General features: G+C 42.1%; 80 protein-coding genes and 6 tRNA genes. 39 read left to right on the plus strand and 47 right to left on the minus strand.

Annotated features, from left to right (window positions below; genetic code table 11):
• Positions 1 to 376: 376 nt before the first annotated feature.
• From PSI22_RS07465 to PSI22_RS07480, 4 genes are all read right to left on the minus strand, one after another.
• A complete protein-coding gene (locus PSI22_RS07465; RefSeq protein ID WP_273579219.1) occupies positions 377 to 613 on the minus strand; it encodes a hypothetical protein in 237 nt (78 codons plus the stop codon).
• A gap of 416 nt (positions 614 to 1,029) precedes the next feature.
• Positions 1,030 to 3,117: a flagellar biosynthesis protein FlhA gene (gene flhA / locus PSI22_RS07470; protein WP_273579220.1), complete on the minus strand. Its 2,088-nt coding sequence runs from the start codon at positions 3,115 to 3,117 to the stop codon at positions 1,030 to 1,032.
• Positions 3,110 to 4,261, minus strand: coding sequence for a flagellar biosynthesis protein FlhB (gene flhB / locus PSI22_RS07475; RefSeq protein ID WP_273579221.1), 1,152 nt, complete (start codon positions 4,259 to 4,261; stop codon positions 3,110 to 3,112). Before flhB ends, flhA begins: the two co-directional genes overlap by 8 nt.
• Positions 4,262 to 4,476: 215 nt before the next feature.
• Positions 4,477 to 5,853 (minus strand): alanine/glycine:cation symporter family protein, encoded by a 1,377-nt coding sequence (locus PSI22_RS07480; protein ID WP_273579222.1) that lies wholly within the window; start codon positions 5,851 to 5,853, stop codon positions 4,477 to 4,479.
• 314 nt (positions 5,854 to 6,167) lie between these two features.
• On the opposite strand from PSI22_RS07480, the gene PSI22_RS07485 reads away from it, so the two are divergent.
• Positions 6,168 to 6,722: a recombinase family protein gene (locus PSI22_RS07485; protein ID WP_273579223.1), complete on the plus strand. Its 555-nt coding sequence runs from the start codon at positions 6,168 to 6,170 to the stop codon at positions 6,720 to 6,722.
• Between the two features lie 107 nt (positions 6,723 to 6,829).
• On the opposite strand, the gene PSI22_RS07490 is transcribed toward PSI22_RS07485, so the two are convergent.
• The 3 genes from PSI22_RS07490 to PSI22_RS07500 all read right to left on the minus strand — a co-directional run bounded on the left by PSI22_RS07490 (position 6,830) and on the right by PSI22_RS07500 (position 21,921).
• On the minus strand, positions 6,830 to 9,718 hold the full coding sequence (locus tag PSI22_RS07490) for an RHS repeat-associated core domain-containing protein (RefSeq protein WP_273579224.1): 2,889 nt from the start codon (positions 9,716 to 9,718) through the stop codon (positions 6,830 to 6,832).
• Between the two features lie 102 nt (positions 9,719 to 9,820).
• Positions 9,821 to 14,341: a SpvB/TcaC N-terminal domain-containing protein gene (locus PSI22_RS07495; protein ID WP_273579225.1), complete on the minus strand. Its 4,521-nt coding sequence runs from the start codon at positions 14,339 to 14,341 to the stop codon at positions 9,821 to 9,823.
• Positions 14,342 to 14,397: 56 nt separating this feature from the next.
• Complete coding sequence (locus tag PSI22_RS07500) at positions 14,398 to 21,921, minus strand: Tc toxin subunit A-related protein (RefSeq protein WP_273579226.1); 7,524 nt, start codon at positions 21,919 to 21,921, stop codon at positions 14,398 to 14,400.
• A 1,273-nt stretch (positions 21,922 to 23,194) separates the two neighbouring features.
• Between PSI22_RS07500 and PSI22_RS07510 the strand changes: the two genes are divergently transcribed.
• Positions 23,195 to 24,229 carry a fatty acid desaturase family protein gene (locus tag PSI22_RS07510; RefSeq protein ID WP_273579227.1) on the plus strand — a complete coding sequence of 345 codons (1,035 nt, stop codon included), beginning with the start codon at positions 23,195 to 23,197 and terminating at the stop codon, positions 24,227 to 24,229.
• A 342-nt stretch (positions 24,230 to 24,571) separates the two neighbouring features.
• Here PSI22_RS07510 and cheZ read toward each other — a convergent pair whose 3' ends face one another.
• From cheZ to cspE (PSI22_RS07590), 16 genes are all read right to left on the minus strand, one after another.
• Positions 24,572 to 25,228, minus strand: coding sequence for a protein phosphatase CheZ (gene cheZ / locus PSI22_RS07515; RefSeq protein ID WP_273579228.1), 657 nt, complete (start codon positions 25,226 to 25,228; stop codon positions 24,572 to 24,574).
• 9 nt (positions 25,229 to 25,237) lie between these two features.
• Positions 25,238 to 25,627 carry a chemotaxis response regulator CheY gene (gene cheY, locus PSI22_RS07520; protein WP_273579229.1) on the minus strand — a complete coding sequence of 130 codons (390 nt, stop codon included), beginning with the start codon at positions 25,625 to 25,627 and terminating at the stop codon, positions 25,238 to 25,240.
• Positions 25,628 to 25,695: 68 nt separating this feature from the next.
• Positions 25,696 to 26,748: a protein-glutamate methylesterase/protein-glutamine glutaminase gene (locus tag PSI22_RS07525; RefSeq protein WP_273579230.1), complete on the minus strand. Its 1,053-nt coding sequence runs from the start codon at positions 26,746 to 26,748 to the stop codon at positions 25,696 to 25,698.
• On the minus strand, positions 26,741 to 27,631 hold the full coding sequence (gene cheR / locus PSI22_RS07530; RefSeq protein ID WP_273579231.1) for a protein-glutamate O-methyltransferase CheR: 891 nt from the start codon (positions 27,629 to 27,631) through the stop codon (positions 26,741 to 26,743). Before cheR ends, PSI22_RS07525 begins: the two co-directional genes overlap by 8 nt.
• Positions 27,632 to 27,637: 6 nt before the next feature.
• On the minus strand, positions 27,638 to 29,269 hold the full coding sequence (locus tag PSI22_RS07535) for a methyl-accepting chemotaxis protein (protein WP_273579232.1): 1,632 nt from the start codon (positions 29,267 to 29,269) through the stop codon (positions 27,638 to 27,640).
• A gap of 55 nt (positions 29,270 to 29,324) precedes the next feature.
• Positions 29,325 to 31,028 (minus strand): methyl-accepting chemotaxis protein, encoded by a 1,704-nt coding sequence (locus tag PSI22_RS07540; RefSeq protein ID WP_273579233.1) that lies wholly within the window; start codon positions 31,026 to 31,028, stop codon positions 29,325 to 29,327.
• A 176-nt stretch (positions 31,029 to 31,204) separates the two neighbouring features.
• On the minus strand, positions 31,205 to 31,702 hold the full coding sequence (gene cheW / locus PSI22_RS07545; RefSeq protein ID WP_012988402.1) for a chemotaxis protein CheW: 498 nt from the start codon (positions 31,700 to 31,702) through the stop codon (positions 31,205 to 31,207).
• A gap of 11 nt (positions 31,703 to 31,713) precedes the next feature.
• Complete coding sequence (gene cheA / locus PSI22_RS07550) at positions 31,714 to 33,879, minus strand: chemotaxis protein CheA (RefSeq protein ID WP_273579234.1); 2,166 nt, start codon at positions 33,877 to 33,879, stop codon at positions 31,714 to 31,716.
• A 6-nt stretch (positions 33,880 to 33,885) separates the two neighbouring features.
• Entirely contained in the window at positions 33,886 to 34,887 is a 1,002-nt protein-coding gene (gene motB, locus PSI22_RS07555; RefSeq protein WP_273579235.1) for a flagellar motor protein MotB, read from the minus strand.
• A gap of 2 nt (positions 34,888 to 34,889) precedes the next feature.
• On the minus strand, positions 34,890 to 35,771 hold the full coding sequence (gene motA, locus PSI22_RS07560) for a flagellar motor stator protein MotA (protein WP_273579236.1): 882 nt from the start codon (positions 35,769 to 35,771) through the stop codon (positions 34,890 to 34,892).
• A gap of 137 nt (positions 35,772 to 35,908) precedes the next feature.
• Positions 35,909 to 36,490 carry a flagellar transcriptional regulator FlhC gene (gene flhC / locus PSI22_RS07565; RefSeq protein ID WP_038190163.1) on the minus strand — a complete coding sequence of 194 codons (582 nt, stop codon included), beginning with the start codon at positions 36,488 to 36,490 and terminating at the stop codon, positions 35,909 to 35,911.
• A gap of 2 nt (positions 36,491 to 36,492) precedes the next feature.
• Positions 36,493 to 36,843 (minus strand): flagellar transcriptional regulator FlhD, encoded by a 351-nt coding sequence (gene flhD, locus PSI22_RS07570; RefSeq protein WP_273579237.1) that lies wholly within the window; start codon positions 36,841 to 36,843, stop codon positions 36,493 to 36,495.
• A 2,132-nt stretch (positions 36,844 to 38,975) separates the two neighbouring features.
• Positions 38,976 to 39,164, minus strand: a complete 189-nt coding sequence (locus tag PSI22_RS07575) for a hypothetical protein (RefSeq protein ID WP_273579238.1) — start codon at positions 39,162 to 39,164, stop codon at positions 38,976 to 38,978.
• A gap of 56 nt (positions 39,165 to 39,220) precedes the next feature.
• Complete coding sequence (locus tag PSI22_RS07580) at positions 39,221 to 39,712, minus strand: hypothetical protein (protein WP_273579239.1); 492 nt, start codon at positions 39,710 to 39,712, stop codon at positions 39,221 to 39,223.
• A gap of 529 nt (positions 39,713 to 40,241) precedes the next feature.
• A complete protein-coding gene (locus tag PSI22_RS07585; RefSeq protein ID WP_273579240.1) occupies positions 40,242 to 40,940 on the minus strand; it encodes an MgtC family protein in 699 nt (232 codons plus the stop codon).
• 830 nt (positions 40,941 to 41,770) lie between these two features.
• On the minus strand, positions 41,771 to 41,983 hold the full coding sequence (cspE, locus tag PSI22_RS07590; RefSeq protein WP_010847246.1) for a transcription antiterminator/RNA stability regulator CspE: 213 nt from the start codon (positions 41,981 to 41,983) through the stop codon (positions 41,771 to 41,773).
• A gap of 476 nt (positions 41,984 to 42,459) precedes the next feature.
• On the opposite strand from cspE (PSI22_RS07590), the gene PSI22_RS07595 reads away from it, so the two are divergent.
• The 8 genes from PSI22_RS07595 to PSI22_RS07630 all read left to right on the plus strand — a co-directional run bounded on the left by PSI22_RS07595 (position 42,460) and on the right by PSI22_RS07630 (position 46,960).
• On the plus strand, positions 42,460 to 42,969 hold the full coding sequence (locus tag PSI22_RS07595; protein WP_273579241.1) for a YlaC family protein: 510 nt from the start codon (positions 42,460 to 42,462) through the stop codon (positions 42,967 to 42,969).
• A 131-nt stretch (positions 42,970 to 43,100) separates the two neighbouring features.
• A tRNA-Asn gene (locus PSI22_RS07600) sits at positions 43,101 to 43,176 on the plus strand.
• A gap of 419 nt (positions 43,177 to 43,595) precedes the next feature.
• Positions 43,596 to 43,671: transfer RNA gene (locus PSI22_RS07605), tRNA-Asn, on the plus strand.
• 225 nt (positions 43,672 to 43,896) lie between these two features.
• Positions 43,897 to 43,972, plus strand: a tRNA-Asn gene (locus PSI22_RS07610).
• A 321-nt stretch (positions 43,973 to 44,293) separates the two neighbouring features.
• Positions 44,294 to 44,369, plus strand: a tRNA-Asn gene (locus PSI22_RS07615).
• Positions 44,370 to 44,600: 231 nt separating this feature from the next.
• Complete coding sequence (gene pyrC / locus PSI22_RS07620) at positions 44,601 to 45,653, plus strand: dihydroorotase (protein ID WP_273579242.1); 1,053 nt, start codon at positions 44,601 to 44,603, stop codon at positions 45,651 to 45,653.
• Between the two features lie 234 nt (positions 45,654 to 45,887).
• Positions 45,888 to 46,142 carry a biofilm formation regulator BssS gene (gene bssS, locus PSI22_RS07625; RefSeq protein WP_273579243.1) on the plus strand — a complete coding sequence of 85 codons (255 nt, stop codon included), beginning with the start codon at positions 45,888 to 45,890 and terminating at the stop codon, positions 46,140 to 46,142.
• A gap of 224 nt (positions 46,143 to 46,366) precedes the next feature.
• Positions 46,367 to 46,960: a LuxR C-terminal-related transcriptional regulator gene (locus PSI22_RS07630; RefSeq protein WP_273579244.1), complete on the plus strand. Its 594-nt coding sequence runs from the start codon at positions 46,367 to 46,369 to the stop codon at positions 46,958 to 46,960.
• Between the two features lie 92 nt (positions 46,961 to 47,052).
• Here the strand turns inward: PSI22_RS07630 and trhO are convergent, their stop codons facing one another.
• The gene (gene trhO / locus PSI22_RS07635; RefSeq protein ID WP_038256311.1) at positions 47,053 to 48,111 is read right to left on the minus strand and encodes an oxygen-dependent tRNA uridine(34) hydroxylase TrhO; all 1,059 of its coding nucleotides are present in this window, start codon (positions 48,109 to 48,111) and stop codon (positions 47,053 to 47,055) included.
• Positions 48,112 to 48,519: 408 nt separating this feature from the next.
• Between trhO and PSI22_RS07640 the strand changes: the two genes are divergently transcribed.
• Together PSI22_RS07640 and PSI22_RS07645 are read left to right on the plus strand one after the other, a co-directional pair.
• Positions 48,520 to 49,461 carry a Kdo(2)-lipid IV(A) acyltransferase gene (locus PSI22_RS07640; protein WP_038244580.1) on the plus strand — a complete coding sequence of 314 codons (942 nt, stop codon included), beginning with the start codon at positions 48,520 to 48,522 and terminating at the stop codon, positions 49,459 to 49,461.
• A 569-nt stretch (positions 49,462 to 50,030) separates the two neighbouring features.
• Positions 50,031 to 51,566 (plus strand): peptide MFS transporter, encoded by a 1,536-nt coding sequence (locus PSI22_RS07645; RefSeq protein ID WP_273579245.1) that lies wholly within the window; start codon positions 50,031 to 50,033, stop codon positions 51,564 to 51,566.
• A 222-nt stretch (positions 51,567 to 51,788) separates the two neighbouring features.
• Here PSI22_RS07645 and PSI22_RS07650 read toward each other — a convergent pair whose 3' ends face one another.
• Positions 51,789 to 52,217: a hypothetical protein gene (locus PSI22_RS07650; protein ID WP_273579246.1), complete on the minus strand. Its 429-nt coding sequence runs from the start codon at positions 52,215 to 52,217 to the stop codon at positions 51,789 to 51,791.
• A gap of 350 nt (positions 52,218 to 52,567) precedes the next feature.
• On the opposite strand from PSI22_RS07650, the gene PSI22_RS07655 reads away from it, so the two are divergent.
• The 4 genes from PSI22_RS07655 to PSI22_RS07670 all read left to right on the plus strand — a co-directional run bounded on the left by PSI22_RS07655 (position 52,568) and on the right by PSI22_RS07670 (position 55,592).
• Positions 52,568 to 53,791, plus strand: coding sequence for a tyrosine-type recombinase/integrase (locus tag PSI22_RS07655; RefSeq protein WP_273579247.1), 1,224 nt, complete (start codon positions 52,568 to 52,570; stop codon positions 53,789 to 53,791).
• Entirely contained in the window at positions 53,785 to 54,591 is an 807-nt protein-coding gene (locus tag PSI22_RS07660) for a DUF6387 family protein (RefSeq protein WP_273579248.1), read from the plus strand. The genes PSI22_RS07655 and PSI22_RS07660 overlap by 7 nt, the downstream gene beginning before the upstream one ends.
• 107 nt (positions 54,592 to 54,698) lie before the next feature.
• Positions 54,699 to 54,980, plus strand: a complete 282-nt coding sequence (locus PSI22_RS07665; RefSeq protein ID WP_273579249.1) for a helix-turn-helix transcriptional regulator — start codon at positions 54,699 to 54,701, stop codon at positions 54,978 to 54,980.
• Positions 54,981 to 54,998: 18 nt separating this feature from the next.
• Positions 54,999 to 55,592: a BRO-N domain-containing protein gene (locus PSI22_RS07670; protein ID WP_273579250.1), complete on the plus strand. Its 594-nt coding sequence runs from the start codon at positions 54,999 to 55,001 to the stop codon at positions 55,590 to 55,592.
• Between the two features lie 406 nt (positions 55,593 to 55,998).
• Here PSI22_RS07670 and PSI22_RS07675 read toward each other — a convergent pair whose 3' ends face one another.
• Positions 55,999 to 56,187, minus strand: a complete 189-nt coding sequence (locus PSI22_RS07675) for a hypothetical protein (protein WP_273579251.1) — start codon at positions 56,185 to 56,187, stop codon at positions 55,999 to 56,001.
• Positions 56,188 to 56,257: 70 nt separating this feature from the next.
• Here PSI22_RS07675 and PSI22_RS07680 point away from each other — a divergent pair, with 70 nt between their 5' ends.
• From PSI22_RS07680 to PSI22_RS07700, 5 genes are all read left to right on the plus strand, one after another.
• Positions 56,258 to 56,491: a hypothetical protein gene (locus tag PSI22_RS07680; RefSeq protein WP_273579252.1), complete on the plus strand. Its 234-nt coding sequence runs from the start codon at positions 56,258 to 56,260 to the stop codon at positions 56,489 to 56,491.
• Positions 56,484 to 56,654, plus strand: a complete 171-nt coding sequence (locus tag PSI22_RS07685) for a DUF4222 domain-containing protein (RefSeq protein ID WP_254853202.1) — start codon at positions 56,484 to 56,486, stop codon at positions 56,652 to 56,654. The genes PSI22_RS07680 and PSI22_RS07685 overlap by 8 nt, the downstream gene beginning before the upstream one ends.
• A gap of 2 nt (positions 56,655 to 56,656) precedes the next feature.
• Positions 56,657 to 56,962 (plus strand): hypothetical protein, encoded by a 306-nt coding sequence (locus tag PSI22_RS07690; RefSeq protein WP_273579253.1) that lies wholly within the window; start codon positions 56,657 to 56,659, stop codon positions 56,960 to 56,962.
• Entirely contained in the window at positions 56,956 to 58,683 is a 1,728-nt protein-coding gene (locus tag PSI22_RS07695) for a DNA primase family protein (protein WP_273579254.1), read from the plus strand. The genes PSI22_RS07690 and PSI22_RS07695 overlap by 7 nt, the downstream gene beginning before the upstream one ends.
• Positions 58,684 to 59,107: 424 nt before the next feature.
• Complete coding sequence (locus PSI22_RS07700; RefSeq protein ID WP_273579255.1) at positions 59,108 to 59,371, plus strand: hypothetical protein; 264 nt, start codon at positions 59,108 to 59,110, stop codon at positions 59,369 to 59,371.
• 31 nt (positions 59,372 to 59,402) lie between these two features.
• Here the strand turns inward: PSI22_RS07700 and PSI22_RS07705 are convergent, their stop codons facing one another.
• A complete protein-coding gene (locus tag PSI22_RS07705; protein WP_273579256.1) occupies positions 59,403 to 59,876 on the minus strand; it encodes a hypothetical protein in 474 nt (157 codons plus the stop codon).
• 293 nt (positions 59,877 to 60,169) lie between these two features.
• Here PSI22_RS07705 and PSI22_RS07710 point away from each other — a divergent pair, with 293 nt between their 5' ends.
• The 11 genes from PSI22_RS07710 to PSI22_RS07760 all read left to right on the plus strand — a co-directional run bounded on the left by PSI22_RS07710 (position 60,170) and on the right by PSI22_RS07760 (position 69,320).
• Positions 60,170 to 61,324 carry a phage major capsid protein gene (locus PSI22_RS07710; RefSeq protein ID WP_273579257.1) on the plus strand — a complete coding sequence of 385 codons (1,155 nt, stop codon included), beginning with the start codon at positions 60,170 to 60,172 and terminating at the stop codon, positions 61,322 to 61,324.
• Between the two features lie 44 nt (positions 61,325 to 61,368).
• The gene (locus tag PSI22_RS07715; protein WP_273579258.1) at positions 61,369 to 61,917 is read left to right on the plus strand and encodes an HK97 family phage prohead protease; all 549 of its coding nucleotides are present in this window, start codon (positions 61,369 to 61,371) and stop codon (positions 61,915 to 61,917) included.
• Between the two features lie 2 nt (positions 61,918 to 61,919).
• Positions 61,920 to 63,137 (plus strand): phage portal protein, encoded by a 1,218-nt coding sequence (locus PSI22_RS07720; RefSeq protein WP_273579259.1) that lies wholly within the window; start codon positions 61,920 to 61,922, stop codon positions 63,135 to 63,137.
• A complete protein-coding gene (locus PSI22_RS07725) occupies positions 63,130 to 63,432 on the plus strand; it encodes a head-tail connector protein (RefSeq protein ID WP_046336079.1) in 303 nt (100 codons plus the stop codon). The genes PSI22_RS07720 and PSI22_RS07725 overlap by 8 nt, the downstream gene beginning before the upstream one ends.
• Positions 63,432 to 63,869 carry an HNH endonuclease gene (locus PSI22_RS07730; protein WP_273579260.1) on the plus strand — a complete coding sequence of 146 codons (438 nt, stop codon included), beginning with the start codon at positions 63,432 to 63,434 and terminating at the stop codon, positions 63,867 to 63,869. The genes PSI22_RS07725 and PSI22_RS07730 overlap by 1 nt, the downstream gene beginning before the upstream one ends.
• 274 nt (positions 63,870 to 64,143) lie before the next feature.
• Positions 64,144 to 64,503 carry a phage terminase small subunit P27 family gene (locus PSI22_RS07735; protein WP_038195049.1) on the plus strand — a complete coding sequence of 120 codons (360 nt, stop codon included), beginning with the start codon at positions 64,144 to 64,146 and terminating at the stop codon, positions 64,501 to 64,503.
• Positions 64,504 to 64,514: 11 nt separating this feature from the next.
• Complete coding sequence (locus tag PSI22_RS07740; protein ID WP_273579286.1) at positions 64,515 to 66,176, plus strand: terminase large subunit; 1,662 nt, start codon at positions 64,515 to 64,517, stop codon at positions 66,174 to 66,176.
• Between the two features lie 641 nt (positions 66,177 to 66,817).
• On the plus strand, positions 66,818 to 67,420 hold the full coding sequence (locus PSI22_RS07745) for a tail assembly protein (RefSeq protein ID WP_080718503.1): 603 nt from the start codon (positions 66,818 to 66,820) through the stop codon (positions 67,418 to 67,420).
• Positions 67,421 to 67,687 (plus strand): hypothetical protein, encoded by a 267-nt coding sequence (locus tag PSI22_RS07750; protein ID WP_273579261.1) that lies wholly within the window; start codon positions 67,421 to 67,423, stop codon positions 67,685 to 67,687.
• A gap of 284 nt (positions 67,688 to 67,971) precedes the next feature.
• Positions 67,972 to 68,760 (plus strand): PhzF family phenazine biosynthesis protein, encoded by a 789-nt coding sequence (locus PSI22_RS07755; RefSeq protein ID WP_273579262.1) that lies wholly within the window; start codon positions 67,972 to 67,974, stop codon positions 68,758 to 68,760.
• Between the two features lie 53 nt (positions 68,761 to 68,813).
• Positions 68,814 to 69,320 (plus strand): DUF1543 domain-containing protein, encoded by a 507-nt coding sequence (locus PSI22_RS07760; RefSeq protein WP_273579264.1) that lies wholly within the window; start codon positions 68,814 to 68,816, stop codon positions 69,318 to 69,320.
• 56 nt (positions 69,321 to 69,376) lie between these two features.
• Here PSI22_RS07760 and lldD read toward each other — a convergent pair whose 3' ends face one another.
• The 8 genes from lldD to PSI22_RS07800 form a co-directional block, all read right to left on the minus strand.
• Positions 69,377 to 70,519 (minus strand): FMN-dependent L-lactate dehydrogenase LldD, encoded by a 1,143-nt coding sequence (lldD, locus tag PSI22_RS07765; RefSeq protein WP_273579265.1) that lies wholly within the window; start codon positions 70,517 to 70,519, stop codon positions 69,377 to 69,379.
• Between the two features lie 38 nt (positions 70,520 to 70,557).
• Entirely contained in the window at positions 70,558 to 72,138 is a 1,581-nt protein-coding gene (locus tag PSI22_RS07770; protein WP_273579266.1) for an L-lactate permease, read from the minus strand.
• Between the two features lie 317 nt (positions 72,139 to 72,455).
• Complete coding sequence (locus PSI22_RS07775; protein WP_273579267.1) at positions 72,456 to 73,376, minus strand: LysR family transcriptional regulator; 921 nt, start codon at positions 73,374 to 73,376, stop codon at positions 72,456 to 72,458.
• Positions 73,377 to 73,583: 207 nt separating this feature from the next.
• Positions 73,584 to 74,366, minus strand: coding sequence for a polysaccharide lyase (locus PSI22_RS07780; protein WP_273579268.1), 783 nt, complete (start codon positions 74,364 to 74,366; stop codon positions 73,584 to 73,586).
• 394 nt (positions 74,367 to 74,760) lie between these two features.
• Positions 74,761 to 75,363, minus strand: coding sequence for an RBBP9/YdeN family alpha/beta hydrolase (locus tag PSI22_RS07785; RefSeq protein WP_273579269.1), 603 nt, complete (start codon positions 75,361 to 75,363; stop codon positions 74,761 to 74,763).
• A 110-nt stretch (positions 75,364 to 75,473) separates the two neighbouring features.
• Positions 75,474 to 76,016, minus strand: a complete 543-nt coding sequence (gene ybiA / locus PSI22_RS07790) for a riboflavin biosynthesis intermediates N-glycosidase (RefSeq protein ID WP_306310534.1) — start codon at positions 76,014 to 76,016, stop codon at positions 75,474 to 75,476.
• 212 nt (positions 76,017 to 76,228) lie between these two features.
• Positions 76,229 to 76,681, minus strand: a complete 453-nt coding sequence (locus tag PSI22_RS07795; protein WP_273579270.1) for a DUF2335 domain-containing protein — start codon at positions 76,679 to 76,681, stop codon at positions 76,229 to 76,231.
• Positions 76,682 to 76,793: 112 nt separating this feature from the next.
• Complete coding sequence (locus tag PSI22_RS07800; protein WP_038181229.1) at positions 76,794 to 76,988, minus strand: Cro/CI family transcriptional regulator; 195 nt, start codon at positions 76,986 to 76,988, stop codon at positions 76,794 to 76,796.
• Between the two features lie 100 nt (positions 76,989 to 77,088).
• Here PSI22_RS07800 and PSI22_RS07805 point away from each other — a divergent pair, with 100 nt between their 5' ends.
• Positions 77,089 to 77,805, plus strand: coding sequence for a LexA family protein (locus PSI22_RS07805; protein WP_273579271.1), 717 nt, complete (start codon positions 77,089 to 77,091; stop codon positions 77,803 to 77,805).
• Positions 77,806 to 78,266: 461 nt separating this feature from the next.
• On the opposite strand, the gene cspE (PSI22_RS07810) is transcribed toward PSI22_RS07805, so the two are convergent.
• Positions 78,267 to 78,482, minus strand: a complete 216-nt coding sequence (cspE, locus tag PSI22_RS07810; protein ID WP_012987298.1) for a transcription antiterminator/RNA stability regulator CspE — start codon at positions 78,480 to 78,482, stop codon at positions 78,267 to 78,269.
• Positions 78,483 to 79,613: 1,131 nt separating this feature from the next.
• Here cspE (PSI22_RS07810) and PSI22_RS07815 point away from each other — a divergent pair.
• Together PSI22_RS07815 and PSI22_RS07820 are read left to right on the plus strand one after the other, a co-directional pair.
• A complete protein-coding gene (locus tag PSI22_RS07815) occupies positions 79,614 to 80,207 on the plus strand; it encodes a lytic polysaccharide monooxygenase (RefSeq protein ID WP_273579272.1) in 594 nt (197 codons plus the stop codon).
• 142 nt (positions 80,208 to 80,349) lie between these two features.
• Positions 80,350 to 80,745: a VOC family protein gene (locus PSI22_RS07820; RefSeq protein ID WP_273579274.1), complete on the plus strand. Its 396-nt coding sequence runs from the start codon at positions 80,350 to 80,352 to the stop codon at positions 80,743 to 80,745.
• Between the two features lie 233 nt (positions 80,746 to 80,978).
• On the opposite strand, the gene PSI22_RS07825 is transcribed toward PSI22_RS07820, so the two are convergent.
• The 7 genes from PSI22_RS07825 to ubiG all read right to left on the minus strand — a co-directional run bounded on the left by PSI22_RS07825 (position 80,979) and on the right by ubiG (position 90,715).
• The gene (locus tag PSI22_RS07825) at positions 80,979 to 81,413 is read right to left on the minus strand and encodes a lysozyme (RefSeq protein WP_273579275.1); all 435 of its coding nucleotides are present in this window, start codon (positions 81,411 to 81,413) and stop codon (positions 80,979 to 80,981) included.
• 912 nt (positions 81,414 to 82,325) lie between these two features.
• Positions 82,326 to 82,886 carry an Ail/Lom family outer membrane beta-barrel protein gene (locus PSI22_RS07830; RefSeq protein ID WP_273579276.1) on the minus strand — a complete coding sequence of 187 codons (561 nt, stop codon included), beginning with the start codon at positions 82,884 to 82,886 and terminating at the stop codon, positions 82,326 to 82,328.
• Between the two features lie 1,597 nt (positions 82,887 to 84,483).
• The gene (locus PSI22_RS07835; protein WP_273579277.1) at positions 84,484 to 84,936 is read right to left on the minus strand and encodes a hypothetical protein; all 453 of its coding nucleotides are present in this window, start codon (positions 84,934 to 84,936) and stop codon (positions 84,484 to 84,486) included.
• A gap of 975 nt (positions 84,937 to 85,911) precedes the next feature.
• The gene (gene yfaE, locus PSI22_RS07840) at positions 85,912 to 86,178 is read right to left on the minus strand and encodes a class I ribonucleotide reductase maintenance protein YfaE (protein ID WP_038181171.1); all 267 of its coding nucleotides are present in this window, start codon (positions 86,176 to 86,178) and stop codon (positions 85,912 to 85,914) included.
• A gap of 1 nt (position 86,179) precedes the next feature.
• The gene (nrdB, locus tag PSI22_RS07845) at positions 86,180 to 87,310 is read right to left on the minus strand and encodes a class Ia ribonucleoside-diphosphate reductase subunit beta (protein WP_273579278.1); all 1,131 of its coding nucleotides are present in this window, start codon (positions 87,308 to 87,310) and stop codon (positions 86,180 to 86,182) included.
• A gap of 12 nt (positions 87,311 to 87,322) precedes the next feature.
• Complete coding sequence (gene nrdA / locus PSI22_RS07850; RefSeq protein WP_273579279.1) at positions 87,323 to 89,614, minus strand: class 1a ribonucleoside-diphosphate reductase subunit alpha; 2,292 nt, start codon at positions 89,612 to 89,614, stop codon at positions 87,323 to 87,325.
• A gap of 366 nt (positions 89,615 to 89,980) precedes the next feature.
• Positions 89,981 to 90,715 (minus strand): bifunctional 2-polyprenyl-6-hydroxyphenol methylase/3-demethylubiquinol 3-O-methyltransferase UbiG, encoded by a 735-nt coding sequence (gene ubiG / locus PSI22_RS07855; protein ID WP_273579288.1) that lies wholly within the window; start codon positions 90,713 to 90,715, stop codon positions 89,981 to 89,983.
• A gap of 193 nt (positions 90,716 to 90,908) precedes the next feature.
• Here ubiG and gyrA point away from each other — a divergent pair, with 193 nt between their 5' ends.
• Together gyrA and rcsC are read left to right on the plus strand one after the other, a co-directional pair.
• Positions 90,909 to 93,551, plus strand: coding sequence for a DNA topoisomerase (ATP-hydrolyzing) subunit A (gene gyrA, locus PSI22_RS07860; protein WP_273579280.1), 2,643 nt, complete (start codon positions 90,909 to 90,911; stop codon positions 93,549 to 93,551).
• A 182-nt stretch (positions 93,552 to 93,733) separates the two neighbouring features.
• On the plus strand, positions 93,734 to 96,577 hold the full coding sequence (rcsC, locus tag PSI22_RS07865; RefSeq protein ID WP_273579281.1) for a two-component system sensor histidine kinase RcsC: 2,844 nt from the start codon (positions 93,734 to 93,736) through the stop codon (positions 96,575 to 96,577).
• Between the two features lie 83 nt (positions 96,578 to 96,660).
• Here rcsC and rcsB read toward each other — a convergent pair whose 3' ends face one another.
• Together rcsB and rcsD are read right to left on the minus strand one after the other, a co-directional pair.
• Positions 96,661 to 97,311 carry a response regulator transcription factor RcsB gene (gene rcsB / locus PSI22_RS07870; protein ID WP_273579282.1) on the minus strand — a complete coding sequence of 217 codons (651 nt, stop codon included), beginning with the start codon at positions 97,309 to 97,311 and terminating at the stop codon, positions 96,661 to 96,663.
• Position 97,312: 1 nt separating this feature from the next.
• Positions 97,313 to 100,018 carry a phosphotransferase RcsD gene (gene rcsD / locus PSI22_RS07875; RefSeq protein WP_273579283.1) on the minus strand — a complete coding sequence of 902 codons (2,706 nt, stop codon included), beginning with the start codon at positions 100,016 to 100,018 and terminating at the stop codon, positions 97,313 to 97,315.
• A 213-nt stretch (positions 100,019 to 100,231) separates the two neighbouring features.
• On the opposite strand from rcsD, the gene PSI22_RS07880 reads away from it, so the two are divergent.
• Together PSI22_RS07880 and PSI22_RS07885 are read left to right on the plus strand one after the other, a co-directional pair.
• Positions 100,232 to 100,319 (plus strand) — tRNA-Ser (locus PSI22_RS07880).
• 6 nt (positions 100,320 to 100,325) lie between these two features.
• Positions 100,326 to 100,401: transfer RNA gene (locus PSI22_RS07885), tRNA-Thr, on the plus strand.
• A gap of 14 nt (positions 100,402 to 100,415) precedes the next feature.
• On the opposite strand, the gene PSI22_RS07890 is transcribed toward PSI22_RS07885, so the two are convergent.
• The gene (locus tag PSI22_RS07890) at positions 100,416 to 101,567 is read right to left on the minus strand and encodes a tyrosine-type recombinase/integrase (RefSeq protein ID WP_273579284.1); all 1,152 of its coding nucleotides are present in this window, start codon (positions 101,565 to 101,567) and stop codon (positions 100,416 to 100,418) included.
• Positions 101,568 to 101,801: 234 nt separating this feature from the next.
• Entirely contained in the window at positions 101,802 to 102,029 is a 228-nt protein-coding gene (locus PSI22_RS07895) for a DUF4060 family protein (protein WP_273579285.1), read from the minus strand.
• Positions 102,030 to 102,264 lie beyond the last annotated feature (235 nt).

Below are 102,264 nucleotides of genomic sequence, written 5' to 3' on the forward strand. Positions count from 1 at the left end.
CTACCTTCAATGTCAGAGTAATTTTTGTCTTGCAAACGGGATGCGTTCATATAGAGCATAAAATCTATGGTCACCTATATGAACGCATCCCGTTTGCAAGACAAAAATTACTCTGACATTGAAGGTAGATTGCAGCTCTATATTCGTACATGAACTCCCGTTTATGTGCAAGATAAGTTCGTTGGGTGGCGGTCATAACTGCTTCGTACATTCGGCTTCTGTGTTTGCAGGTTATTGAGCCATGATGGATATGTGCACACCTGCTCCTTATCGGCCTTAAGACCTTTATTCATTCTTGGTCGTCGGATATATCAGGTTTTGCAGGTGTCGGTTTGACCGATCTCCCATCTCATTTTTTCCGCCAACAACAAGAGGTTTAACGTATTGGGTTGGCAACAAATGAAGTGTGCCCCAGCTTTGTCAGTTCCCGTGCCCAATAATGTGTACTATGGCAGGTTTCAATCCCAATGAGTGCATGCTCTAGAGCCGTAAAAAACTTCAACACACTATTTCGACGTAACTTCCGTTTAATAGTGGTTATGCCACAGTGGTTGGTCCCATGAACTTGAAAAATATTTTTAGCAATATCAAGACCGATGATGAGATTAGGCATAATCTCCTCCCAAAGCCGGCTAGATTTTATTGATAAATTCCCATCTTACTCCGTAAGAAACGGGAGTTCATAATATACCAGATATATTATCATTGCTAATTATTAGCAATCTATAAAATCCTCTAAGAATATATAAATAATTAAAATATTTGATATATTTATTTATATTAAATAAAAAATTCATTTAATGTAATTATTATTTTAAAAATTAAATATTTATATTTATATTTATATTTATATTTATATTTTAAGGGATTTAAATTCAATTTAATATATATTATTTCATGCTCAAAAATAGTGTATTTATTTAGAAATAGTTTCGAAGGAAGAAAATACAAATAGGATTTAATAGAATGTTGAAGAATGACTGACAAACCTCACACAAACAGTGAGGTTTGTCATCATGCTATTAACGTTTATCTTGCTCCACCAATCGTTGCCGTCATTCTGATCTGGCGGTTATCGGTGATTTCAAGGTTAGACAGCACAACCAATCGAGGCAATACGCGGCGCAGGAAACGAGATAACAGCGGACGCAATGCATGATTGACCAGTAGCACGGGCGGTGCACCCAACATTTCCTGACGCTCCAGCGCTTCTGCTGCCTGCCGTTCGAGGCTTTCTGCCAAGCCGGGCTCCAGCCCTCCACCGCTTTGCAATGCCTGAAGCAACAGACGTTCAAGACCTGCATCCAGCCCAATAACTTTGATTTCATCCGCCCCGGGGAACCATTGCTGGGCAATGGCTCTGCCAAGCGCAATTCGAATCGTGGCAGTTAATTCATAAGGATCGGCTTGTGTTGGCGCATGTTCAGCCAGTGTTTCGATAACGGTACGCATATCCCTGATCGGCACCTGCTCTGCCAACAAGTTTTGCAATACTTTGTGCAAGGTGGTCAAGCTCACCACGTCAGGTATGAAATCTTCCGTCAGTTTCGGCATTTCCTGGCTGACACGCTCAAACAGTTGCTGTGCTTCCTGTCTGCCAAACAGCTCGCTGGAGTGTTGAGATAGCAGGTGGTTTAGGTGAGTCGCAACAACGGTACTGGCCGCAACAACGGTATAACCCTGTACCTGCGCCTGTTCTCGCAGGGAATCATCAATCCAGACCGCAGACAGACCAAAAGCAGGATCTTGCGTCAAATCCCCCTGTAACTCGCCAACTGCGCCACCTGGGTTAATTGCCAGCCAGCGTCCTGGGTGCGCTTCACCACGGCCAATTTCGACCCCTTTCATCAAAATACGGTAGCTGGCAGGTGCCAACTCCAGGTTATCGCAGATATGCACCACCGGCGGCAAATAGCCCACTTCTTGCGCAAATTTTTTGCGGATACCGCTGATACGCCCAAGCAGTTCACCATTCTGGCGGAAATCTACCATCGGGATCAAACGATAACCCACTTCCATGCCCAGTGGATCTTCCAGTTGTACGTCAGACCATGAGGCTTCTGCGGTTTGTTGCTGTTCCTCTACGGCTTTCATCTCTTCGTGCTGTGCCGCAAGCGGATTTTTATCCTTGCGCAGCAGGAAGTAGCCTAAACCCGCCAATGCCGCCGTGAATAATAGAAAAACTAAATTCGGCATTCCCGGCACCAGACCAAGCAAGCCCAGTACTCCCGCACTCAACATCAGCACCCGTGGGTTGTTGAAAAGCTGAGTCACCATTTGCTGGCCGACATCTTCATCGGTCGCCACTCGGGTCACAATCACACCCGCCGCCGTGGAGATAATCAGGGCTGGCAACTGAGCAACCAACCCGTCACCGATAGTCAGCAGGGTATAAGCTTCCGCCGCATCTCCCAGATTCATATTATGCTGGGCAACACCGACAATCAGTCCACCGATAATGTTAATCACCAGAATCATCAATCCGGCAATGGCATCTCCACGCACGAATTTACTCGCACCATCCATTGAGCCGTAAAAGTCTGCTTCCTGTGTCACTTCGGCACGGCGTTTTTTGGCTTCATCTTCACCAATCAAGCCGGCGTTCAAATCAGCGTCAATCGCCATCTGTTTACCGGGCATACCATCCAGCACAAAACGCGCACCGACTTCTGCGATACGCCCCGCACCTTTGGTAATGACCATAAAGTTAATCAGGATCAGGATAACAAAAACCACGATACCAATCGCGAAATTACCGCCAACCAGAAAGTGCCCGAAAGCTTCCACTACCTGACCCGCTGCCGCTGAACCCGTATGGCCTTCCATCAGAATGATACGTGTAGATGCAACGTTCAGTGACAGGCGCAGTAATGTTGAGAACAGCAGAATAGTCGGGAATGCGGCAAAATCCAGTGTCCGACGGGTAAACATCGCCACCAGCAAGACCATGATTGAAAGTGCAATGTTAAAAGTGAATAGCAGATCAAGCAGGAATGGTGGTAACGGCAGCACCATCATTGACAAGATCATGAGGATCAGTACAGGCCCCGCAAGCATTTGCCACTGGGAGCCTTTCATATTCCCCGGTAAACGAAGTAATGAGGCCAGATTAGCCATGACGATTATTTTCTCCAGCAAAATCCAGTGCAGATGGCACCGGCAGATTTTCAGGTGTTTTCGGTTTCAGGCCACCTTCTCGTTTCCAACGTTTCAATTGGTAAACCCAGGCAAGCACTTCAGCGACGGCAGCATAAAGCGTCGCAGGAATAAAGCCCCCCACTTCGGCATGGCGAAATAACGCCCTTGCCAGTGGTGGCGCTTCTAGTAACGGAATTCGGTTTTCTACACCAATTTCTTTGATGCGTAAGGCAATAAGCCCCGCCCCTTTTGCCAATACTTTGGGGGCGCCCATTTTTTTGCTGTCATACTGCAAAGCAACAGCGTAATGGGTCGGGTTGGTCACAATAACATCAGCCTTCGGCACATCGCTCATCATACGCTTCCGCGCCGCCGCCCGCTGTTGTTGACGAATGCGTGCCTTTACATGTGGGTCCCCTTCTTGCTCCTTGAATTCATCCTTGATCTCCTGACGGGTCATTCTCAGTTTTTTCAAGTGGCTGCGGATTTGATAAAGCACATCAAACGCCACCATCGGTATCAACATAAATAAGACAATGTAGCCAGCAAAGATCAGCATCATCATGGCATCACTCAACGCCATCAGCGGGGGCTGGGCAGTCAAGTTCAACATGGCCGGCCAATTCAGCCAGATAAACAGGGCAGCTCCACCACCGACCAGTGAGGCTTTCAAGATGGCCTTGAACAGTTCCGCCAGTGCGTTCATGGAGAAGATCTTCTTCAATCCAGAAATCGGGCTCAGTTTAGCTAGATCAAATTTGATAGATTTTGAACTGAATATCAGCCCCCCCATCAATGTCGGTGCACTGAGGGCAACCAGAACCAGACCAACGAATACTGGCAGCAATGCCCACACCGCCTGTTTCAATAAGCGACCGACCTGCTGAATCATCTGCTTATCGTTGCTGACCATGTTATGGTCGAAGTTAAACCCTTCAAATACCATCAGTGAAAGTTCATGAGTAATCGAATTTCCGCTCATCCAGAGCAGGCTTACCCCTCCCGCCAGCATCAGGATAGAAGTCAGTTCCTTTGAACGCGCAATCTGCCCGTCTTTGCGGGCTTTTTCCCGTTTATGGGGCGTAGGTTCTTCGGTTTTTTCGAGATCGCTATCTTCAGCCACGACTTTCCTTGGTGAGCGTTCGTTATTGCATGCAGAAAAATTGCTTTTGGGAAAGAGCAAATAAAATTGTGTTAAGCATGACAAAAACCAAGAAATTCAATGGCGGGAATACTGCAAAGTTTGCAGAGGTATTTGGGGAATCACACGATGCCAGAGCTTGAAAGGCTCCGGCATCGTGTGATGGGTGTTACTTATAACTGATAATATAGGTGATATTAGTCTGTTTTGGCTGCCGTTTTAACTTCGATGCGATCGGCGTTAACATCACGAATATGGTCTTTGGTCAAGCGATACACGATAGGGCTTAACAGCGCAAGAGCTATCAGGTTGGGGATCGCCATCATGGCATTGAGTGTATCCGCCAGCAACCAGACAAAGTTAAGCGACTGAGTAGCACCAATCGGCAGTGCGATGATCCAGGCAATACGGAAAGGCACAATGGCTTTTGGCCCCAGTAAGTATTGAATACATTTTTCACCGTAGAAGCTCCATCCCAAGATGGTAGTAAAAGCGAAAATAGCCAGGGCAACAGCAACAATGTAATTACCTCCCGGAATCACCGCAGAGAATGAGGAGGCGGTCAGCGTTGCCCCTGTTTCCCCTGTCAACCAACCGCCAGTGATAACGATGGTCAGCCCAGTGACAGAACAGACGATGATGGTGTCAATAAATGTCCCCAGCATAGCAATCAAACCCTGACGGATGGGGTTTTGGGTTTTTGCCGCAGCATGAGCTATCGGAGCACTGCCCAAACCAGCTTCATTGGAAAATACACCACGGGCAACACCAAAGCGGATCGCCGCCCAGACTGCTGCACCTGCAAACCCACCTTGTGCTGCAACGGGAGTGAACGCAGATTTAATGATCAAGACAAAGGCTTCTGGGATGGCGGTGATATTGAGTGCCAGTACGATGATGCCGGCACCAAAATAGCCGACAGTCATGACGGGAACCAACTTTCCGGCCACATCAGAAATGCGTTTGATGCCACCAATCAATACCGCACCGACCAAGATCACCAGAATGCCAGCGGTCACGGTTTTTTCAATACCAAAGTTGCTTTGCAGTACATCAGCCACGGAGTTGGCCTGTACGGTATTACCAATGCCAAAACCAGCGATACTGCCAAAGAAGGCGAACAGTGTTCCCAGCCAGATCCATTTTTTCCCCAAGCCATTTTTGATATAATACATGGGGCCGCCAACGTAGTTGCCGTTTTTATCTGTTTCACGAAAACGTACCGCCAACACGGCTTCAGAATATTTGGTTGCCATACCCAATAATGCCGTCATCCACATCCAGAACAATGCTCCCGGCCCGCCCATTACGACAGCCGTCGCCACACCGGCAATATTTCCTGTTCCTATTGTTGCAGACAGCGCAGTCATTAAGGCATTGAAAGGAGAGATCTGACCTTCACCACGTTGTTCATTTTTCTGAAAAAGTAACTTAAACCCCGTTCCCAATTTTCGGATCGGTAAGAAGGACAGGCGGATTTGCATAAAAATGCCAATGCCCAGAATACCAACCAGCATAGGTATTCCCCATACTATCCCGTTTATCGCATTTAACCATTGTGTAATCAGTTCCATATACACTCCCGTAATCTGACATAACAAATTAGCAACAAAATTGTTTCAATTAAATAAAGAGCATTTTGGGAAAATAAGCGAGGACAATTGGTTATCATTGGTAAGAAAAAATTGATCCTGTGAGTTGAGTCACTCACTCTGGTAACGATGTATTGATCTTCCAGACAGCAATTATCCACCCATCACTAACTCAAATGCCAAATCTGATTTAACCAATTTTTATCTCGCAATCAAGAAAATTAATGGTTTTTTATATAAAAAAATAGGTATTATTTGCATAATAAATAGTTTTTTTGGGTATTGAAGGATTATCAGTGGCAAGAGTCGGTTATGTCAGAGTGTCAACAAATGACCAAAATAGTGATTTGCAGAAAAATGCGCTGGTCAGTATTGACTGCGAGCGCATTTTTGAAGACAAGATCAGTGGGAAAACCGCTAATCGTCCGGGGCTGAAACGCGCTTTAAAGTATCTGCAATCCGGCGATACTCTGGTGGTCTGGAAATTGGATCGTCTGGGGCGCAGTGTCAAGAATCTGGTAACGTTGATTTCAGAACTGCATGACCGCGGAATTCATTTTCAGAGCCTGACCGATAGCATTGATACCAGTACCGCGATGGGACGTTTTTTCTTTCATGTGATGAGCGCACTAGCGGAAATGGAACGAGAGTTGATTGTTGAAAGAACCAATGCAGGATTGGCCGCAGCGCGGGAACAGGGACGCATTGGTGGGCGGCCGGTGCTGTTTACCGAGGAAGATCGGCAACAAGCCGCCAGATTGCTAGATAAGGGACATAGCAGAAAACAACTTTCCCTTATTTATCATGTTTCTCTATCAACAATTTATAAGTATTTGCCTGTGGGATTATGAAGACTTATCGAGAATTAACCAAAACGAAACTGACAGTTAGCTGATTAATTACAGCTAACTGTCAGGAATAAAAACCTGAGTTCACTTTTGCCCTACTATCACTCACATTAAAAATGTGTCGTCATTATTTCAGTTCCTTTGATTGAGCTATTTTTTACATGACTAGGGGCATTCAATCGAATCTTGTTTTTAGCACTAACACCCATGATACCGGTGTTTGATGTCAATGCTTGCCTTTGATAATGAATTGCCCATTTTTTCTGGGATTGATTGTAGGACATAAACGCAAATCCCTGTGTGTTCCTTATTTTTTGTCCTGTTTCATCTGTATGAAATCCATAATCAGGAAATTCCATGGCCATGGCCAGACCCTCTCCGTGTTTTGAAGCTTCTAAATTATTATATTGAACATCTTCCTTGCCTCCTTCGACGTGATAAGCCCGTAATGTATTTTCGTTAAGCTTATCTACTACCAAAGTGCAACCACTAAACGCAGGCGTAAACAAATACTTTTGTATTCCAGTCGGATGTATCGGAATATCAGTATATCCTCCTTGCGGAAGCCAATATGCTGAAATAGCGGTTTTGCTATCAGGCATTTCTCCGCCATAAGTATCAACGATCTTTAATGCATTAAATTCTTTTCCCTTGCCTTTAATATTCACGCCTGTAAAGATTAAATCGCCTCCACCTTGTGTGTTTAATACAATATCTGTTGTCTTTTGAGAAAGCCCTGCTCTTTGAGGGTTAAACAAATCTGTCAATATAGGTACAGATGCAAAAGCATTCTCCGATAACATTTGACTGGGAGCAATTGTGGTCGCAGTTGCTTCGATCATCTCTGTCTTGGCCGTATCAGGATAAACCCGGTCATAATCTCTGATATTTGGATCATCTCGTTCAACACCAACTCGCAACTTAGGCTCATAAATCCCTTCACTAACCTCTCTGCCTATCGGCGCAAGGCCACCAACATCCGTATAAGTAATCGGGTTATTCCTCACCATTCGATACAAATTCAACCCGTCCACGGTTCCGGCAGGATCTGCGCTCAACCAGCGCCCTAGCCACGGCTGATAATAACGGTGCCCGTAGTAATAAAGCCCCGTCGCATCACGCTCTTTGCCGGAGTAGCGAATGGTTTTGTAATTGGCTTCGGTCTGGTTTCTTGCCGCCCATATCGCTGTACCTCCATAGGGGTAGTATTCTTCCTGCGTGATAATCTGCCCTGTTCCATCCAATTCAAGCTGACTGGAACCCATCAAACTATCGTAGCTGTAACGCAATGAGTCATTGTTCAGATTATCCGGTGGTGGTATTTCCCAATGGAGTACGCGTACCTGAGCACGTCCCGCTTCACCCATGATAATTACCTGTAAGTCTTCGACTAATGTCGCATCATGCTGAGTTGTACGCAGTTCCAACCCCGGCAGATAAACAACACGCTGCACATGACTGCTTCCCCCCGCCTGCTGTGTACTGATTTTCACGACCCGCGCAACCCCAACACCATAGCGATACCGCTCTTTATCTGCGGGTTTTTCGTCACGCTGTATCTTTGTTATTTGCTGTAGTTCACCCCGATAGTTCCAGCATAAAGTCTGGCCTGACTGGAGTTGAAGTTGATGCCCTCCACGATCAAACAGGGTATCCACTTTGGCGGGATCTGTGGTCAAGGTATCCCATACTGCACGATTACTACAATTCGATACGGTGATCTTTGTGGTGTATTTATTATCTGTAGCAGGAGCGCAATGCCGGATCTGGCAGAGATTTCCACCGCGATCATAGTGATATGTGCGGGTGTAGCGAGTATAAACATCGTCATTGGCAGGAAGAGGAATAATCGGCACAGGAAGCCGGCTACCCTGCTGACCGATACTGGCGATTTTTCGACCACTAGCACTGATGAGTTGATAAAGCGAGTCATAAGCATAGTGGTTCTCTGGTTCTACTATCTGATTACGCCAGAAACGGGTTGCCTCTGCATTATTGCGAATATTCAGGAGATTACCGACCGGATCATAGTTATAGGCAAGATCCTGCAATCTTTTTTTATCTGACTGACGGTAAGTCGTCATGCCTGTCAAGCGTCGGGTTTGTGCTTCATAGCGGTATTCAGTGACAACGCCGTTACCCTGTTCTTCACGCAATTTCTGCCCCGCAGCAGAGTAAGTCAGGGATTTAACTATCACCTGCTCATTCTGACCTTTTATCGTCAACCAGCTTGCCTGTAACTGCCCTGCTACATCATAGGCCAGCCGTTGCCGGTTGCTTTTGGCATCATTCTGGGTCAATAAATTACCCACAGCATCAGCGGTGATTTCAGTTGTGAATATGTCGTTGCTCAGTCGCGTCTTCCACTGGGATTCGTCACTTCCGCTCCAATCTGCTGTGACATCATCCTGTAATAACTGACGGGATTGTGAGAGATCCACGCTGGTCAGAGACACAGAATTAAGATGGTTCAATCCGGCGGTATCATAATGACGGAGATATTTTCCCGCCAGATTGTGATCTTTTTCTGATGAGCTATTTCCCGACCAAATAAACCGTTCAATAATTTGGGGTGTTGAAGCCTCACTCTTCCGTTCACTGACAGCGAGCAAGCGCCCCGGCAGTGCATTATCTTCATATTGCCAGTGTTTGACGACACCCATCGCACTGATATTCAGTAACGGACGACCTTCGATGTCACTCAAAATGACAGTTTGTCCGGCATCCACACTCTCTGTCCGTAGGACATCACCCTTCAAGGCAGGACAGTAGGTGAAATTAGGTTTTATGGTGCTCTGGGATTGCAAATCAAAAAGACGTGGATCAATGCTCTCGATTAAAAAATTATGGGGACTGTATTGATGACGGGTGATGCGAGTGTCAGCCTGCTCTCCTGCTGTTGTACGGTGATAAGCAATATCCCGCACTGGCAGCCCTCGATTGTCCATGACGGTGACAGTCGGTGTACCAGCATATAAAGTTGGATTAAAAACATTCATCGTATTTTTTCCTAATCAGCCTGAATCGGATGTAAAAAAGATGACGTTAAAATGCGATCTGAACCTTCCCTGCCTGCATAACAGGGAAGGTTGAGCGAGTTACTAAGATGCTAAACGAGCTGCTGTGTCATTTTCATCTTCATTGACCATAAACCACGGCATAAACCTGTTTTCACGCCAAAAGCCTTTCGCTGTTTTTACCTGATATTCACGCCCCAGAGGATCGTAAAAATGCGTATCGGCGTACAGGTCATCCCGTGCGCTATCATCACTGACATAGCGCCAATCATTGAGATAATAGGGTAGATAAGTTCTGATCGTCTGCCCTTTGCCGTCGTATTCTGTGCGACCTGATACTGCCCAACGCGTTGTGGTATAGGCAACAGCGGGCTTACCTGCACTATCGACAACCAAAGAGCCATCTTCTGCACGCTGCCACGCATCTCCTGCTTCATGGCGTTGGGCGCTTTGCAATACACGGCCAAAACCATCACTCAATGCGATTGACTGCCGAAGTTGCTGCTGAGAATCGCTGTCATAACGATCTGTCGTGATCGTCATGGCATGGGGAGGTTGTCGTGGAGTCTGAGCCAAGATTTGCTGTAATGTCACGGCTTCCATTGAAGACGGTGTCTGGCGGTTGAGCCAACGACGGCAGGCCAGTTCACAGGTTAAACCGTCTTCCGTTACCACCCCCGCCCGGTGTAATGCGTCCCACAAGGTTTCGCTCTCTTTTAGCTGGCCAGTCAGAGACTGTTGGGGCAGAAGCCGCATCCAGCTATCCGGCACATAAATGTTGCACTGTGAAACAGGGATCGTCGGTTTCAAGGCAAGGGCTTTTTCGACGGTATCCGGCACTGTGAACGGTTTATTCTCCGGCGTAGAGTAACCGCTTATTTTGCCATTTTCTGTGCCCCAGAAACGGCTGGAAGTCACCTGCCCCAATGCATTGAATGTCACAATGTGCTGATTGTCATTGATATCTGTCAATTGCGCCGGGAGCAGGAAGCGGTAATCGTATTTCGCTTGTGTGGTCATTCCCGCACCATCTTCGGTTTTTACCACCACACAATAGTGCGTATCCCAACTAAGGGTATATTTTCCGGTCAGCAAGCTTTTGCGCTGGGTGAGTGGCCGGTAGAATTGAGCAGCATCGCCATACTCGGTGTATCCCTGCCGAGCCACCCATACCTTTTCACTACTGCCTGCCACATCAGAAATCTGCGGCACGAGCAGGTATCCACCCGCCTGCAATTGTTGCGTCAGTTCATCAGGGGCAATCACGCCATCAAAGGCGTGCAGCGCATTGTCATCAAAAGCAGCGGTTTCTGTATAAGCCACCCGTACTTGACGTGTCGGTTTTTCTGCATCTCCTCCCACGTAAGCAATTCGCTGCTGTCCTAAATAGATAAACGTCTTGTCTTTACCTATCAGGCCGTCAACTTTCAGCAAGTCTTCCAATGTCAGCCCTGCCTTGGGGATGTCACTTTGCGCGTCAGTTTGCGCATAATGATAAACTTCGCTGTATCGGCTATCCGTCAAACCCAGCACCCAATCATCCTGCTGGGTCAGGTGGTAATAGCTCTGCTGCTGTTTTGTCAGATATAACTGTTTTTGCTGGTCGTCATAGCTATCGGCGAACAGAGTATCCGGTAACGAATCCGGATAGGGGTTCTGTGCCGGTTTATTGCGCCGTGGATAGGCGATATCCACTTTTGTCAGCGGGAAGCCATATTCATCCGCCTTGAGCACGACCTGTTGTTTGCAACTCGGATCGACGACGATACGCTCATAGTGATAACTGCGGTTTTCAATGATCGACGTCCAAGACGACGGCGCGGCTTCGTCATTGCTGGGAATTAATCTGACTTGACAGCGGGCTTCTGTGACGGTGTACGGAATTTTAGCTTTTTCTGTTTTGTCGTCACCATAGACTTCACTGCGCAGTAACTGGCCTTTCATGGCGCGGTTAAGCCAATACGCTTCTGTTTCGGTCGGTTCTTTAATCGGGGTATCCTGCCCCGCTTGCCCTGCATCCGCTTTTTCATAGCGAGTGAAGCGCGGTGTAAAGCCGGCAAATGCCTGATCGTCACCACGCCAGTATTCTGCCGGAAGTTGAGAATCCACTTCGGGTAAACCCGTGGCAAACCAGCTTATGCTACGGGAAGGATAGATATTTTCATCCGGCGCTTTCTCTGTGGTTCCCTTGGCAAATTCGTCGGTATCAATTTGCGTTACACGGCCAAATCCGCAAAATTCTCTTTCTCTGCCATCCCATGCACCGTGGGCATAATTCATGACCTTAGTCAGCCGATTACCGGTAATTTCATCAAGAACCTCATTACGCCACAACAAGTGTATGGGGAAAGGCAGATAACTCGCTGCAAATTTCCCCGGTTCTTCGATCTGATTTTTTTCATCCAGCCAGAATTGGGCGGAACTACGATAAAACAAAGTGGTTTCTGCGCCACGATTGTTGTTGATGACATTGAGTAGCCAAGGTTTATTGTAAGTAAAATCATAACGCCAATGGCGCGGTGTCATATGAGGTACGGTCAGTACAATGCTGGCAGCGCCCAATCCTTGAATATCCGACACCTGTAACTGACAGGTATTGTCAAACATCACCCCTTCCGGCAAAGCAAGCTGAATAGGGGCACTAAAACGGTTGCCGCTTTCATTCAGGTAAATATCCAGATACTTACTGTGTGCATAGATGATGTCGGCGGTGCCAGAACCATCTATATCTGCCAGAAAAACTTGGTTAGCATTGAATGTTCCATCCGGCTGGCTAAACCCCGGTAGCAAAATAGCCGCACCAAAACGGCCATGGCCTAGATTCGGCCAGCATTTGACGCTCTGAGCGGCAATTTCCACCAAATGCTGCTGTCCCGATCCCAACATGTCAGAAAATGCGACCAGACTGCTGGCATCACCACCGAATATCGGCAAATTCACACCATCAGGTGGCATAACATTGATACCCGTTTTCCAGTTTCCCCGGTCATTGGCATATAAACGCACACTTCTGGGGCCAATCAGCGCTAAATCAGATAACCCCGCCCCCACCAGATCCGCCAGTTGTGCCTGTGGATGAAAATATTCTGTTGGCAGTGCAGAAATGGGAATAAAGTGTGTCCATTCGCCATTCGGCTGCATACTGTGCCGCCCCTGAATGCCTGCGCCAGTGATAACCCAATCCAGATGTCCATCACCGTCGATATCCATCAACGTTGCTCTGTCCTGCTGGCTGGGGATCTTAGGTAAGGGGTTTATTGGGCTATAGGTGACAGCGTTAATATCTTCAACGTTTTTCTGACGGATCGGTGCCTGATACCACCATGCTCCGGGTCGGTCCTGATACAGGATGCCGGAAATACCTTCACCATAGAGATCGACGAGTTGGTAAGGCTGCTGGGCATTCAATCCAGCCAATTGAGGCATCTCTTGCCATTTTTGCGCAACTTTTACCTCAAAGCGCTGATAGTCAAACTCCAGTGGCGGTAAAGCGACTAAGGTTGCGTCAGTTTCATACGCCATTTGCCGAATGGCGGTCAGGGTTGTCACGCTGTCGTTCAGGTCATAACTGAGAAGCAAACGGGCAACCAAGGCAGGAGTTTCTTCTCCGTCAATCTGTTCTCCTGTAAGGGATTTCAGGCGATGGAACATCAGAATTTGTTGGCACAGGCGGCGGGTTCGCACCTCAAAACCATATTCAAAGCGGGAGAAACGGTCTGGGCGTATTTTCCAGTTGCTTGAAGGTGCCTTGAAAGGAGGAACCGGGTTTATTTCCTGCGCTCGTTCACCATAATCAAATACCAAATGGAATAGCCATTCGTTATCAGCAGGTGGCGTATTATTCAACACAAGCAGGCTGGATTCAGGCGTAATATTGCCGTAGTTCACCTGAATTAAATAACGTTGAGCACTGGCATTAAGATGGGAATTTTTCTCGCTGTCATCACAACCGATATCGTCTTCTGCCCGATACCGGTAATAAATGTGTTCTCCCGTTGGTGTTACGGTTTCTTCCAATAGCCATTGGGCAATCTGCGACGTCTCTGCTGGGTTAGCGATCTGAGCCTGCCCAGTTTTCCCAAAAATATGAATTTGTCCATCGGGGGAATACATTAACCAAAAAGGCGTAGTTTCCACATCCGTTGGGGGCTGCCAGTATTCAAGTTTGCTGAAGTGCTGAATATTTCTGGGCTGATGACGCGTAACGGTGTAAGTAACAGGCAGTTGCCCGCCTAATAGTTTATCGGTTTTACGCACATCGGGTTGCCCGCTCTGATTGACGGCAACCGCCATCACTTCTCCCATCGGGCATAAAAAAGTATCTTCGCCGTGATATTGAGGTACGCCATGTTGAGTACGGCGGCTGATAGTCATGGTATTGGATTGCCAGCCAATACCAAATGGCCCGTTGCCTGCTCCGCTACTATAATTCAGGGATAAACCCGGTGCGCTTCCTCGACCAGCAGATATGGGCAAAGGCACGGAAAGCGAAGCCATCCCATCCGGCCCTGCATTGCTGATAACTTCGCCCATGCCACTGATCGCACCGCCCCCTTTGGGCAGAGACAACTGTGTTACTGTTATGTCCTGTGAATCTTGTTTCATATCATCATGCTCCTTCAGGCTCCCCCGCAGGGAGCCTGTTTGCAGTAAGTAAGCAATTATTTGCGAATGGTGTAACGAATGTGCAGAATGATATCGCTCAAACTGAGCAGCATCGTTTTCTGTTTAGCGTTCGCATTGGGAAAACTCAGCACCAGTGCACTTTTATCTCCATCTTTCGGAATATTGATCCCTTCAAATGGCAAGTATTTTGTGTCGTTGAAATCCAACTGGAATTGCCCGCTATCATTCATACCATTGGATACCGCGATAGCACTGCAACCTTTGGGAATGCCCTTCATGTCACCGCTATAGCTCAAGATGGCCTGTACATCCTGATACGGCCCAAGCAAGGCCGGCAGGGAAACACTGACTTGTTTGATGCGACGAGCCGCGCCAAGTTGTTCCGGGTAATCTCCCCAAATGTTGAGACCCGCCAGATTGACGGATGCTTCCAGTTGATTCGTCTCAATTTTTAGTATGTTCTGATCTTTCCCGAATGTTTTCTCCGGGCTTTTCAATAAAGCGGCAACTGCGTCAGGAAGTATGAATTTATCGGCATCAGGCAGAGAACGGTAAACCTCAGCCAACGAAACGGTACGCGTGATTTCCAATGCCCGTTCATCTTTTTTCATGAAGGCATCTTCCATCTGGACAAGGTTCAGTATCAGAGACTCGCCGGCGAGCAGGCCCGCATAGGTTCCCTGCCATGCCCCCGATTTGATAAAGCTGGCTGCTTCATCATTGGTTTCCCACTGGTAGGCTTTCTGTGCCATCAGACAACGGGAGGTAGCAAGATCATAGAACTGGAAGTAAATGGCTGCCAGACGACCACGCATCCAGTTGTACAACGCTCTGTTACTGAATTTACGTTGCAGGAATTCCAATTGTGCCTGTGTCTGAGCCTGCTGGGTTTCCAGATAGGTTTTCTGCATTTCTGCCGCTTCACGCCGGATTTCCAGTGATTTCAATTGAGCGTCAATCTGCTTAACTTCATGATCTGCATTGTTACGCTGAATTTCCCACTCCTGACGGCGGCGGCGGTAAATTTCAGACTGTGTGGTCAGTTCGGCTGTCGTATTGAGTGTGCTGGCGGTAAAGCCCATCACAGAAGCAAGTGCGCCGGGGATAGCTCCCCATCGGCTGCCACCACCAGCAAGACCGAAGATATTTGGGAACATATCGGCACCGGCCTCTGCCAATTTAGCGGCTTCCAGCGCAGTACTTATCGCGCTGGCAGTCGTACGCAAATCCATAGCAGTTATTTCGCCCGCGTTGATATTTTCATCGTACAGATTGCTATAGCTGTCAAAACGTGATTGTGCCCCTTGTCGGGATTGTTTCAGTACTTCTTTTTCCGCATCCAATTCTTCCAGCGTTTTATTCTGCATCTGAATGCTGATCAGCGTCAGTTCACGCGCTTGATTTTGCAGCAATTCGTTGAGCGCTTCTGCATCCTGACGTTCAATGATCCCCTGCAAGGTAGAACCAAACTGAATCAGTTGACTGACTATGCTCTTGGCGTTATCCAACATGATGGGGAAACGATGAAGTGGCATTTCCGGGTTTGGCAGATCCGTGCCTCCCTGGGAAGCATTCACCACCGCACTCAACAAGGCTTTAGGATCGGCAGGTTTGGCGTAAATGGGCAGTGACAGCGGCAGGCCATCAATGGTGAGATTATGACGCAGGTTATACAAGCGCTGCTTCAATGTTTGCCAGTAGCCGTTCAGTTTGTCATTTTGTTGAGGCAAGAATAATTTGGTCAGTGAGTTAGCGCTATATTCGGCGGGCTGTACCAGACGAATTAACATCAGCGCATGCTGATAATCCTGTTCCACCGTCTTATCCGCTGCGGTTTCCAACGTGGGCTCAGACCAGTTGCCATCCAGCGCCACAAACTGCTCATCCCCCAATAAATTCAGTGCCTGTATATACCAGAGCTTGGCTTCATTCAGAGTATCCCGCTCAAGCTGGCGGTAAGCCTTATCACCACGGGCAATCAGCAGATCGAGCATCCGCATAAAGGTAGAGACTTTATAGTGCATCGGATCATCTTGGGCGACGGCATCGGGGTCTGTGGAATCCAGCGGGTCAGGGTTCCACGAAGTATCTTCTTCCAGTGGCCGGCAATTCCAATGATACGGCGCAATCTCACCTTTGACGATATAGCCCTCAGGGCTGTAAACATATTTCAGCCAATGATTGGCTTCATCAAAATTTTGTTCCTGCAACAAGCGCTGCGCTACTAGCATTGGGCTGTAATAGAACAATTCCCAGAAGTAGAGGGAGTTGGCACCGTTAAAATCCATCGGCTGATCATAATATTTGGACAGTAGTTCAACCTTCATAGGTGACGTACCCGAAACAGGGGTATATTCCGTGAAGATAATATTGGCCTTCTTCTCCTCAGATGGAGTAAACGCTGTTTTTAAGGTTCCGGCCAGCAAACCTTCCTTAGCGCTTTTTAGAAAAACTTGAAGCCCGTCACTTATTGAAGATGGAAAATCAATCGTGTTATAGAAAGGTTCTTTCGTGCTAGTTAATGGAATAAACAGTTTGATGGTTTGTTCTGCATCTGTTAACGACCCGTCCCAGAAGTCGTAATGCGTTGTTGAGTCTGCACCATCTTTTTTCTGATAAAGTGTAACCGCGGCGTTTCTGGTACTACCGTGCTTATCTGGATCATATTTGGGTAAGGTGACACTAATATACCCCCCATCCCCCATTTTAGGTTCAGGCAGTTGTTGGGTATCCATTGTCAGCAGGGTATCAATGCCCGTTTCTGCCCGTTCCACCATATTTTTGGCAAATAAGGTATTAATGCGGGTACGGTAAGGCCCCCATTGCAGATATTGGGCTTTAGACGCAGCCGTATTGAGCGTCAGCAACCCTGACTGTTCATTCAGAATTTTCTGGATAACGGTAAAATTAAAAGTTTCACTTCCCAGAACCCGGCCATCATCCGTTTTCCCGGTCAGCTCTATCTCCACCTCGACTTGGTTGTCCTTAAATTCTGTCAGTGGGATAGTGAATTCCATATCATGGAAGTTATAGATCATTTCTTCCAGACTGTTATTGGGCTTATTTGTGACAGATGTTTCTGCGTTAAATACTACAGGTTTACTGCTGCCTGCACTGGCCTTAATCGTGATATTTGCAGGCGTTACAGCAGTATCGATATCTATTGGTGATGCAACCTTCGTAGAAATACCCGCGTTATCCGTCAGTGTCATGTTATTTTTCAGCGCAGCAGGGTCATTTTTGCTGTCTTCAACATAACCATAAGGTTTTTGAGCATTTTCATTAATGAGCGGATCGTGCCCTGACCCAATATCTGCCTTGACATAAGATGATGAACTTTCTCTATAAACTAATAAACGCCCTTTTGACAATTTACTGACATTGCCACTGTATTGATAAACGGGATAAAAGAGATTGTTATTGCCTGCACTCTGATTCTCTCTGTCAATTCTCAGATCTTCGTAAACAATAAATTTATCACCTAACTGACCAAACCTTTGCATCAGGGCACATTGGTGACGCTGCCTGCCTTCCACCCCGTTATAAATTACCCGCAGGTTGGCATCGATTTTCAATTTGATCTCAGAGGAAGTGGCTGTTTCGATAGCAATTGAGGCAATTTTACTGTCATAAACCATACTCAGGGAGTAATCGCCCCACTCGTAACCACTACTGACTGCAACGGAAGACGGGTAATCATAATTCGCCGCATAACGGTTATTTAACCGTCGTTGGGTCAATGTATCGAACTCTCGGTAAACGCTGTTTTGATAATTTTCGATCTCACTATCAATCATGACTTTTGTGGTCATGTCAGAGTAAATATACATCCCCTTTGTTTTGGTCTTTGTGAGATCTTTGTTTCCCGCCGTATTAGCCTGTTTGACATACAGTAATAAGAGTAAGGTACTTTCTCCCGTATATTCAGAGCAATACATAGCCAGATTGGCCAGGTCTTCATCCTTATATGCGCTGAAGATATCGCTGACATCTAACGTGATAGGCGTATTCCATGTGCCATCATGTCTGATATGAGCGATTTTGATTTCATATTTAATGATATCTTTCGATGTTATTGCGCCGTCTTTGCTTTCTGAAACAGTAATCACCCGTTTTTCCAGCCAGACAATATACAGGCGGGATTTATAGATAACCGGCTTAATTAAGCCCTGATAGGGATTAACCGGGCTGTCAATTTTTGCCCATTCACTCCACGCGTTGGCGGCAATCTTGCCTTGACGGGATTTGCTGTGATCCAGTTTGCGCCAATAATATTGGTTGGCATCCGTTTCCCCTTTACCGACAAGGTAACTGTTCCCTTGTGAAATGTTCACATTATCATGATAGCCACTGACGACAGTCAGGTTGGCAATTTGTTCAAAGCGGGTCAGATAGGTTTTAAACGCATCTTCAACGGTATCAACACTGAGTTGACTCTGGCTGACGGATTGCAGCAATTCATCCATCATGTGGGTCTGACCGATACGCATGGTCGGATCGATATAGTTTTCAGGATAGTAAACCAGCGTGGAAACACCCGCCCATGTGCTGTAGCGTTTGTTATAACGATCCCAATCCTGATAAAACTGGCCTGTCATGACATCGGTGGCAGGGGTACTCTCACGGCCATTCAATGCACGGTTGATATATTGCTGGATACTGGCAATGGCCTCAGCCAGCCGTGTCGTTTCGACCTGTGCGGAGATTTGATTATCTATCAGCAGGTAACCATACAGATCATTTCTATCTATCACCTCAGCCGCACTATCCACAACTTCACGGATGTAATATTGGCTTAATGCGGCACTGGCTTCTTCCTCTAAGACTTGTTTCAGAATATCTGACTGATTATTATTCAGCCCAGCCGCCAGTATATCCGCCGATTGGCTCCATGTTTCGTAAGAAACTTCTGTAGTATTCTGATCTTTCAGATAGTCCAATTGGAGAAGAGCATTAATCTTATTCGGGCTGGTTTTCATCACATTGGCCACTGCCAGCCATTGCAGAACACTGTCTATTTCTGACCAGTCTGCATACTTATCTTTTTCTGCAACTTGGTGATTAATATTGGCCTGTTCACTGGCGGTTGAAAGCAGCCTCTCATCCATCCTCATGGCGCTCGCCAGAATAGTACTATCCAAGTTGTTACTTTGCAGAGCTGTCAGTACTGTGTCTGTATTGCTGGCCAGTGAATTACACCATCCCGCAAAACGGCTAAGCTGTCTCACCGTCTCAGTATCTTTGCCCAGATGATCGATGCTGCCGGAGTGACCGATGATAACTTTAGTTGTCACCGCCAGATTCAGAGCATTTTCCGTTAGTTGCGTGGCTAAATAAATCAATGCCAACTGCCCCAGCACCTGACAAAATACCATGCTGTCCGGCTTAATCGGATCTTTTACAGGTTCAATGGATTTCCAGAAGGCGGTGACATCCATGCCATTGGGTTTGATCTTGTTGATCCATATCAGGATTGACTCAGCCACAAATGCCGAAGAAAGTTTCAGTGCTGCTGCAATGAAGGGTGCCAAGGTCTTGATAAGTTGATCGTCTGGTACGGTTTTGTTCTGCATTCCCGCCCGTAGCGTCTCGATCAGATTGTTAATATCGGGTGATAAAACTGTACTGTAGGTTGTGGTCGTCATCATATACAGGGTATAAACGCTGATTTTCTGTGTCTGTAACCACTGAGTGATACTGTAAAGATATTCAATGACTTCGATTAACGCTTCCGTACTGATATTGTTAAAAGTCATTTCAGCATATGGAGAGAGTTTTAACAGGATAGCCAATTCATTGATAGAAAGTTGGTGAATGTAAGAAAGCATTCGCACGCGGTACAGCGCAGATAAATCCGTAGCAAGGTTATTGTCGATACCTGACGTATTTTTTTGATCCAGAATCTTAGATAGCGTGAATAATTCACTGTCATTAACTTTCAACGCGTGCTTGAGCATTTCACGCCGTTGATTATATTGTTCATAATCTGCCTGATCTGGATCAACTTGAATTTTATCCCCACCCAATTGGTAATAGCTTCCATTCAATGGCGGGTTATTAAAAATAAGATCAAAATGAGAAGGCTGATCATTATAGCTGTGCTGAGATATTGCAGCATTACATAACACCAGTGCATCATTGAAACTCAAATGATACCTATTAATATAGTAGGTTGTATAAAATATCTTTTTCAGAACTGTTTCGGTTATTTGTTGTTGGGCATTATCTGAATCCACAGCAGTTTCAATTTGTTCCAGCGTGATACCGGTTTTTTTGTAAAGGCGAATAACTTTATTCAATTTCAGGAAAAAGAGTTGAGGTAATGCCGTTTCAATTGAGAATGTCGCATCCGTATTAAAACTACCTCCACTGCCAGAGGCTGCTCTTTCGAATTTCAGAGTAAATTTCTTTCTATCAACATTACCGGGGAAATCAACGATACCTGAATAAGTTTTATTGAGCTCCGGCAGCCAATCAGGTTTGTCGAGGATAATATGTTCATTCAGCGAAATTTTGGTGGAAACTGCACCTGTAGCCTGAGCTTTAAAATTATACCAATATTTTAATTTGCCATCTTTTGTGGGAATGGCTTCGATAAAATTAACCTGCCAGTCATAAGTATCGCCTTTAGTGCGAGTAATCAAGTAAGTAACGAAAGAATTTTTATCATCAAGGTAAGTCACTATGGTCTGATCGCTGATGAATCCGGGTTCATCATCGTTTTGGCCTGATCCATAGATACCCATTACAGCACGGAGAGTATCTGCATCAATATCATAATATTTCATCAAATAGTTAGGATTAGACAGTGCAGAAATCGGCAAGTCACCGAAATTTTTCTTATACATGTCTTGCGCATTCTCAGCCGTAATTTCTTCCGTCAGGATTTTATACAGTTCTGGTGAAATTTGACTTGATATCCCCAATAGGCTGACCGGGGACAATAAACCAATCACTTTTGGCGACTGACTAACCTGACTGAGCTGAGGATCAAGCTGGGAGACAATGTTAGATAGGGTTTCAAAGGGTTGATGATAAGGCGTATTTCCACTCAAACGCCAATCAGACAACATTTTCAGTACGTCTTCATTTTTGTTGAGTTTTTTCTTATTTTTTATGCCATCAAAGAGAATGTCATTTGATAGTTCAAGTGTGGAGAGTGTTTGATCTTGGTTTTCCTGCGTCAACATTATGCTTTGCAAATCAGGGCGGCGCTTATCAAGATGGTAGATGGACGATTCTGAATGCAGGTGTCTGGATTCCCGGTACAGCTCTGTCAGGTAGGCTGCCGGCGAGAACATAGAGGCGACAGAGCCGGGTAATACATACTTACCCGACCGACCGCCAAATAGCGTATCGTAACTTTGCCGCTGCGAGAGTTGCTGAATGCCGAGACGAACAGCCCCCCTTAACTGCGGATTGGCGCGGGATAATAAACGTGCTTCAAAAATCCTGTTTTCTTTTTCGGCTTTCTTGGCGGCTAGATACAGGTGATGGCTTTCTCCCCAATTCAGCGTATCTTTGACTTCTTTCCTAAATGCTGAAAATGAGATTGGCATAATATGAGCCAATGTCATCGGTTCCTGGGGACTTTCCCTATTAAGTCTAATTAATATATTTTCTATATTGTACATAAGGATACCTCTATACTCTCTGTAAAATAATTGAAAAATGTATTTATGCCACGATGAACTCCAATAGAATACCATTAACATGGTTTATTTATGGATAATTTTATATAATACGTCTAAAAATCCCGTCATGGATTATAATCCCAAAAAAATGTATAGAATGATTATAAATTAATAAATAGACAATAATTATTAGTTAAATCAATTATATATAATTTACACTGTACATTTCAATAATCTTTAATACGCTCTTCAAAAACAGTAACAATACTATTTAAAAATACCTTTAATTACAAATAAATACCTCAAAATCACACTGTTTTTATGTTATATTTTTTATTACCTAAGAGATGTTTAATGAAATACTCTATTAACATTTACAATATATTTTATTGAATCAACATGAATTTACATTAATAAACAAAATTATTCATCCATTTTATTAATTGCAATAGATGAATTACAATATATTAATGGAATCAGTAACTTCTATTTTTAAAAAATATTTAACCGCATTTATACATTCTGTTAGACTTTCGATTTACGCGGTATGACCATTATTCATTTTTTTATGTCTGCTATTTTGATGAACTTCACACATTAGGTAACTATTCCCAATATCGCTACATTTTATTTATTCCATGCTTTCCTCCAGAAACTGGAAATGCTTCAACAAACTCCTAAATAAAACAGAACCTTTACTGCCACCACCGACATGGCTGACTTTCCCTGCTCCACTGTGAAGGATATCGGCAAGTAACCATCGATGAACAATAAAGGTATGGTAGCTAAGAGCAAAACCCCCAAAAATTACCCGACAGATACTTTTCTAAAAGCTCCTGATCAGGATGATTATTAATTAAAACGACTTTAACAAAAAAAGATGTCTATTTTTCAAACAAAGAATATGTCTTTTTATAATATTCTGCTTTATAAAAGGAAGTGAAAATAATGTAATACGTTTGTTATTATTTAAATGGCATCCCGCAGGGCTAAGTTTTTCTTAGTACGCAGGAACAGATGACACAAAACAAACGCGCTCTGCCGTTAAGGCAATTCTGAATTTTTCAGCGCCACAGGGGGCAACAATACACCCTGCCAAAGGGAAATCTCCACAGTGGCAGAGTCCTGGGCGCTGAAAAGTGAGGTTGCTAGTTTTGAATCCTCTTGGTCTGACATTACTTTCATTTAAGGAAGCAATATGAACTTGAACGATACCTCTGTTTCCGACTTGCGGGCGGGTGATTTGGAAGGCAGCGCCGACGTCCAACTGGCTCCGAGCAAAGGCAAAGATCTGCGCCGCCGCCTGCCACGTGAATATTTTGTCAAACGTCCTGCCCTATTCATCAGCAAAATTGTCTTCGCCTTTGCGCTAATCGCCCTAGGATGGTATGGCGTCGGGTATGCGCTGAACACTCCGGTCACCATCGGTTCCATTCTGGCGGCCATCGGCGGCATGCTGCTCAGTGGCTTGATCTACCCCCATTTGGTTGAACTACAGCACGAATGCCTGCACGACCACGCCTTCAAGTCGGCCAAACTCAATCGTCTGTTCGGCGTGCTGGTCGGGCTATTCATGTTCAACTCCCATTCGCACTACCGTTACGACCATCTGCGCCACCACGCCTATCTCGGCACTGAGCAAAATGTGGAGCACTTCGACTACCGCTTCAACGATCTGGCTTCGCCAAAAGGCTTTGCTATCGCATTCTTTGATCTCAACCGCTATCGCCGTGTGTTCAATATCCTCGGTGCTGCCTTCACCGGTAAATCGATCTCCGGGGTGCACAAGGAACAAGCTCAGCGCGATATCAAACAGGAATATGTGTTCTATATGCTGATGTTCATCTTGAGTGTGGTGGCATCGGTGTACTTCCAAACCTGGCTATTTGCTTTGGCTTGGTGGCTACCGACGCTGGTGATCGCCGAAGGCGCACACTTTATGATCGAAATGCCGGAACACTACGGGCTGGACACACAGAGCTCACCAGACGTACTGAAAAATACCCGTACTATCAGCACTAACTGGCTCATCGCATGGTACGTGAACGGTAATCACACCCACACCGCACATCATTTCCACCAGGGTGTGCCGATGTGCCATGTGAAAAAACTCAATGAACTGATCAAACCGCAACTGCAAGTGGTAGAAACCTCCTATTTCGCCTTCTATCGCAATGTGATCAGTGGGCGCATCCGCTCCTACGTGGATGTGAGCTGTAAAGTCACGGATTAAGTTAGCATTGTTAGGCAGAAATGTTAGGCGGAAATCGGCATTATCATCACGACACAAAGGCCATTTTACCCAGCGCTGAAAACTGTCGGCTGGCAGGGCTACTGGAAAACGCCGCCTCCGTGCTGCGCATGAACAAGTAGTCCTGCATTAAAGCCGCTGATAAGGAAAAAACATGATAAGAATATTAAGATGAGAAGATAAAAGCAGGTAGTTTCTTCCCCATTTGATTAATACACCGAGGGATAATTGGTTGAAGACAGAAGTTTGGGCCAGCCCGCAGACCCGCCCAAACCTGATCAAACAATAAATGTGCTATTCGTTATAAAGTCCCGTCATTCGTTATCAAAAACCTAAACTATCCAATAAATCATCAACCTGCGCTTGGTTGGCAATAACACCAGCTCCATTCTGATTAACCTGAGGGCCGTTAAGAAGGCTGTCGTTCTCTTTTTTCGCTTTGGCCATCTGGTCAGAAGGCATATTTTCCATTAACACCATGACCAATTGTTTTTCCAGCTCCTGAATGACTTCCATCATCCGTTTGATGACCTGCCCTGTCAGATCCTGAAAGTCTTGCGCCATCATGATCTCAAGCAATTGAGTATTGGTAAATGAGACATGTTCAGGTACGAGATTGAGATAATCTCTCGTATCTGTCACCAGTGAGCGAGCCTCTGTCAGTTCCAGATTGTTCGGGTTTGCAAACCACTCATCCCAGCGCTGGGTCAAGGATTTTGCAGAAGATTCCAATTCATTCTGGCGGGGCTGCGCCTCTTCAACGCAGTTCAGTACCCTTTCAGCCGCCTGTGCCGTCATCTGGACAACGTAATTCAATCGCTCCCTCGCATCAGGGATCGCTTCGGCCGCCTGAGCAATGGTTTGATCTAACCCCAGTTCACGCAGACTATCGCGCAGCATTCTCGTTAACTGCCCAATACGACTGATTATTTCACTGGTAGTAACCGCCTCATCTCTCGGCATGACTGGATTTTCACTCATTTTGTCTCCTTAGAGCCCCAATTTTTCAAATATTTTATTGAGTTTCTCTTCCAAAATCGCCGCAGTAAACGGTTTCACAACGTAACCGCTGGCTCCGGCCTGTGCTGCTGCAATAATGTTTTCTTTCTTCGCCTCTGCCGTTACCATCAGGACGGGTAAGGCCGCCAGCTTTTCTTCACTGCGAATTATTTTCAGCAATTCGAGACCATCAATATTGGGCATATTCCAGTCAGAAATCACAAAATCAAATTCAGCTGTGCGAAGCTTAGTCAGCGCTTCGGCTCCATCCTGAGCTTCATCAACGTTGTTGAAGCCCAGTTCCTTCAATAAATTGCGTACAATGCGACGCATAGTTGCAAAATCATCGACAACCAGAAATCTCAGATCCTTACTTGCCATAAAAACTCCTTGGAATTTCATTCATCCGGCAGCACAGTGCCGCAAAAGTTAACATCAAATAACAACAACTAAATACGAATCGATTGCCCTGCGCTGATTTTGGCCAGCATCGCTTTACTGATTTTTTGAATATCCATAATGTCATCAATAGCTCCCAGCTGGATCGCCGCTCGTGGCATACCAAAAACTACGCAGCTTGCTTCACTCTGTGCCAGCGTATAAGCACCCGCCTGTTTCATTTCCAGCAGGCCGGCAGCACCATCACTGCCCATTCCGGTCAAGATGACACCAACGGCATTGCGTCCCGCATATTTGGCAACGGAGCGGAACAGCACATCAACGGAAGGACGATGACGATTAACCGGCGGGGCGCGGTTAGTCATGATTTGATAATTGGCTCCGCTACGGCACAGTTCCATATGGTGATCCCCCGGAGCGATGTAAGCATGCCCCGGCAGAACCCGCTCACCATTCTCGGCCTCTTTAACGGTGATCTGGCTTAATTTATTGAGCCTTTCTGCAAATGAACGTGTAAAACCCGGCGGCATATGCTGGGTGATCAGTAACGCCGGGCTGGTGACAGGCAAAGGTTGCAACAAGTTTTTTATTGCCTCTGTTCCCCCTGTCGAAGCGCCGACTGCGATCAGTTTTTCGCTGGATAATAGTGGCTTGAAATTCAATGGGGTAGCAATCACAGGACTGGACGGCATGGTACTGATTTTTGCCTGTGCCGCAGCGCGGATTTTTTCGGCAATCAGCTCACTATAGGCCAGCATTCCTTCGCGAAGGCCCAGTTGCGGCTTGGTCACAAAATCAACCGCCCCCAACTCCAGTGCTTTCAATGTAATTTCTGATCCTTTCGCCGTCAGAGACGAAACCATCACAACCGGCATGGGACGCAAACGCATTAATTTTTCAAGAAAATCAATGCCGTCCATGCGTGGCATCTCAACATCTAATGTTAATACCTGAGGGTTGTGTTTTTTTATTAAATCACGGGCAACAAACGGATCTGGCGCGCAGTCCACCACCTCCATATCTGGGTGGCTATTGATTATTTCCCGCATGATCTGGCGCATCAGCGCCGAATCATCCACACACAGTACAGTTATTTTATTCATGACCCCTCCCTGCCCGACGACCTACACCGTAAACGGTCTGTCCTTGCAAGTAGAACTCTCGGCTGATTTGAGTGACGTTTTCGGAATGCCCCGCAAAGAGCAAACCATCCGGTTTTAAGAAATTGACAAAACAACGCAAAATTCTTTCCTGCGTCTTTTTGTCAAAATAAATCATGACATTACGACAAAATATCGCATCAAACTTACCCTCGAGCGCCCAGTCAGAATCCAATAGATTCAAGTGCTGAAAGTTAACCAGTTCAGCCAGTGCAGGACGCACTCTGGCATATCCTTCAAAAAGACCAATGCCTTTGAAAAAATACTTTTTCTTTTGGCTATCACTCATGTGCTGTAATTCTTCCAGTCGATATACTCCCTGACGGGCTTTTTCCAGTACATGAGTATCAATATCGCTGCCAATGATTTTTATCCGATTTGTCCGATGCCCCAATGCATCACACAAGGTCATGGCGATAGAATACGGTTCTTCCCCCGTCGAAGCGGCTGCGCTCCAAACGCGGTATGTGCCTCCGTTTTTTCTACTAGCATGCGCCGCCAAAATGGGAAAATGATGAGCTTCCCTGAAAAACGCCGTGAGATTGGTGGTCAATGCATTGATGAATAATTCCCATTCTTTGCTATGAATATTCTGTTCCAGAATCGACAGGTATTGACCAAAATCATTGATTCCCAGTACACGCAAGCGCCTGACCAGACGGTTGTAAACCATTTCACGTTTATTTTTGGCCAGTACAATACCAGCCCGTTGATAGATAAACTGGCAGATGCGCTCAAATTGCGCATCCGACAAAATATGCCGCTGAAACATAAAGTTCAGCGGTGAAATAGCATCAGTATCTGAGGCTGCTAAATTGGATTTCATCTGACCTCAGCGGTTTTGACTTGCGATATACTCATCGGTCATTTTTGAAGCAGAGGATGTCTGATGGTCATACTCATTGTCTAAGCCTTCAGGCAGTTCAAATAAAGCAACGGTTTTCACTAATGTGTCGGCCTTATCTTCAAGCGCAGCGGCGGCGGCCGCAGATTGTTCCACCAATGCCGCATTTTGCTGTGTGACTTGATCCATCTGGCTGACAGCTTGGGCAACCTGATGAATACCACGGCTTTGTTCATCAGAAGCGGCTGCAATTTCAGCCATCAGTTCAGTGACTTGGTTCACTGATTTGACTAATTCATCCATGGTGTTCCCGGCGTTATTAACTAGCTCAGAACCTTGGTTAACTCGATGGACAGATTCATCGATCAGGGTTTTGATTTCTTTCGCCGCCTCAGCACTGCGTTGCGCCAAGTCACGCACTTCGCCCGCCACGACAGAGAACCCACGTCCCTGCTCACCGGCACGCGCTGCTTCAACCGCCGCATTTAATGCCAGGATATTGGTTTGGAAGGCTATGCCATCAATGACACTGATAATGGCGCTGATTTTCTTCGAACTGTTGGCAATTTCATCCATAGTGGCCACCACGCTGACGGTCAATTCACCACCTTTCGAAGCCGTCTGGGAAGCAGATACTGCCAGTTCACTGGCCTGACGTGCGTTTTCAGCGTTCTGTTTGACAGTAACAGTCAGCTCTTCCATGCTGGCAGCGGTTTCTTCCAGCGACGCAGCCTGTTCTTCAGTGCGCGATGATAGGTCGGTATTGCCCTGTGAGATTTCCTGAATACCGGCATACATTTGATTGGTGTTGTCCCGCACGGAAGAGATCGATTTGATCAGTGATTTTTGCATGTCGCGCAGTTTTCTGAATATATCGCCAATTTCGTCACTGGTTGTGACAGCAATTTCTTTATTCAGGCGGCCTTCTGCCACGTCCTGAAAACAGGCTCGCATATTGTCAAACGGCCGGAGCAGATTACGTCGCATCCACCAGTGCGCTGTTGCCGAAACAACAAATACCATCAGGATAGAACCAAAAAACATGGCGATGGAAACTTTATAGTAAAAAGCGCCATCGGAAACCGCTGTGCTGATGTTAAGGCCGAGATATTGCATGTAATTGTTGTATGCGACTTCTAGCTGGCGCTGGTAATTTTCTGTTGGCTGATCAAGAAATGCTTGGAAGTTCCCTTCATAAAGATACGTTTTCAGCTCTTTCAACGCATTAAAATATTCTTGGTAAGAACGCTCAACCGCAGCCAATAAGGCGACACTTTGGTCATTCTTTTCTATCTGAGGTAACGCACTGAACTGTGCGAAATTCCTTTCAGCTTCATTCAATGAGCTTTTGAGCAACGCTTCCATCGCGTCGATCTGATCCTGCGACTGACCCACTTTTTGGCCAATGGCAATTTTGTTGAGAGTGTTACGCGTTTGCAGCATTGCTGCCCAGCTCAATCCAAGGGTATCTCTTCGTTTAGTTCCCAAATCAATTCTTTCAATATATGACTGGTCTGTATGAATTATTCCCAGAGACAAGCCGCTCGAAATAATTTGCATAACACAAAACATCATGAGTAATAGATATAAACTGGTTGATATGCGAAGCCTGCCTAACATGTAATCACCTCGTTTAACGGCTGCATTATGCAGCCGTGGTTATCGCTATTATTTTTTAGAATGTTTCCCAATTAGAGGGGTCTTCCACATTGCTGCCTTTCTTCAGCACAGGAGGATTCGTTTTATTAGCTGGAGGAGTCGGCGATTTTATCGTCGATAAAACTTCATGTTTTCTTTTTTCAGACTGCTTCCTTTCGGCCTGCTCCGGTAGCTGGAACAACGAGACTGCTTTGGTCAAGATCATGGCCTGCTCTTCCAGTGCCGCTGCTGCGGCCGCAGACTGTTCAACCAGTGACGCATTCTGTTGTGTAACTCTATCCATTTCAGAAATAGCGACACCAACTTGAGTAATTCCTCTACTTTGTTCATCAGAAGCCGATGCAATTTCCCCCATGATGTCAGTCACGCGGGTCACAGAATCGACAATTTTATTCATCGTTTCGCCGGCACTTTCCACCAGCACAGAACCGGTGTTAGTACGATCCACAGAGTCTTCAATCAGGGATTTGATTTCTTTGGCCGCTTCCGCACTGCGTTGTGCCAAATTGCGAACTTCGCCGGCAACCACCGCAAAACCGCGGCCATGCTCACCTGCACGAGCAGCTTCTACCGCAGCGTTAAGGGCAAGAATATTGGTCTGGAAGGCAATGGCATCAATCACACCGGTGATATCAGAAATTTTGCGGGAACTGTCAGCAATGTCATGCATGGTTTGCACCACATTCGCCACCACTTTACCTCCCTGACGGGCGATATCGGAGGCATTGTCAGCCAAATTGCTCGCTTGACGGGCATTGTCAGCATTCTGTTTTACCGTTGCAGTCAACTGTTCCATGCTGGCAGCGGTTTCCTCCAGCGAAGCCACCTGCTGTTCTGTACGAGAAGAAAGATCGTTGTTACCCGCGGCAATTTCGCTGGTGCCGGTATAGATGGTTTCCGTACTCTGATGAACACTTCTGACGGTATGGATCAGCTCGTCCTGCATATGCCTCAAGCCAACCGCCAGCATGCCCATTTCATTGGTACCGGACACATTGATGGTTTGGGTCAAGTCACCTTTCGAGAAGGCTTTAATATTTTCCAGTAATTTATTCAATGGATTGATCAATGCTTTACGCAAGCTAATCCAGCTTACTGCCATAACCAAAATCAACAGCACAAACACAGAGATTAAGCTAATGATGATATTGCGATAAGCGATATCTGCTTCGCGCGCCACTTCATCATACAGTTTTTGATCCTGGTTCAGATAGTAGTCGTATTCCACATTAAAAGCGTTCTGATAGTCGGTGGTTTTCTGGGCAAAAAATTCTTTATACTGTTTTTTTGCCAGAAACCCATCCAACTCTTTGAGCGCGTTAAGATATTCATGATGAGTTTGTTTTAAACGTTGGAGATGGTCTGGATCATGTATGGGCAATTTTTTGAGCTGTTCAAATTGCTCGAAGCGGCGTTCCCCACGAGCTAAATTGACTTTAGATTCAGCCAGAACATCATCAATTTGGTAAGTACCCTCAAGATCGCGTTCTTTCATCATATAGATGATGCCAACACGGTTCAGGTTATTACGGGCTTGCAGCAGGTTGATCCAGCTTTCATCCAATAACTTTTGCTGCTGCCGCATTTTATCCAATAAATCAAAGGCTTCTGTATCGTTCTTTAAACCATTAAAGAACAGTCCCCCGGAGATAAATTGCAGAGCACCAAATAATATGATGACTGAGATTAGCCCCGTCACTATTTTCATTCGGTTAAACATGACTTCCCTTTTGTAATAAATTGCTATGCCAGTGTTATCGGCACCCTTAAAGGGAACTTTATGTGTAATCCAAAAAATTGAGTTTTTGCACTATTTTTTTGATCTAAAACAATTAAGGCTGCCGTTTTGCTCGACTGACTATAGTGAGTGGCAACAATCACGACAGCCCTGAAATATCAGCTCTTGGCGACAGAATCCACCAATGCCATTTCTTCACTGTTAAGGAGTTTTTCGATATCCACCAGAATCAACATCCGTTCATCAATGGAACCTAACCCTGTCAGATATTCAGTTGACAAAGTGACCGCAAACTCCGGCGCTGGGCAAATTTGATCGTCCTTCAGAGACAGCACATCGGACACACCATCGACCACAATTCCTACCACACGATTAAGCAGGTTCAGGACAATCACAACGGTGTTGTCGTTATAAGTGACGTTTTCTTGCGAGAATTTGATCCTCAAGTCAATAATGGGAACAATCACCCCACGCAGATTGGTTATCCCTTTGATAAAAGAAGGTGTATTCGCAATCCGGGTAACTTGGTCGTAACCGCGTATTTCCTGCACTTTCAGTATTTCAATTCCATACTCTTCGTCACCCAAGGTGAAAACCAGATATTCCTTTCCGGTCGTTTCCCCCGATAATTTACTGAATTCTTCTATGGCTGACATGATGTTACCTTTTACTGTGTTATTTTTTTATTCACTAGCTCCGCCTTACGCGTAGCCAACTGTTCATGATTGAGTTTCTGCAAAGCAGGAATATCAATGATCAGGGCAACACTGCCGTCTCCCATAATGGTGGCAGCCGAAATGCCAGGTACTTTACGGTAATTGCTCTCGATATTTTTAACGACTACCTGATGCTGCCCGACCAGTTTATCCACCAGCAGTGCATAGCGACGCCCCGCGCTCTGAACAATGACGGCAATACCTTTGGTTGACGAAGTTTCCCCGTTCGAAATATCAAATATCCGGTACAATTCCAATAGCGGTAAATATTCCCCGCGGACTTGCAGCAGTTTTTCATCGCCCGCCAGAGGATAGATATCTTCTTCCTGTGGCTGTAATGAACTGACCACCGCACTCAATGGCAGAATGAAGACTTCATCATTGACTTTGACAGACATGCCATCCAGTATTGCCAATGTCAGCGGCAGTAAAATGCGAATGATCGTCCCCTTCCCTTCTTGGAAACTGATCTGAATCTGGCCACCCATATCCTGAATATTGCGCTTCACAACATCCATTCCGACGCCGCGACCAGAAACATCCGTTACCACTTCTGCGGTAGAGAATCCAGGCGCAAAAATCAACATGGCCACTTCTTCATTACTCATGTTTTCACTGACATTCAACCCTTGAGACCGCGCTTTTGCCAAGATCTTCTCGCGGTTCAGGCCTGCGCCATCATCGATAACCTCAATGCAGATATTGCCGCCCTGATGTTCAGCCGAGAGCGTCAAGCTACCCGTTTCTGATTTTCCGGCTGCAATTCGTTTTTCCGGGCTTTCAATACCGTGATCGAGGCTGTTGCGTACTAGATGCGTGAGGGGATCAATAATCCGCTCGATCAAGCTCTTATCGAGTTCCGTTGAGCTACCGATCAGCGTCAGTTCCACTTTTTTGTTCAATTTTCCTGCCAAATCCCGTACCAAACGTGGATATCGGCTGAAAACGTACTCCATCGGCATCATGCGGATCGACATGACGGATTCTTGCAAATCACGGGAGTTTCGCTGCAATTGAGCCATACAACTCAGCAGTTCGCTGTGTTTTGTCTGCTCCAATCCATCACAATGCTGTGCCAGCATAGATTGGGTAATGACCAGTTCTCCCACCAGATTGATGAGTTGATCCACCTTCTCAACAGCAACACGAATACTGGAAGATTCGACACGTTGACGTGGTGATCCCGCTACCGGACGCGGGGCTGGACGCCCTACTTCATGTACTTCTGATTTTTGTGGCACGTCAGCAGGCTGTGGTTTATCAGTACTTATCGTACTTACAGCCACACAACTTTCGATTGCCACACCTTCTGCCGCTGGTTTTTTTTCAGACTGAACATCTGCTCCAGTTTCTGCCGGATGCGAGTCCGCAACAGGCAGAAAAGTTATCTGTTCAGGTTCAATCACAAAACACATTACAGCGGTGATGTCATCTTCTGTTGCAGATGTGATCAATGAAGCTTCAAGGCTGTCTGCGGTCTGTTCAACGTCGTAAACATCACCAAGATGCCCCAATTCATCCTTCATCAAGGAGACTTCGCGTTCTTTTAGCCCAGATAGATGAACACGAATTCTCCCTTGAGCAGTTTTGCCTGCCGAAAGATTTTTTTCTTCTGGCTGATTGATCACGACTGCCTGTTCTTCTTCAGCTTCCAGCACACTCTCTTTCAATGCAGGTTCAAGCTGAATTGCAGGCATTGCAGCGTCAGAACTCTTGTCCTGCTTATCTTCCTGTAGCTCTAAGGCAAGCTGGCGCAATGTCTCGCAGATATAATTGAATGTATCTTCATCCGGCTCCTGAGAACTTTTATAGGCATCCAATTGCTGCTGCATAATATCTTTCGCTTCTAAAAACAGGTTAATAATGTCAGTAGTCAGGCGTATTTCGTCACGTCTGGCACTGTCTAGCAGATTCTCCAAAACATGCGTGGTTTGTTGCAGCTTGGCAAAACCAAAAGTTGCAGCGCCCCCTTTGATGGAGTGGGCGCTGCGAAAAATTGCATTTAGTTGTTCATGATCAGGTTCATCGGCATCGAGCAGCAATAAGTGCTGCTCCATATCGTCCAATAATTCATCTGCTTCATCAAAGAAGGTCTGATAAAACGCGGTAATATCCATCGTTACTTACTCTGTCACCTTATTAGTATCACTGGACGGCTCAGTCTGAGTCTGTACCGATATTGTGATTTCATTGGATTGTTCGGTGGGTTGCTGAGAAGGCGCTCCCTTATTCGAATCCGTTCTGATGACTTCTTGCATATCCATACTACTGTTAGCGGTCATGGCGTCACCACCACTGTTTTCCTGCTCAATCCGTTTTTCTGCATCTTTATTCAAGACAATAATGCTGATACGGCGGTTAACCGGTGAATTAGGATCAATTCCCTTCTGCATACTGACAGTGGATGCCATACCAACAACCCGCAGGATTTTGACCTCATCTAAGCCACCGTTCAGCAATTCTCGCCTTGAGGCATTAGCACGATCTGCAGAGAGTTCCCAGTTGCTATAACCCCTTTGGCCATTAGCATACTGTAAATTATCGGTATGACCAGAAAGGCTGACTTTGTTCGGAATTCCATTCAAAATCGGCGCAATTGCCTGCAAAATATCTCTCATGTAACTCTCAACCTTCGCACTGCCAACCATAAACATCGGACGGTTTTCCCTATCGATGATCTGAATGCGCAAACCTTCATCCATCATGTCGATCAACAAATGGGGACGTAGTTCTTTTAGGCGAGGATCGGTGATAATAAGTTGATCAAGTTGTTGGTGCAGTCGATTCAGACGACGTTTTTCCTCATTGGATTCAACAAGTTTAGATTCGCGAAAAACTTCTCCATCCTGCTGAAAAACTTCATCCCCTCCCCCAGGAATCGGATTTGTGCTATCGCTGCTTTGCGGCCCTTGGTTTATCGCTACCTGCAAGGGAGTACGAAAATAGTCTGCAATGCTGGTTAACTCCTGTGGGCTGGCGATCGATAGCAGCCACATGACCAGAAAAAACGCCATCATCGCAGTCATGAAATCGGCATATGCAATCTTCCATGATCCACCACAGTGCTTCTCACCGTGTTTTTTGCGTTTTTTTACTCTGATGACAGTAACATTATTCGCTCTCATAATTATTCTTCGACTTCTTGTTGTACAGGAGCTTTAACCCGACGAACATGTTCTTCAAGTTCCGTAAATGAAGGACGATCTGTGAGGAATAATGTTTTACGACCGAATTCGACCGCAATCTGTGGAGCATAACCATTCAGGTTGGAAAGCAGTGTAATCTTGATGCACTGCATCATTTTTACCTGTTCGCTGCTACGTTGACGCAGCAAGGTTGCCAGAGGAGAAACAAAACCGTAAGCCAATAAGATCCCTAAGAATGTTCCCACCATCGCATGGGCGATTAACGCACCCAGTTCCCCGGCTGGGCGATCCGCTGATCCGAGTGCATGAACTACCCCCATGACGGCGGCAACGATGCCAAATGCCGGCAGTGAATCCCCAACTATCGCCAGACTGGTCGCAGGGACTTCACTCTCTTGTTCATAAGTCTCGATTTCTTCATCCATCAAGGCCTCAATTTCATGGGGATTCATGTTACCGCTGATGATCAAACGCATATAATCAGTGATGAAATCCATCAAATAGGGATCTTTTAACAAACGGGGATACTGTGTGAAGATGTCGCTCTGGTGTGGATTTTCGATATCCCGCTCCAAAGCCAGAAGCCCATTTTGGCGTGATTTGGATAACAGGCGGAACAGCAGCGCCATTAAATCCATGTACATCGCTTTATTGTATTTTGATCTGCGCAATACTTTTGGTAAAACACGCAGTGTTGCCTTTATCGCCTTGCCATTATTGCCTACGATAAAAGCGCCAATACCCGCACCTGCAATAATCAAAAATTCCGCTGGCTGATAAAGTGCGCCCATGTGGCCACCGACAAGCAGATAGCCACCAATTACCGCACCAAAAACCACTATATATCCTAAAAGTACTAACACGCGATATCCTTTAGCTAAGTTGGTGAGCAGATGGGATTTGAACAGGGCGAATTAGTAAACGAAGAACGGTATGACAGAGCAGGTTACAGGTCTGCACATAAAAACCTGTAACCTGCTTTTAAGTTTCCCATTTAAATTCACATAGCTTGCTGAGCAAATCCATCCAGCAGTTGTGAATTAGTATCGGCAGGCAGAGCGGAAAGTTTACGTTTTTTTACCGCTCGTGAAGGTGGCTGGCAAAGACTACAAACAAAGCTGTTCACCGGTTGGTGGGCGTGCGTGATGAAAGTGCCACCACAGCAGCGACACTCTGTTGGCTGTAGCATCCCGCTATCAACGAAACGGACAAGTGTCCAGGCTCTGGTCAGTGCCAGAACAGGCCCACCTTCGCTGCTTGGAGGACATTGCTCAAGGTACAGTCGGTAAGCTTTTACAACAGCTTCAACACCGTCACAATGCCCGCTTTTCATCAAGAAACGATAAGCATTGTAGAACATAGAAGAGTGAATATTCTGTTCCCAAGTCATAAACCAATCCGTCGAAAAAGGAAGCATCCCTTTAGGCGGAGGGCTTCCCCGCAACTCTTTATACAGCCTGATCAATCGCCCTCTGCTTAATTGTGTTTCACTTTCAAGCATTTGCAACCGTGCACCTAAAGTGATGAGCTCCATTGCAAGATGGATATCTTTCGCTTCCTGAACAATACTTTTTTCAACCATCTTCACGCTCTTTTCTTGATTGAAATGTCATCCAGCACAGATAACTGCTGAAAAAGATGAGTAGACAGCAAAATACCTGTGTGAATTTGTTGCAGATCGTCCACCCGCGATTCCTTCGTTAACTGCAGCACCGTTTCGTGGTCTTCTAACCGAAAATGGCAAATCAGTTGGTTAGTTTCAGCTAATTTTACTAACTGAGGCAATGTCAGCTCGGCCAACGTATCAGCCATCGATTCACTAATACCTAAACGGAACATCGCAGATGCTTTCTCATGGTTAATTAGCCGTTGCGCTAAAAGCAAATACGATAAATTTATGTCATAAATATGTTTGAGCAATTCAACCGTACTCATTTCTATATATCCCGTCCGATTATATGAAAAATTAATTAAGTGATCAAAGAATCACTCACGACAAAATTACCAGTAGCATGAGATTCAATAATCTCCGACATAACTGAAATATACATCTTTAGCCAGAGCAGTAACTGTCCTTTGTATTACTCTTGGGATCGCCCAATTTCTAAAATATTTCGGTAATGGGTTGTGAAAGTATTATTGCGTCATCTGATTAATGCACTTGCCACAATTGATTAAGAATATTCTTAATGCTAATTAACTTTACTCCTGAATCATCAACTTATACAACGGAGAATATATGCCATTTTAAATACTATGTGACATATATCACAAAACTGACACTTTTTATTATGATTCTAGCTCATTAACTATTCAAGCAATAGAAAACGAAAAATAGTCCACAATTAATAAGTTAAATTATCTAAATAAAAATATTAAGGACTGTTTTTTGTTTTATACGATCTATTAAACTTCTAAATTTAAAATAGCGATAAAAAATATATACTTTAGTTAAATTCTCAATATGTTAGTAAAATTTGCCTCTTGATAATGTAGGTAGGTACTCATCTTCCACTATAAGTTGACTTAGATCATAGTTATGCCAAATTTATTAATTATATGTGAATACTAGTTATTAAAAAGCTACTAATCTGATCATTTTTGATTTACGATCGTATTCTTTTCACACAGAGGAAAAGGTGGCATTCAAGCCACTTTACGCATAAATATCACACAGATCACAAAAATAAGATAAAATACAGTATGATGTTGAAATAAAAAAACATCTACATCCCTGCCTTAGAGTAAATACAGCGGACAAGGCTTCGAGAACACAACAAAAGCCACTACTATTCAAAACCACAGAAGTCACGCTAGACCACCATCATATATAAATTCATCTAAAGTAAATAAACTTATAGATAGACAGTTTATGGCATAAATTTAACTAAATCCTCACTGGTGGTTATTTCTCCTCATTGACTACCTTATACTCACGATCAATAAGATTAATTTATCATTAAAAGCGTGCTCTTTTTTCATAATGTTAAGAATAATCAATGTTTATGCCATTTATACAGAACGGAGTGACTGACTGTGTACACAAAAGAAAAATCCCCCATTAACAGAAAATTAATTTCCTTAAATAACATAAAAAATAGAAACAAAATCACTCCCAAATACAAATTTGACAATAAATTCTTATAACATAAAATCCAATTAAAAGCAGAAAAAACACTTTGAATACAAAACAGGAAATGCAAACAGAATAAATAAATATGAAAAAGGAAATTATCTTACTTAATTTAAAATATAAGTAACAATAGATCATATAAAAGTAACGATTCAAATAAAGAGAATAACGGGTAAATATGACCTTATTACCTCATTAAATTTATATTTATTGTGATAGTAAGATCATATTTAAAGAATAACATCAATACCTATTCGAAATATCTGTAAAAAATGAGTCATGATGAGGGTGATAATGGCAGCCACTGTGTGGACGGCTGACTTAATCCACACAAAATAAGATGTTAATTAATGAGAATTATTTACAACTATCCACCACCGTGATGAATGTAAAATTGCTTCATCATTTGGGTGATGACGCAGTCGTATATTAGTGTTCCTATTCACCAGAGAAAATATTTCTAAAGCAATGACTGTAATCCAATTAGTACATCAAATGGTAAAAATAGTATGTATATACCTAGTGTCATAATTATTGACGCTGTTAATAACACAGGTAATGCGACGATACTTTGGACAAACAGAACTTTTTGTGTACGCAACATATGTACAGCCAGTGCCTGAGACAACTGGCCTTCCATGAACTAGCCTATTGGAATAAAGTTTGATGTTCTGTACAGCTCACTATAAATACACATCAAATCATAGCGAATATTGTGATATCTAAGATAGAAAATGTCGTCCCTAACCCATTCATAAAATATCCGATATTCTTTACATCTATTTGCGAGGAATTCTCAATAACTCTTTATCCATTTTGTCTTACGACAAAGACAGTTGTGAAATATCGTACATTAGGTTTTGTACAAGCAAATAGATGGCTAACATCAGTAAAAATGGAATAAATACTCTGGCAATCAGTATCGAAAATACATTCACGAAATCCGACTGGCTGTCATATTTAAATACTTAATGATATTCCCAAACGTTTCCCTACTTTTTGTTACTCGTTCCCCTAATACCATCAGATTTTTATCAAACAAAATGATATCCTCTGACTCTTTTGCGGTATCGATTCTGGTGTCAACAGAAATACCGATATCAGCATACCGCAATGTAGACATATCATTTATTCCATTACCGAAAAAACTAACTGTGTATCTATTATTTTGCAATGACTTTAAAATGCGTGACTTTTCCGTGGGGTTAACTTACAAAATGCTGTTCTTAATTCCACTTCTTTTGAAAGGTCTTCATCACTCGCAAATTCAATATCAAAACTAATAAAAATATTCCTAGGATCTAAACCCACATCACGGTAAATTTCTGCGGTAATGACAGGGCTATCTCTGTTAAGTACCTTAGCTGAAACGTCATTTTCCCTTAATGCAGCAATTGCCATCGCCGCACTCACCTTTGGCAAATCTAAAAATGTTAATAAACCTTGCAGTACCATCCCCTTTTCATCAGCAACAGAAAATGGATGTTTCGCCTCATCAAGACTTAACTCCCCTGTCACTAAGATTAACCCTCTGAAACCTTGCTCTTTATAGAGATTAACCAGCTCCATCACATTGTTACGATTCTCTTCAGTGAGAGAAATTATTTTCTCCTTTAACCTCATATGAGAGCATACTGATAGCATTTCCCCAATAGCCCCTTTACCAATCAATTAGTACTTTTGCTACTGTTCTTGAACAGAAATCGGCAAGCTACGTCTAACAAAATCAAAAGATAACTCATCAATTTTTCTGTAGCTGCTGAGAAAACCAATACCAGATTTTTCGCTCCCAGACCTGACAATCGCTTGACCCATCAAATCCATAGTGCCGCTTGTTTAGCTATGCCCAATGAAAGACTAAAGTATCTTACCTGCCAGAACGGGAATAAACCACTCAATGAAATTATCATTAATGCAATAATAACATCAGTTATATTTATTTCATTTTCATGACGTGACGACAAAAAGTAATCAGTAAAAAAGATGATCATCACCAAAAGCATCAGGACATAAATAAACGAATTATGGAAAGCGATGGACTAGCTGAATAAACGCATGAGGTGCTTTTTCATGTGTACTTCATTGAACAGGTTGGCTGGCTTTAGACAACGCCTTATTCAGTTCAAGGGATAGGCGGAATATCATCCGTACTTATCCCCTGATAGATATAAAATTATGGAATTAGTAATATAAAATTATTCTAAGCAGGCAATTCTGTAACAATTTTCCAATTAACTGAACTGACGCTTTTTTCCAAACTCACTCGACAAACAATCGACTCTATTTCTTTTTGCTCAGCCGGTGTTGCCAATATTTCTGCACAGACTTCAAGCCTGTCGGGTTGAATGGCATCAACACTACTCAATGACTGCAACCTGACACCTAACCCATTAATTTCCTGTAGGATCAGTGTTCTGACTAGGATTTCATCATGAATATCACAGACAATATGGATCTTATAGCGTTGTTCTAAATCTAAGTCTTGTTGATAAGGTTGGGCATTAATCCGCTGTGCGGCCTCTCTCAATAGAATGTTCGCACACAGAATAATACCTGTGGCAATGCTCGCAGACCAATATTGACCAAGTCCGCATAACACGCCAATACCCGCCGAACACCACAATGTTGCAGCAGTATTTAAGCCCCGAATATTCATTCCTTGGCGCATAATCACGCCAGCTCCAAGAAAACCAATACCGGATACAACCTGCGCGGCAATACGCCCAGAGCTATCAACAGAAGCCGACATTGAACTTAGAATAAAGACGGCGGCGCCAGTAGCGACCAAGGCATTAGTTCTTAATCCGGCCATACGCTGGCGCCATTGGCGTTCAGCTCCAATCAGAGCCCCAAAAAACATTGCAGATAGTAAATGAATGGCAATAGGTGTTAACAACATGAAATTCTCCATAATATCAAATGGATAAATCAAGAATCATGTGCATTAATGGCCTAATTCAGTTAGTTTTATTTATTGAGGTTCTATTGATTAAATAACTTAAGATGGTTTTCAGCCCGCAGTTGAAAAATAACTCCCATACGTTATATATGAAAATTTTAACCACTAATAACTATTTTTTAATAGACTACAGCTCAATAGATAACCTAAAGAGATAATTTCTTCATCTTGCACATGGAATATGATACCGAATATTTAATTCGACTAGATTATTTGTATGTTCCCGGAGGAAATAAGGAATGAGTATATAACCACATTATGAATACCCCGATATAGTTTCTGTTGATACTTTATTTAGAATTCAATGCAATAAATTCTGAGTATCAAATAATCTTTTGTCGGGTGAGTACAGCTCATGAAGTTGGAGTAGTACCGCCCACCTTTTAAGGTAAGCAGCAGATCGGGAGGAAATGAACAGCTTACCGGATTATTTTTTATTTAACCTAAAACTTTGACTGTCCAATTATTAGCTCTCCAATAAAATTTGGAGGGAGTATAAACAGGTAAAATTGATAAGTAAAGGCTTAACCGGTAGACGATTTCACAAAAATCGTGCGATTTATCGCCTTTTTCATTAAAAAATCATAGGTCTTAAATAGCGTGTGACTCATTTTTATCTGAGTCTGGTGGGGGATAGGCAACAAACCGTGTTCTTCATCCTGTTATTTTTCTCATCCAAATAAATTGGCATAAAAGTAACTAAGATAAAAAACAAAAAGCCCGCCACGACATTTAAGTGTGGCGAGCTTAGATAAAGGCATAAAGGCTTATTAGATAGCAGTTACGTTTGCTGCTGCTGGGCCTTTGGCACCATTTTCAATGGTGAATTCTACGTTCTGGCCTTCAGCCAGAGTTTTGAAACCGTTACCTTGAATGGCAGAGAAGTGAACGAATACGTCTTTGCTACCATCAGCTGGAGTGATGAAACCAAAGCCTTTAGACTCGTTGAACCACTTCACTTGACCTTTCATTTTGTCAGACATTTGACTTTCCTATATATCAAAAAAAACTCGCCACCTCGGGCATGTGTTGGCCAGTATCAGCTATTACTTATGGAGGCACTAAGAAGGAAACGGTCAACAAAGGCTACCGGAGATAGCACTTACACATAACTCATTAACTCAAGATGTCGTACATAAAGTAGGTCTGTTTATCAGGCCAAACGCATTAACTCATGACCGCACAGGAATAGCAACCTTTTTATGTATTATCGATTTAAAAAAGCTGTATGCGCTCAATATTAGAACAAAATGACATAATAAATAGGTACAGTTATAATTTTATTTGATTTATTCAACTTTTATCTTAGCAAAAATATCGATATTGTTTCCAGACAATAACAATTTTATAAATAAAATAAGGCAATTGATATACAGATGTGTCCTCCTGGCATGCTAGCCTTAAAAATGGCATAACCTTCAATTCGATAACGCGTTTCTACAATAATCGGGTTAGTATTATGAACATCATCAAACAGATATTGATTCAGGATCTTAAGCGGATTAATCTCGAAGAACACCGTGATGGTAAAGTGCATTTCAATAGTATCTTTATTCGTCATCATCCATACCTATGCTTGGCGATGGTTATTGCTTATGCTTTCCTTGTCATGCTCATGGGGTATTCTCCCTATTTTGGCACTTGGTCACTGATTTTATTTACAGTACTTTTTGCCGCCATGGCAGCCGTTCTGCTTTTCGATATAAAGCCGGTGTATCATTTTGAAGACATTGATGTACTGGATTTACGTGTCTGTTATAACGGAGAATGGTTCGTCAATGAAAAAGTATCCCATAAAGCCATCAATAAAATACTTACTCATCCTAAAGTACCCAGTGAAATGAAAGATGAGATCAAACGAATCATGAGGAAAAAAGACGGCATTTGTTTTTATGATGTATTTATAGTTGCCTTTTCAGAACAATCGCCCTATTTTCACCCTTCCGAAATGGTGAATAAAAGTGCGTAATTTCAGTAAGGTAGCTCAATCATGACACAATGCGTTCACAGGATAAGCAAACGATAGGGAAATAGAATTTTTGCGTTGACACTCTCAGAGTTCATCGCTAATATTCGCCTCGTTCTCAGGAACGAAGCAATTCCTCCATAGTTCAGTCGGTAGAACGGCGGACTGTTAATCCGTATGTCACTGGTTCGAGTCCAGTTGGAGGAGCCAAATTTAAGAAATCCCGGTTTAGTTCTGCTAATCGGGATTTCTGCTTTTTATTTTATCAATCAGCTACTTTCCTTACTCAGATATACTTTCAACCGACTGTATTCGCACATAATTGAAGTTTTTTTGTCGGTCCGCTCGATATCAAAGTGCTCCTTTCTCACGTTGGTAGATTTGTTCCTTATTCTTCATATCGATTTGCTGAATTTTTACCAGGATGGTATCCAGAACTGAGCAAAGAAGTGATAAGAGGTTGAGTAAGGTATGGAAAATTACAGTAATGGTTATATTTTGCTGTAAAAAATAACAAAATATCATCATCTTGCACATCAGTTAGACACTTAAACTTATTTTCCATTTTTCCGCTTTACAAGCCTGAACCATTCCCCTATTATTCGCTCCGTTCTCAGGAACAAAGCAATTCCTCCATAGTTCAGTCGGTAGAACGGCGGACTGTTAATCCGTATGTCACTGGTTCGAGTCCAGTTGGAGGAGCCAAATTCAAGAAAGCCCGGTTTAGTTCTGCTAACCGGGCTTTTTGTCATTTATTTTCTGCAAACTTATCTGCTTCAGATGTATTTTTCTCCATCCAAATACAAATTCAGACTAAAAACCCCACAATAAGTCTATATTCTCAGCAAACAAACAGTTATTGCTATTTTCTGCTTTGACAAACGAAAACAATATCGTTAATATTCGCTTCGTTCTCAGGAACGAAGCAATTCCTCCATAGTTCAGTCGGTAGAACGGCGGACTGTTAATCCGTATGTCACTGGTTCGAGTCCAGTTGGAGGAGCCAAGTTTAAGAAAGCCCGATTTAGCTCTGCTAGTCGGGCTTTCTGCTTTCTAGTATTTTCCCTTCCAGCCATTTTTCCTTTTAAAGTTCGTTTTTCACTATATATCTCTCGACATTGCAAAATTCTTGCTATCACCTCCTACTTTTATTGCTTCTGCTTACTCCATCTATGTCGGCAGTTTTTCTGATACATCCCCAGCAAGCACAAAAAAGTCCAAAAAAACCTCACAAAGTACAGATTATCAGCAAACAAATAGTTATTGTTATTTTCTCCTTTGACAAACGTGAAAACTACCGTTAATATTCACCCCGTCTTGAAGGAATTCCTCCATAGTTCAGTCGGTAGAACGGCGGACTGTTAATCCGTATGTCACTGGTTCGAGTCCAGTTGGAGGAGCCAAATTCAATTCACCCTCGTGTTATTACTTCTATTTTTTTCCTTTTTTGATACGATAAATTTCCTCTGAATACCCTAGCACATATAATTTAAAATATTAATTTTTCAAAACTCATAGAATTTTATCATTCAATAATAGCTATTTAGCTATTTTCGTTTTATCATCCTCCTCCGGCTTAAGGAGTGCTGAATCAGCATCCATCATTTTTCCACTTATATTCTGGAGCCGGTTCCATGACCACTGAACCATACACAATTAAAATCCGCCGCCCTGACGACTGGCATGTCCATTTCCGCGATGATGATATGCTAAAAATCATTGTTCCTCATACCAGCCGTTTCTTTGGCCGAGCTATTGTCATGCCTAACCTAGCCCCTCCAGTGACAGATGTTGCCAGTGCCAAAGCCTATAGGGATCGGATAATTGCCGCCATTCCGTCAGACCATCATTTCCAACCCCTCATGACCTGTTACTTGACTGACTCAACAGACAGTTCACAAATTGAAATTGGTTATAAAGAAGGGGTCTTTACTGCCTGTAAACTTTACCCGGCCAATGCAACAACCAATTCCAGCCACGGTGTTTCTGATACCAAAAAGATCTATCCCTTATTGGAAACCATGGAAAAATTGGGAATGCCTCTGCTAATTCATGGTGAAGTCACTGCATCCCATATTGATATTTTTGATCGGGAAGCTCGGTTTATAGAACAGGTGATGGAACCATTACGTAAGCAGTTTCCTGAATTGAAAGTTGTTTTTGAGCATATTACAACCAAGGAAGCCGCCGAATACGTTCTTGCAGGCAATGATAAATTAGCGGCAACACTGACACCACAACACTTGATGTTTAATCGTAATCACATGTTGGTTGGCGGTATTCGTCCTCACCTCTATTGTTTACCGGTATTAAAGCGCAATATCCATCAGGAAGCATTACGTTCCGCGGTAGCCAGTGGCTGTAATCGATTCTTTCTGGGAACAGATTCAGCCCCTCATTTACAGCATCGCAAAGAATCTTCCTGCGGTTGCGCGGGCGTCTTCAATGCGCCTACTGCTCTTGCAGCCTATGCCACCGTTTTTGAAGAAATGGATGCAATAGCTCACTTTGAAGCATTCTGCTCTTTGAATGGCCCTGAGTTTTATGGTCTGCCCGTTAATGAAGGCTTCGTTGAACTCACACGTAAACCTACGCCAATCACAGAGTATATCGAATGTGGTGATGAAAAATTAATCCCATTTCTGGCCGGCGAGGATGCCAGATGGGAAGTAAAGGTATGTGAATAATTTTTTCATTGCTACCCGTGCGGAAAATATTTTATTTCCGCACGCTTACGCTTGCCTAATAAGTCGTTGGCATCACTTACAATAATCCCAATTAGTGATAATACAAAAAATCTCGCTCTTTCCCCTTCTTAGATTGCTAAAAAGAGTTATACTGCTATTGCTCATCCTTGATGAGATTTTCTGCTCTTAGTCAATTATATCAATAAGAATGCTGTAGTCTGATTAGGAGGTTATATGGAACAAAAAAATGAAATTATCCAAACTCATCCTGTTGTAGGTTGGGACATCAGTACTGTTGATGCCTATGGCGCTATGATGATACGTCTTCATTACTTATCCTCCCAAGATCAAGCCCCAGACAATGTCAATATTGACAAAACATTGTGGTTGACAACAGGAGTAGCCAAACAACTCATCCTCATTTTGCAGGCTGGGATTGAAAAGATAGAAGCATCAGAATACAGTCAGCTTGATCATATTAAGCATTAATAATCACCTCAATCTCCTTGAGCATTAGAAAAACATTTGGACACTCAGTATGTTGAGTGTCCAATTTGAACGTTTGAACAAATATCAGTCAACTGAATTATTCGCATAGTTTATTATTCTTCATAATACTGTATCATACAGTCATTCTCATCCGCCTAATTCTTAATTATTAAGCCATTTTTTTATTTAAATAATAACCATAGAAGAACAAGGATGTTCAGTTAATGAAACTGTTAGTCATTGATAAGTGCCATTATACACGTTTGGGGATTATTGAATCTCTGAAAGAAAATATAGATATTCTCTCAATCGAGGCTGTATCAATTCATGACGCCATAAATATTTTGTCTATATTTTCTCCAGATATCATCTTAGTGAACTTAACAAATTATGGCCACCATAAGGAATATTGTAAGCAACTGAAATTGTTTATTTCGTTAGTTAATGATGCCCGTATTTATACCTATATCGACAAACCATATCCCTTGTGCGATACGAGCATCCAATTGACAAATAAGAATTTTATTTTACCCAAAAAGAATCTGAGCACATTATTGGTTCGGATAAGAGAAATGGCAGCACACGATATTCAGCGTTATTTTTCCAGTTTTAATACACAAAGTTCTATTTTCAGTCTTCAGGAAAATAGAATTATCCATTATTGGATGCGAGAGACCGATACACATAAAATTGCTAAAATGCTAAAAATTAGCAATAGTACAGTTTATTCACACAAAAGACATATTATAGAAAAAATCGGTATTTCTAACAAAATAGAGTTACTTTTTATTTACAATATTTTTAAATATATCTGCTAAATCTTCTAAAATAACAATGCTGGCGTAAATAATGAGATGCTATTTACGCCAACATTCTGATGGCCGCGAACTTATCACTTAAAGAACAGTTATCACTTAATGGACTGCAGTGATGTAATATTCAGGCCATCATTTAACCGATAGCGAGACTTATTAAAAATTTTTGCCCCATTTTCTCTTCCCGCCCGACGAAAACGCTGTTCTTCTTCAGGCAGTTTCATCTCCTCCCGACAAATATCACTGCAACACCCTTCAAACCGCTCTGCGCAGGAGAGACACTGGATGAACAACAGGTGACAACCATCATTTTTACAATTGATATGGCTATCACAGGCTGTACCGCACTGATGACAATGCGCAATAATATCTTCAGAAATGCGCTCACCCATACGCTCATCAAAAACAAAGTTTTTACCCATAAAACGGACAGGTAACCCCTGTTCTTTCGCTTTACGGGCATACTCAATAACGCCACCTTCTACGTGGTAGACTTTGTCAAAACCATTATGCAGCATGTAAGCACTGGCTTTTTCACAACGAATTCCACCAGTACAATACATAACGATATTTTTGTCTTTATTATCCTTCAACATTTCTACTGCCATTGGCAATTGCTCACGAAATGTATCTGAAGGAATTTCGATAGCGTTTTCGAAATGCCCCACTTCATATTCGTAGTGGTTACGCATATCGACGAATAAGGTATCAGGATCATCCAGCATCTGGTTAACCTGTTCCGCTTTTAAGTATTCGCCTGTGTTTGATGGATTAAAGGTTTCATCTTCGATACCATCAGCAACAATGCGCTCACGCAATTTCATGCGCAATACCCAAAATGACTTGCCATCATCTTCCAGCGCAATATTCAGCCGCAGATGACATAAAGCCGGATCAGTCGCATCCAATAACGCTTTCAAAGCATCGACATTTTTAGAAGGCACGCTGATTTGCGCATTGATGCCTTCTTTAGCAATGTAAACCCGCCCAAAAACAGACAACTCGGTAAATTTTTGATACAGGCTATCGCGAAAAGCCTGTAGTTCGGAAATCGTAAAATATTTATAAAAAGAGATAGTTGTGCGCGGCTCAGTTTCAGCCAACATGCGCTCTTTCAGCTCTTTATTAGAAATACGGTTATGTAACACTGGCATGGTGTACTTTCCTGAATTTCGGTAACATTTCGGTAATAAAAGAATCAAAACTTCAATGGCTATCCCATTGATAGCCGGATATCATAACGAAAATGGCCTTTAGCGAATAGTGATTTTTAACCTTGCTATTCTGATAGTAATTAGTGCTTGTTCATCATTTCAACACCCAACTCGTGTCCAACAGATGTAAAACAGCATTTGAATATAATGCGCAGGAATATCATAATCATGGCCTGGCGCAGCATTACCCGATAGTGGATATGGCGCTTAATTTATCGACAATTAAGCATTTAATGTCTCAATATTTCGATGTTTCACTAAAAAATGTCACAATACACCAATATTACTTCTTGGAGCCTGACAAGTTCGGCTTTTGGTTAAATGTTCTCCTTAACACACTGAAAACACATGATACAAGCACCATCTTTTCAACGTTCATTTTTACACCCCCGTTATTGGCTAACTTGGCTAGGTATCGGGATACTTTATTTACTAGTTTTACTCCCTTATCCGGTGATTTACTGGATAGGAACCCGGCTTGGTCGGCTTTCACAGCGCTTTTTGAAAAAACGAGCCAAAATCGCTGAACGCAATTTAGCTCTCTGTTTCCCTGATATGTCACCGGAGAAACGGAATGAATTGCTAGTCAGAAATTTTGAGTCTGTTGGTATGGGGTTGTTTGAAACTGGCATGGCATGGTTTTGGCCTGACTGGAGAATCAAGCGTTGGTTCAAGATCACAGGAGAAGAAAATCTCCAAAAAGTGCTGTCCAGTAATCAGGGGTTCATTGTTATTGGGATCCATTTTCTGACACTGGAATTAGGTGCACGTATCCTGGGTCTGTTAAATCCGGGGATCGGTGTTTATCGCCCAAATGATAATCCCGTCATGGATTGGCTGCAAACTTGGGGACGACTGCGTTCCAATAAATATATGCTGGACAGAAAAGATGTGAAAGGCATGATCCGTTGTCTGAAAAACGGTGAAATGGTTTGGTATGCGCCAGACCATGATTATGGCCCACGTAAAAGCGTATTCGCCCCATTATTCGCAGTTGAACACGCCGCAACAACGACGGGGACTTCGATTCTTGTCCGTTTGTCCGACCCAGCCCTGCTCCCTTTTACTCCCCGTAGATTGCCGGATGGAAAAGGTTATGAGTTGATGATCCAGCCAGCAGTGGAAGGTTTTCCAAAAAACGATGAAGTCGAAGCAGCAGCATTTATGAATAAGGTGGTTGAACGGGAGATTATGCAGGCACCAGACCAGTACATGTGGTTACACCGTCGTTTTAAAACACGTCCCGAAGGCATGCCATCCCTGTACGATGACAACAATAACATTCACTAACTAACGCTATCCGGCTGCCATTTCATAGAATGGCAGCCATTTCCAACCTGCATTTTGTATTCTTTTTTACCGCTGAAGTGGTGTTTTTTTAATTCCATTTATTCTTCGATTTATTTGCATTCCACAGTAACTCTGAATCCCATACAGAGAAATAAATCTCCCTTATGTTACCTTGTCATGATTAATCTTTATTCTTTTTTGCTAACGCCAAAGAATATTCACTCCGAATTTCTCGTCAAGTAACATATTGTTTTATAATTTATTTTACAAAAAACATTATAACTGACAAAAAAAACCATAAGTCAATATCTACATGTCATACCACTTCTATTAAATTCTAAAAATGCGATTCTTATCGACTTTCGTTCTAAAAAATGGAATATAAAGTAGAAAATGTGTTGCTTGCCAATGAAAAAAGCAAAGAACATGTTAAAAATACACCAACAATTAAGTAATCAACCTTATAAAAACATGTTAATAATTTCGTTTATCGTGATTATAAAGTGGTTTTTATTTTAACTTGTAAAATATCTCCATCATGAAGATGGGTTTCTGGGAAGAATTATTCAATGCAATCTTCAAATAAGAACGGAAATCATAGAAGCTTTTTTGGGCACCCTTATCCACTAAGTGCCCTTTTTATGACGGAAATGTGGGAACGCTTTTCATTTTATGGCATTCGCCCTCTTCTGATTTTATTCATGTCTGCGGCAATTTTTGACGGAGGAATGGGTATCCCTCGTGAGCAGGCATCAGCAATTGTCGGGATTTTTGCCGGCAGTATTTACCTGACATCACTCCCAGGCGGCTGGTTAGCCGACAACTGGTTAGGTCAACGACTTGCAGTCTGGTATGGCTCGATTATTATCGCATTAGGGCATCTGTCCATCGCATTATCAGCGATCTGGAGCAATAATCTGTTTTTTATCGGCCTGCTGCTCATTACTATTGGTACTGGCCTGTTCAAGACCTGTGTGACCGTCATGGTAGGAACTCTGTACAAAAAAGATGATCCCCGTCGTGATGGTGGTTTCTCCCTGTTTTATATGGGCATCAATCTAGGTTCCTTGATAGCTGCATTAATCACAGGTTGGCTGGTGAAGGATTACGGCTGGCACTGGGGCTTTGGTGTTGGCGGGTTAGGTATGTTAGTCGCCCTGCTGATTTTCCGCTTTTACACTATCCCACTGATGCGCCGTTATGATAAAGAAGCGGGTCTGGATTCCAGTTGGGATCATCCAATGGTGAAACGCAAAAATGTTGGTAAATGGATCGGCGCACTCTTAGTCGTTATCTGTGCGATTGTTGCAACAGTAGCTATGGGCGTTATTCCCTTTAACCCAGTGATGGTTGCCAATGTGCTGGTATATATTATCTCATCAAGCGTTATCCTCTATTTTGCCTATTTATTCCTATTTGCAGGGTTAGACCGCAATGAGAAAACCCGCTTGTTCATTTGTTTTATCCTGCTGGTTTCAGCCGCTCTATTCTGGTCAGCATTTGAGCAAAAACCAACTTCATTTAACTTATTCGCCAAAGACTACACTGACCGTATAGTACTGGGTTATGAAATTCCGGCCGTCTGGTTCCAGTCGATTAATCCTCTGTACATTATTCTGCTGGCACCGCTATTTAGCTGGCTGTGGCCTATGCTGGCAAAACGTAATATGAACCCAAGCAGTATCGGTAAGTTTATGATTGCTATGCTGTTTGCGGCGGGTGGTTTTGGCATCATGATGTTTGCATCACAGTACGTACTGGCAACTGGCGGTACGGTTTCCCCTCTATGGCTGATTTTCAGTATTCTTCTGCTGACACTGGGTGAACTTTGCCTCAGTCCAATCGGGCTGGCAACCATGACCGTACTGGCACCTTCCCGCATGCGTGGGCAGGTAATGGGATTATGGTTCTGTGCCAGCGCACTGGGAAATCTGGCTGCTGGCCTGATTGGTGGTAACGTGCGCGCAGATAAACTTGATAGCCTGCCAGAATTGTTTTCCAACGTCTCACTATCGTTGATTATCTGTTCTGCTGTTCTGCTTGTTTTAATCATCCCGATTCGCCGTTTAATGAACAATCTCCACCAAGCAGAAACGAAATCTTAATTGCGACAAAAGCCACAATTAATCAAGTCGGGAATTAGATATACCCAAGCCATCTCAGCATAATAGAGATGGCTTTATTTTTTATATTCAAATCTTAGCTATTTCTATGTGTTCTCTATGTTCTATGCGAATCCTTTCGCACTTTTCCGGTGTCCTTACACAAAATGACCTAGTTTAACAGTCGGCTAAACACTGTCGTCCCATCAGCCAACCGTCACTGGCTCAGTGAAAAGAACCACAGGTATCAGCAATATCTGAATAAGAATAGCCATTTCCAAAGTCTTTTTCTAATTTCTGTCGAGTAGCTCGATAACAGCGGCGATTGGAGAGATGACTCGTTTGTTGCATATGTTGAAAGGATTTTAGGTTCTTACTCTCCCAATCGTAAGAAAGTCCGATTCCATTTTTATTCTCGAATTTTTTGTTGTACTGTTTCATCTCTTCCTCTCGTTTCTCCGCCAGCACGTTATCCTGTGTCAGCGTATCAACATTCCAGTATTTGGATTCTAATCCCGCTCTTTTTTTCAGATACTCCTCTGAAGGTTTGTTATCAGCAGGCATTTCACTTTTGTAGCTAAAATCCAGCGCCAATGCTTGGCTACCGCCCATTGATAAAATAAAAAACAAGCAATAAGCTCCTTTGATTTTCATATATTCCCCTGATGTAACTATAACTAAAAATTATTATTTAATAGCCATTATGAGCTCAGGTCAACACCCCGTTGTAGGTAGTTCTATGTTCAGGAAAATAACCCTTTACAAACAAAAGTAACTTCAACATGCTGAGTTCGATTTTTTTATTAAAATAAAGTGAGATTTTGATGCATTCATACCCTATTTACTCATTTCATGTTTTTGTGTTTTACTATGGTTATATTTTTTACTTAAAAATCAAATAATTGCTCATATTATTGCCTGTATATTGTTCCAGTGTTTATTGACGTTTTCCCATTCTTGCAGCACACTGTATATAAACATTTGTATAAATATATTGAGTGATCATGGCTGCCGAACTCAACAAGCTCAGTGACAAAAAACTTAAAGCCCTACACGGAAAAGAAAGGAACGTTATCGAATTTTTTGCCGATGGTGCAGGATTAAGCGCCAAAGCGTCTAAAGTTGGTGGTATCAGTTGGGTCTTTACATACCGACTTGATGGCAAAAAGTTAAACCGCCTTACCATTGGCCGCTATCCTGATATGCCCCTCAAGCAAGCTCGTGAAACACGGGATAAATGCCGTAACTGGTTGTCTTCTGGTAAAGATCCAAAGCTCCAATTTAACTTAGCGATGCAGGAATCATTAAAACCAGTCACAGTAAAAGACTCTATCGAATACTGGATAGAACACTACGGCAGAGACCATCGAGTGAATATTGATACCCTCATTCTTCAATTAGAAAAACATATTTATCCCTACATTGGTGAAATGGCATTATCTGATTGTGAAACCCGATATTGGTTAGAATGTTTTGATAGAATAAAAAAGGATGCCCCTGTAGCTTCTGGTTATATATTTCAGATGTGCAAACAAGCTCTGAAATTTTGCCGGGTAAGAAGGTATGCAGTTAGTCATGTATTAGATGATTTGACTATCTCTGATGTTGGAAAAAAACAGAATAAAGGCCAAAGGGATTTAGAAGATAATGAACTTGGTCAATTATGGAAATCCATAAATTCAGGTAATTACCTACCTTACTATAATAATTTATTAAAAATTTTGATTGCATTTGGCTGTCGGACACGAGAAGCCAGATTATCGAAATGTTCAGAATGGAATTTAGATTCCATGCTTTGGACTGTCCCAAAAGAAAACAGTAAAACAGGCGGAAAAATTATTCGTCCAATACCAGAGTACATGAAGCCGTTTTTAGAAAACCTTGTTTACCAAAACCATAAAAACGATTACCTATTAGGAGAATTCAAAAGCACTGGAGTAGTATCAGAGTATGGAGCTAAGATATGGAAAAAATTAGGACATACGGAAAAATGGACATTACATGATTTAAGGCGCACTTTAGCAACTAAGCTAAATGATATGGGCGTAACACCTCATGTAGTTGAGCAACTGTTAGGCCATGCTTTGCCTGGCATTATGGCTATATACAATAAGAGTCAATACCTACCAGAGAAGCTCGACGCTTTAAACAAGTGGTGTGAGCGACTGGATGTATTGGCGGGTAATTATGAGAATGTGATTATATTAAAGGCGGGAAAGAAATGCTAATTAATAACAAGAGTAAATTGCCAAGTTGCTTTAAAATAAGTAATTATGACGAAATTAATGAATTGAATGATAAGGATTTGTACCGTCAAATTTATTTGAGAAGATATTTCTTTGATGATGAGGATATAAATAATATATCTTTGGATAATATTTTACATGATATTAGCAATCCAATACTGAATGAACCTCAGAAAATTTATTGGGAAGAAGGTGGATTCACTGAAGAGAGGGAGACTAGAGCTAAGGAGTTGTCACCAGAATTAACTGGTGAAATTGGCGTTTTACCATTAAAGGCAGTTGAGGCGGGTTTTTTATGGTACAGAGTAAAAGACTATTTTAATTACATTGATAGTGAAGAATCTTATAGTGATTTTGAAAAGTTTTGGCTTAAACAAAGAGATATAAATCATATTCCAAAAGATTTTTTAGAGCTTGATAGTTCCATAGTCATCCAATTAGATCTTGATACAGATGATTCATTGATCATTGATAGCATTAAGCGCTTGCTTCCAATATGGCGAAAAGATTTAGGTATTAATCCATTAAATAAACCTATATCTTCATCATGGGAGGTACTGAGAAGTAAAATAATAAACTATAAGATAATACCTCTATTGGACTTATTGATATGGGAAAAGAAAACAAATAATAAAATAACAAATGGTGTGCTTGCTGTAACGCTTTACCCTGATGGCGAGTTTGATTCTATCAATATCGCTCAAACCATTAGGCCATTTTTAGAAAAAATATTGAGTTTTTATTCTATAGAAAAAATCAGGAGAGAAGTTTCTGATAGTTAAATCAGGATTAACATTAAATAAAAAATAAAAAATTTATTTATATAGTGCAGCATGTTTTTTAAATTATGAAAATACCCTCACAAAAACAGCTAAACAGTGAGGGTAGCATGACCATTCGATACAACACTCCTACACCAGAAGAACGCCGCTCTATCCTTTCCGAGTATGGCGAACCCTACGATCGTCTTATCCGTGAAAAGGAACGCCATCACATCACCTCTATTTCCAGAACGTCAGCGTGGAAACTGGAGAATGAAGGCCGCTTCCCTGCCCGTAAACCACTAGGCCGCAATTCCTGCGCTTGGCTTTTAAGTGATATTTTATGGTGGGTACACAATCCGCCAACAGTAGAGAACGTGAATAACCCCTATAGCCGAAAATCAAATTAATTAAGACAGGGTAAAAATATGACATCCAAAAATATGGCCTTATCCGGTCAGGGACTCGCTCACGCTGAAAACAGTCAAGAACCTATTTTGAATATCGACTCAGCGGATATCTCATTTATTAAATTTGAGGGTGTACAGGTTCGAATTTTCAAAAATAACAATGAGCCGTGGTTTATTGCTGCGGACGTATGTAAGGCTTTGGGGATCACGAACCCCAGCAAAGCTCTAAAGGCTTTAGATTTGGATGAAAAAAATACTGTAACTTTAAGTTATGGTATTCAGGGAAATCCAAAACGAGCTGGCATTTCAGAGTCTGGTTTTTACAAACTAATCACTCGTAGCCGCAAGGCCACCAAGCAAGGAACGTTTGCCCACAGATTCGCTAATTGGGTATTCCGTGAGGTTATCCCGTCTATCCGCAAAACGGGTTCTTACGGTGTGCCATTTGCTGCGTTGAACGACTTCACCCGGCGACAGAACGAATACAAAGCAATTGCGTCTCAACGTGGGCGCGATCTTCAATCATGCAAAGGAGAACTAGCCAGCTTAAATAAAGAAGGACGGGAACTGTGGAGTACATACCAGCCTGACCTTTTGGAAGAGGCAGAGTGATGATCATTGTTAACTGCGTAGACTCCTTGAGTTTAAGGAGTCCTATTACCGAAGTCCTCACTTTGGCTGCCCCAATAACTTTGGGTCAGTTACCTAACCCATTGAAATATAGTCAAGCTGCATATTTGCAGTCTGCTTATAATTTGAGCGTCAGTAATGCTGACTCACAGAATTTGCGCGTATCATTTAGCGACGCGGTTAATTTGCGACTGACAATTAGTCAGGTACAAAAAGAGAAGGATAGCACGGCGAATGCTACCCTTTGGCGTAAAGCAGATTTACTTTACAAGATAAATCAATCAGTTACCCGCAATCCAAATCTGGTTTACGAAGAATTACAACAGCTTAAGAGGCTACCATCTTTAAGAGGGTTAGTTGGGCTCCCCGATAACATCGGGTTGGTTAGTTATTGCTCAGTTGAATCTTTGGACTCTATGCCTCTTTTATCCAATTCTCTACGAAGTAGGCGTTTAATCCACCCTGCTTTGTTGTCGTCGCCATCTTCTTTCATTGCTAGACCAAGGCGTTCAGACAAATCAGCATCAAGGCGTAATTGCACAACAATTCTATCTTTTTGGTTTTCTTTGGTTGACATTGGTGTTTTCCTGCGTATATTGAACGTCAAGGTTATCAATGTACACCATTGCATACCAATATGTAAAGCAATGCCCCGTAGTGCGCTAACACTGACGAGGCATCTAACCAACAACGATAACTACAATATCGAGGTAGCTATGTATAAATATACCTTCCTAATTGGAAAAGGCAAAACCCGTTTATCTGAACTTAACCCCATGCGCCTTATCACTGTTCTGGCGGACAGTGAAGGTGAAGCCCGTCTACTGGCAGGCAAATCCTCTCTGGTATTTGTTTCCCGTCAGGGGGTGAACCATGCCTAACCCTGCCCCTCACGACTATTACACCCATCAGAACGGGGAAACCGTTCAGGTGCTGTCGGTGGCCTTTAACCGCGTGACCTTTGTCCGTGAAGGTTATACCACACCGTGCATTATGCCAGTAAGCCGTTTCACTAAAGAATACACCTACGCAGGGAGAGCCTGATTATGTCTGATATCTATAACCACTTAGTACGCAACAACTTTAACGCTATGAGCACTGAGGAAATTAAAGATCTGCGTAAGCACTCAGATGGCGCACATAGCGCAGTGATGGCGGCAATGTCAGCGATGGGGGAACTGGCTTTCTGGTCTGCCGATAATGAAAACTATGCAGATTGTCAGGCAAGGGACGATTTGCGCCGTATCGGTGAAGCCCTGATGTATTTGCCGAGGATTGCCGAAGCGCTGAACGACACAGCACAGCATGCGGATTTTGAAATTCATCACCGTGAGGGGTTCCCCAAATGGTAAGTCATATTGATATCGGGCATGAGAAATTGCCTGAATGGTCAGATTCGCTTTTTGCCAGTGTTTACCTGTGGATAAAACAAGGTGTACCACCACAAAAAGCGGAGGCGGATGCGTCTATTTTACGCTACCCCGTTGATCATCGTTTAAATACGTTGGCGGTCAGTATGCGATCGCTAGTAATGGAGGGGGAGATAACCCCCGATTGGTTTACTGAACAGGGCTATCATTCAGCTAAAAGCCAGAAAAAGGCGGAAGAGAAACGTAAGGAGCTGGTTTTGAAAAATGTCACTCAGGAAGAGTTAAGCGCCGTTCTGACCGATATAAAACGGATTAATCACTTATGGCCTGTACCCGCTAATAAACCAGTAAAGAAAAAGCGAGCGAGTAACAACCTTACCCAATTAGCAGATAATGAAAAAGCTTTATTACTTGCTGAATGCTATGAGGGGATCGCTGTACATCCTGAAAGTGAGGGTTTCTATACTTATCAGTCTGGAACATGGAAGAAAACGTCATGTTTAGAATTAAGCCGAGAAATGGCAAAGGTGTATTCTGAACACCAAACCAATTTTAGTAAGCGGGAGCTTAACAATGTCGTTGAAGCATTAAAAATTGTTATTCCAGTGATGGGAGAACCCTGCAAAAGCATTATTCCTTTTGCAAATGGTGTATTTAATATTGAGACGAAAGAATTTTCACCTCATAAACCTGATAACTGGCTGTTAAATCACAATGGTATTGAGTACACCCCAGCGTCACCGGATGAAAACTTGCGTGATGATGCGCCTCATTTTCATAAATGGTTAGATCATGCTGCGGGTAAAGATCCCTATAAAATGAAACGGATATTTGCAGCGCTATACATGGTTTTAGCTAATCGCTATGACTGGCAATTATTCCTTGAAATCACCGGGGAAGGTGGTAGCGGGAAAAGTGTTTTTACTCAGGTAGCGACATTATTAGCAGGTCAGCATAATACAGCTAGTGGCAATATGGCAGCGTTAGACAGTGCACGAGGACGGGCGCAATTTGTCGGCAAAAGCATGATCACTTTACCTGACCAACCTAAATATACGGGTGAAGGTACAGGTATAAAAGCCATTACCGGCGGTGACGCGGTAGAAATTGACCCCAAGCATGAACAACAGTATACCGCTATCATACGTGCGGTTGTCATAGCAACAAACAATACTCCGATGATATTTACTGAGCGGGCTGGTGGAGTGGCGCGTAGGCGCGTTATTTATCAATTTAACAACAAGGTCAAAGAAGAAGATAAAGACCCGTATTTGTCTAAAAAGATAGCCAGTGAAATCCCTGTTATCGTTCGTCGATTATTGGCCGCATTTGACGACCCAGAAGAAGCCAAGGTTTTATTGATTGAACAGCGCGATAGTGACGAAGCGTTAGAAGTGAAACGAGCCTCAAACCCTGTATTAGATCTTTGTGCAGCACTGGCATTTATGGGTGAGCCTAGAGGTCTGGAAATGGGGGGCGGACGCAAAGCAGAAGAAGAGCGCCAGCCAAGGAAATATCTTTACCACCTTTATCTATCATTTATGGAATATCAAGGACTAGGCCGTCCGTTGAGTGTGACCGAGTTCGGGAAAGCGGTAAAGGAAGCCGCTAAAGAATATAAATCGGAATACCTCACCAGAACTATTCAGGGCAGACGGCAAACCAACGTACAACTAACCGATAAAGCAGACGAGTTTTTATAAAAATAGTGTTTGGTTATCTACCTTGTCTACCAAATGGAAAATTATTTATATTAATCATATAGATATTTAGGTAGATAACCCTTTTTTAGTTATCTACTTGTTATCTACCTTGTCTACCAAATTGAAATCAGAATAGGTAGAGGACACAAAATTAGGTAGACAACAGGTAGATAGTAAAACATAAGTTATCTACCCGTTCAAAGCCTTGCAGCGCAAGAGATGAGCGAGTTTAGTAGATAAGGTAGATAACCCCGGCGCATTTTTTCTAAACTTTAAACCATCAAATACGAGTTAATACATTAATGATTGGGTGGGTGAATAGCTTCTGATTTTGTGTGGTATAAGCTATTCAGTAAGAGATGCAAAAAGATTTTCACGGGGGTATTCTCTGGCAGGTATAAATATATTTTACTTAGGAGATAATATGCCGATTACACAAGAAGAACTGAACGAATTTAATTTGGAACATGGAATACCTGACAGCATTGAGTTACTAAGCACGAGTGACTATCGTGATATTGTTAAGAGTGAGGCTTATTTTTATGAAGATCCACATGGTTTCCTAGTGCACACATTATCAAATCAGGTTATTGCCAAAAATACAGAGCAGTTGGATGTGATAATTGAGCAATTATTGGAATTTAGAACAAAAATACCAAGAACTGAAAAACAGTTGAGTGAGAAATAATAATATGGTCTGCACTAAGCAGACCATAGCATTACATAAAATAAATATCTTGAGCCTTGTCGAATGGATATGTGATGCTATGAGCTTCTGTGGGGCATTTCCCATTAGTTGTCAGGATTTTCCAGAACTGTGCATCAAAGAGTTTATTCAGGTAAAAGTACCGGCAAAGGTGTAATAGATCTGAACGACTCCATTCTGAAAAACCAAGTTGAATCTTCAACTCATCCTCAAGACCATAGAATGTTAATTCCTCCTCTGCTAACCAGGCATCGTCCAGTCTCTTTATTAAGGACTCACCTTTTGACTTTGATACTTGGAAAAAATCGAAATAAGGCTCATGGGGTTTTCTGGGAACACTTCCGTCTGTATCGCTGAGAAATGGATATACACCGGATTCCCATGCATATAGGTAAGCATCGGGATATGTGTCATGATGCATACCAAGATGTAGAACCTGAATACGCTGTTGAATGAACATCGCTGATAAAATGTTATGTTCTGACATAAAAAGACCTCACTATTAGATTAAAAAATTAATGAAAATATTAGATTATGTTTTATTAAAAGAAATGTAAATATTCCGTCCTCATGTTTCCGCCTGTTTAGCCCCTCTCAGCATGGGGCTTTTTATTATATTTTTCATATATATATTGAGAGATGGCACTCAGACGTGAGCCGCCACAAGGCCGTTTAATCAAGCTGCGAGAAGTAGCCTGCGAGACGCAGAAAAAGATTATTCGGCCTGCCCCTCTCAGAGCTGGTTTCACGTCTTAACATCATTGTTACGGAAACCCTTTCATGAAAAAACTGCTCGAATTACGCCAGCAAAAAGCCACCTTTACCGAACAAATGCGTTCGCTGCTCACCAAATCCGAAGACGAAAAGCGTTCATTGACTGCCGATGAAGCCAAACAGTTTGACGAACTGCGTAGTCAGTCCGATGCTCTGAATGCAGAAATCGCCCGTTATGAGGTACTGTCTGATGAAGAACGCAATCAGGTAAGCAAACCCCAGCCGACCCGCGAAAACCTCAGCAATGACGAGTTGCGCCACTATATTCTGACCGGAGAAACCCGCGCTTTGTCTACGGGCGTTCCCTCAGAGGGCGGTTATACCGTTATCCCTGAACTGAATAAACAGATCATGCAGCAACTGGCTGATGAGTCGGTCATGCGTCAAATCTGTACGCTCAAAACCACCCGCAGCAACGAGTATAAACAGCTTGTTTCGGTCGGTGGGGCAGCCGTAGCCCACGGGGAAGAAGGTAAGGCACGGGGTGAGACAGCCACACCGAAAATGGAAGAAGTCAGCATCAAGCTGTTTCCTATCTACGCCTACCCCAGAACCACCCAAGAAATCATCGATTTTAGCGATGTCGATATTTTGGGCTGGTTGACCTCAGAGATTGCCGATACGTTCGTGGATACCGAAGAAACGGATCTTGTCAGCGGTGACGGCAGTAAAAAAGCGAAAGGCTTTCTGTCTTATCCCCGTGACACGAAAAGCGACAAGGTGCGTGATTTTGGCACACTGCAAAAACTGGAAGCCACCACGCTTGAGGCTGATAGCCTGATTGATCTTAAGTTCCTGCTTAAGAATAAATACCGTAAAAATTCTGTCTGGGTGATGAACTCCACGACTGCCGCTAAGGTGCAAAAGCTGAAAAACGGTAACGGGGATTATATCTGGCGCGAACGTTTACAAGCCGGTGATCCCGATATGCTGTTGGGCTTGTCTGTCCATTACCTTGAATTTATGCCGGATGGCGTGATTGGTCTGGGTGACTTCAAGCGCGGCTATTTCATTGTTGACCATGAAACCGGCACCCGTACCCGCCCTGACAATATCACCGAGCCGGGATTTTATAAGGTGTGTACCGATAAATATCTGGGCGGCGGTCTGGTGGACTCCAACGCCATCAAGGTGCTGGAAGTGAAAGCAACCAGTAAATAAGCGAGAGGGGCGAAAAGCCCCTTTTCAGTCTTGGAGTCCATAAGATGAATAACGATTTTGAAATCCGCACCGCCTCCCTGTCTGCCAGTGATAAGAAACTGACAGGCTATGTGATTAAGTGGAACAGCCGATCCCATGTGTTGTGGGATGAATTTATTGAACAGTTCGCCCCGAATGCCTTTGCGAACAGTCTGACAAACAATACCGATGTTCGGGCACTTTATGAACATGATCACATGAACCTGTTAGGCCGTACCACATCGGGTACGTTGCAGTTGACCGAAGATACCACCGGATTACGTTTCGAGTTAACCCCACCCGACACCCAGCTAGGGCGTGATGTGCTGACTCTGGTTGAACGGGGTGATATCTCTGGTATGTCCTTTGGATTCAGGGCGCTAAAAGATCAGTGGGATATTGGTCAGGAACCGTATATCAGAACCGTTTTAGAAGCGGAACTGAGGGAAATCACCATCACCAGCTTGCCCGCCTACCCTGAAAGCGGGGTAGAGATTGCCAGACGTTCCCTGAATGCCGTCAAGCCTAATCATGCTGATTTGCGTCATTACTGGCTGCAACTGTCCGAGGTGTAACTATGTGGCCTTTTAAGCGAAAAGACACGGAAACCCGCAGCATGAGCATTGATGAGTTTCTTTCTCTGGCGGGCGTGTCTAACACCAAATCGGGCGAGCATGTTTCACCGTCTACAGCAGAAGGCTTACCCGCCGTGATGAACGCTGTTACGGTGATTAGTGAAGCGGTGGCCACCATGCCTTGTTACCTGTATCGGGTTCAGCACCAGAACGGCAAAGAATCCCGCGAGTGGCTCAGTAATCATCCCGTAGATTATTTGCTGAATGAGTGCCCGAATGACTGCCAGACCCCATTTCAGTTTAAACGAACGTTGATGCGTCATTGCTTACTCAATGGAAATGCTTATGCGGTGATTGTCTGGGGGCGGGACGGTCAGCCACAATCCTTACACCCTTACCCACCGTCAGCCGTGGTAGCGCAACGATTATCCGATCATAGGTTTTCTTACACCATCACCGAACCCTATAGCGGCAAGGTCAAAACCTATCTGCAAGAAGAAGTGTTGCATTTACGCTATGCCACCGAAGATGGCTTTTTAGGGCGCTCACCAGTCACTATTTGCCGTGAAACGCTGGGCTTGGGACTGGCACAACAACGCCACGGAGCCAGCATCATGAAAGACGGCATGATGGCGGCAGGGGTAATTAAATCCGGTGAGTGGCTGGATGGTACAAAAGGCGCTAAGGCACTGGAAGCACTCGAACGTTATAAAGGCGCTCGCAATGCAGGGAAAACGCCGATCCTTGAAGGCGGCATGGACTACCAGCAATTAGGCATGAGTAACCAAGATGCTGAGTGGCTGGCTTCCCGTCGCTTCACGATTGACGATATCGCCCGTATGTTCAACGTCAGCCCGATCTTTCTGCAAGAGTATTCGAACAGCACCTACAGCAACTTTAGTGAAGCCTCACGCGCTTTTCTGACTATCACCATGCGCCCGTGGCTGGCCAACTTTGAGCAACAAATCAAATCCGCCTTACTGATGGCATCCCCGAAACACGGCATTCGTTACCAAGTCGAGTTTGATACCGCCGATTTGCTTCGTGCCAATCCGAAAGAACGCTTCCAGAGCTACGAGACGGCGATTAAATCCGGTGTCATGTGTCCGAATGAAGCCCGTGAACGCGAGGGATTATCCCCCCGTGATGGTGGCGATGAGTTTAGCCAGGCATGGAAGCAAGAGGTCAGTATTAAAAAAACCGAGGTGAAAGATGAGTAACCCTCTCATAACATTGGATGAAATCAAGCAGCATTGCCGGATAGATGAAAGCGATACGCTTGAGGATGCACTCCTTAAGGGCTATGCCGACGCTGCGTTAGAAGTCTGCCAGCAACATATCGGCAAACGGTTTGATGAAGGCTTGGAATTGACACCGGCCATCAAGGTGGGCTGCCTGCTTTATATCGGTTTGCTGTATGAGAATCGGGCAATGGCAATAGAGGCAGAACTGAAAGAAGTGCCTTTCACTATCAAGTCATTGTGGTCTGTCTATCGTGATGTGGGGATCTACTGATGCCGTGGCAACCTTTAAAGCGCTGTAATTATCCCGGATGCAAACAGCGGGTAAAGTTGGGTCGCTGTGTGGAGCATCAACGAGAAATCAGCCGACAGCAGGATAAACAACGAGGTTCAAGGCGTGAGCGTGGCTATACGCCTGCATGGGATAAATACCGCCTGCAATTCCTCAAGGCTAACCCGTTATGTGTGCATTGCTTAAAGCAGAACAGTTACACACCTGCAATCATTGTGGATCACATTATCCCGATTAATGGTGGTAGTGATGTGTTGTTCTGGCCTGCATCTAATCATCAAGCCTTATGCCATAGCTGCCATAACACCAAGACATTTAAGCATGACCCGATAACCAAGCAGAAGCGCAAGAATGGTGAATATCGGGAACTGGAAGCAGAAGCGGCAAAGCGTAATGACTGGATGTACCAGCATGAATAAGGAAGAGACAGAACAACTAATCAAAGGGCTATTGAAGCACAGCGAACCCTATCGACAACAAAATCAGATTGCGCCTAAGAAGCCTACAGCGAGGCGCAAGACACAACGCAATAAGGAGCTAATGGAATGCTTTCGAAATCGTTAGAGAAGCACTCAGAGGGGGTAGGGGTATCAAAAATGACAAATGCCCTGCCTCGTGGCACCGCCGCCTCCTCAAATTTTTATGCGCGGCACTTTTTTCAATAGCAGTAATGTTTATAGGAAACAATACATTATGGCAAGAGCACCCAAACCCCCAGTTTATTTAAATGATATCGCTGCCGAGCAATGGAAATCGAAAGCCAAGATTCTTAACGAACGGGAGGATCTCAGTCCGGCAGACTGGAACAACTTAGAACTGTATTGCGTCAATTATGCGATTTACCGTAAAGCCGTGGCCGACATTGAATTACGCGGGTTCGCGGTGGAAGGTTCACGCGGCGCAGCGACCAGTAATCCCTCGCTGAAAGCGAAAGCCGATGCCGAAAAAATCATGATAAAAATGTCGTCACTGCTGGGTTTTGATCCGGTATCCCGCCGCCGAAATCCGATAGAAAGCGACGAGCCTGATGATTTAGATGTGCTGATTGCATGAGTGAGGTCACAGTGAATGCGTGGGAGCAGTACGCTCTTGATGTCGAAAATGGCACAATTCCGGCCTGTAAGCGTCTGAAACAGGCCGTGAAACGCTATCATAACGACCTGAATAACCCGATTTATACGTTTGATTCTGAGGTGGTAGAGCGTTTTATTGCCTTCTCCCGTCTCTGTCCACACGTCAAAGGCCATTTGCGGGGTAAGCCGATTGTCTTGGAGCCGTGGCAGCAATTTGCCTTTGCCAACCTGTTCGGCTTCAAAGTCAAAGCCACCGGACGCAGAAAATACCGCAGTGCTTACATTCAGGTGCCGCGCAAAAATGCGAAATCTACGGTTGCCGCGATACTGGCGAACTGGTTCTTGGTGATGGAACAGGGACAGCAGGATATCTACACCGCCGCTGTCAGTCGGGATCAGGCGCGTATTGTCTTTGATGATGCCCGCCAGATGTGCCTGTTATCAAAGCCGTTCAAGAGACGGGTATCTATCCAACAGCACAAAGTGACCTATCCAAAGAGCAACAGCCTGTTAAAGCCACTGGCAGCCAAAGCCGCCACGATTGAGGGGACTAACCCCAGCCTTGCCATTGTGGATGAGTACCATTTGCACCCCGATAACGCTGTATATTCTGCCCTTGAATTGGGGATGGGCGCACGTCCCGAAGGTGTCCTGTTTGCCATTACCACGGCGGGCAGTAACGTGATATCCGCCTGTAAACAGCATTATGATTATTGTTGTCAGATATTGAATGGCGAAGAACACAACGCCTCGCTGTTTGCCCTGATCTACGAACTGGACGACGAGAACGAGATTGATGATGAATCGCTTTGGATCAAGGCTAACCCCAATCTCAATGTCTCGGTAGACAGTGACGCACTGCATGACACGATACAGAAAGCCCGTGGCATTCCCTCACAATGGACGGAAATGTTAACCAAACGCTTTAATATCTGGTGCCAGGGCGAAACACCGTGGATGGGTGAAGGGGCGTGGAAAGCCTGTAAGACTGATTATGACGAGAACGACCTGAAAGGCTTGGAGTGTTACGCCGGACTGGACTTATCTTCAACGGGTGATATCACCAGCATCTGTTACACCTTCCCCGTGGATAATGAACTGTTATTACTGACCCGTCATTACCTGCCCGAAGCCCAGCTACAGAACCCTGCCAATAAGAATCGGGCGGTTTACCGTCAATGGGCGCAATCAGGCTGGATACGCACCACAACGGGCGACTGCATTGATTATGATCGTATCCGTGATGACATTCTCAAAGACAGCCAGCACTTTGATATCAAGTTAGTGGGTTTTGATACATGGAACGCTACACACTTAAGAACTCAGCTACAAGGCGCTGGGGTTGAGGTTGAGCCATTCCCGCAAACTTATATGCGCTTTAGTCCGGTGGCTAAATCTGCCGAGGTGTTTGTTAACCGCAAAGTCATTCGTCACAACGGCGATCCGGTGCTTGCGTGGGCGATGTCTAATGTCGTAATGGAGACAGACGCGAACGCCAATATCAAGCCGAACAAGAAGAAGTCCGCGAACAAGATTGACCCCGCCATTGCGTTCCTGATGAGCTTTGGCACATGGCAGAGTGAGCATGAAGAGTTTGCTTTCAGTCTCAGTGATGAACAAAGGCAACGACTGGCTAGCTTTGATGGGATTTAGTTAACCCATTGATATTGCTTATTTCTGTCACAGGGACAGAGATTAATAAAATCAAGGAGTTAACTAACTATTGGGGAAATCCCTATAGTTGCCATAGATGGTCAAAATCGTGACCATCTCAAAGTATGATATCCCATCTTAGGTATAGGGGAAATCACCATACCTTTTAGCAGGGCAAAGCCCTAATTCGGGCTTTGGTGATAACCCATTGATATTTAATCAGACGCCAGATTTGGGGTCTGCTTATAATTTGAGCGCCGATAATATCGGTATGCAAAATGATGAATATTTGTGCCGACGAAATTCGTCGATGCAAAATTCAATATCCGGTAATCGGATTTTGGGTGTGACTGACAGTGGGTCAGTCGCAAATGACGGTGAGCGTAAATGATATTTACTCACAAACTTTGCACAACTCATTAAGAGGTGCACAAAAGAGCGAGATAGAGGCAATGTATTACCCTCTATTGTGGAAATCACAACGCAGGAGGGCTTGAGTTTAAGCCGTCCAGCACAAGGTTACTTAATGTAACTCAGTGACTCCGTACGTATTACGTTCGCAGTGAATCATAGGAAAGTGTTATAATTTTAACCTATTGATTCTTACCATGATTGAAAAACCAGATCATCCAGAGGTAATTATGGCTTTTATCGATGTTCCCATGCGAACCGTGCGTTTACATGGTTCTCTTATTTCTCGTTTCGGCAAAGAATTTAAATACAAAGCACAAGATGCTCGTCATGCAATGAGTGCTATGCGTTGCCTGTTGCCCGGTTTTGAAAAGTATATGACGGAAGCACATAAAAAAGGGCTGACATTTGCCATTTTTGTTGGCGGCAAAAATATCAGTCAGGACGAAATTGATATGACAAAAGGCACGGAAACTATTCATCTCCTGCCAGTCATTATCGGCAGTAAACGCGCCGGACTGTTTCAAACGATTTTAGGGGTTGCGTTGCTGGCTCTAGCTGTGTGGAGTCCTGTCGGATTTATGTCTGCGAATATGGCTTTTTCCGTTGGGGCTGCGGGGGCATCAATGGCACTCGGTGGCGTTGTCCAGATGCTATCCCCTCAGATGCCCGGGCTGAGAATGCGTGAGTCACCCGAAAATAAACCCTCCTATGCGTTTGGTGGCCCGGTAAATACGACCGCACAAGGGAATCCAGTTCCCGTTCTGTACGGGACACGTGAAATCGGTGGGGCGATTATCTCAGCAGGTATCTATACCGAAGACCAGCAATAAATGGCAACTCAATCTCATACAGCAACGGTCACAGGGAAGATAACCGTTGCCCCCAAGCGTATAAAGTGCCAAACAGGTAAAGTGATGGCAGTCGCTACCATGCAAGTACAGAGCGATAAGCGCAGTGATTACCCGTTGCGTGTCGTGGGCTTTGATGAGATGGCGCTCTCGGTGATGCTGTTACAGAAAGGTCAGGTGATCACTGTTATGGGGAAATCTTCTTACTGGCAGGGATATCAGTTGGCTGTCTCCTCAATCACTCAATAGGTTCCGACGAAATACGTCGCGACCTCTATAGCTCAGAACGTTAAACGTACCAACCTACTCACTTCCGACGAAATTCGTCGGTAGTCATTAGGTCTGGATGTTTGGTGTATTGGCCTAATTTTATTTATTCTTATCCTTTCTTTTCTTTCGTATTGTTTTTATCTTATGCTTTGTTTATAGGTTTGTTCAGCGCTCTATATATAAATAACTGTATAAACAATTATAAATAATTCTGTTAAAAATAAACATTAATATATATTAAATCAAAAAGTTATATCAAAATTATGAAATCATACCCTATTTATCATGTCGATGCTTTCACGGAAAAATCCTTTTCTGGCAACCCTGCCGCTGTTGTTTTGCTGGATAAATGGCTAACAGATGAAGCGTTGATTGCCATTGCCGCAGAAATTAATCTTTCAGAGACAGCCTTTCTGGTAGGAAATCAACTACGTTGGTTTACACCTAAAGTCGAAGTGAATTTATGTGGGCATGGGACGCTGGCAACCGCTTTCGTCCTCATCGAACACCAATCTTGCCAAGATAACCCGATCACGTTCACAAGCCTTTCCGGTGAGCTTCGTGTATCTCATCAAGAAGGTATTTTCACATTGGATTTTGCCGCTACTGATTGTCATGAAGAAAAAACGCTCGTCTCTATTATGCAGGACGCTCTGGGGCAAAATATCAACGAAGTGTTCGCCTCACATGATCGCTATATTTGCGTGATGGATTCTGCTGATCAAGTTCTCAATACCCAACCTGACTTTAATAAAATCGCCGCTCTTCCCTTAGCTGGGCTTACCATTACCGCTCCCGGTGAGTCACCTGTTGATTTTGTTTCACGTTATTTTGCTCCAGCAAAAGGCGTCAATGAAGATCCCGTGACGGGTTCAACCCACTGTGTTCTCACGCCCTTCTGGGGAAAAAGACTCAATAAATCAACACTCCATGCACGCCAACTCTCCGAACGAGGAGGCGATATATTATGTAAAATAGACGGCAATCGCGTTTATTTGACTGGAAAAGCAAAACTTTTTTCCCATGGGCAAATATTGCTTGAAGACCAGTAATCCTCCATTTGTTACAAACAATAACATAATAAAATTATAAAATAAGATATAATATGAATCTGTTATATATGTTTTACCTGGGTGGTAATGCCGGAAAATCCAATATCGAAGTTCACGATGTCCAATTTGTTGCAGTGGATCAGGTCGAAAAAGCCTATCCTGTATTACGCGAGGTCTGGTTTGGCGATAAAGATAAACTGCATCTGGATGGTTATATGCCTATCACATGGGCTGACGGTTATGATATTACGCTCAGTCATGATGAATATCATGGAGAAATGCAGCTCTATTTCGTCAACGTTGGAGGCTACCAAAAAGATTCACTGGCAGAAGCCCATGAGTTCGGGTTCTTTATAGCCCACACAGTCGAAGAAGCTAAACAAAAAGCCAAGGAAAGCTTACTTGCTGGCTACGGCCAACTGCATAAAGATAACCTGAAAGATGTCGATGACTGCTTGCTTTTAGGGTCAGTGAATAGCTATTACATCCATTTAGCTGAAAATCCTGACGGTCAGCCTGATAAACCGGAATGGCAGGGGTATCGTCCCATCGGAATCTAATTGGGTGTCGGTCAGCAGAATAACCTCTGCTGACCATAAACAACAGCTACAATTGATTAACCTTGCTTGCCTACCAGCAGATTTGAATTGATCTCTGCGATTGACTTTGCACCTGTCAATGTCATTGCTACTCGCATCTCTTTATCAATCAGATCCAGCAGATTGGAAACACCGGCTTCCCCTGCTGCTGCCAGCGCGTAAACAAAAGCGCGCCCCAACAAGACACTATCCGCTCCCAAAGCGAGCATTCTCACCACATCTAATCCAGTACGGATACCAGAATCAGTCAGAATGGTGATGTCATTCTTAACAGCATCTGCAATCGCTGGCAAAGCACGCGCCGTCGATAAAACACCATCAAGCTGGCGTCCCCCATGGTTGGAAACCACAATCCCATCAGCACCAAAACGCACAGCATCTTTGGCATCTTCTGGATCAAGAATACCTTTGAGAATCATTGGCCCTTTCCAAAAATCGCGGATCCATTCCAAGTCTTTCCAGGATATTGACGGATCAAAATTATTTCCCAACCAGCCAATGTAATCTTTCAACTTGGTTGGTATACCACGGTACGCGGAAATATTGCCGAGATCATGCGGCTTGCCCATTAGTCCCACATCCCATGCCCATTGAGGATGAGTCATCGCTTGCAAGATTTGTCTCATGGAAGCATTCGGGCCACTCATGCCAGAATGTGCATCACGATAGCGCGCTCCAGGAGTCGGCATATCAACAGTAAACACCAGATTTTTAACTCCCGCCGCCTGCGCCCTCTCCAGCACATTACGCATAAAACCACGATCTTTCAGTACATAAAGCTGAAACCATATTGGGCGGTCAATAGCTGAAGCCACTTCTTCAATCGGGCATACCGATACAGTAGATAAAGTAAACGGAATTCCCTTTTTGGCCGCAGCCCGTGCGGCCTGCACCTCACCACGACGTGCATACATACCGGACAAACCCACAGGAGCCAGCGCCACGGGCATTGCCATTTTTTCCCCAAATAAACGGGTTTCCAGGTTCAGTTCAGACATATTTTTCAATACACGCTGGCGTAACTCAATGTTAGATAAATCTTCAGTATTACGTTTAAGGGTATGCTCTGCATAAGCTCCGCCATCAATATAGTGAAACAGAAAAGGCGGTAATTTGGCCTGTGCTGCTGCCCGATAATCAGTTGAAGCGGAAATAATCATAATATGTACCTTAATGTTGAGAACTTATTTACGCATTTTTAGAATGTCAGAATCAGGGCCATGACAGCCGCGATGACCCCATAAACCAGCATGGGTAAAATGGTTTTTTTCATGATTTGTCCCTCTGCATTGGCGATACCCAAAATAGAGCAGACAGCAATAATATTGTTCAGACAAATCATATTGCCCATAGCACCACCAACAGATTGGAGCGCCAGCATCAAATTGGCATTCATTCCGCCGTTCAGGGCGATGGAATACTGAATTCCGCCGAATGTCAGGTTAGAAACGGTATTGGATCCCGAAAAGAATGAGCCAAGCGCCCCAAGGAACGAAGAGAACAGGAGCCAACTTTCCCCCGTCATTACGGCCAATGCCTTACCAATGATAATCACTGGTGCATTTTCTCCGCCCAACATCATGATGTTGACCATCGCTAATGCACCAAACAGCGCAATGAATGGCTTGAAAATCCGTGATCCTGTTTCACAGAACATCTGTTTTACCTGATAGCGGTTCAGCTGAAAAAGTGGGATGCACAACAGCACAACCAACAGGAACGGGATAATTGCCGGTGCATATAATATTTTGTAGCTGGCAGAAGCTGACGTACCCAACACTTGTTGTAAGTTAATAATCAGAGATTTACTGACATTAAGTTCACCTAACCATCCCAAATTCAATTGCCACTGGATATCGGCATTGTTCAATAGCCCCTTGATCCCTAATTGGTGAATACGGGTAATTATCAGAATCACAATTAATAACAAGGTTGGCATCATCGCTTTGATAATCTTGCTGAAAGGCACAACCTGAACAGTACCTTTTTTCTCGTAACGTTTTATTCCGATACCTAAGCGAGCAAATAATACTGACAGAGCCAGCCCAATCGCACCGCCTATCAATGCAGGAAACTCATAATTGACCTGAGCTAATAACAAATAAGGCATGGTACAGCTCAAAATACTTAAGAAGATAAATAGGATGTTTCCACGAATTTCCTGCCACGACACAATAAACCGCAGTGCCAGTAACGGAATGACAAAGCCAGCGACAAAGTGAATCAACGCACTTAAGCGCCCAATTTCCAATAAATTGTCATCAAGTAAGCCAAGATTGGCGAAACCGAACCATGTGGGAGTCCCCACCGCGCCGAAAGAAACGGGTACAGAATTCATCACCAAAGTCAGCAAAGCAACACGCAATGGATTGAATCCCAAACCAACCAATATTGGAGCGGCAATCGCCGCCGGTGTACCAAAACCACTGGCTCCTTCAATCATAAAAGCAAAAGCCCAACCGATAATCATCAACTGAGCGACGGGGTTGGGACTGATATTTTCCAGCCAGTTGCGTACAACATCTTCAGCTCCGCTGATTTGCATCAATTTATTAAGTAATATTGCTCCTAAGATAATGGTAATAGGAGTCAGAACGGAAACCAAAGCCGTAATGATGTTTGCATGCAGCAATAATGACGAAGATTCAAACCAAAATAGTTGTGTGAAATAAACTATAACCGCAGTCAATGGCAGAGCCATATAGGATGGAATACCGTTACGCTTGGTCATCATCCAAATCAGCAGGACAATCGGAGCAATGCTGAAAAATAAGGGCATAAAATCCTCATAGTGACTATTTTTATAAGGCAAAGAATGTAGCTAAAAAGTTAATTCTTCATAACGACGCCATTATAATCACAACCTTTCCTAAGCTCCTACGTCACTATTTTTTAACAATAAGGAATAATATAAATTTTCGGCGAAATTATCATGTCATACGGATATGATTAAATATCATAAAAATCATATGGATGCATGCATCATTGAAATAATAAAAGCGGTTACATCACACTAATTAGACATGAATTTTCAATAGACTATATCCAAAAATGACATAATCTCTGCTGAATATTAGTTATCAGCAGAGAGGAATATCAAAAATAATGACTGATATTTTTGTAAGAGATCATAATATGCTCAATCAACATTCGGATTTTCAAAGGTAAATTTCGGGTATAAGGATAAACAGCATAAACACCCAAAACTTTTCCACTATATCCCTTAAGTATTTCCACCAATTTTCCTGTCTGCAAATCTTCATACACCATGACACGCGGAACCATTGCAATACCGAACCCACCCAATACAGCTTTGCGGATTGCTAATGCATTATTTGAGGAAAAATTTCCATTTACCTGTAATTCGTAGATATCCCGGCTATCAGGCTGTTTCATCAACCAGTTAGCCGTACCGCTTTCCTGATGGATATAAGTGAGACAGTTATGATTAAGAAGATCTTCCGCAGATTTGGGTTGCGGATACATTTCCAGATAGCCGGGAGAACATACAATCACCCAGCGCGAATTCAAGATAGGCCTAGCAATTAAACTGGAATCCGGCATCGTGCCAGTACGAATTGCCAGATCGATTCTCTCATTGACCAAATCAGCGAAATGATTTTCTAACCGTATCTCAACTTTCAATTTAGGATGCAAACTACAAAACTCAGCAACTTTTTCACTCAGCAGCAATTCGCCTGAAACTGTGGGTACTGACATACGGATCACTCCCGTCAATTCATCACTTTTCTCACTTACCGCATATAATGCATCTTGAATTCGGCTACTTATTTCCTTGGCATGTTGATAAAGCACTCGCCCATTTTCAGTCAATGTAAGGCTACGTGTAGTACGATACAAAAGACGTGCGCCAAGGGATTTTTCCAGACGCCCAATACGCTTACTGATGACTGAACTAGTGATACCTGCACTTTCTGCCGCTTTACTGAACGATCCACAGTCAACAATCAAAGCAAACAAAATAAGATCGTTTGCATATTCATGAGTAGATAACATAACCTTGTATACTTCAATGTGCATTCAAGGCGGACAGTTTAAACGCTATAGGTGATAAATCAATCCTTTCGCCACACCGTAAAAATACTTAGTAGCCCACACGCTGAGCGTGTGAGCAAAAAGATAGATATTTTTTGTACATTATAAGAATATTCTTGGATTAATTGGCTAATATTAAAATCTTACATTTTCATTTCATCAGAATAGCTATTTAATACTATTCGGTTTTTCTATGCTGACAATAAAATTATCAAAATAAGCATATTGCTCTACCGGAGGAGCCCAGTCCAACGTTGAACCACCAAAGAATGAACTCCATTTTATAGCATCGATAAAAACGTTCCCTTCATTACGCCATTTGATATCCTTCAATTTAAATACTTCTTTACCATTAACATATTGTATATAAACACCATCATGTTTGTCGATGCTATTCAGTTTTACGTATTGGGTTAAGGTATACCAGACTCCTTTATTTAACGTGATATCAAATTTAAAATAATCACCGCATCGTGATTCCTTCTCAGGATAATAGAGATATCCCTTCAACTCTCCTCGCTCTCGCCACATTAAGCGACTACTAAACCCATCAAAATCGCCATTATCTATGCACCCTGACGGGCGATCACCCCCTGCCAGCCCCGGCAACTTACCGCCTTTAACCCACATAAAATCTTTACTGAACATCACCTTATATTGTAGCCATAACGCCTGATGAGCACCTTTCAGAGGCACATCAAAGGATGTTCCCGCTTTGGAACTGACGGTATTGGCAAGATAAGTTATCTCGAGTACTTTATTTCGATCATGTTGAGGATCAACAACAATATTTAAACGGCCTTGATTAAGACCTGACGAAGCTGAAGGTGAAATACCCCAGTCAGATTTGAAATCCTTAGCAGAATATTTCCCTACTTTATGATCAAAATTTACGTTAATTAAATCATCATGACTTTGATTAGCAGTAGAAGTTAAATCGACAGGTGCCATAATTTATTCCTTATATAATTTATATTTTCACCTCTATATAAACATCCAGATATAGATGTATTTACAATAAGATATTTATTAATTTGTGCCAAATACAAGGTTACAACGCTTTAATCAAAACCTACAATATATCTCACAGCACTGACATTATTTATTTAAAAACATCAATAACAATAAATCACAAATTAAATCAATCAATATTAAATCACGTCAATAAAATGCATGCTTTTATATTGTTCCCATTATTGACGATAGTCAAACCTTATAATTAACCCTCGTTTTTTAAAATACATCATTGGTCTTTTATATTTAATATCTTCACACACCAGATGCGCCAATGCCTCAGATTAAATAAAATAAACTGAGGCATTGGCAGGATTTCATCTCTTTATTTTCATCCTGAAACGATGGTTTTTAGAGCATCATAGACAGGTAACAGACGGGTAAAGCCCTCTCTATCAAGAAAATGCCCAGCATTATCGACACTAATGATTTTGGTTTGCAATGAACTAGCCAAAGCATAAGAAGATTGCGGAGAAACAATATAATCGTTGGAAGAAATGACTGAAATACGATGTTCCGTCACTTCACGCAAGAATGCATAGCTCAATGGTTCGGCTGTAAAAATGTTTAATTTTGGCAAACTCTCCAGCGGTGAATCAAACCCAGAAACCAAAATATATCCCCCAACTCGGTCAGCCGTAGAACTTATCGACTCCAAATGCCACAATAACGTGACACAACCGAGGCTATGACCAATAAAAATTGTATCATCATCTGCCTTTGGTATTACATCAATCAACATCTTGGCCCACATTTCAGGTTTCGGTGCCAATGACTCAGGCATTGCAGGCACCATAACCTCCGCACCTTGCTCAGTAAGCACTTCTTTTAACCAAGGGAACCAATGTGATGAAGGTGAGGCACTATATCCATGCACAATAATAATTTTTTTGCCAGAAAATAGGCCGCTACTACTTATCGTTTGTTGTGTCATTGACGTTATCCTAGTGAGTAACACTCCCACTGAATGGGAATAAAATTGTCTATCCCTTCCCATTCTATTTTAACGCCTAGATTTTTAGGCGCTAAAATTTAATCTATGCCTTATATTTTTAATTCCTCACGTACAGCCATTAAGGCAAATCCTAATAAATTCAAACCATTCCACGTCAACGGATTCTCAATATTGGCAAAATCTTCTGCCAGCCCGATACCCCAAATACGATCAACAGGACTCGCTTCGACCAGTATTTTATCTGCCGTATTCAATAAAAACTCTGCCAAAGCGTTATTTTGAGAAAATTTTGCCAGATTACCTTCAATCACGATCGCCAATCGATATTCATCCCAAATCGATTGGTTAAACCCACGAACCTCGCGCCCATACGCTTTTGCTGCACCTGGATTTTTAGCATTGATAATTTTCTCCCGTGTTGCAGAATCATTAAATAAACGCGCCTTTTCTGCCATCATATAATGCTCAGAGCTGGAATAATTTACGTTATTAACGATAAATTGTGCTGGATACCACTGACTTAGACAGGATTTTGTTATGTAATCAGTATGATTATTTTTATGCCCCCAGAAAAAAAGATATTTAAGTTTTTTTCCTGATTGATAACGTTCACATAAAGTTCTCATGTCCATATAAATTCTCTATAACATGCTAATTTATTTAAAATAGATAGTTAAACCTACCATCCAAAATTCTTTTTATTCTTGCCGATGCGAATTATATCAATTCTATGATAAGGAATAAAAACAACAAAAAAATATTCAAGTAAAATTGAGAGGATATAAAAACAGTAAGTGAAAATCGTTACATGTTTTTATGAATAATTTCCGTTGTTATTTCAGGATCATTTGATGTTTGATTTACGCCCTATGGCAAACACGGCTGCCAGCCCAACCAGATCAATAGTAATTAGCGTTCCTGCAAACAACATTTCGCCCTTGAACGCAAAGACAGTCGCTATGGTTAAGATAAACATCGCAATAGAAAATCCCATCCACTGCCCCCTTCTATCCTTTGTGATCATGCTATCAAGTGCCTTTTTCTGATTATCATGCCGGAAGCGTTGCTCTTTTTCTCTAAAAGATAATATTCTTTCTGCACAACCAGACAGGATTGACTCATAGTTCTTCAACACATCAGGGGATGGAAGCGGTTCAGAACAACGAGAAATCACCTGACTTTCCGAGGAATTTCTATCTGATAAATCAGAATCCAAGATCTCGCGATAATCGTTTGCGGGCATAATGTCAAGAATACTCCCTATCGCTCTAAAATAATGACAAATGTTAGAACTCATATCTTCTCCTGAACAATATACACAAAAAACATCAGAATAAAATCAATGAGATAATTAAGTCCGTTCAATAATAGATACCGATTAATCATACTCCTGATATTTTTTAATTCCTCTATACAGCCTGTTTCTGACTGGGAAATGGCCGACATTCTTCGGCTTTGTAACTGCCATCTTCCTGACGGATCAAAAATATTTTACGACCTGCTCGCAACGCTTTACTTATGGCGGTTTGATGAACACCGACCAGACTTGCAGCTTTCACTTGGCCATTTTTCTTCACATATTCTGATAATAAGATCTTTTCCATACGTTTTCTCCTGTCTACCTCAAAATAATATCCAAAGTATTAAATTTTTCAATACTTTTAGTATTTATCATTTTAATAGCGTTGGTATTAAAATGGGCTCATGAAAAAGAAACTCGCAACAGAACAACTTGCAGATGCCAAACGTTTGAAGCGCATATTTGTGTCAAAGCAAAAGCAGCTCGGCATCTCTTCTCAAGATGCATTCGCAGACGAACTTGGCATGACTCAAAGCGCCGTTTCACACTATCTCAATGGTGTAAACGCCCTTAATTTGGAGAGAGCGGCCGACTTCGCCAATAAATTGGGCGTTCGCATTGCAGATTTCAGTCCATCATTAGATCAACAGGCCAGGAAACTCCTGAAGGTGATTTATGGTGATGATCCTACTCTTGCCGCCCATCAGCATCCTCAAAAACAATATCCATTGCTGAACTGGGCAAATGCAGGTATTTGGTGTGAAGAACCTGCACCGCTATATCCTGGAAACGATATTGAACAATGGTATGAAACGTCTATTGAATGTTCACCCCATGCTTTCTGGCTAGAAGTCAAAGGTGATTCAATGGCATCATCGAATGAATTAAACATACAGCAAGGTATGATCATTTTGGTTGACCCTGATGTTAAGCCTACGGCTGATAACTTGGTGGTAGCAAAACTTGAGGGAGAAAAAGAGCTAACTTTTAAACAATTAATTACCGAAGGATACGATGCTTATTTAAAGCCTCTGAATCCTCAATACAATATGATACCTCTCAATGATAAAGTGCATATTGTTGGTGTTGTCATAGAAGCCAAGATAGCTAAGTTGCCCTAACAATGGCAATCAGCCAAGAAATTATAGGGGCTGGGTATTTATGAGCAAAGTGATCGCCATTTTTATTATATTCGACGCACCTCTGAGCAGGCTTCATATGCAGGCAGACATTGTTCCGTCTTAACCGTTTGTTAATTCAGATTGAATACACAGGCATAAAAAAACCACGCAATGCGTAACTTTCAGCAGGTGTTACCCTATAGGATTTTACTTGAAGAGACAGTTAGTACCCTAAAATATAAAAGACCACGCCGGAGCGGAGCCTAGAATATTTCCTGAGTCTTTCAGTATATCGAACTACAGTAAATTTTGCCGGGGTCGAGTTGCAAATTCTCAGTCTACTATTGATAGATACGAAAAAGCCTCGCATTTCTGCGAGGCTTCTATGATAACCTTATGTGCTCCGGCCTACACCTTCATCGCTATCATAAGGTCATCGTCTTATTCTGTTCAGCAGTGATTTAAGATAAAGCAATCACGTTAGTTGCTGATGGGCCTTTAGCGCCACTTTCTACTGAGAAAGAAACTTCCTGGCCTTCATCTAAAGTTTTATAATCATTGCTCTGAATTGCAGAAAAATGAACAAAAACATCTTTGCTTCCATCTTTTGGAGAGATAAAGCCAAAACCTTTATCGCTGTTGAACCATTTAACTGTACCAGTCATTGTATTAGACATGTTGAATTCCTTTAATTTTTTAAGTTGCCATAAGGCGTTGTAAGGTTTGTTTTCTGTTTTACTTATGGGCACTAAGTAGAAGAAATTCGCAATGAAGTGGTATCGAAGATAGCGCTAAAAGGTGAACTACTTTAAACTTGCTTTACATAAATAGGTCTGTACTTCCAAACCGATGACGCTATTAAGCACTACTTTTATTTACTTAGCAAGCTTTAATTTGATTTTTTTACACCACCGTCAGTGACTGTACATATACACAGGTAATTCCGGCTAACGGAAACAGTCAGTCATCCATGCCACTCCCTCTACTTTATAGTTACCCCATAGAGCCGCCACCCAGCATAATTCCTTAGTGATAAACCCCGACCGCGCAAAACATGGGTATTATTATAGCGTCTATAAGCCACGACCATCAGATAGCTTGAAACCTTTTCCTGACGTCTCAACTTGTCGAGCTGTTAGCTCCATATTTCAAACATCCTTTCCGGCAGAGATACATTGCAATAATTAGTCGAATCCGTATTGGATTGTAATACATTGATTTTAATAAATTTATAATATCATTTTTTTCACGTTTTAACTTATGCCCCCACCAATACGAGAGCATACTCAGAACCTATCCCATTAAGCTATTTTATTGGCCATTTTGAACCTGAGCGGTGTTCAAACTGACATCAACAATGAATATCTACTGGGATACGCTCTTGGCTTTAAGATTTGTTTAATGTCTGTTTATTGAATATTCCGCCATTTGAGTCTATTTTATTTGTGTGTACTTAAATATCTTATTTTTTTGTACACCCTCATTTGCTTCTCATTTCGCTCTTATCCTCCCTATTACAGGGAGGTTTTTTTTATATTTAATTACCATATAAAAAACAGGATTTCTCCTATCTAGCAATCTGTTTCAAAGCTATCAGCAACAAACTTTCTGAATAGATTAATTAACATATTTTTCTGGCATACCTCTATCATAAATTAAGTATTTATAATTTACTAAGTTTGTTATAAACATTTATATGCTCCACAATAAGAAGTTAATTAATACTCTTATACGTCAAATTAAGATAATAACTATAGATAAATTTACTTATTTAACAGTCAAATACGGAACAACATAGGAAATTCATCATGAACATTAAAAAGTCATTACTTTTAGTGGGATTGACTGCTTTTGGTACAATCCCATTCTCTAGTACTGCTGACCCTGTATCTCGCCATGGATATGTAGATTCCCCGCCCAGTAGAGCTTTTTTATGTTATCAGCGTACCAACAAAGACTGCGGAAATATCATGTATGAACCGCAATCTGTTGAAGGGCCTAAAGGTTTCCCGGAATCAGGACCACCTGATGGTCAAATTGCCAGCGGTGGCGTTGGCCAGTTCAGTCCTCTAAACGAACAAAGCGCTCAGCGCTGGCATCACGTCACAGTCAACAAAGGTCAAAACAACTTTAAGTGGACGCTAACCGCCAGACATAGTACTGCCTCATGGCAATTTTTTATTACTAAACCTAGTTGGGACCCCAACAAACCGCTTACTCGTGCGCAATTTGATCTGAAACCGTTCTGTGAACGTGATGATCATGGGAAACTTCCGGCTCAAAATGTCTCAATTACATGTGAGGTTCCAGAACGTTCCGGGTACCATGTCATTCTCGGTGTTTGGACAATTTCAGATACTGATAATGCTTTTTATCAAGTCATTGATGCTGATATAAAATAATATTAAACCTAAAATATTATTTCCTTAATAAAATTAAGGTGATAAAAAATATGTGCTAGCTAGCTGCTCGCTAGCACATTTATCTAATCAATTTAAAATATTAACTGATAAGATTCAGTTTTAAATCAAACCCTATAAAAAAATGAAAACAACACCTGTCCTTAGGATTGCCAGACCAACAGATAATTTGTCTGCAATCAAAGATATGTATTGCAAAGGATTACAATTTACTCTATTAGGTGAATTCAGAGATCATGATAATTTTGATGGTGTTATGTTAGGGCATCCCAATCATTCTTGGCATCTCGAATTTACTCACCACCACAATGCATCTGTTGGTAAAGCACCGACACAAGATAGTTTATTGGTTTTTTATATCGAAGATGAGTCTGAGTGGCAGAAACAGAGCCAATTGATGCAAGAAGCCGGTTTTTCTCTCGTCCCCTCTTATAATCCTTATTGGGATCGAACTGGAAAAACATTCGAAGATATTGATGGCTATCGTGTCGTATTACAAAATACACCACCCTATATTTAATCCATATTTTTTATTCGGGCTTATCAAGCCCGAATTTATTGTTCAGATTTAAACATTACCATAATAAACCATTTTATTTACTATTCTTAGAACGGAGCTGTGTTAAAAACACTTACCATAGCAACTGACCGCCCTTCTGAAAAATTGTACTTATTAGTCGAATCCAGCAAATATTACAATATTAATCAATTAACATTTTTGTATCTCGTAATAAAGTTTTTATCAACATCGTGCTATGACATAAACATTTTCTGCTCCGATGCTCTTCGAACACGCAAATCGGCTAATACACGCCCATCCGCCCTATCCCATTTCAAAAATTCCTCGGCAGCACCTTGATAATCAGCCAAATTCAATTTTTTCAGCAGCGTTGAATGAATAAAATTGCTCACTCCTAAATTAAAAATAAACGAGCATAAAGCATCAAACTGCCCCTGTGTTAAAGTAACCTTAACAATTCTTTGAATCTCAGCATAAATTGGTATCAGATCTTCATGCAAAAATGTTTCAGCCTGTTGCTCTGTAATTACTTGCCCTGGTTTCACTCCTTTTGTATGCCCATACCCAATTGTCCATGGTTCAGCACCTGTGGCAGGATCAGGGTATGCGTGCAATCTCAAACCTTCATAACTTTTTATCTTATTAATGCCATTTTCACTGATTTCCATTAGTTATCTCCAGCTACTTTAGTTCATCGCTAAGTTAAATTTTTCAGAAAAAACACTCGTTGAATAAAGTATAGCTAGCTTAAAAAATCAGTGAGATTGCTCTACTAACAGTATGACAACCCAAAGCAAACAATTACAAAACAAAATTAAATCAAAATAACAACATAAAAAACACAAAATAAAAATTAAATAAATATTTTCAATGAGTTATATTTTAATGTAAAAATATTTTAAATTTTAAAGAAATATTTTAATAAATGCCTTGACTCTTTTTATTTTGGGCATAAAATCTCCTTCAGAATTTATATTTTCGTGAAGTACGTCACAATTTATAACCCAAAAAGGAAATCATCATGAAATCTGTAAAATCTTTCCTCTCAAACGTACATAACGTTGTTATCCGCCTATCAACAACTCGCTTTATGTAAGCTTTGTGTTAGTACAGAGATGAAGATAGCCGGTTCAAAAGTGAGAGCTGGCTTTCTTATAAGCTATTTTGCATGGTATTATCCGATCCCCTCAGATAGACTACAATTCAACCAAAGACTAAAAAATCCGCCCCATAAATATCACCGTAGTAACTATATGTTTAAATATAGATACATCCAGTACATAAAAAATAAATAAAGGTTGATTTAGATTATCGCTCAAATAATAATTGAATAGGATGACTCACTGATATGAAATATATCTTTAAAATTAATTTAAATATTTACCTAAAAAGCAAGGTAAGCATATTAATTTAATGAATTTTCGTAAATTAAAATTACAGTTCCAATATATAAAAAAGCCTGAGCCCTATGATTTAAAGAGTTCAGGCTATAATCATTTTATTAAATGATATTTGAAAAATATCTCTATAAATTAAGCATCAAATAATAAATAAAATAACCAATATAAGTTAACAATAAATCAGAAACGATATCCTATACCCAGTACCCATGTTCCAACTTTGATATCATTAAATTTTGAATATTGATACGATGCATCAACCGCAATATTTTCAATGGGATTGAATTGTAAACCGGCACCATAAGCAAATGATGTCTTGCTTAAATCAAACTCACTATCACCTTGTATCTTAATTTTATTGTGGGCAGCACCAATCATTCCATATGCGCTAATATAATCATTAAAACGATATGATGGCCCAGCCAATAAGGAGTAACTATCCGACTTAAATTTGGTGACGTTTCCAACGTGATCATTTTCAAATCTATTGAACGTATAGGTCAATGAGCCAACCACACCAAAATGGTCATCTAACTCATAACGATATTTCAAATTCAATCCATGTTGTTTTGTATTCCATTCAGTACCATCGCTCTTAAATACTTTAATACCATTGGCATTAGCACTGCTCTGAGCATACCCCAAAGAAATAGTACTTTTACCACTATTACTGGCATTAGCACCGAAAGCAAAAATAGATAATCCTGCAGCAATAGCGGCTGTTAATAACGTTTTTTTCATAAGTTAATATTCTCATTCTCTCAAAAAATTAAATCCTGCGAAATATACAAGAGACATATTCTAAATTCAACAATAAAATAAAAACGTCAATCCACACCCCAAAAATTAATTTTTCTTTTAAATTCAAATAAATATATGAGAATAACCCTATTAAAACATTTACTGAATTGCCCACACTATCCGACTAGATATAACACTATTAGCTTTAACTTATTGTTTATAAAACAAATATTTTATTATTATTTCCTTTGTGATTTTAAGAAATATCTTAAGATTAAAAAAGTCGATAAGGAGCAGGCAGGAAAGATTATTATCCATTTTGTAACACATAATTATATTAAATTTTTATCATTATAAATATATTAATAATTAAAACAAATAAATTAAGTGAGTATTTATATTGTTAGCTTAACCTGATCAATAAACAATTATTTCTTTTTTAAGAAAATGATTAATGACATAATATCACACCATTAATCATCACAATAAATACCTATTTTACTAAAATACCGGCCATTATAATATGACTGACCTTACGGAAAAAATTATCGTACTTAACTCGTTATGCAAAATCAATTTTATCATAACGAACATTAGTATCATTCATTATTAATTTAGTGTACTGCTCACGTATTTTTTCTTGTTTTTTAGTATTATCAGCATTCACATATCCATTTAATAATGCAATATAATTTTGTGCTCGTTTTTACAATTCAGGATTTGATAAGTCCACTGTTGGAATACGATAATAAAATTGACCATCATGATCATCTGGATCTGAGAAAAAATCACAGGCAGACAAAAAATTGGCATCGAGGCCAGTGCAAGGATATGCAGTGAAGAACGCATGATATAACTTCTATCCTATATTTTAGTTAAAGAATCAGTAGCTAAATTAGGTTATTAACCACTCAGTACATTCAAAAAAATTTCTTTTCTAAACAAATATTCAATAATGAATATTTTATATTTTATATTTTATATTTTATATTTTATATTTTATATTTTATATTTTATATTTTATATTTTATATATTATATTCAATTATCTGATTAAGCTATAAAAATATTTATAATTGCATCATCGAATGATAATAGATAATTTTAACCATCCTATAATTACAACATAAAATAATAAAATTTAGAATAAGACCTTGTTTTTGTTTTATTTTTTATTCGCTTAAAGATTATCTCAATAAGCATAATTATTGCTGGCCGCTCTCGAGAACGGACTGTCCGCAGAAACCGAAGTTAGAGATTAGTACGTGAGGATGATTCAATCCGCTCACCTTTCTGGCTTCACTAAAGTGTGTTTAAAAGCTATCACTGTTGTCCGAGCATAGACCAACAATGGAATAGACTATTGGAGTAGTGTAATGGATATGCATCATGGTTTCTCTTATGAGACCATAAAGCACTAATCGAGTGACTTTATCATCACAGATAGGAAGGATAGGATCATTCAAAAACCAATTGCGCCCTACCAAATGTAAATTTTCTTAGCCCTACAAAGCTTTTCTTGCTTTGACACAGTATTCTGATTCCTGTGACGGTATCAGATCAGGAAGAAGCCCCTTCGGGGCTGCTCTTTGAATAATTCACAACTGCTTAACACAATTTTCAAGAGACAGGATATAAGCCCCCTTCACACTAGGAATCTTTATCTTAGAAATGAAAAATTCGTTTTGACTTGGCCTAAAATAGCCCAGACCACGCCCCTCTCCTCCATATATCAATGTGTTTTCCCCCATTTCCGTGAGTTCCTTTTTGTTTAAGATACCAAATTTTGTAATCGGGGTTAATTTAGGACTCATGAACACTTCTGGCCTTGTTTCATAAATAGTAAAACTCTCATCTCTATAGGAAACTCTGGCCGTATCAAGGTTAGTCGGGAAAAAGTACATCCCCCCATTCTTGATAGTCACATCGTTCAATTCTTTATTTATTTTGCACAAATATTCGCCATCATAGGGTGACTTGGCTTCAGCAATATTGCATATCAGCATTGCTATTACCATCACCATAACTGGGAAACACAATAGCTTACCCATTTAAAGCTCCTGATAATATTTACAATTAATAGTACCAAAAATAGATAAACCAGATCACAAAATTAATCAAATATTAAAGTTTGACAAGCCACTGTTTAGCTTGACTAAACCATTCATTAAAGACTCAGATAAAAAGTTGACAATGAAATTGAAACATTCAACCCACTGAAAAACAAAGAATTAACTTAAGTAAACCCATTTAAATCAGTATATGGCTGTAAAATCATCATTGTGTCTATTAATTTATATTCATTATCAAAATAGATAAAGCAATCAAATATATAAAAATGTAATTTATACCCCCTTAAAAGTATTCTGCTCGCTAATTTTCTACAATTAAACAAAACCATATGTGTGATTCAGCCGTCAAAATGTAAACTTCTCATGGATTCTATCTCATGCATTATCATTCGTACTGATAGACGTATCGCGTTTTCGAAAGAACTTGCCATTGCTTATGTAAGAATAAGTTTCCATTATTTATATCACGCTATATTAACGTCTTTCTATATTTTCACCATCCATTTTATGAAAAAATAATGTAAAGCATCTAAATTAAATTACAAAAAATAGTTTTTATAATTTAATATCAACAATGATTTTATTTCTTCACTAAAGAATAAAGACCTTATCTCTTAGTAAAAAGAACAAAATAAAATCATCGAACAAGTGCTGTCTTAAAATATGTTAATCCCTATAGTATTAGAAGATAGAAAAACGATGAATTTATTGTAATATAAATACCCTGATGATTAAAATATAGTATATATATTTTTATACTGAAATAGTAAATCAGAGTATTTTAATAATTATTATAATGTGTGAATATTTTATTTCCTTATAAAATATTCTATTAATAATAGATTAATATTTAGGATTCCATATATCATGGTTTCATAAAAAATCACTCTTTATGAAAATAATTTTCAATTAAAGAATATAAAATTGCGATAGAGACCGTCAATTAAAGGAAGATCACGGTTCGATTTCAATATCAGTGAGTGGATGGCAGCTACAAGGTAAGATTTCACCCTCATTAACAAATGCCAATGGCTTGCAGGGATAGCCGACCTTTCCTTTCACCAAACGAACCCGACAGGAACCACAATATCCCTGACGACATTGGTATTCAAGCTGTACTTTGCCTTGTTCCAAGGCTTCCAGTAGGTTACGGTGGAAACCAGAAGAATAATGGACGGATAAACCCTGCCGTGACGGCAGGGTAACTTTGTAATCAGCCATATCAGAGTTCGAAACCGCTGAGATCCTCAGCATTGACTTCCGAATCAATCTGACCGACTAAGTAAGAGCTGACTTCGACTTCCTGTGGAGCCACCTGAACATTATCAGAAACCAGCCATGCATTGATCCATGGGATTGGGTTAGAGCGAGCTTCAAATGGTAACTTCAAACCCACCGCCTGCATGCGAATATTGGTGATATATTCGACATACTGACACAGAATATCTTTATTCAGACCAATCATAGAACCATCTTTGAATAAATAATCTGCCCACTCTTTTTCTTGTTCAGCCGCCTGTACAAACAGATCGTAACACTGCTGCTCACACTCTCTGGCAATTTCCGCCATTTCAGGGTCATCCTGACCAGAGCGCAGTAAGTTCAGCATATGCTGGGTTCCCGTTAAATGCAGAGCTTCATCACGCGCAATCAGTTTGATGATTTTGGCATTCCCTTCCATCAATTCGCGTTCCGCAAAAGCGAATGAACACGCAAAACTGACGTAGAAACGAATAGCTTCCAGAGCGTTAACACTCATCAAACACAGGTAAAGCTGTTTTTTCAATGCGCGCAGGCTAACTGTAATGTTTTTACCCGCCACATTGTATGTACCTTCGCCCAGCTGATGATAGTAGTTAGTCATCTCGATCAGAACGTCGTAATACCCCGAAATATCTTTGGCACGTTTTAAGATCTGCTCGTTGGCTACAATATCGTCAAATACAATGGCAGGATCATTGACGATATTACGGATAATATGCGTATAGGAACGCGAATGAATCGTTTCTGAAAACGACCATGTTTCAACCCAAGTTTCCAATTCTGGAATGGAAATCAGCGGCAGGAATGCCACATTCGGACTACGGCCCTGAATGGAATCCAACAGCGTTTGATATTTCAGGTTACTGATAAAAATGTGTTTTTCATGATCCGGCAATGCATTGTAGTCAATGCGATCACGGGAAACATCAACTTCCTCAGGACGCCAGAAGAACGAAAGCTGTTTTTCAATCAGTTTCTCAAAAATAGGATATTTCTGCTGATCATAACGCGCTACGTTCACAGGCTGGCCGAAAAACATCGGCTCCTGTAGTTGATCATTTTTTACTTGTGAAAAAGTGGTATAGGACATAACTTCCTCAAATCAAATTTTACACGCGCCGCCGTCACAATCGGAATCAGCAGACTCAACGACTTCTTCCAGATCACCCTGAACATCTTCCGCCCCATCGCGAGTGTTGTGGTAATACAGTGTTTTCACGCCATATTTGTAAGCGAGCAGTAAATCTTTCAGCAACTGATTCATCGGAACTTTGCCGTTCGGGAAACGAGCAGGATCATAGTTAGTATTGGCAGAAATCGATTGGTCGATGAATTTCTGCATGATCCCCACCAGCTGTAGGTAGCCATCGGTGCCCGGCATTTGCCACAGCAACTCATAAGCCCCTTTCAAACGGTTATATTCCGGTACAACCTGACGCAAGATGCCATCTTTTGATGCCTTGATACTGATATAGCCGCGTGGTGGCTCAATACCGTTGGTCGCATTGGAGATCTGCGAAGACGTCTCTGACGGCATCAATGCTGACAATGTTGAGTTACGCAGGCCATGCTGCTGGATGTCATTACGCAGGGCTTCCCAATCCATATGCAGAGGTTCGCGGGTCAATGTATCCAGTGTTTTTTTGTAAGTATCAATTGGCAGGACACCCTGTGCATAAGTGGTTTCCCCAAACCACGGGCAAGCACCCTTCTCTTTCGCCAGCCCATTCGAGGCTTTCAGCAGGTAATACTGAATGGCTTCAAATGTTTTGTGTGTCAGGTTATTGGCACTACCATCAGAATAACGGACACCGTTTTTCGCCAGATAATAAGCAAAGTTAATCACACCAATGCCCAGCGTACGGCGCCCCATTGAGCCCTGTTTAGCCGCGATGATTGGGTAATCTTGATAATCCAGCAAGGAGTCCAGTGCACGAACGGCCAATTCCGCTAATTCTTCCAGTTCCGTCAGATTATTAATGGCACCCAGGTTGAAAGCAGACAATGTACACAGGGCAATCTCACCATTTTCATCGTTGATATTATTCATTGGCTTGGTTGGCAGTGCAATTTCCAAACATAAGTTTGACTGACGCACAGGTGCAACCGCCGGATCAAATGGGCTGTGTGTATTACAATGGTCAACGTTCTGGATGTAAATACGGCCGGTTGAAGCACGCTCCTGCATCATCAGTGAGAACAGCTCCACCGCTTTAATGCGCTCTTTACGGATAGTGGCATCACTTTCGTACTGAGTGTACAGACGCTCAAATTCATCTTGATCCGCAAAGAAAGCATCATACAACCCTGGGACATCAGATGGGCTGAACAGAGTAATGTCTTCCCCTTTGATCAGGCGTTCATACATCAATTTATTGAGCTGCACACCATAATCCATATGGCGCACGCGGTTACCTTCAACACCACGGTTGTTTTTCAGTACCAGCAAGCTTTCTACTTCCAAATGCCACAGCGGATAGAACAAAGTCGCTGCACCACCACGGACTCCCCCCTGCGAACAGGATTTCACAGCTGTCTGGAAGTGTTTATAGAATGGAATACAGCCCGTATGGAAAGCTTCACCATCACGGATTGGGCTACCCAAAGCACGGATGCGGCCTGCATTCACGCCAATGCCCGCTCGCTGGGAAACGTATTTTACAATCGCACTGGATGTTGCATTGATCGAGTCAAGGCTGTCACCACACTCAATCAGAACGCAGGAACTGAATTGGCGAGTTGGTGTTCGAACCCCCGCCATGATTGGCGTTGGCAGCGAAATTTTAAACGTCGAAACCGCATCGTAAAAACGACGGATGTAGCTCAGGCGCGTTTCTTTTGGATACGTGGAAAATAGGCACGCTGCAACCAGAATGTAGAGAAATTGGGCACTTTCATAAATTTCACCGGTAACACGGTTCTGTACCAGATATTTCCCTTCAAGCTGCTTAACGGCTGCATAAGAGAAATCCATATCACGCAAATGGTCAATAAAACTGTCCATTTGCTCGAATTCTTCTTTGGAATAGTCTTCCAGCAAATGCTTGTCGTATTTGCCAAAATTTACCATTCGTACAACATGATCATGCAGAGCAGGTGGTTCGAACTGACCGTAAGCCTTTTTGCGCAGATGGAAGATGGCCAAACGAGCCGCCAGATACTGATAATCAGGCGCATCGCCAGAAATCAAATCAGCCGCTGCCTTGATCATGGTTTCATGGATATCGGCTGTTTTGATGCCATCGTAAAATTGAATCTGAGAACGCAGTTCTACTTGTGACACTGAGACATTTTTCAGACCTTCGGCAGCCCAGGCAACGACCCTGTGGATCTTCTCCAGATCAATTTGTTCTTTATGTCCATCACGCTTGGTTACTAGCAGACTCTGGTTCATGGGGAAATACACCTTCTCTTTATCGTATCTCGCCTTTATCGCCTTTCTTGACATTGACATATTGACAGCACGATGTACCCGAAATGGCTAAAGGCCAATCGGGAACTAGTAGCAACGGAACGTCGAGAAACACAATATATAGGGGGTAATTAAAACGGTAATAACAAGATACTGTTAAATCCGCATTTTTTCAAGTGCACAAAACCGGGAAGTTTTGTGGATAACTTGAGGATTAATTTTGCCGAAAAGCCGATAACCTGCGTAGTTACTTGATGTTACTTTCACAAAACTATCGGCGAAACGGGGGAAATAAAATCTTAAAAATAATATCTACTTGCCGTTTTATTAATCCCTTAACTGTCACGTTTAAACCGATTGAGTATGAAGCATGTAGTTCACGTCTACATTGTGTCCAAGTCGAAATTTGTCTGTCAACGGGTTGTAATGTAACCCAATAATATGCTGATCTTTCAGAGGAGTCTTATCTACCCAGCCAATCAGTTCAGAAGGGCGAATAAATTTTTTCGCATCATGCGTCCCTTTCGGGACCATGTTCAAAATATACTCAGCACCAATGACAGCCATTAGCCAGGCTTTACGATTACGATTAATCGTTGAGAAGAAAACATGGCCGCCTGGTTTGACCAATTTGGCACAGGCGCGAATCACGGATTCAGGATCTGGCACATGTTCGAGCATCTCCATGCACGTCACAACATCATAAGAATGCAGATGCTGTTCAGCATGGCTTTCTACCGTTTCCTGCACATAAGTGACAGGAGTACCGGATTCCAGTGCATGCAATCGGGCGACCTGCAAAGGTTCAAACCCCATGTCCAGCCCCGTCACATCCGCACCTTCACGCGCTATGCTTTCTGACAGGATCCCACCGCCACACCCAACATCCAGCACTTTTTTACCGAAAAGACCTCCGGCACGTTGCAGGATATAGTTCAAACGCAGTGGGTTAATCCGGTGCAATGGCTTGAACTCACCTTCAAGATCCCACCAGCGGGAAGCAACGGCTTCAAATTTTTCGATTTCCTGTTGATCCACATTGAGGTGAGACGGGATGTGTGAATCGGGGGTTTTGACGTTCATCAGCGATATCGCTCCTAGGAACTGCTTCATAGAAAACTGCTCCACAGAAAATGTAACAGTATTATGGGGATGTGTGATAAGAGGGTATTATACATGCCTTAATCTTGAAATACCCGCATCTGGTTTTTATAAAACTGTCAATTTGTGGTATAATTTAAACCTTTGAATTCGGAGTATGAGGGATAGTGGCTCCATGAGCGACATTGCCAGAGAAATCACACCGGTCAATATCGAAGAAGAGCTAAAAAGCTCATATCTGGATTATGCGATGTCCGTTATTGTTGGACGCGCACTGCCGGATGTTCGAGATGGACTGAAGCCAGTACACCGCCGCGTGCTTTTTGCGATGAATGTATTGGGAAACGATTGGAATAAACCCTATAAAAAATCAGCCCGCGTTGTTGGGGATGTGATCGGTAAATATCACCCACATGGCGACAGCGCTGTTTATGACACGATTGTACGTCTGGCACAACCCTTCTCCATGCGTTATATGCTGGTTGACGGTCAGGGCAACTTCGGGTCAGTGGACGGCGATTCTGCGGCTGCGATGCGTTATACCGAAGTACGCATGGCGAAAATTGCCCATGAACTGCTGGCAGACCTGGAAAAAGAAACTGTCAATTTTGTGCCTAACTATGATGGTACAGAACAGATCCCCGATGTGATGCCAACCCGTATCCCCAATCTGCTGGTGAATGGCTCATCAGGGATTGCGGTTGGTATGGCAACCAACATTCCCCCTCATAATTTATCTGAGGTGATTGATGGCTGTCTGGCTTATATTGATGATGAAGACATCAGTATAGAAGGCCTGATGGAATACATCCCAGGGCCTGATTTCCCTACAGCAGCTATTATCAATGGGCGCCGTGGCATTCAGGAAGCCTATCGTACCGGTCGCGGTAAAATTTATATTCGCGCCCGCGCAAAAATTGAAACTGATGAAAAAAATGGCCGCGAAACCATTATCGTCAATGAAATTCCCTATCAAGTAAACAAGGCCCGGCTGATCGAAAAAATTGCCGAACTGGTGAAAGATAAACGCATTGAAGGAATCAGCGCACTGCGTGATGAATCCGATAAAGATGGGATGCGTATCGTTATCGAAGTGAAACGCGATGCCGTGGCTGAGGTTGTCCTGAATAACCTGTATTCACTCACGCAGTTGCAGGTTTCATTCGGTATCAACATGGTTGCTCTGCATCAGGGGCAGCCTAAACTGCTTAACCTGAAAGATATTCTTTCCGCGTTTATCAACCATCGCCGCGAAGTCGTTACCCGCCGGACTATCTTTGAACTGCGCAAAGCCCGCGAACGTGCACATATCCTTGAAGCACTGGCTGTCGCACTGGTCAATATCGATTCTGCCATCGAATTGATCCGTCGGGCATCAACTCCTGCCGAAGCCAAAGCAAATCTGATTGCCCAAGCGTGGGAACTGGGTAATGTTGCAGCAATGCTGGAACAGGCTGGTGATGATGCTGCACGCCCTGAATGGCTGGAGCCGGAATATGGCATTCATGACGGTAAATATTACCTGACCGAACAGCAGGCACAGGCTATTTTGGATCTGCGCTTGCAGAAACTGACCGGTCTGGAGCATGAAAAACTGCTCGATGAATATCGTGAACTGCTGAAATTAATCGGCGAACTGCTTTTCATTCTGGAAAACCCAGAACGTTTGCGAGAAGTTATTCGTGAAGAACTACTGGCCATCAAAGATCAATATAACGATGCCCGCCGTACTGAACTCACTGAAAATTCAGCGGATATCAATATTGAAGACCTGATCAATCAGGAAGATGTTGTGGTAACACTGTCTCATCAGGGATATGTGAAATATCAGCCATTGTCTGATTACGAAGCCCAGCGTCGTGGCGGCAAAGGCAAATCAGCAGCACGTATCAAAGAAGAAGACTTCCTTGAGCGTTTACTGGTCGCCAATACACACGATACTATCCTCTGTTTTTCAAACAAAGGTAAGATGTACTGGATGAAAGTCTACCAGTTGCCGGAAGCAAGCCGTGGCGCGCGTGGGCGTCCGATTGTCAACCTACTGCCACTGGAGCAAGAAGAACGCATTACAGCCATTTTGCCAGTACGTGAATATGAAGATGGACTGAATATCTTCATGGCAACCGCAAGTGGGACTGTTAAGAAGACTAAACTCAGTGAATTCAGTCGTCCACGCAGTGCCGGTATTATCGCAGTAAAACTAAATGACGGTGATGAATTGATCGGTGTTGACCTGACTGATGGCAGCAACGAAGTCATGCTATTCTCTGCGAAGGGTAAAGTCGTTCGTTTCCTCGAAGAAGATGAAGAAACTCTGGAAGACGGTACTATCCGTGTGAAAGGTGTGCGTGCAATGGGACGTACAGCGGCAGGGGTGCGTGGTATTAAACTGAGTGCAGGTGATAAAGTCGTCTCTCTGATCATCCCTCGTGGGGAAGGAGAAATTCTGACTGTCACCGAAAATGGCTACGGCAAACGTACTGCTCAGAACGAATATCCGACTAAATCCCGTGCGACTCAAGGGGTCATTTCTATCAAAGTCAGCGAGCGCAACGGTGATGTTATCGGTGCAATTCAGGTTGAACCCACTGATCAGATCATGATGATCACCGATGCGGGAACACTAGTACGTACCCGTGTTTCTGAAGTCAGCGTTGTTGGCCGTAACACGCAGGGTGTTACTTTGATCCGTACAGCAGAAGATGAAAAGGTCGTTGGTTTGCAGCGTGTTGCTGAACCTGACGATGATGAAGACGAAGAAAATAATATAACGTCTCCTTCTGATGAAGGGAATAGCGAGTCAGAAGATCAGATATAACATATACCTTTCCTTGACTATTCTATAAAACCATTAATAAAGCAGGTATTTTAATGCCTGCTTTTTTTTGTGCAATTTTTTTACAAATAACTTACAAGAACAAATGCTGCTTTGTATTCCCTGCTACACTAGTATATGCTGTGAATAGTTATTATTAATCATGTTTTTCATCAGGCGACCTTTTGAGATATCTATCTTCTTTTCGAACGTCATTAAAGATATCCCGTTACCTTTTTCGGGTGCTTGGCTTTATGCTGTGGGCATTAGGCGCCTTATTAACCAGCTTTTATCTGGTAAATATTTTTAATGAAGTCAAATCAGACATTCGTCAAGAATATAACACTAACTACGATATAATGTTCTCTTATATTCGGCATACTACCAACACCTTGCGGGATATCCAATATATGACAGAGAAACATTTATCACAAAAGAATGAAAAAGATCTAACTATTACTCTGCCGTATAATAACCCTGCTTTCTCATATACTCCTCTGAATATGAATTCAGATTGTGATCTCTTACGTAAAAGCACACATAATTATTTAGACTCATTAAATAACCTGATCTTATTTTGGAAAGATAATATTGCCGCTCCACGAGGCCTGAATCAGATCTTTCTGGTTGGTACACAAAGTATGTGTATGGTGAGCTTTTCAGTTCGCAGTACCATAACAGAACCTGAAACACTGAAGAAAATGGTCTACGAAAATTTCCGTAAACTAATCATTTTGAAAGAACAAGGAAAAGAACGGAATGTCTTTTGGGTCATGCCTAACACAAGAGCTGACAGTGGTACTTTTTATATTCTTGCGCCGATCTATACTAATGGGCAAATGACAGCAGTGATAGGTATCGAACAAGCTATCAGGTTAGATTCATTTCTACAAACAAGAAATCGACCTATTTCTATCACAATGCTAAACCACTATAATCAGCCTGAGTTATATTACCCAGTAAAAAATGATAATAAACTTCGTTACGCTGACTATAATATACAGACCCCTTATTTTGGTTATGACGAGGGTTATACCAATTTATTATTAAAACGACGCTTAGCTCCTTCTTCATTTAACGTTATTTTTTCATTGCCATTAAAAAATATCTATGGTGAATTCAAGGTAACAATTATTAACAGTATCGTATTGAATCTTATTTCTGCGATCCTGATTATTTTCTTTGTCTGGCTATTTGAACGTAAAATATTTGCCCCTGCTGAAGACAATGCTATTCGTCTTGAAGAGCATGAACAATTTAACCATAAAATTGTTGCCTCTGCACCAGTTGGCATCAGTATTTTACGGATTAATGATGGTGCCAATATTCTCAGTAACGAACTGGCGCATAATTACACCCGAATGCTAACATATGAAGATCAAAAACGCATCGTTGATATTATCTGCGATAAAACCAGCAGCTATATCGATGTTGTCACCAGTAACAACAATCACCTGCAAATTAGCTTTGTACATTCACGTTATCGAAATGAAGAAGTAGCAATCTGTGTACTAGTAGATATCAGTACACGGGTAAAAATGGAACAATCATTACAGGAAATGGCGTCAGCCGCAGAACAGGCTAATCAGGCAAAATCCATGTTTCTGGCAACAGTCAGCCATGAATTGAGAACACCACTGTATGGCATTATTGGTAATCTGGAACTGCTGCAATCTCATACATTGCCATTAGAATCTGCACGGCTGCTATCAGCAATGGATAACGCATCATCATTGTTACTAAAAATCATCAGCGATATTCTCGATTTTTCCAAAATAGAATCTAAGCAGCTCAAAATTGATTCCAAGAAATTCTCTTGTAAAGAAATCGTATTGCATGTGATCTCAAATTATCTTCCTCTCATTGTGAAAAAAGAGTTGGGATTATACTGCTATATTGAACCGAACATTCCCGATATTATCAATAATGATCCCGTAAGGTTGCAGCAAATCATCTCCAATCTGCTGAATAATGCAATTAAATTCACAGAAACTGGCTGTGTTGTCATTACCATTTCGATAAAGCATAGTTACCTGTATATCAGTATCAAAGATACCGGGTTTGGAATCGAAGATAAATTACAAACTCAGTTGTTTGAACCATTTTTTCAAATCAACGCTAATAAACAAAGCTTCTCGCAAGGTACTGGATTGGGATTAGTGATTTGCGAAAAATTGATCAATTTGATGGATGGTGATATCGAATTTGTTTCACAACAGCATATTGGTAGTATCTTTTCTATCCGCCTTCCACTGTATGGAGCAAAGTATCATACCAAAGAGTATTCCAAGAATCGCACTCAACAAAAAATCGTACTGGCTGTTCGCAATGACTATCTAGAAAAATATTTACAGAATTTTCTTACGAAGAACTATTTTCAGATTGCCTTATATGACAAAAATAAAATAGATGGCACAGAACTGGTGATCATTGACCAGCCTGATGTACTAGACATTACTGTACGTTACTACATAGAGATATCAGAAAAACATATTGGGCCGCCAAAACAAATTCGAGAACATTACTGGTTACATAACACTTATCAACTCAGCGAGCTTGACAGTGTCATCGATAAACTGCTATCAAAAAATAATCATGTCTCTCCTGCCACTATATCAACGTCAACATCAACATCAGCAACATCAATTCAAGCAGATAGCCGGTTGAGTACCATTAAGATCTTGGTTGTTGATGATCACCCTTTAAACCGACACTTATTGATCGAACAATTAAATACAATAGGATTCAAAACAGCCGCGGCGAATGATGGTATTGATGCCATCGAGCACCTGAAGAATAATTCAACGGATATTATTCTGACAGATGTGAATATGCCAAATATGGACGGATATGAATTCACAAAATACCTGAGGGATAAAGGATATACCAGCCCCATCATTGGCATCACTGCCAATGCCCTGGCAGAAGAAAAACAACGTTGTGCGGATGCAGGAATGGATCACTGTCTATCAAAACCCGTCTCATTGGCAATATTAAGGGATACATTAATAGAATACAGTGATATTTAATCTTGAATTCATTCATCTATTAGATAATAAAAAATCGGTAATTGTTGTTACCGATTTTTTATTAGAAGAAGATAACATATTGATTATCTACCGATATCTTTTTCAATAGTGACAGATGATAAATAATTAAGCAGCGCAATATCGTTATCTACACCCAGTTTTAGCATAGCTGATTTTTTCTGGCTGCTAATGGTTTTAATACTGCGATTAAGTTTTTTAGCAATATCAGTAACAAGAAGACCATCAGCAAATAAACGCAATACTTCACTCTCTTTCGGAGATAAGGGTTTATCCCCATAACCATTGGCATTGACTTTTTCCAGCAATTTAGAAACGCTTTCAGGTGTAAATTTTTTACCCTTTTGCAAAGCAGAAAGTGCTCTGGGCAAATCAGTAGGTGCTCCCTGCTTTAATACAATTCCCTCAATATCAAGTTCAAGCACAGCGCTTAAAATAGCTGGATTATTGTTCATAGTGAGAACAATGATAGCCAGTGTTGGGTAATGCCGTTTAACATATTTTATTAGGGTAATACCATCACCGTATTTGTCGCCTGGCATTGACAAATCCGTTATGAGAACATCCGCTTCTATGTGCGGTAAATTGTTAATGAGTGTCGTTGAATTTTCAAACTCAGCGACAACATTAATCCACTCAATTTGTTCGAGTGATTTACGGATGCCAAACAAAACAATGGGATGGTCATCGGCAATAATGACATTAAGGTTATTCATATTATTGGTTACCTTGCTGCAACAGCTTCGTGACAAAAGAATCAATACGGCTGATGCTATTTTTGATTTCTATTTCATTATTGTCTGCTATGTGTTGTTCCAACGCCTCACATGATGATTTGAGCAATTTTAAATCTAACATAGCAAACGCACCCTTAAGGCGGTGTACCGTTTGCGAAAGTGATGTCAAATCATGTCGTTCCATATCAGTATACAGTTTAGTAATATCCATCGGTACTGTCTCTATAAATAATTTCCTATAATCACTATCTGCCAACTGTGTTTGGTAACCCTTGAGAATATTGTCAACATTGTCGACAACATTACATTCTAATTTAGGGGTTTCAAAAGCATAGCAAGATTCATCTAAACTGAAATTTGCCTCAACCAGTAACGATATTGCATTGATAACCGCATCAACAAAATTATAATTACACTGAACCAGATTAGGTTTCATCTGCTTGAAGTCAGCCAAACCATCAACTAATAATATAGTTGGTTTTTCTACTTTGCACTGCGTATCCGTAAAGATAATATCGTACTCTTCTGTAACATTCTCTTTGATTTTATCGAAGTATGACGCGCCATAATTATTCAAGTAATTGTGGATTATTTTACTGATTTCAGGGTTACTGATATCAATTAAGGCCGTCACACCCTCCAAAAGCTGATTCGTTTCGCCCTTGTTATCACCATGCTGTGAAAGAGGCAGGTTGATGACATAATGTGTACCCAAACCCAACTTACTTTTAATTTCAAAATTCCCTCCCATTTTTTTGCACAATTGATTACATAAATAAAAAGTTAGCCCAGAGTTCGTATAATACTTATCTTCTGCTGACTTATTCAAGAAGGGATAATTCAAACTGGTTAAATCTTTTTCGCTAAGACCTGAACCGGTATCAATGAGATCAATTTGAATGTAATTGTCATATTTACCAGAGCTATTAATAGACAGTGATATTTTTCCATAACTGGTTGTCGCTATTGCGTAATTAAATAACAGCGAGATGATTTTAGTTATTGCCACACTATCACCAATGAACAAAGATTCATGATGAAGATTAAAATGATAATAAGTTTTCAATCCCTTGGCATTTAATGTCGACAGGGAGGCTTTCAGAATATGCTCCAACCGTGAAGACAGAGAAAATATTTCAGTAGCAGACTGCCAGTCACCAGACTCCAGCTCATTGAGTAATGAAATGTTTTCTACCCATTTGGTGATATATTCCGATTTAACCAATAACTGATCCAGCAAATTCTGCATATTTTCATCTTTTGATGCCTGTTTCAATTGGATCGTAATCTCATTTAAACTCTGAATCGGTATTTTTATTTCATTATTAATATTTGATAGCATTGAGCGTCTGGCCTGAACAGTTTTATCATATTCTCGATTGGCAAGCTGGAGCCGTCTATTTATCATGACCTCCTGATCTCTATCTTGCAGCAGAAAGAGATATGTTTCTGGTAATAGATTGCTGTTATACATTTTGACTTCATAAATCGCGTCGTCAATAGATGTTTGAATGACGCCATGATGTTGTTGTGCCATCGCCTTAACTTTATTCAAATCAAGATAAGGTATCAACTGTTCTGCAATTTTATTGCTAGTGATTAACCGATTTGACGCAAAATCGTAGATCAACAAACCGATAGGAATATTAGAGATGATATCATTACCTAAAGAGTCTTTAATTTTCAACTCATGATCCATCGAAGCATTAGGCGTGATATATCTACGGCGGATATAGAACAAACCACTCAATGAGAACATTGAGAAAAGTAATATTGAGAGCAGGAGCCAGATATTCCTGATCAATAAGTCTATAATCAGTGCTTTCAGTGGAACTTGATAAACCAATTTATATGGCATGGCATTGAGGCTCTGAGAGAACTCCAGCCAAAAACCGTTCAATGAAACCTCAACTTTATTGGAACCCTCGGCATCATGTAAGTTGGCCAAGTTCAAACGAAAGTTTGCTGGCGACATATCAACTGGCAAAAGATTATTAATAGGCAGTTCAAAAGCAATAACAGAGGTTAATTGCCCAGGTAAATTGAATGCGGCTTTATAGGTATAGAAATAAATATTCTCCCCACGCAGCACATTGATGGCCGAAATGCTTTCTTTTTCATCCAACGCTATCGATTGAGCCAGCATTTCAGTTCGTTTGGCCTCAGACGTCAGTGTTAGATAACTCTCCTTAAACCTGATTTCTGGTTTTAAAATAGGATGAGTCGTTACCAAAAGTAAATTGTTATCCTTACCATTGAGATAATACATAGATTCGTATTCATTACGGGAGCCCCAGAGAATTTCCAGATAGTTAGATAACCGCTGAGCTAGTTGAATACTTGAATGATTGTACTGACCAAAAATAATTGCATCGACAGTCTTATAACGGCTTTCCAGCCAATGGACATCAGGACGCAATTTAAACAATGATGTTGCCTCCTGAGAAGAGGAGGAAGGAGAGGACGGAATATTAGATTGCTCAAAGATATGATTGGCGTGATAACGATAATTTTCGATTTGCAATCTCATCTTAGCAGTTACGCCACTGATAGCATATTTTTTCTCCGTGAGCCAACTATCAAAATAGTTATACCCGAATAAAAATAGAGACGTAAAAAGCAAAATAACAAATAGCGCGTAAAAACGGGGAATAGTGGATGGCTTGATAGATGCTTGTTTATACATTCTTTGAATAATTGCCTTTAGTGTGAATATATTTTTTGGTTGATTCTACATGAACCCGTAATCAAATAAGCCGTTGTATTATGCTAATACTAGCAGGTTAGAGAATAAAAAGACCATTACAGATCGAAGATTGAGCAAACAGTAAAAAAAACACGATTTTTTCCCTTCAGGGACTAGACACATCTGAACGATATAGGCATAATCTCGCGCCATGGAAGGATGGCCGAGCGGTCGAAGGCAGCGGTCTTGAAAACCGCCGATGGGAAACCATCCTAGAGTTCGAATCTCTATCCTTCCGCCAAATTTCGCCGGCTTAGCTCAGTTGGTAGAGCAACTGACTTGTAATCAGTAGGTCACCAGTTCGACTCCGGTAGCCGGCACCATATAAAACAATGAGTTACTCGGTATGTCCCACCACTGATAGATGTGAGTGGGACATATTTGAGACCTCATCGTGAAATAGAGCATCAATTTGTTGTGCGTGCTCTGTCAAATGAGAAGGTGCTAGATGCGCATATCGACGCACCATCTCAATTGATTCCCAGCCTCCCATTTCCTGCAATACTGAAAGTGGCACTCCTTTTTGAATCAACCAGCTAGCCCACGTATGCCTCAGGTCGTGAAAACGAAAATTTTCTATCCCTGCACGTTTTAAAGCCGTTCTAAATGAAGTATTGGAATCCACTCTCATTTTCCTCACTGTTGGCGTCATAGTTCCATCCGCCCTATTTTTTGCCTTAGTGTAAACAAACACATATTTATGATGATTACCTATCTGCTGCCTCAAAATATGACAAGCTGTATCATTTAATGCTACACCTAATGCCTTCCCTGATTTGGTTTGATCTGGATGTATCCATGCAACCTTTCTTTGCATGTCTATCTGTGACCATTCCAAATTAACGATATTTGAACGACGCAGGCCAGTAGCCAGGGCAAAAGTAACAACAGCCTTTAAAGGCTCACTGCATTCATCGATCAAACGCTTTGCCTCATATGGCTCAAGCCAGCGGATCCTGTTATTCTTTGGCTTTGGTACTTTGATATTTGGCGCTTTATCTAAATACTTCCAATCGCGTTCCGCCGACCGCAATAGAGATTTGATAAAAGCCAGATACGCAGCCTTTGTTGCAACAGATACTGGTGAGATTTTTTTCTTTACTTGCCTGCGCTTCTTACCAGATACATGCTTTTCCCAGTTCTCGGCTTGTTTCTGGTTGGTTAGTTTACTGACGGCATTATAAATGTTGGATTCATCTATATCTGACAAATAAACTCCTTCGAAGTGATCTAGCCAAAAAATTATTTTGGTTTTGTCGTCATCGAGGGATTTTTTATTTGCCTTTTCCTCTAACCATCTTGTGCATGCTACTTCGAATGTCACTTTTGGCATTTCTCCCAAGACACTCACACGCCATAGCCCTGCCTTTCTCTTATCGTGCAACTCCTGTGCTTGCTTTTTGTCCTTTGTGCCAAGCAATACCTTAATCCTTTTACCATTGAATGAATAGCTTGCGTACCAGCACTCACCTCTACGGAAGATTGACATTTCCGATCTCCTTCTTCCGCACAAATCACACTTTCTTGTGTATTGTGCATTTTGTAGTTCAATGCGGCAATGTAATTTGCTCTTGTGAATTGCCATGGTGATTTTGACTTTGATGGATCTTTGCGAGAACCAGACAAGCGACCTGAGTCTATCCACTTTTTTAATGTCGGAAACGATATATCCATAAATGCACAAGCCTTGCGACTATCTAACGGATAGGTATCACTTTCACTTTTATATAAGGTTAGATAAGGTGCGTTTCTTATTGATGACAGTTGCGACATAAGACTTATCCTTATTGGCTATTTCGATGCAATATTTCTTCCCTTCCGATAAAATCACATACGTTACAGTTTTCCGTGTCACTCCATAATTACCAAATTTTTCTTTGTGTTTATTTAGAGCAAATAAGGCCATCTCCCTTTCTTTGGGCGATGGCGTTCCGCGAATGATGAATCTCATGATCCGCTCCGGTTGGCTTTTGGTTTATCTAAATCGGTTAATAATCTTCCTGAGATACAATTTAAATCTCATCCGGATTAATTTAATCCTGCTATTTTTGCTTTGTGCTAACTCGAAATGCCGTTCGCATTGTTCGCAGGAATTTTCGTAATAGTAAGCCTCTTCGAAATTGATGTGGCACCCTAATTTTGGTCACCGTCATAGAGGTGATATTCTCACTTCGACAACTCAACAG

This window comes from Xenorhabdus aichiensis (assembly GCF_028598775.1).
Classification (GTDB): domain Bacteria; phylum Pseudomonadota; class Gammaproteobacteria; order Enterobacterales; family Enterobacteriaceae; genus Xenorhabdus; species Xenorhabdus bovienii.

Excerpts from the sequence above, each read along its gene's own strand:
- PSI22_RS07595 (WP_273579241.1), top strand. The coding sequence starts at position 42,460 with ATGAACATCATCAAACAGATATTGATTCAGGATCTTAAGCGGATTAAT.
- trhO (WP_038256311.1), bottom strand. The coding sequence starts at position 48,111 with ATGCCAGTGTTACATAACCGTATTTCTAATAAAGAGCTGAAAGAGCGC.
- PSI22_RS07830 (WP_273579276.1), bottom strand. The coding sequence starts at position 82,886 with ATGAAAAAAACGTTATTAACAGCCGCTATTGCTGCAGGATTATCTATT.
- PSI22_RS07795 (WP_273579270.1), bottom strand. The coding sequence starts at position 76,681 with ATGAGTTCTAACATTTGTCATTATTTTAGAGCGATAGGGAGTATTCTT.
- cheA (WP_273579234.1), bottom strand. The coding sequence starts at position 33,879 with ATGGATATTACCGCGTTTTATCAGACCTTCTTTGATGAAGCAGATGAA.
- cspE (WP_010847246.1), bottom strand. The coding sequence starts at position 41,983 with ATGTCTGACAAAATGAAAGGTCAAGTGAAGTGGTTCAACGAGTCTAAA.
- PSI22_RS07805 (WP_273579271.1), top strand. The coding sequence starts at position 77,089 with ATGAAAAAGAAACTCGCAACAGAACAACTTGCAGATGCCAAACGTTTG.
- PSI22_RS07735 (WP_038195049.1), top strand. The coding sequence starts at position 64,144 with ATGGCAAGAGCACCCAAACCCCCAGTTTATTTAAATGATATCGCTGCC.
- rcsD (WP_273579283.1), bottom strand. The coding sequence starts at position 100,018 with ATGTATAAACAAGCATCTATCAAGCCATCCACTATTCCCCGTTTTTAC.
- PSI22_RS07495 (WP_273579225.1), bottom strand. The coding sequence starts at position 14,341 with ATGAAACAAGATTCACAGGACATAACAGTAACACAGTTGTCTCTGCCC.
- PSI22_RS07770 (WP_273579266.1), bottom strand. The coding sequence starts at position 72,138 with ATGCCCTTATTTTTCAGCATTGCTCCGATTGTCCTGCTGATTTGGATG.
- PSI22_RS07670 (WP_273579250.1), top strand. The coding sequence starts at position 54,999 with ATGACATCCAAAAATATGGCCTTATCCGGTCAGGGACTCGCTCACGCT.
- ubiG (WP_273579288.1), bottom strand. The coding sequence starts at position 90,715 with ATGAACGTCAAAACCCCCGATTCACACATCCCGTCTCACCTCAATGTG.
- flhC (WP_038190163.1), bottom strand. The coding sequence starts at position 36,490 with ATGGTTGAAAAAAGTATTGTTCAGGAAGCGAAAGATATCCATCTTGCA.
- PSI22_RS07760 (WP_273579264.1), top strand. The coding sequence starts at position 68,814 with ATGAATCTGTTATATATGTTTTACCTGGGTGGTAATGCCGGAAAATCC.
- PSI22_RS07675 (WP_273579251.1), bottom strand. The coding sequence starts at position 56,187 with ATGTCAACCAAAGAAAACCAAAAAGATAGAATTGTTGTGCAATTACGC.
- PSI22_RS07665 (WP_273579249.1), top strand. The coding sequence starts at position 54,699 with ATGACCATTCGATACAACACTCCTACACCAGAAGAACGCCGCTCTATC.
- PSI22_RS07705 (WP_273579256.1), bottom strand. The coding sequence starts at position 59,876 with ATGTCAGAACATAACATTTTATCAGCGATGTTCATTCAACAGCGTATT.
- PSI22_RS07640 (WP_038244580.1), top strand. The coding sequence starts at position 48,520 with ATGATACAAGCACCATCTTTTCAACGTTCATTTTTACACCCCCGTTAT.
- PSI22_RS07575 (WP_273579238.1), bottom strand. The coding sequence starts at position 39,164 with ATGTCTACATTGCGGTATGCTGATATCGGTATTTCTGTTGACACCAGA.
- PSI22_RS07630 (WP_273579244.1), top strand. The coding sequence starts at position 46,367 with ATGAAACTGTTAGTCATTGATAAGTGCCATTATACACGTTTGGGGATT.
- cheW (WP_012988402.1), bottom strand. The coding sequence starts at position 31,702 with ATGTCAGCCATAGAAGAATTCAGTAAATTATCGGGGGAAACGACCGGA.
- rcsB (WP_273579282.1), bottom strand. The coding sequence starts at position 97,311 with ATGAATAACCTTAATGTCATTATTGCCGATGACCATCCCATTGTTTTG.
- PSI22_RS07540 (WP_273579233.1), bottom strand. The coding sequence starts at position 31,028 with ATGTTTAACCGAATGAAAATAGTGACGGGGCTAATCTCAGTCATCATA.
- lldD (WP_273579265.1), bottom strand. The coding sequence starts at position 70,519 with ATGATTATTTCCGCTTCAACTGATTATCGGGCAGCAGCACAGGCCAAA.
- PSI22_RS07755 (WP_273579262.1), top strand. The coding sequence starts at position 67,972 with ATGAAATCATACCCTATTTATCATGTCGATGCTTTCACGGAAAAATCC.
- PSI22_RS07525 (WP_273579230.1), bottom strand. The coding sequence starts at position 26,748 with ATGAATAAAATAACTGTACTGTGTGTGGATGATTCGGCGCTGATGCGC.
- PSI22_RS07785 (WP_273579269.1), bottom strand. The coding sequence starts at position 75,363 with ATGACACAACAAACGATAAGTAGTAGCGGCCTATTTTCTGGCAAAAAA.
- PSI22_RS07715 (WP_273579258.1), top strand. The coding sequence starts at position 61,369 with ATGAATAACGATTTTGAAATCCGCACCGCCTCCCTGTCTGCCAGTGAT.
- PSI22_RS07645 (WP_273579245.1), top strand. The coding sequence starts at position 50,031 with ATGCAATCTTCAAATAAGAACGGAAATCATAGAAGCTTTTTTGGGCAC.
- gyrA (WP_273579280.1), top strand. The coding sequence starts at position 90,909 with ATGAGCGACATTGCCAGAGAAATCACACCGGTCAATATCGAAGAAGAG.
- cheY (WP_273579229.1), bottom strand. The coding sequence starts at position 25,627 with ATGGCAAGTAAGGATCTGAGATTTCTGGTTGTCGATGATTTTGCAACT.
- nrdA (WP_273579279.1), bottom strand. The coding sequence starts at position 89,614 with ATGAACCAGAGTCTGCTAGTAACCAAGCGTGATGGACATAAAGAACAA.
- PSI22_RS07745 (WP_080718503.1), top strand. The coding sequence starts at position 66,818 with ATGGCTTTTATCGATGTTCCCATGCGAACCGTGCGTTTACATGGTTCT.
- PSI22_RS07465 (WP_273579219.1), bottom strand. The coding sequence starts at position 613 with ATGCCTAATCTCATCATCGGTCTTGATATTGCTAAAAATATTTTTCAA.
- cheZ (WP_273579228.1), bottom strand. The coding sequence starts at position 25,228 with ATGAGTGAAAATCCAGTCATGCCGAGAGATGAGGCGGTTACTACCAGT.
- PSI22_RS07680 (WP_273579252.1), top strand. The coding sequence starts at position 56,258 with ATGCCCCGTAGTGCGCTAACACTGACGAGGCATCTAACCAACAACGAT.
- PSI22_RS07895 (WP_273579285.1), bottom strand. The coding sequence starts at position 102,029 with ATGAGATTCATCATTCGCGGAACGCCATCGCCCAAAGAAAGGGAGATG.
- PSI22_RS07685 (WP_254853202.1), top strand. The coding sequence starts at position 56,484 with ATGCCTAACCCTGCCCCTCACGACTATTACACCCATCAGAACGGGGAA.
- PSI22_RS07650 (WP_273579246.1), bottom strand. The coding sequence starts at position 52,217 with ATGAAAATCAAAGGAGCTTATTGCTTGTTTTTTATTTTATCAATGGGC.
- PSI22_RS07710 (WP_273579257.1), top strand. The coding sequence starts at position 60,170 with ATGAAAAAACTGCTCGAATTACGCCAGCAAAAAGCCACCTTTACCGAA.
- PSI22_RS07535 (WP_273579232.1), bottom strand. The coding sequence starts at position 29,269 with ATGTTAGGCAGGCTTCGCATATCAACCAGTTTATATCTATTACTCATG.
- PSI22_RS07490 (WP_273579224.1), bottom strand. The coding sequence starts at position 9,718 with ATGAATGTTTTTAATCCAACTTTATATGCTGGTACACCGACTGTCACC.
- PSI22_RS07725 (WP_046336079.1), top strand. The coding sequence starts at position 63,130 with ATGAGTAACCCTCTCATAACATTGGATGAAATCAAGCAGCATTGCCGG.
- nrdB (WP_273579278.1), bottom strand. The coding sequence starts at position 87,310 with ATGTCCTATACCACTTTTTCACAAGTAAAAAATGATCAACTACAGGAG.
- PSI22_RS07820 (WP_273579274.1), top strand. The coding sequence starts at position 80,350 with ATGAAAACAACACCTGTCCTTAGGATTGCCAGACCAACAGATAATTTG.
- PSI22_RS07750 (WP_273579261.1), top strand. The coding sequence starts at position 67,421 with ATGGCAACTCAATCTCATACAGCAACGGTCACAGGGAAGATAACCGTT.
- PSI22_RS07775 (WP_273579267.1), bottom strand. The coding sequence starts at position 73,376 with ATGTTATCTACTCATGAATATGCAAACGATCTTATTTTGTTTGCTTTG.
- PSI22_RS07480 (WP_273579222.1), bottom strand. The coding sequence starts at position 5,853 with ATGGAACTGATTACACAATGGTTAAATGCGATAAACGGGATAGTATGG.
- PSI22_RS07730 (WP_273579260.1), top strand. The coding sequence starts at position 63,432 with ATGCCGTGGCAACCTTTAAAGCGCTGTAATTATCCCGGATGCAAACAG.
- motB (WP_273579235.1), bottom strand. The coding sequence starts at position 34,887 with ATGAGAGCGAATAATGTTACTGTCATCAGAGTAAAAAAACGCAAAAAA.
- PSI22_RS07655 (WP_273579247.1), top strand. The coding sequence starts at position 52,568 with ATGGCTGCCGAACTCAACAAGCTCAGTGACAAAAAACTTAAAGCCCTA.
- PSI22_RS07720 (WP_273579259.1), top strand. The coding sequence starts at position 61,920 with ATGTGGCCTTTTAAGCGAAAAGACACGGAAACCCGCAGCATGAGCATT.
- PSI22_RS07815 (WP_273579272.1), top strand. The coding sequence starts at position 79,614 with ATGAACATTAAAAAGTCATTACTTTTAGTGGGATTGACTGCTTTTGGT.
- PSI22_RS07690 (WP_273579253.1), top strand. The coding sequence starts at position 56,657 with ATGTCTGATATCTATAACCACTTAGTACGCAACAACTTTAACGCTATG.
- PSI22_RS07780 (WP_273579268.1), bottom strand. The coding sequence starts at position 74,366 with ATGGCACCTGTCGATTTAACTTCTACTGCTAATCAAAGTCATGATGAT.
- PSI22_RS07500 (WP_273579226.1), bottom strand. The coding sequence starts at position 21,921 with ATGCCAATCTCATTTTCAGCATTTAGGAAAGAAGTCAAAGATACGCTG.
- flhA (WP_273579220.1), bottom strand. The coding sequence starts at position 3,117 with ATGGCTAATCTGGCCTCATTACTTCGTTTACCGGGGAATATGAAAGGC.
- PSI22_RS07825 (WP_273579275.1), bottom strand. The coding sequence starts at position 81,413 with ATGGAAATCAGTGAAAATGGCATTAATAAGATAAAAAGTTATGAAGGT.
- pyrC (WP_273579242.1), top strand. The coding sequence starts at position 44,601 with ATGACCACTGAACCATACACAATTAAAATCCGCCGCCCTGACGACTGG.
- PSI22_RS07660 (WP_273579248.1), top strand. The coding sequence starts at position 53,785 with ATGCTAATTAATAACAAGAGTAAATTGCCAAGTTGCTTTAAAATAAGT.
- yfaE (WP_038181171.1), bottom strand. The coding sequence starts at position 86,178 with ATGGCTGATTACAAAGTTACCCTGCCGTCACGGCAGGGTTTATCCGTC.
- flhD (WP_273579237.1), bottom strand. The coding sequence starts at position 36,843 with ATGAGTACGGTTGAATTGCTCAAACATATTTATGACATAAATTTATCG.
- PSI22_RS07890 (WP_273579284.1), bottom strand. The coding sequence starts at position 101,567 with ATGTCAATCTTCCGTAGAGGTGAGTGCTGGTACGCAAGCTATTCATTC.
- PSI22_RS07510 (WP_273579227.1), top strand. The coding sequence starts at position 23,195 with ATGAACTTGAACGATACCTCTGTTTCCGACTTGCGGGCGGGTGATTTG.
- PSI22_RS07835 (WP_273579277.1), bottom strand. The coding sequence starts at position 84,936 with ATGGGTAAGCTATTGTGTTTCCCAGTTATGGTGATGGTAATAGCAATG.
- ybiA (WP_306310534.1), bottom strand. The coding sequence starts at position 76,016 with ATGGACATGAGAACTTTATGTGAACGTTATCAATCAGGAAAAAAACTT.
- bssS (WP_273579243.1), top strand. The coding sequence starts at position 45,888 with ATGGAACAAAAAAATGAAATTATCCAAACTCATCCTGTTGTAGGTTGG.
- PSI22_RS07700 (WP_273579255.1), top strand. The coding sequence starts at position 59,108 with ATGCCGATTACACAAGAAGAACTGAACGAATTTAATTTGGAACATGGA.
- PSI22_RS07585 (WP_273579240.1), bottom strand. The coding sequence starts at position 40,940 with ATGTTGTTAACACCTATTGCCATTCATTTACTATCTGCAATGTTTTTT.
- cspE (WP_012987298.1), bottom strand. The coding sequence starts at position 78,482 with ATGTCTAATACAATGACTGGTACAGTTAAATGGTTCAACAGCGATAAA.
- cheR (WP_273579231.1), bottom strand. The coding sequence starts at position 27,631 with ATGAAATCCAATTTAGCAGCCTCAGATACTGATGCTATTTCACCGCTG.
- PSI22_RS07800 (WP_038181229.1), bottom strand. The coding sequence starts at position 76,988 with ATGGAAAAGATCTTATTATCAGAATATGTGAAGAAAAATGGCCAAGTG.
- PSI22_RS07695 (WP_273579254.1), top strand. The coding sequence starts at position 56,956 with ATGGTAAGTCATATTGATATCGGGCATGAGAAATTGCCTGAATGGTCA.